We start from the raw sequence: 82,759 nt of genomic DNA on the forward strand, positions 1-82,759 counted from the left end.
TCAAGGGCACTGGCCGGCCCTCGCCTCGGTGCGCCGGAATCGACGCTCGGCTACGTTGTGAACGGCCGGCTTGTCCACGCGGGAACCGCGGTCACCGTCGCGACGACGAAGGAGGGCGATGACACGCCCCTATCCTCCTGAGCCATGGCGTCTGCGCGGGGACATGCACGTCGCACTCTGGCTCGTGCCCGGCGACGACCTGCCTCGCTGGCCGCTGCCCGAGGGAGTCCACGCCGTGTCGCCGGGCGGGCGGCGACGCCTGCTGGTCACGTTCTGGGTGGACTACCGGAGCGGCGGGGATCTTGCCTACCGTGAACTGCTCGTCGCGGTCGTGGTCCGCCGGGCGGCTCGTCTCGCGGCCACGGCGGTACAGGTCTGGGTCGACGACGAACGCTCCCTGGCCGGAGGACGCCGGCTGTGGGCCATTCCCAAAGAGCCGGCCACGTTCGACTTCCAGCCGCTGCCCCTCACCCGGCACCGCGCCCGGGGGCTGCGCGCCGCGATGACCCTGGAAGGCCCCTCCCGGGGAGAGCCGGATGCGTCAGTGCGGTGCCAGGACCTGCTGCGCCTTCCCCTGCGGCTGTCCGTGCGGGCCCATCTGCTGCAACGCCGAGACGACGGTACGGTCTGCCGGGTGCCGCTGCGCCTGGCCGGCCGGCCGTCACTCAGCCGGACCCGCCTGCGGGTCCGGCCCGACGGGCCGCTGGCCCACCTCTCCGGTCACAGGCCCGTCGCGGCCGTGTCCCTGCGCGACTTCCGCTTCACGGTCGGTTCCGCCTGACCGGTCGCGATCACCCGCCGGTGCCGGATGCCGCCGGGCGGCGAGGGCCATGGCGAGCGGACACCTCGGCGTACTCGGTCGTGTCAGCCCGTGCTGTGCGGTGGGGGCTTCTCGGTTTCGAGCTGGTGGTCGGCCCAGACGTAGCTCTCGGGCAGCAGATCGGTGATGAGGACGGTCCGGACGCGGTCGCCCGTGCCGACGATGACCTTGAGGCCGGGGAAGTAGTCGAGCAGGACCTGCCGGCACCGGCCGCACGGAGGGACGACCCCTCGGCCGCGGTCGCCCACGGCGACGATCACGTCCAGATCGTAGGCGCCCTGGGCGGCCGCCGTGCCGACGAGGACCAACTCGGCGCAGGGTCCTCCGGTGAAGTGGTACGCGTTTACCGCGGTGACGATCCGGCCGTCCCGGGCGCGGGCCGCGGCCGCCATGGTGTGGTTGTCGCCCCGGCAGCGTGTGCGAGCGACGTGGGCCGCGGCCTGGATGAGTTCGTGGTCGACCGGGTGGGGGAGCGGGGTCATCTTCTTTGCCTCGGTCGCATGTCGGAGAACGCCGGCCCCATGACGAGGGCGCGCAACCGGATGGCGGCGGCTGCTCAACTGGAGCCGTGAGTGGACTTTTTGGGCAGGCAACTCCGTCGGTACGCCGCGCTTGGCATTCTCCTGGCGGGGCATACGGGCCTCACCCTACAAGAGGAGCCCCGTCATGCTCGGTCTGGTCGCAGCAGCCCTGTTCTTCATCTCGTTTCTCATCAACGCGGCGGACATCAGCACCAACCACGTTTTCTCGTCCGTCAACATCATGCTTCTGGGATTGACCGCTCTGGCTCTGCACGTCGCGGGAATCGGGAGCGGCTGGTCCCGCAGACGCTGACCAGCGGCGTGCGGCGGGGCCCTCCCACCCCCTGAGGGCCCCGCCGCGACAGCTCTTCGGAATCACAGGTCGCGGGTGCACACGTGGCCGCGGTCCCAGGGCGCTTTGCCGCCGTTGCACATCACCACCGTCCAGCCCCGGGTGTTCTTGTCGCCCGCGTAGTAGTGGACCTTCCCCGAGGAATAACCCGCCTTGGCCAGGGGGCCGTACCAGACGTGGTGCCAGCCGGTCACCGACAAGTCCCACTCCTGCAGGTAGACCCGGACCTCCTTGTGATCGTTCTTCTTGTCCCTGACGTAGGAGCGGTCGTAGTCGATGCGTGCGTGGTTGCTGTTGTCCCAGCAGATCTTGAACTCGGTGTAGCCCCAGGCCGTGTTGCCCGAGCCGTACCGGTAGTGGGGCCAGTTCCGGCCGCAGGTACGCACCGCCTGTGAAGCTGCCCGGGTGAGGGTGGCGGTCTGTGACGTGGGGTGCTGCCGGGGCGCGTTCTCAGCCTGTGCGGCGGCTGCGCCGGTGAGGGCCGGCGCGGCGGCGAGTGCGGTGCCGGCTGCCACCAGGACGGTGTGCTGGAACATGTTCATGACCCGGTTCCTTTCTGACCTGAGGGGTGTCGGTGGCGGGACGACCGACTGCGGGTGCGTGCCACGCCTTCCACCGTCACCGCCTCGGCTCGTCCGAAGCCGCCGGCCAGAGGTAAACCACCTATGAAGGTGGTCCGGTTGCGGGCCCGGGCGGCGGCGAACGCCCGGGCGCACACCCCGACCCGAGGCGGGCGAGGCGGATGTGTACGCACGGTGCACGGTGGCGACCGCGCGGGGAGCGCCTGAGGTCGTCAGGGCTGGTCCGTCACGGCGGCGGTGAGACGCGCCGCCAGTGCCGTGACCGCGGCACGCAGTTCCCGGCCGCCCTCGACGCGGAACGCGAACGGTATCCTCGCGAGCCACTCCTGCGCGTACATGGCCGGGTTGCGGGTGCTGCCGACCAGCACGCAGCCGTCCCCGAGGGAATCGAGTCGCCCCATGGGCGGCCGGACCCAGGGGGCGACCTCGGCCGGAGGAGCGTCGAACACCACGCGGGTGGGGAACTCCCATCCGAGGCCCAGGTGCTCCTCCAGCACGGTCACCGCGTCCAGGTCTTCGGGCGGTCGGAAGCCGTGTTCGGTCCGCCGGACCGCGCGGACCCGGTCGACGCGGTAGGTGCGGATCGCGTTCGCGCGATGGGAGTGGCACAGCAGGTACCAGCGCCCGTAGCGGACGACGAGGGACCAGGGATCCACCTCCGCCTCCCACTCGTTGCCTGCCTCGCTGCGGTAGGTGAGCCCCACGCGGTGCCGGGCCGCGACGGCGCCGACGAGTTCGCTGGTGACGGCCGGATCAGGGCGGGCCGAATAGGGGTCCGGCGCGGCCGACGCGTACTGCCGCAGCAGGGCCGCCTGCCGGCCGACGCCCTCCGGCAGTGCCTTGACGACCTTGCCCAGGGCGGTGCCGACCAGGTCGCCGGCATCGGCCGCGGCCGGCTGGCCGCTGAGCACCGCCATCACCAGCCCGAGGGCCTCGGCCTGAGTGAAGTGCACGGGGGGCAGTCTCATCCCGCGCCCCAGCCGGTATCCGCCGTGCGGTCCGCGGGCCGATTCCACGGGGATGCCGGCCTCGCGCAGTATCCCGACGTACCGGCGCGCGGCGCGCTCCGTGACGCCCAGCCGCCCAGCGAGTTCGCCGGCCGTCGTGCCGGGGCGGGTCCGGAGGATGTCCAGGGTGCGCAGCGCTCGCGCGGTGGGGCTGAGATCGTTCGGCACGGAAGCAGGCTAATCGCCGCGCCGGGATCGGGGCGTGCGCCGGACTTCGCCGAGGGCCCTGGACGGTCGCCCCGGGAAACCGGCAGTGGATCGTCCGGATCTCCTCCTACGGTGGCACCCCGTCAAGCGGAAGAAGGGGAACTGATTATGGACATCCTGCTCATCGGCGGCCTGTGGCTGAACGGATCCGTGTGGGGCCGCGTCGCCTCCGGGCTCGAGGCGCTCGGCCATCGGCCCGTGCCGCTCACTCTCCCGGGACAGGGGGACGGCTCCGTGTCCGCCACGCTCGACGAGCAGGTGGAGGCGGTGCTCTCCGCGGTGGACGCGGCGCCCGGCAAGGTGATGGTGGTGGGGCATTCCGCCGCCTGCACGCTGGCCTGGCTGGTCGCCGACCGGCGGCCGCAGCGGCTGGCCAAGGTGGTTCTCATCGGTGGCTTCCCGTCCCCCCATGGCCGGCCGTACGCCGACTTCTTCGAGGTGAGGGACGGTGTCATGCCCTTCCCCGGCTGGACTCCGTTCGAAGGGCCGGACGCCGCCGACCTCGACGATGAGGCCAGGCGGGAACTGGCGCAGGCCGCGATCCCCGTGCCCGAGGGGGTGGCGAGGGGCGTCGTGCGGCTGGCGGACGACCGGCGGTTCGACGTCCCGGTGGTGGTCGTGTGCCCGGAGTTCACGCCCGCTCAGGCGCGGGAGTGCATCGACGCCGGTGACGTTCCGGAGCTCGCCCGGGCCAAGCGCGTCGACTTCACCGACATCGACTCCGGCCACTGGCCCATGGTCACCAAGCCCGCCGAGCTGGCCCGGATCCTGGCTGCGGCCGCTGACGCGTCCTGAGGCGACTCTGCGTTTCGCCCGGCGCACGTGTGAGGGGGCCCCGGCACCGGGGCCCCCTCACACGTGCGTGCTCTGGGGACGGTCAGTGCCGACCGGTCTGCTTCAGCGACTCCTTGGCCTCGCGGGCGTTGCCCGCGGCCTCGGCCGCGTGCCCCTTGGCGATCAGCTTCTCGTTGCCCGTGGCGCGTCCGGCTGCCTGGGCGGCCTTGCCGACGACCTTTTCGGCCTTGGCCCGTGCCTTCTCACTGGCGGCCATGCTGCTCACCCTCCTCGGTTTCCGGTATGGGGTCCTGGCTGTGCGCGTGACCCGCGACGGCGTCGGTAAACCCAAGGCCGAAGCAGCGTGTTGGGTGACCGGCCGCGCGGAACCGTGGTGCATCGAACACCGGGGAGGGGGAAGCGCATGTGGCGGGCCCGTGCCCTGCATCTCGCGGAAGTAACTCATGTTTTGAGTGCTTGTAGGAGTGGGATAAGGGCATTCGATGATCAGGAGGTTGATGACGATGGTTCCCCTGCTTCTGGTTCTTCTGCTGGCTCTGATCCTCTTCGGCGCGGGCTTCGCGTTGAAGGCGCTGTGGTGGATCGCGGTGATCGTGCTGGTCGTATGGCTGCTGGGCTTCGTCGTCCGCTCGGCGGACGGCACAGGCCGCAGGGGCCGCTGGTACCGCTGGTAGACAGGCCCTCGGCGCGTGGAGCGCCACGGGTGGCGGAGATCGACGCGGGGCCCGGCCGGGTGCGGCCGGGCCCCACGTCGTGGCGCCGGAGCGCATCCTGATTCGGGCGGCGGGGACGGATCGGGCGTATCGGGTGCGTCGGCGGGTACGTGTGCCATGCACCGGCCCCGCGGACGCAGCAGTGGAACCTGCGCCTCCTTATGTCTGCGGGGCCGGTGCTCCAGATCCGGCGCGCCGGCGGGTCGACCGGAGTGCCCCGGCGGATCCCGCTGAAGCCCCCTTCGGGGTGGGTGCGGGGCCGGTGCAGCATGATGGCCCACCGTCCTGGGCACCGGCCGGCGGCTCTTCCCGGCCGACGGCGCCCGCACCGAGCCGGAGTGCCTGGCCGCCGAGCGGGTCGGTGCCGCCGTCCTCACCCGCCACCGCAGGCCCGCCCGATGACCGCCCGTGCCGCCGGTGTCCCGGTGGCTCGCAGGGCGTAGGGACGAGTCGGGCCGGCGGGCGGCAGGGTGCGCTTCGGGGCGAGCGGGCCGTCGCCCGGGAACCCGGATGCTCGAGCGGACCAGTGGCCGGCACCCGGCCGGACGTCGAACCGCTGGTCCTGCCTCCCGACGGCTAACGTGTCGGAGAGTGGGGGCAGCGCTCGAAGGAGAGGGGCCGGGCACGGTGCAGGCGCCGGAGGTTCCGCGTGCGGTGGCCGCAGCCCTGTCGATCGCCTCGTCACTCGGCCTGGCCGCCGACGACCCGGTCGTTCTCCATGACTCGAACAAGCTCACTCTGCGTCTGCTGCCGTGCGACGTCCTGGCCCGGGTGGCACCCGCGGCGGACCAGGTCGCGCGGTTCGAAGTCGACCTCGCTCAGCGGCTCGTCGCATCCGGCTGCCCGGTGGCTGCTCCCGAGCCCCGGGTGGAGCCGCGCGTCCACGAGCGAGACGGCTTCGTGGTCACGCTGTGGACCTACCACGCGCCCGTGCCACCCCGAGAGGTCGCACCGGCCGACTACGCCGGCGCGCTCGAGCGGCTCCATGCCGGCATGCGCGCGCTCGAGGTCCCGGCGCCGCACTGGACGGATCGGGTCGAGCGGGCGCGACGACTCGTGGCGGACCACGACCGCACCCCGGCGCTCGCCGACGCGGACCGGGAGCTGCTCGGCGACACGTTGCGAAGCCTGGCACGGGTGATCGGCGAGCGCGGCGGCACCGAGCAGCTGCTGCACGGAGAGCCCCACCCGGGCAACGTGCTCGGCACGAAGAACGGGCCGCTGTTCATCGACCTGGAGACGTGTTGCCGCGGGCCCGTCGTGTTCGACCTCGCCCATGCCCCCGAAGAGGTCGGCGAGCACTACCCGGGGGTCGATCGAGATGTGCTGCGCGCCTGCCGGATCCTCGTGCTGGCGATGATCACGGCGTGGCGCTGGGACCGGGGCGATCAACTCCCCGACGGGCTCAGGCTGGGCCGCGAGTGGCTCGGCCGCATCCGGGCGGCCCGGGAGGGCGAAGGAGGGACATGCAGCCCCGGCCCTGGGAAGAAGTGATCCACGCCGCCGAGCTTCCGGCCAGGCTGCGGCACGTCTACTGGATCGGTGGCGGGAGCGGGGCGGGCAAGTCGACGACCGCCCGCCGGCTCGCGGAGCGCTACGGGTGGCACCTGTACATGACCGACGACGTGATGGCGGACCACGCCGCGCGCACCACCCGCGAGGACGCGCCCCTCCTGCACCGGTTCCTCGCCATGAGCATGGACGACCGCTGGGTGAACCGCTCACCGAAGGACATGTTCGAGACGTTCCACTGGTTCCGGGGCGAGGGCTTCGGCCTGATCGTCGAGGATCTGCTCCGCCTGCCCCGGGAGCCGTGCGTCCTCGTCGAGGGATTCCGTCTGCTTCCGCACCTCGTGAAGCCGCTGCTCGCCGTACCCGAGCAGGCCGTCTGGCTCCTGCCGACACCCGAATTCCGCCAGTCGGCCTTCCTGGGCCGGTCGGCGCCGGGGGAGGGGTTCGTGTGGAGGACCAGCGATCCGGCACGGGCCGGCCGCAACCTCGCCGAACGTGATCGCATGTTCACCGGAAGCCTTCGGGAGGAGACCGAGCGTCTGCGACTGCGGGCCGTCCAGGTCGACACCACGATGACGGAGGAGGATCTGGCCGAGCAGGTGATCAGGGCGTTCCGGCTCTGACGGCGGCACACAATGGTGAAACTCTGACAAACGGATGCATAAGGGTCGCACTGTCGGGGGACTCGCTCGACGGAATCCCCACAGAACGGAGACCCATCGAATGATCATCAAGAAGATGCACGAAATGGGCATCCGCAGCGAACACGCGTACATGGCGGGCCTGGCCTCCATCGGCTTCAGCATCGCCGCCTGGGCCGGCAGCCTCAAGGCCGAAGCCGGGATGGGCCTCGACCGGGCCGACCGATGGGGCATCTTCGTCGGCGAATGGGCGCCGACCTTCTTCGGTCTCGGCCTCGCCCTCTCGCACTACGAACAGCAGGACGGCACCCTGACCGCCGCCAATGTCCACGAGCTGCGGGAGAAGCAGAAGGCCGGCTGAGCCGGTACCGCGATCGCGCCCGTCTCCGGCCCACGGGGGCGGGCGCTCCGCCGCTCGGGGGGGCGAGTCCCGGACGGCGGGCCCTCGACGGCCGGCAGGCGTTACCGTACGGTCGACGGTGATCACGCCAGGCCGGCCGGGCACGCGCCCCGGTCGCAGGGAGAAAGGGTGGGGGCGCCGGTGGAGGGCAAGGACCCTTGGATCAAGTCGCTGCGCGGTGCCGTGGCACCCCGCGCGCGGGTGCTCTTCTTTCCGCACGCCGGAGGCGCCGCCTCGTTCTACGTTCCCTTCGCGCGGCGGTTTCCCGAGGGCTACGACGTCGCGGCCGTCCAGTACCCGGGACGGCAGGAGCGCTACGGTGAACCGTTCGTGGAGACCGTCGAGGGACTCGCCGACCGGGTGGTGCCCTCCCTGCGGCGGTGGGCGGCGGAGCCCGTGCCGCTCGTGCTCGTCGGCCACAGCATGGGCGCGTCCGTCGCCTTCGAATCGGTACTCCGGCTCGCGCGCGACGGGTTGACGGCGCGCTGCCGTCTCGTCGTCTCCGGGCGGACCGCCCCCTCGGCGCCGCGCGAGACACCCGCCTGCGACACCGACCAGGAGATCCTCGACCACATCGCCGGGCTCGGCGGCACCGACGCGGCGGTCATCCGCGATCCGGAACTGATGGACCTGTTCCTGCCCGTCCTGCGCAATGATTACCGGGCGGTCACCCGGTACCGGCCGGCCCCCGACGCCGTGGCCGACACGCCCGTCCTCTGTCTGACGGGGGATCGGGACCCCCGGGTCGCGCCGGATGAGGCCGCGGCCTGGAAGAGTCACACGAGCGCCGGTTTCCGGCTGGAAATCCTCCCTGGGGGACACTTCTTCCCGACGGACCATCCGGACACCGTCGTGCGGCTCGTCGCCGAGTGGGCCGACGCCTGAGGGCGTCGGCCGACGGTGACGGACAGCGCGTCCGCGGCGCCCGGGACCCCGCGCGTACTGCCGCTATCTCGTCGAGGTACGTCGCGCGCGGGCCGGAACCGCGCGCGTCGGTGACTCCCTTGGCGCGCCGAGGAGTCGCCCGTACGGAGCGCCCGCCCGCGGGCCCCGGGCCGCACCTCCTTGCCGGATGCCGTCACCCAATATGGCCGAAACCGTCGGTCGGGACCTCCGCGCGTCCCGGCGGGAAAGACGCAGGTGGCGGCGGCTGTCGCCCGGTTGTCGGCTGCAGAGCCAAATCCCTTGCGGTGCAGGGCGTTTGAGGTTGACGCGAAGGGATACACGCACCTAGCGCTGGGCCGGTGCCGGTCTGTCGCCCCCTTCCACTTCGGGGGGTTGCCATTCCGTCACGCGACGTGAAAACTGTGAGCGCGTTCGACCCGGACGCATCGGGTCGAAGTGTATTTCATGCACACAAAGCGCCAATTCGTGGCACAGGGGAGTCTCGCGCAGGTCGCTGCGCGGGTCGGAGTCACAGGGGGATGTGGATGTCTGCTGGGTGCCCGAGGGACGCGTTGCCAGGCTGCGGACGCGTGGACCTGCCGGCCGCGCTGCGGACCTCCGGACCGCCGGGAGCCGCCGCCCTGCCGGGCGCAGCCGGCCCCCTGGCCCGCTGACGGCCTCCGGGACCGAGCCGCGTTCCGCGGCGGGACGTACGGGCGGACGCCCCGAGCGGCCGGCCGGATCCCCTGACCGCGCGTCGGTCACCCGGCGCGGAGCGAGAGCCGCGCCGTGGTACCAGGCCTGTCGACCGCGCCCGTCACGGCACGGGCTCCCCGCCCGGCGAACCCTCACCACCGTTGGACGGCCCACGTTGGACGGCCCACGCCGGACCCGCGCGTCCTCACCCAAGGAGAACCGGTGACAAGCACTCGACCGACCGAGGCGGAATCGCCCTTGAGCGCGTTGCCCGACCGGTGGCGGTCCTTACGCGAGGCGGGTCCCGTGACCTACGACGAAGCGCAGGGCCAGTGGCGCGTCGTGGACCATCAGGGAGTCTCCGCCGTACTCGCCGACCCGGCGACCTACTCCTCCGACCTCACGCCGATCACGCCCACCCAGCAGGACTTCGAGACCTTCCGGCAGGGCAACTTCGTCGGCATGGACCCGCCGGAACACCGCAAACTGCGGACCCTGGTGAGCCAGGCCTTCACTCCCCGGGTGGTCCACGGACTCGAACCGCGCATCAAGGACGTCTGCGCGCGCCTCCTCGACGGTGCCGCCGACCGCGACCGGTTCGACCTGGTCGACACCCTCGCCTACCCCCTGCCGATCATCGTGATCGCCGAACTCCTCGGCATCCCCGCCGACGACCACAAACTCTTCCAGGAGTGGGCCAGTACCCTCTTCGGCGGCGACCAGCTCGGTGACAGCCTCGACATGGCCGATCTGGAACGGGCGCTGGAGGCCATCGCCCCGACCGTGCGCGAGATGAACGGCTACGTGCTGGACCACATCCGGCGCCGCCGGGCCCGCCCCGGGGACGACCTCACCAGCCGGCTCCTGGCCGCCGAGGTGGACGGGACGCGCCTGGCGGACGAGGAGATCGTCGGATTCGTCGCCCTGCTGCTGGTCGCCGGGCACATCACCACCACCGCGCTGCTCGGCAACGCCGTGGTCACCTTCGACCGCCACCCCGGAACCCTCCCCGCGCTGCGCGAGGACCCCGGCCGGGTCCCGGACGCCGTCGAGGAAGTGCTGCGCTGGCTGCCGCCCTTCCCCGAACTGGGACGGCGCACCACCAGACCGGTGGTGCTCGGCGGCCACGAGATCCCGGCCGACACCCTGCTGATGGTGCACCTGGGCGCCGCCAACCGCGACCCCTCCCGCTTCACCGATCCCGACGTCTTCGACGTGGCCCGCAGTCCGAATCCCCATCTGACCTTCGGCCACGGTATCCACTTCTGCTTCGGCGCGCCCCTGGCCCGGCTGGAAGCACGGATCGCGCTGCACATGCTGATGGAACGTTTCCCCACCCTCGCGATCCCCTCCTACGACGACGTCACGTACCAGAACCCGGCCGTCCTCGTCGGCGTACGCCACCTGCCGATCGCCGTCACCAGGCCCTGACGCGCCGGCGCGCGCAGGCTCCGCACCGCTCACCCGCGGACCGGCCGCGTTCCCTCCCCGCACCCGCTCTCACCAGGAGTCCCCTGCTCATGCCGTACCCCAGCACTGCCCCGGCCGCCGAGCGGCCACCGTCCCCGCTGCACGACGAAGTGCAGAGCCGCCTCGACGCCCTCGCCCGCGCCCACCGTGTGCCCGGTGCCCAACTGGCCGTCCACACCGGCACGCACACCCTGAGCGTGCACACCGGCACGGCCGACGCCGCGACGGGAGCCCCCTTCACCGCCGGCACGGCGGTACCCCTGGGCTCGGTCACCAAGATCGGCACGGCCGCCGCCGTGCTGCTCCTCGCCGACGACGGAGACCTCGACCTCGACGAGCCCGCCGCCGAACTCCTGCCGGAACTGCGGCCGTTACCCGAGGTGTCCGTGCGGCATCTGCTCAGCCACACCGCCGGCCTGCCCACCGGACCCGACTCCGACAGCGCCGCCGGCACCACCGCCGCGCGCTACCTCTCGGCGGTCTGCACCGCGCGAAACGCCCTGTTCCCGCCGGGGACCGGCTTCTCCTACTCCAACGCCGGCTACGTCGCCGCCGGCCGGCTCGTGTCCGAAGTGACCGGCATGACCTGGCAGGAAGCGCTGCGCGCGCTCCTCCTCGAACCCCTGGGCATCGTCCCCGCCTTCCTCGGCGAGGCCGCACCCGCGCGGCCGGTCGCCAGCGGTCACGCCCTCAACACGGCCACCGGCCTGGTGCGCCCCGCCCACCAGAACCTCGCCCCGGTGGAGGCCCCGGCCGGCGCCCTGCTCGCGAGCGCCGACGACCTGGCGGCCCTGGGGAGGGCGGTCATCGGCCGCTCCACCGTCCTGCCCGCGTCCGTCGCCGCCCGGATGCGCCGCCCCGAACCGGCCGCCCACCCGGGTGCCCTGGCGGACTCCTGGGGTCTGGGCCTCGCGCTCTTCGAGCAGGACGGCCGTCTGTGGTGCGGCCACGACGGGAACGCCCAGGGCACCTCCTGCCACCTGCGGGCCGAGCCGGACAGCGGCGTCGTCGTCGCCTTCACCGGCAACGCCGGCGGCGCCACCGCCCTGTGGCGGGACCTCTCCGCCGACCTCACCCGGCTCACCGGCGTCCGCGTGCCGACCGCCCCGGCCCCCGCCCACCGCGGTCCGGCCGTACCGCTGCCGGGGTGCGCGGGCACCTATCGCAACGGGAGCACCGAGTACGCGGTCAAACTCGACGGGGACGGCACGCCGACGCTGTCCGTGGACGGCGACTGCCCCATCCCGCTGGTGTGCTATCCGGACCTGTCCTGCGACCTGGTCGACCCGGCCACGGGCCGGCACGAGCCGGGCGGCCGCTTCCACCGCGACCCCGCCACCGGGACCATCGACCGCCTGCAGATATCCGGACGCACCGCGCGCCGCACCGGCACCGTCTGACCGAGCCCCGCGTCCCGCACCCGCCCCGTACGCATGGACCCCGCACCGCTCCGGTGTGCCCGCGGGCTGCCCGCGACCGCCGCGCCGGGTCCGCGCGCCGCCCCCGCCCGAAGGACTTCTCCCCGATGACGGACCTGCACGCCCAGCAACCCGCCGCGCCCGCCTCCGCACCGGCCGGCACCGCCCCGCCGGCCCGCGCGGAGGACGCCACCCGTCACGTCCCGCTCGGTGACCTGTTCACCCGGTGGGTGACGCTCGACCCGCACGCCCCCGCGGTGACCGACGGCCGGCGCACCTGGACGTACGGGGAACTCGCGCGGCGGGCCGCCCGTCTCGCCGCCCACCTCGTGGCGAGCGGCGCCGGGCCGGAGCGGACGGTGGCGCTGGTCCTGCCGCGTTCGATGGAGCTGATCGCCGCCGAACTGGCCGTGGCCCTGGCCGGTGCCGCCTTCCTGCCCGTGGACCCCGGCTATCCGGCCGAACGGCGTGCGCTGATGCTCGCCGACGCCGCACCGGCCGTCGTGCTGGACGACCCGGACCGGGTCCGCGCGCTGCTGGACACCGGGGACCGGGAGCCGTACCCGTCCGGGAGCCGGGTCCTGCCCGACCACGCGGCGTACGTCATCTACACCTCCGGCTCCACCGGCACCCCCAAGGGCGTCACCGTCACCCACCGCGGCATCGGCGGCTTCGCCGCGGCCGCCGCCGAGCGGTACGCCGCCGGCCCGGGCGACCGCGTGCTGCAGTTCTCCTCACCCAGCTTCGACGCCTCCGTACTGGAGCTGTGCGTCTCCGTCCTGTCCGGCGCCCTGCTGGTCGTCCCCCCGGACGGGCCCTGGCTGGGCGACGAACTGGCCGCCGTCCTGGACGAGCACCGCATCACCCACGCCCTCATCCCGCCCGCCGCCCTCGCCACCCTGCCCGACCCCGCGGCCACCGGCGGCGCGCCGCACCTGCGCACCCTGATCGTCGGAGCCGAGGCGTGCCCGGCCGCGCTCGTCGACCGGTGGGCGCCCGGCCGCCGCATGATCAACTCGTACGGGCCGACCGAGGCGACCGTCGTCGCCACCTGGACCGGACCGCTGACCGCCGGCACCGGGACACCGGCCATCGGCGGCCCGCTGCCCGGCACCGAGGCCCACGTCCTGGACGCGGCGATGTGCCCGGTGCCGACCGGGACCGACGGCGAGCTCTACGTGGGCGGCGACGGGCTGGCCCGCGGCTACCTCGGCCGCCCCGGCCTGACCGCGACCCGGTTCGTCGCCCACCCCTTCGGGCCGCCCGGCGCCCGCCTCTACCGGACCGGCGACCGGGTGCGCCGCAGGACGGACGGCCAGCTGGAGTTCCTCGGCCGCGCCGACCGGCAGGTGAAGGTGCGCGGCTTCCGCATCGAGCCCGGCGAGATCGAGACCGCGCTGACCCGCGACCCCGGCGTCCGCGAGGCCGTCGTCGTGGTCCGCGACGAGGAGCCCGCCCGCGGCCGGCTCGTCGGCTACGTCACGCCCGCCGACCCGGCCCGCAGACCCGAGCCCGCCCGGCTGCGCGCCGCCCTCGCCGCCGTCCTGCCGGCCCACATGGTGCCCTCCGCCCTGGTCGTCCTGGACGCGATACCGCTCACCCCGCAGCACAAGACCGACCTGCGGGCCCTGCCCGCCCCCGGCGGCGCGCCGGCCGAGGAGCACGTCGAGCCGCGCACCGACGCCGAGCGGACCCTGGCCGGGATCTGGGCCGACGTCCTCGGCACCGGCACCGTCGGCGTCACCGACGACTTCTTCGACCTCGGCGGCGACTCGATCCTCGCCGCCCGCACCCTGACCCGGATCCGGGAGACCCTCGGCGTCCGGCTCTCCCTGCGCGACGTGTTCACCGCCCGGACCGTCGCCGCGCTCGCCCCGCTGACCGCCGAGCCGTCCGCCGCCGCGCCGCCCGACCCGATCCCCTCCGCCCCGCAGGGCGAGCCCGTCCCGCTCTCCAGCGCCCAGCGGCGCCTGTGGTTCCTCGACGACCTCGCCGGCGGCGGAGCCGAGTACAACACCGGCGTGGCGCTCCGGCTGCGCGGCCCGCTCGACACGCCGGCCTTGCGCCGCGCCCTGGAACGGCTCGCCGCCCGCCACGACTCCCTGCGCACCACTTTCGCCACCGTCGACGGCCAGGGCGTCCAACTGGTCGCCGCCGAAGCGGTGCTGCCGCTGCGCACCGCCGATGCCGGGCACCTGCCCGACGACCGGCGGGACGACGCCGTGGAGCGCCTGCTGACCGAGGAACTGCGCCGCCCCCACGACCTGGCGACCGGACCCCTCACCCGGGCGCTGCTCGTCCGCCGCGCACCCGAGGACCACGTCCTGCTGCTGGCCCAGCACCACATCGTCACCGACGGCTGGTCGGTCGGCGTCCTGACCCGGGACCTCGCGGCGCTCTACCGCGCGGAGGCATGCGGCGAACCGGACGGCCTTCCCCGGCCCGGCGTGCAGTACCCGGACTTCGCGCTGTGGGAGCGCGCGCGGCGCACCGGCGACGCGGACGCCGACGACCTCGGCTACTGGAAGCGCCACCTGGCCGGCATGCCGCAGCTCGAACTGCCCACCGACCGGCCCCGGCCGGCGGTGCGCACCACCGCGGGCGCGGCCCACCGCCACGACCTCCCCGAGCCCCTGGTGAACCGGCTGCGCCGGCTGGCCCAGGGCCGCGGCACGACCGTCTTCACCCTGTTCGCCGGGGCGGCGGCCGTGCTGTTCTCCCGCTACTCCGGACAGCGGGACGTGGCGTTCGGCACCGTCACCACCGGGCGGGACCGCCGCGAACTGGAGGACGTGACGGGCTTCTTCGCCAACACCGTGGTGCTGCGCGGCGAGGTCGACGACGCCGTCACCGTCGACCGGTTCGTGGAGTCCATGCGCGCGACCGTCCTGGACGCCTTCGCGCACGACGGCGTCCCCTTCGACCGGGTGGTCGAGGAACTGGCCCCGCCGCGAGACCCCAGCCGCACACCGCTGGTGCAGGCGCTGGTGGTGCAGCAGACGGCGCCCGACCGCCCGCCGGCGGCGGCCGGGGTGCGGATCGAGGAGCACCCGCTGCCCCGCCCGGCCGCCCGCTTCGACCTCGTGCTGGAGTTCGCGCCGCGCGCCGACGGCGGCTGCGAGCTGACCGTCGAGTACAACACCGACCTGTACGACGCGACGACCGCGGCCCGGATGAGCCGGCAGCTGCACCGCCTGCTGGAGGGCATGGCGGACGGCCCGCACCGGACCCTGGCCGAACTGCCGCTGCTCTCGGACGACGAGCGGCGCACGCTCCTGGACTCCTGGAACCCGCCCGCGCCGGCCGGCGACCGCGCCGACGGCACCACGCTCCCGGCGCTGTTCGAGGCCCAGGTGCGCCGTACCCCCGACCGGACCGCCGTGACCTGCGGCGCCACCCGGCTGGACTACGCCGCGCTGAACCGGCGCGCCAACCGGCTCGCCCGGCTGCTGACGACGCACGGCGCGGGCCCGGAGTCCCTGGTGGCACTCTGCCTGCCGCGCTCCGCCGACCTGCTGCCGATGCTGTGGGCCGTCCTGAAGTCGGGCGCCGGGTACCTGCCCGTCGACCCCGGCTACCCGGCCGAGCGGATCCGCTACATGCTCGCCGACGCGGCCCCCGCCCTCGTCGTCGCCACCCGCGAGACCGCCCACGCGCTCCCCGACGACTGCGAGCCGCTGCTGCTGGAGGACACCGAGCCGTCCGGCGACGGTGAAGCGGACCTGACCGACGCCGACCGGATCCGGCCGCTGCACCCGTCCCACCCCGCCTACGTCATCTACACCTCCGGCTCCACCGGCCGCCCCAAGGGCGTGGTCGTCACCCACCGCAGCGTGGCCGCGCTTGCCGCCTGGGCCGGGGAGACGTTCGGCGCGCGCGGGCTGGCGCACGTCGTCGCGTCCACCTCCCTCAACTTCGACGTGTCCGTCTTCGAGCTGCTGTGCCCCCTGACGGCCGGGGGCGGCGTCGAGGTGGTCGCCGACCTCCCGTCCCTCGCCGACGCTCCCGGCCCGCGCGAGGTGGGACTCCTCAGCGGCGTCCCGTCCGTGCTGTCCCGCATGCTCGGCGCCGGCGGCGCCGTCGAGGCCGGCACCGTCGTCCTGGCCGGCGAGGCCCTGCCCGCCCGGACCGTGCGGGACATCGCGGACGCCATGCCCTCGGCCCAGGTGGCGAACCTCTACGGCCCGACCGAGGCGACCGTCTACGCCACCGCCTGGTTCGCCGACGGCACCGTGCCCGACCAGGCTCCGCCCATCGGCCGCCCCGTGGCCCGCACCCGCGCCTACGTGCTTGACCGCCTCCTGCGCCCCCAACCCCCGGGTGTCACAGGTGAGTTGTACCTCGGCGGCGGCGGACTGGCCCGCGGCTACCTGCGCCGCCCGGGGCTGACCGCGGCGCGCTTCGTCGCCGACCCGTTCGGCGCCCCCGGCGACCGCATGTACCGCACCGGCGACCTGGTGCGCTGGAGCGCCGACGGCCGGCTCGAATACCTCGGCCGCATCGACCAGCAGGTCAAGGTGCGCGGCTTCCGCATCGAACTGGGCGAGGTGGAGGAGGCACTGCGCCACTGCACCGGCGTCACCGAGGCCGCCGCGACCGTCCGCGACGGCGACGGCCACCGCCGACTGGCCGGCTACGTCGTCCCCGCCCCCGGCGCCCGCGTGGACCCGGAGGCGGTGCGCCGCGAACTCGGGCGCACCCTGCCCGACTACATGGTCCCCGCGGCCGTCGTGGTGCTGCCCGCCCTGCCGCTCAACGCCAACGGCAAACTGGACCGCGGGCGGCTCCCCGAGCCCGCACCGGCCGGAACGGCCGCGCGCCACGTCGCCCCCCGCACCGCCACCGAACGGACCCTCGCCGCCATCTGGGCCGACGTCCTGCACGTGGAGCGGGTGGGAGCGGACGACAACTTCTTCGCGCTGGGCGGCGACTCCATCCTCAGCATCCAGGTCGTCGCCCAGGCCCGGCAGGCGGGCCTGACGATCACCTCGCGGGACGTCTACCGGCACCAGACGGTCGCCGCCCTGGCCCGCCGCGCCGACGAGGCGGGAAGCCGGCGCCCCGCCGCCGCACCGGCACCCGCCGAGGCGACCGGCTCCGCCCCGCCGACCCCCATCCAGCACTGGCTCTTCGACCATGCCGCCGAGCGGGCCGGGCACTTCGGCCAGACCCTCTCGGTGGAACTGCGCGCCGGCGTCGACGCGAGGGCACTCGAAGCCGCCCTCGACGACGTGATCACCCACCACGACGCCCTGCGCTCCCGCTTCCTCCCCGACGGGGAGGGCGTACGGTGGCTGATCGACGGCCCGGCCGCCCGCTTCCGCCTCGGCCACCACACCGGCCCGGACACCGACACCCCGCACCTCGGCCCCCACGACCTGCGCCACGGACCGCTGCTGCGTGCCGTCCTGCACGACCGGGGCCCCGGACGGCCGCCCGTACTGCACCTGGCCGTCCACCACCTCGTCGTGGACGGGGTCTCCTGGCGCCTGCTGCTGGAGGACCTGGACCTGGCCTACCGCGCCCGCCGCGCCGGCGGGGACGGAGCGGCGGCGCTGCCCCGCAAGTCGTCCCCGCTGCGGCAGTGGGCCGAACGCCTCGCCGCGCACGCCGCCGCCGGCGGCTTCGACGACGAGAAGGAGTACTGGACGCGGGCGACCGCCGGCGCCCGGGCCGCCCTGCCGGCCGACCGGACGGGCACCAACACCTACGCCTCCCAGCGCGCGGTGACGGTACGCCTCGGCCCGCACGACACCGAAGCGCTCCTGCGCACCCTGCCCGAGACCTACCGGACCCAGGCCAACGACGTCCTGCTCGCCGCCCTCGGCCGGGTGCTGTGCGGCTGGACCGGGCACGACCGGGTGCTGGTGGACGTCGAAGGCCACGGCCGCGAGGACCTGTTCGCCGACGTCGACACCAGCCGCACCGTCGGCTGGTTCACCACCCGCCACCCCGTCGCCCTCGCCGTCCCGCCCGAGGCGGACTGGGACGCCGTGCTCAAGCAGGTCAAGGAGCAGCTGCGTGCGGTGCCCCGGCACGGCCTGGGCCACGGCCTCCTGACCCCGCCGGGCCGCGACGACGCACCGCTGCCGGCGACCCCCGCGCAGATCAGCTTCAACTACCTGGGCCGCTTCGGGCTCGCCGGGACCTCCGAGGGCCTCTACGGCGGCCTGTTCCGCCCGCTGGAGCTGGACGCCGACCCCTCGGCGGCCCGCCCGCACGCCCTGGAGGTCGTGGGCCGGCTGGACGGGGACGGCCTGGAGTTCACCTGGTTCTACTCGGACCAGCTGCACCGGCGGGACAGCGTCGAGGACCTCGCCGGGCGGTTCGCCGACGCGCTGTCCGGCCTCGCCCGCCACGCGTCCCGGCCCGGCGCCGCCGGACGCACCCCCTCGGACTTCCCGCTCGCCCGGCTGGACCAGGCGCACGTCGACCGCATCGCGGGCGAGGCCCCCGCGGACGTGGAGGACGTCCACCCCCTCACGCCCACCCAGGCCGGCATGCTCTTCCACCGGCTCTCGCAGGACGACCGCGGCGTGTACTTCCAGCAGCTGACGTTCGTCCTGGACGGCGTGGCGGACCCGGCCGTGCTGGCGGACGCCTGGCAGCGGGTCACGGACCGCACGCCGGTGCTGCGCGCCCGCGTGGTGTGGCAGGACGTGCCCGAGCCGCTGCTGGTGGTGCAGCGCCGCGCGGCCGTGCCGGTGGAACGGCTCGACTGGCGCGGCCTGTCCGACGCCGAGCGCGACGAGCGGCTGCGCGCACTCCTCGACCAGGACCGCGCCCGCGGGGTCGACCTGACGCGCGCGCCGCTCCAGCGCCTGGTGCTGGCCCGGGTCTCCGACCGCGCGGTCCGCGTCGTGTGGTCCTTCGACCACCTGATCCTGGACGGCTGGAGCCTGTTCCAGGTCCTCTCCGACGTCTTCGCCCGCCACGCCGGCCTGACGGGTGCGGCACACGCGCCCCTGCCCGACCGCCGCCCCTTCCGCGACTACGTCGCCTGGCTGCGGGACCGCGCCGACCGGGCCGAGGCCGAACGGCACTGGCAGACCCGCCTGGACGGCCTGGACGAGACCACCGCGCTGCCCTTCGACCGCGAGCCCCGCGAGACCCACCGCGCGGAGTCCACGCGGGCGGTACGCGTCACGGTGCCCGAGACCACCACCCGTGCCCTGCGGAGCCTGGCCAGGACGGCGGGCCTGACCATGAACACCCTCGTGCAGGGCGCCTGGGCCGTGCTGCTCGGCCGCCAGGCGGCGACCGGCGAGGTGGTCTTCGGCACCACCGTCTCCGGACGGCCGCCCGAGCTGCCCGGGGCCGACGCCATGACCGGCCTGTTCATCGCGACCCTGCCCACCCGCGTGACCGTGCCGCGCGACGAGCCGCTCCTCACCTGGCTGGCCCGGCTCCAGCAGGAGCAGAGCGAGGACCGCCGCCACGACCACGTGCCGCTGCACCGCATGAAGGCGTTCACCCGGCTTCCCGAGCGCGCCGCCCTGTTCGACAGCATCGTGGTGTTCGAGAACTACCCGGTCGACGACTCGCTCGCCGCCGCGCACGGGCTGCGGCTCACCGGCCTGGACGGCATCGAGACCACCAACTACCCGCTCAGCCTCGTCGCCTACCCCGGCACGGAACTCGCGCTGCGCCTCGGCTACGACCCGGACCTCTTCGACGCCGCCACCGTCGAGCGGATGGCCGAGTACCTCACCGTCCTGCTGGAGGGCCTCGCCGTCGCGCCGGGAAGCACACCCGCCCGCCTGCCCCTGCTGACGGCCGCCCGGCGCGAGCAGGTGCTCCACACGTGGAACGACACCGCCACCGGCACCCCCGCGGCGACCACCGCGGACCTGTTCGCCGCGCGGGTGCGGCGCACCCCCGACGCGGTCGCGCTGCTGGCCGGCGACGAGCGGCTCACCTACCGCGAACTCGACGACCGGGCCGCGGCACTGGCCGCCCGGCTGGCCGCGCGCGGGGTCCGCCCGGAGGTCCCCGTCGGCGTCCTGATGGACCGCTCGGCGTGCCTCGTCGTCACCCAGGTCGCCCTCGCCCGCCTCGGCGGCGTGTACGTCCCCCTCGACGGCAGGGCGCCCCGGGAGCGGCTGCGCACGATGCTCGTGGAAGCCGGCGCCGACCTGCTGCTCACGGACGGGGCCTGGGAGGAGACGGCCACGGTCCTCCTCCCGCAAGGCCACGTGCTGCGGCCGGACGACGACGGCGCCGCGGCCGCGGAGCCGGCGGCCGACTCGCGCGTCCACCCGGACAACGTCCAGTACCTGATGTTCACGTCCGGTTCCACCGGCACCCCCAAGGGTGTGGCGGTACGGCAGCGTGACGTCGCCGCGCTCGCCCTGGACCGCGCCTTCACCGGCCACGACCGGGTCCTCGTCCACTCCCCGCACGCCTTCGACGCCTCCACCTACGAGCTGTGGGTGCCGCTGCTGCGCGGCGGCACCGCCGTACTCGCCCCGCCCGGGGACCTGGAGGCCGCCGCCGTGCGCCACGCGATCACCGAACAGGGGGTGAGCTGCCTGTTCCTGACGGTCGGTCTGTTCCGCCTGCTCGCCCAGGAGGACCCCGCCTGCCTGTCCGGCGCCCGCGAGGTGTGGACCGGCGGCGAGGCCGTGCCCGGCTCCGCCGTACGACGCGTGCTGGACGCCTGCCCGGGCCTGACCGTCGTCGACGTGTACGGCCCGACCGAGACCACCACCTTCGCCACCCGGCGGGTCTTCCGCGCCGGTGACGCGCTGCCCGCGACGCTGCCGATCGGCCGCCCCCTGGACGACACCCGCGTGTACGTCCTGGACGGCGCGCTGCAGCCGCAACCGCCCGGCATCCCGGGCGAGCTGTACCTCGCGGGCGCCGGACTCGCCCGCGGCTACACCGGGCGCCCCGGCGCGACGGCGGCCCGCTACCCGGCCGACCCGTTCGGGCCGCCCGGAGGCCGGATGTACCGCACCGGCGACATCGTGCGCTGGAGCGCCGACGGCGAACTGCACTTCGTGGGACGTGCCGACGACCAGATCAAGATCCGCGGCTTCCGTGTGGAACCCGCCGAGATCGAGGCCCGGATCACCGCGCACCCGGCGATCGCCGAGGCGGTGGTGTCCGTGTCGCGCCACGCGGGCCGCAAACGCCTGGTCGCCCACCTGGTACCCGCCCCCGGCGCGGCGGTGCCTCCGGCGGCGGAACTGCGCGACCGCCTCTCCGGCGGCCTGCCCGACTACATGGTCCCGGCCGCGTTCGTCACCGTGGCCGAGCTGCCCCTGACCGCGAACGGCAAGGTCGACCGGCGGCGCCTGCCCGAACCCGACCTGTCCACGGCCGCCGACACCGCCTACCGTGCGCCGCACACCGAGGCCGAGCGGGTGCTCGCCGGGATCTGGGCCGAACTCCTCGGCGTGGAACGGGTCGGCGCCGACGACAACTTCTTCGTGCTGGGCGGCGACTCGATCGTCAGCATCCAGGTCGTCTCCCGCGCCCGCACCGCCGGGCTGGCGCTGACCCCGAGGGACCTGTTCCGGCACCCCACGCTCGCCGCCCTGGCCACCGCCTCGACCGGCGCGGCCGCGACCGTCGCGGGCACCGGCCCGGTGACCGGCGAGGCCGGGCTCACCCCGATCCAGCACTGGTTCCTCGACGCCGAGCCGCCACGCCCGGCGTACTTCAACCAGTCCGTGCTCGTCGAGACGGCCGGGGACGTGGACAGCGGCGCGCTGGCCGCGGCCCTGGCCGCGCTGTGGGCCCACCACGACGCCCTGCGCGCCCGCTTCACCCGCGCCGCGGACGGAACCTGGCACCAGGAGATCGCCGCTCCGGACACCGAGGCCCCCCGCCTGCTGGACGTCCACGACCTGAGCGCCCTCGACGCCGAGGCCGCCGCACAGGCCGAGGACCACCTCTCCCAGGAGGCGCACACCGGCTTCCGGCTGGACACCGGCCCGCTGATCACCGCCAGGCTGTTCACCCGCGCGGACCGGGCCGCACGCCTGCTGCTGGCCGCCCACCACCTGATCGTCGACGGCGTCTCCTGGCGCGTCCTGCTGGAGGACCTGGAGACCGCCTACCGCCAGGCCCGGGCCGGCGAGCCGATCCGGCTGCCGCAGCGCACGACGTCCGCGCGCGCATGGGTGCGGCGGCTTACCCGGCGCACCCGCCAGGGGGACTTCGCGGCCCAGCGCGCCCACTGGGAGGCCGTGTCGCGGCACTGCGCCGAACCCCTGCCGGTGGACCTCGACGGCGGCAACACCGCCGCCGACCTGCGCGCCGTGACCGTACGCATGGACCGCCGGCGGACCGACGACCTGCTGCGCCGGGTGCCCGGCGTCTACCGCACCCGCATCGACGACGTCCTGCTGACCGCCCTCGGCCGCGTGCTGGCCGACTGGACCGGCCGCGCCACCGTCGCCGTGGGACTGGAGGGGCACGGCCGCGAGGACCAGCTCTTCGACGACCTCGACCTGTCCCGCACGGTCGGCTGGTTCACCAGCCTCTTCCCGGTCGCCCTCGAACTCCCCGACGGGGACTGGGGAACGGCGCTGAAGTCCGTCAAGGAGCAGCTGCGGGCCGTACCCGACCGGGGCGTCGGCTACGGCGCCCTCCGCCACCTCGCGGGCGACGAGACGCTCGCCGCCGCACCGCTGCCCGGCATCAGCTTCAACTACCTGGGCCGGTTCGACTGGTCGGCCGACGGCGGCGCGCTGGTCGGGTCCGTCCCCGGCGGCCTGGGCGGCGCCGAGGATCCCGGGGCGCCGCGCCCGCACCTGCTGGACGTGGTGGCCCGCGTGGAGGGCGACGAGCTGGAGATCACCTGGCACTACAGCGGCGGACGCCACCGCGAGGAGACGGTCGCCGCCCTCGCCGCGGGCATGCGGCGCGCACTGGAGGAGATCGTCGCGCACTGCGCCGCCCCGGACGCCGGCGGCCGCACGCCCTCGGACTTCCCGCTGGCCCGGCTCGACCAGAGCGCCGTCGACCGGATCGCGGGCGACGGACGCACCGTGGAGGACGTGTACCCGCTCACGCCGATGCAGGCGGGCATGCTGTTCCACAGCCTGATGGACTCCCGGGCCCGCACCTACGTGAACCAGGTGCAGGTGGTGCTGCACGGCGTCACCGACCCGCACGCGCTCGCCGAGGCGTGGCAGCACACGGCGGACGCCAACCCGATCCTGCGCACCCGCCTGGTGTGGCAGGAGACCGCCGAACCCCTCCAGGTGGTGGAGCGGCGGGCCGCCGTGCCCGTCACCCACCACGACTGGGCCGGGCGGCCCGCCGGGCAGTGCGCGCGGGACATGGAGTCGCTGCTCGACGCGGACCGGCGGGCCGGCATCGACCTGGGGGCGGCCCCGCTCACACGGCTGGCGCTGATCCGCCTGGCACCGGACCGGGTGCGCATGGTGTGGACGTTCCACCACGTCCTGCTCGACGGCTGGAGCGCGGCGCAGGTGTTCGACGAGGTGTGCGAGCGGTACGCGGCGCTGACCGCCGGACGCCGCCCGCAGGTGCCCGGCCGGGCACCCTTCGCCGACTACCTGCGGTGGCTGGCCGCCCAGGACACCGGCCGCGCGGAGCGCTACTGGCGCGACACGCTGGCCGGCTTCGCCGCGCCCACCGCGCTGCCGCGTGACCGGCGTCCCGCCGAGGCCCACCGCACGTCGTCGTCGGGGACGGTCCGGGTGGCCCTCGGGCAGGAGGTGTCGGCGCGGCTGAAGGAGACCGCGCAGCAGGCCGGGCTGACCGTCAACACGATGCTCCAGGGCGCCTGGGGTCTGCTGCTGCGCCACTACGGCGGCGGCGACGACGTCGTCTTCGGCACGACCGTGTCGGGACGCCCGGCCGAACTGCCCGGCGTGACCTCCATGGTGGGCCTGTTCATCAACACCGTGCCCACCCGGCTGCGGATCGACGGCGGGCGCCCCCTGCTCCAGTGGCTGCGCGAGGTGCAGGCCGCCCAGTCCGAGGCCCGCGGCCACGACTTCGTCTCCCTGGCCCAGGTGCAGGCCTGGAGCGAGGTTCCCGGCGGCACCAACCTGTTCGACAGCATCGTCGTCTTCGAGAACTACCCCTTCGACGCAGGCGCCCTGGCCCGGCACGGGCTCGCCGTCGAGCAGGAACGCGACCTGGAGCCGACCAACTACCCGCTCAGCGTGGTCGTCGCCCCCGGCGACGACGTGACGGTGTCCCTCGACTACGACCCGGCGGCCTTCGACGCCGCCACCGTCGAAGGGCTCGGTGCGGGCCTGCGCACCCTGCTGGCCGCCATGGCCGACGGCACGGACCACCGCCTGGCCGACCTGCCGGTGCTCGCGCCGGACGACGGCCGCCGCCTGCTGGACCGGCTCGCCGGACCGGTGGCGAGGCCGCCGCACCGCACCCTGCCGGACGCCTTCGCCGCTCAGGCCGCCCGCACTCCCGACGCCCCGGCCGTGACCGCCGGCGCCGAGCACCTGACGTACCGGCAGCTCGACGAGCGCGCCAACCGGCTGGCCCGCCTCCTGATCGACGCCGGGGCCGGACCGGAGCGGTTCGTCGCGCTGGCCCTGCCCCGCACCGCCGACCTGATCGTGGCGCTCCTCGCGGTCCTCAAGAGCGGCGCCGCCTACCTCCCGGTCGACCCCGGCCACCCGGCGGAGCGCATCGCGTTCCTCTTCGACGACGTCCGGCCCGACGCGGTGATCACCTGCGCGGAGACCTCCGGGCGGCTGCCGGACGGCCCGTACACGCGGATCGCGCTGGACGACGCGGCCTGCGCCGGGCGACTGGCCGCCGCGTCCGCCGCCCAGGTGGGTGACGGCGAGCGGCGGGGCACGCTGCTGCCGGACCACCCCGCCTACGTCATCCACACCTCCGGCTCCACCGGCCGGCCCAAGGGCGTCGTCGTCTCCCACGCCTCGGTGGCGGCGCTGGCCGACTGGGCGGCCGCCGAATTCACCGGCCGCGGACTCGCGCACGTCGTGGCCTCCACGTCGCTCAACTTCGACGTCTCGGTGTTCGAGATCGTCTCCCCGCTGCTGGCCGGCGGCCACGTCGAGCTGGTCCGGGACGTGCTGGCCCTCGCCGAACGGCCCGGGCCGTGGCGCGCCGGACTGCTCAGCGCCGTCCCCTCCGCCCTCGGCCGCCTGCTGGCCGAGGACACCGTGCGCGTCACGGCCGACACCGTCGTCCTGGCCGGCGAGGCGCTGCCCGCCCGCGCCGTCCGCGAGGTGCACGCGGCGATCCCCGGCTGCCGGGTCATGAACATCTACGGCCCCACCGAGGCCACCGTCTACGCCACCGCCTTCACCTGCGACCCGGCCGACCCCGACCGGGACCCGCCCATCGGCCGGCCCGTCGGCGGTGCCCGCGCCTACGTCCTCGACGCCCGCCTGCGCCCCGTGCCCGTGGGGGCGCCCGGCGAGCTGTACCTCGCCGGGACCGGCGTGGCCCGCGGCTACCTGAACCGGCCCGGCCTGACCGCGTCCCGCTTCCTCGCCGACCCGTTCGGCCCGCCCGGCGGCCGCATGTACCGCACCGGCGACCTGGTCCGCTGGACGGCCGACGGCGACCTGCTGTACCTGGGCCGGACCGACGACCAGGTCAAGGTGCGCGGCTTCCGCATCGAACTCGGCGAGGTCGAGGCCGCGCTGGCCGGGCACCCCCGGGTGGCCGCGGCCGCCGCCCGGGTCGTGGAACACGACGGCCACAAGCGACTCGTGGGCTACGCCGTGCCCCGGGGCGGCGACACCCCCGCACCGGCCGACCTGCGGGCCTTCCTCGCCCGGACGCTGCCCGACCACCTGGTCCCGGCCGTCGTGGTGCCGCTGGAGCGGCTGCCGCTGGGCGCCACCGGCAAGCTCGACCGGCGTGCCCTGCCCGCACCGGTCTGGTCCGCCCCCGCCGCGGAGGGCACCCGGCCGCCGCGCACCGACGGCGAGCGGACGCTCGCCGCGATCTGGTCCGAGGTGCTGGGCGTGGCGGACGTGGGCGCGACGGACAACTACTTCGCGCTCGGCGGCGACTCCATCCTCGGCATCCAGATCGTCTCCGCCGCCCGCCGGGCCGGCCTCGCGCTGACGCCCCGGCACCTCTTCCAGCACCAGACGGTCGCCGAACTGGCCGCGGCGGTCGAGGAGGTCCCGGCCGCGACGGCCGACGCCGAACAGGGCCCGGTCCTCGGGGACGTCCCCCTCACCCCCGTACAGCACTGGCTGTTCGACACCCTCGCCGGCGACCCGGCCCGCCTCACCCAGGCGATGTCCTTCGAGCTGGCGCCCGACACCGACGTGACGCTGCTGCGCGCCGCCCTCGCGGCGGTACTGGAGCAGCACGACGCGCTGCGCATGCGCTACGAACAGGACGGTGAGGGACGCCGGCGCCAGTACGGCACCGCGCCCGGCGCCGCGCCGCACCTCGAAGTGCACGACGCGCCCGAGGAGCCGGCCGCCGTGGCCGCGGAGCTGTGCGCCGGGTTCGACCTGGAGCGGGGTCCGCTGTTCAAGGCCGCCGTGTGCCGCCCCGAAGGCCACCACCGCCCGCCCGTCCTGGTGCTGGCCGCCCACCACCTGGTCGTCGACGCGGTGTCCTGGCGCGTTCTCCTGGAGGACCTCGACGCCGCCCACCGGGCCCTGCGCGCCGGGGCCACGCCCGACCTGGGGGCCAGGACGACGTCCTTCCGCACCTGGGCCCGGCGCCTGGCCGCGTACACCGCGGACGGCGGCTTCGACGACGAGCTCGCGCACTGGAGCGGCCTGCGCCCCACCGCCCTGCCCACCGACCTCGCCGGCGGCAACGCGGGCGCCGACGAGGAGACCGTGACGGTGAGCCTCGGCGAGGAGGACACCCGCCGGCTGCTGCAGGAGGTGCCGGACGCCTACCGCACCCGCGTCAACGACGTCCTGCTGTGCGCCGTCGGCCGGGTCCTGGCCCGCTGGACGGGGGAGGACCGGGTGGTGCTCGCGCTGGAGGGCCACGGCCGCGAGGACCTCTTCGCGGACGTCGACCTCGCCCGTACCGTCGGCTGGTTCACCACCATGTTCCCCGTGGGCCTCGACGTGCCCCGCGGCGCCGACCTCGGCACCGCGCTGAAGACGGTCAAGGAGAACCTCCGGGCCGTACCTCGCGGGGGAGTGGGCTACGGCGCGCTGCGGCACCTGCACCCCAGGGCGGGACGCGACCTGCCCGGCCTGCCGCAGGTGGGCTTCAACTACCTCGGACAGCAGGACCGGACCGCCGCCGCCGACGGCCTCCTGCGGGCCCCCCGCGGCGGGCTGACCGGCGGCATGGACCCCTCTGCGCAACGGCCGCACCTCATCGACGTCCTCGGCCAAGTCACCGGAGGGAGAATGGAGTTCACCTGGTCGTACTCCCGGCGGGTGCACCGGCACGACACCGTCGCACGCCTCGCGCGGGAGACGGCGGAGGAACTCCGGGAGATCGTCCGGCACTGCGCCGAGCCGGGCGCCGGCGGCCGCACCCCGTCGGACTTCCCGCTGGCCGCGCTGGACCAGGCGGCCGTCGACCGGCTGGCCGGCGACGGGCGCGACGTCACGGACGTCTACCCCCTCACCCCGACGCAGACCGGCATGGTCGTGCACGGCATGGACGAGCCCGGCGAGGGCCTCTACGTCGAGCAGATCACCTTCGTCGCGGACGGCGTGCGCGAGCCCCGGCTGCTCGCGGCGGCCTGGCAGCACGTCGTGGACCGCACGCCCGTGCTGCGCACCGCCGTGGCCCTGGGCGAGGTCCCGGTCCCGCTGCAGACCGTGCACCGCCACGTCACCCTGCCCGTCACCGAACTCGACTGGAGCGGCCTGGACCCGGCGCGGCGGGACACCGCACTCGAGCGGCTGCTCGACGAGGACCGCGCACGCGGCATCGCCCTGGACCGCCCCCCGCTGCTGCGCGTCACCCTGATCCGGCTCGGCCCCGACGAGGTGCGCGTGGTGTGGACCTTCCACCACGTCCTGCTCGACGGGTGGAGCGTCTTCCACGTCCTGTCGGACGTGATGGCCGCACACGCCGCGCTCGCCGCCGGCAGCGAGCCGGAACTGCCCCGGCGGAGGCCCTTCGCGGACTACGCCGCCTGGCTGGCCGGCCGGGACGCGGCCGCCGCCGAGGAGCACTGGAAGACCGCCCTCGCCGGGTACGCCGCGCCCACCGCGCTGCCCTACGACCGCAGGCCGGCCCCGGGCGCCGCCGCCCGGTCGGGTACCTGGCTGTCCCGGCGGCTCGGCGCCGACGGCACCGCCCGGCTGACGGACTTCGCCCGCCGCCACCGGCTCACCCTCAACACCCTGGTGCAGGGCGCCTGGGCGCTGCTGCTGGCCCGCGCCGGCGGCGAGCGGGAGGTGTGCTTCGGCACCACCGTCTCCGGCCGGCCCGCCGACCTGCCGGGCGCGGACACGATCACCGGCCTGTTCATCACCACCCTGCCCGCCCGGATCACCGTGGACGAGTCCACGCCGTGCGCGGCGTGGCTGCGGGAGCTCCAGGCGGCCCGCGCGGAGGACCGGCGCTTCGACCACGTGCCGCTGACGGACCTCCATCAGTGGAGCGAACTGCCGCCCGGCACCGCCCTGTTCGACAGCCTGCTGGTCTTCGAGAACTACCCCGTGGGCGACGCCACCGCCGGCGCGCACGGCGTGCGCATCCGCGACCTCGACGCCCGCGAGGCGACCAACTACCCGCTCACCGTGGTGATCTCGCCCGGCGACGAGCTGAGCGTGGAACTCGGCTACGACCCCCGGTACTTCGACGAGGCGACGGCCGAGGCCCTGGCCGCCCGGCTGACGCACACCCTGACCGCCCTCGCCGCGTCCGGTGACCGGGCGCCGCTGCACACCGTCGACGTGCTGCCGCCCGCGGAACGCCACCGGCTGCTGCACGGCCCCGCACGCCCGCAGCTGGCGCCGGTGCCCCCGGCGACGCTGCCCGCGCTGATCGAGGCCGCGATCGACCGCCGGGCCGACCGCACCGCCCTCGACACGGGCGAGTCGCGGCTGACCTTCGCCGAGGCGGAGGCGCGCGCCAACCGGCTGGCACACCACCTCGTCGCACGCGGGGCCGGGCCCGGCGACCTCGTCGCGCTGGTCCTGCCGCGCTCGGCGGACATGGTCCTCGCCCAGCTCGCCGTCGCCAAGGCGGGCGCCGCCTTCCTCCCGGTGGACCCCGGCTATCCGGCCGAGCGGGTCGCGCTGATGCTGCGCGACGCGGACCCCGCCGTCACCCTCACCGCCGAGGAGGTCGCCGGCCTGCTCACCGCGCCGCCCGACGGCACACCCGGCCACCGGCCCACCGACGCCGACCGGATCCGCCCGCTCCACCTCGACGACCCGGCGTACGTCATCTACACCTCCGGCTCCACCGGAACCCCCAAGGGCGTCGTCGTCACCCACCGCGGGCTGGCCGGCTTCGCCGCCGCCGAGGCCGCGCACTACCAGGTCCGCCCCGGGGACCGCGTCCTGGCCTTCGCCACACCCAGCTTCGACGCCTCCGTACTGGAGCTGTGCATGGCGTGGCCGAGCGGCGCGGCCCTCGTCGTGCCGCCGCCCGGCCCGCTGCTCGGCGCCGAACTGGCCGGCTTCCTGCGCACCGCGCGCATCACGCACACCCTGCTGCCGCCCGCCGCGCTCGCCACCCTCCCGCCGGACACCCCCGGCACCCTGCCGGACCTGCGCACCCTGGTGGTCGGCGCGGACGCCTGCCGGGCCGAACTGGCCGCCCGGTGGGCACCGCACCACCGCATGGTCAACTCCTACGGGCCCACCGAGGCGACCGTCGTCGCCACCTGGTCCGACCCGCTGGAGCCGGACGGCGGCGCGCCGCCCATCGGCCGCGCGCTGCCCGCCACCCGCATCTACGTCCTCGACGCGCGCCTGCGCCCCGTCCCCGACGGCGTGCCCGGCGAACTGTGGCTCGCCGGCCCGGCGCTGGCCCGCGGCTACCTGGGCCGCCCCGGCCTGACGGCGACCCGCTTCACCGCCGACCCGTTCGGACCGCCCGGCACCCGCATGTACCGCACCGGCGACCTCGTCCGGCGCGACGCCCGCGGCGAACTGCACTACCTCGGGCGCACCGACCACCAGCTCAAGCTGCGCGGCCACCGCATCGAGGCCGGCGAGGTCGAGGCGACCCTGGTGCGCCACCCGGCCGTACTGGACGCCGTGGTGAGCGTGCGGGAGGACGAGCCGGGGCTGCCGCGCCTGGTGGCCCACCTGCTCGTCGCGCCCGGTGCCGAGCCGCCCGCCTCCGCGGAGCTGCGGGCCCTCGCCGCCCGGACCCTGCCCGGCCCCATGGTGCCCTCGGCGTTCGTGACGCTGGACCGCTTCCCGCTCACGGAGAACGGCAAGACCGACCGCGCCGCGCTGCCCGCGCCCGGCCCCGAGACGCAGGAGCCGGCCGCCGGGCACGTGCCGCCCCGCACCGCCACCGAGGAGGCCGTCGCCGCCCTGTGGGAGGAGGCCCTGGAGACCACCGTGGGCGCCGAGGACGACTTCTTCGACCTGGGCGGCGACTCCCTGCGCGCCCTGCGGATCGCCTCCCGCGCCAACGACCTCTTCGGCGTGACCCTCACGCCCCGCGACGTCCTGGTCAACCGCACCGTCGCCGCCCTGGCGGACCTGGTGGAGGAACAGGTGCTGAGCGAACTCGAAGACGCCGCACGCGGCGACAGCGACCACGAAGAACGGTGAGGACCGGACGACCATGACGTCTTCGAAGCGAAACCGCGCCGAGGCCCTGCCCCAGGACCTCCAGGAAGTGCTCCGCCGCCGGCTCGCCGGACGCGCCGCCGGCACCCCCGCCGCCGCCCGGCAGGCGATCCCGCGGGCGGACCGCACCCGGCCGCTGCCCCTGTCCTTCGCCCAGCAGCGCCTGTGGTTCCTCGACCGGCTGCGCCCCGGCGACGCCCGCTACAACAGCGCGGTCGCGCTGCGTCTCACCGGGCCCCTCGACCACACCGCCCTGTCCGGCGCGCTGGAGCACGTGGTCGGGCGGCACGAGGCCCTGCGCACCACGTTCCAGGAGACCGACGGCAGACCCGTGCAGATCGTCCATCCCGCCGGGCCGGTCCCGCTGCCCGTGCGGGACCTGACGGCTCCCGGCGAGCAGCCGGCCGACCTGGACGCCGTACTGCCGGCCGAGTACGAGCGCCCCTTCGACCTGCGGACCGGGCCGCTGCTGCGCGCCCTGCTGCTGCGGGAGGCGCCCGACGCGCACGTCCTGCTGCTGACGGCCCATCACATCGTCACAGACGGCTGGTCGATGGGCGTGCTGCTGCAGGAGCTGTGCGCCGCCTACGACGCCCTCGCCCGGGGCGCCCGGCCCGCGTCGGAGCCGGTGGCCACGCAGTACCCGGACTTCGCCGTCTGGCAGCGCGAGCACCTGTCCGGGGCCCGGCTGGAGCGTGAACTGGCGCACTGGAAGGAGCGGTTGACGGGCGCGGTGGCGCCCGAACTGCCGCTGGACCGGCCGCGCCGCGGCGAGGAGTCCGGCGCGGGCGCGGTGCACACCTTCACCGTCCCGGCGGACACCACGGCCCGGCTGAAGCACCTCGCGGCCGGTCAGCACACCACGCTGTTCACCGCCCTGGTCGCCGCCTGCCAGGCCCTGCTGGCCCGCTGGTCCGGGCAGGACGACATCACCGTCGGCTCGCTGACCCCCGGCCGCGGCCGTACCGACCTGGAACAGGCCGTCGGCTTCTTCGTCAACACCGTCGCGCTGCGCACCCGCGTCGAGACCGGCGGTTCCTTCCGCGAGCTGCTCACCGCCGCCGCCGACACCGTCAACGACGCCTTCGCGCACGGCGACACGCCGTTCGAACGGCTGGTGGAGGCCGTCGGCGCGACCCGGGAGCCGGGCCGCAACCCCCTGTTCGACGTGATGGTCCTGCTGCACCCCGCGCCGCCCGCCGCACCCGACCCGCACGGCCTGGCCACCGCCCCGGTCACCGTGCCCCGGAGGGCTGCCGCGTTCGACCTGAGCGTGGAGTTCGTCCCGGACGGGGACGGGCTGACCGGCCTGCTGGAGTACCGCACCGACCTGTTCGACCCGGCCACCGCCGAGCGCATGGCGGACCAGCTGCTGCGCACGCTGGACGGCGCCGCCGCCGAACCCGACCGGCCGCTCGGCGCCCTGCCCCTGCTCTCGCCCCGGCAGACGCGGCAGGTGACGCGGGACTGGAACGCGACCGCGCGCCCCGTACCCGAGGAGACCCTGCCCGAGCTGTTCGCGCGGCAGACCGCCCGCACCCCGCACGCCACCGCCCTGGTCACCGGGGACGTGACCCTGGACTACGCGGCACTCGACGCCCGCGCCGACCGCCTGGCCCGCCACCTAGTGGAGCGCGGCGCGGGCCCCGAGCGGCTGGTCGCGCTCCGCCTGCCGCGCACCGCCGACATGATCGTGGCGATCCTCGCCGTCTGGAAGTCGGGCGCCGGCTACCTGCCCCTGGACCCCGCGCTGCCCGAGGACCGGGTGCGGTTCCTGCTGGACGACGCGCGGCCCGCGCTCGTCCTGGACGAGGCCGCGCTGCGGGACGTACCCGACACCGCTCCCGACACGCCCTCCTGCTGCCTCGCCCCGCCGCATCCCGACACCACCGCCTACGTCATCTACACCTCCGGCTCCACCGGCCGCCCCAAGGGCGTGGCCGTGGCCCACCGCTCCCTGGCGAACCTCCTGGCGAGCCACCGCGAGGGCTTCGTCGCCGAGGCGGGCGGCGGGCCCCTTCGGGTGGCCCTGACGGCGTCGTTCTCCTTCGACACCTCCCTGGAGGGCGTGCTGCTGATGGCCGACGGCCACCCGCTGCACCTCGTCGACGAGACGACCCGGCTGGACGCCGCCGCACTGGTCGAGTACGTCGTCGAGCACCGCGTCGACTTCCTCGACCTGACCCCCACCTACCTGCGCCAGCTGCTGCCCGCCGGGCTCCTCACCGACCCCCGCCACCACCCCCGGGTGCTGATGCTCGGCGGCGAGGCCGTCGGACCGGGCCTGTGGCGGGAGCTGGCCGGGCACGCGGACGTGGCCGCGTACAACTTCTACGGGCCCACCGAGTGCACGGTCGACGCGCTGGCCTGCCGCATCGAGGGCGACGGCCGCCCGACCGTGGGCCGGCCGCTGGCCAACGTGCGCGCCTACGTCCTCGACGACCGGCTGCGGCCCGTGCCGCCCGGTGTGGGCGGCGAGCTGTACCTGGCCGGCGTGCAACTGGCGCGCGGCTACGCGGGCCGGCCGGGGCTCACCGCCGCACGGTTCCTGCCCGACCCGTTCGGCCCGCCCGGCGCCCGCATGTACCGCACCGGCGACCTGGCCCGCTGGACCGGCGACGGCCGCCTGGACTACCTGGGGCGCGCCGACGACCAGGTCAAGGTGCGCGGCCACCGCATCGAGCCCGGCGAGGTGGAGGCGGCCCTGACGGACCTGCCCGGGGTGGCGGCCGCCGCGGTCGTCGCCGTCGCCGATCCGCACGGCCACACCCGGCTGGCCGCCTACCTCGTCCCCGCCGACCGCGGCACGCGGCTCGTCGCGGGCGAGGTGCGGGCGGCCTGCCGGCGCGTGCTGCCCGACCACATGGTGCCGTCCTCCTTCACCGTCCTGGACGCCCTGCCGACGACCGTCAGCGGCAAGGTCGACCGGCGGGCCCTGCCCGCACCCGACCTCGACGGCGGCGAGCGCGAGAGGGAGTTCGTCGCCCCGCGCACTGCCGAGGAGGAGACCCTCGCCCGGATCTGGGCGGAGGTGCTGGGCGCGCGCCGGGTCGGCGTGACGGACAACTTCTTCGAGCTGGGCGGCGACTCCATCCTCAGCATCCAGGCCGTCTCCCGCGCCCGCGCGGCCGGCCTGCACCTGACCTCGCGGGACGTCTTCCGCCACCAGACCGTCGCCGACCTCGCCGCCGCCGCGTCGGCGCGCACCGCCGCCGTGCCCGCGCCCCGGCGGCCGCGCGAGGAGGGCCCGGCGCCGCTGACACCGATCCAGGAGTGGTTCTTCGCCGCGCACGGCCCGCTGCGCCACTTCACCATGTCGATGCTGCTGGACCTGCCGCGCGACCTGGACGAGCGGGCCCTGGAGCGCGCCCTGGAGGCACTGGCCGCCCGGCATCCCGCGCTGCGCACCCGTTTCGCGCGCTCGGGGGACACCTGGCGCCAGCACCCCGGCGAGGGCCCCGGCACCGGCCTGCTCGCCCGCCACGACCTGTCCCGCACCGCCGACCCGGCGGCCGCCCGCGAGGAGGCCGCCGAGACCGCCCGCGCCGCCCTCGACCCGGAGACCGGCACCCTGCTGCGCGCGGCCCTGCTGACCTGCCCCGGCGAGCGCCCCCAGCTGTTCCTGACCGCCCACCACCTGGCCGTGGACAGCGTCTCCTGGCGCATCCTCCTCGCCGACCTCGCCCAGGCCTACCGGCAGGCGGCCCAGGGCGACCCGGTCGAACTGGAGCCCGTCGCCACGCCGTTCGCCGACTGGGCCGCGCACCTGTCCCGCCGGGTGCGCGCCGGCGACCTCGACACCGACCTGGCGCACTGGACGGCCGAGGCCTCCGAGGCCCGCACCCCGCTGCCCGTGGACCGCCCCGGCACCCCGCTCGCCGGCTCGGTCCGCACCCTGCGCACCCGCGTGGACCGCGCCACCACCGGCGCCCTCCTGCGCCAGGTGCCCGCGGTCTACCGGACGCAGGTCAACGACGTGCTGCTCAGCGCGCTGAGCCGGGTCCTCGCCGACTGGACGGGCACCGGACGGGCGACCGTCGCCCTGGAGGGCCACGGCCGCGAGGACGACACGCTCGACCTGTCCCGCACGGTGGGCTGGTTCACCACCCAGTACCCCGTCACCCTCACGCCCGCCGGGCCGTCCGGCGCGCCCGACTGGGGCGCCACCCTGAAGGCGGTGAAGGAACGCCTGCGGGCCGTACCCCGGCACGGCCTCGGCTACGAGGCCCTGGCCCGCCTCGGCTCACCCGACCCCGCCGCCCGCGCCCTGCGCGACCTCCCGCTGCCGCAGGTCTGCTTCAACTACCACGGCCAGTGGGAGGCCGGCGACGGGCGGGACTTCACCCCGGCGGGCGAGGTGCCCGGACGCGACGTCGCCGCCGGCGAACCGCTGGACCACCTGCTGGACGTCTCCGCCGTGGTCGCGGGCGGCGAACTGGAGATCACCTGGCACTACAGCGACCAGGTGCACGACGAGGACACCGTCCGCGCCCTCGCCGACGGCATGACCCGCGCGCTCACCGCGATCACCGAGCACTGCGCCCGCCCCGGCGCGGGCGGCCGCACCCCGTCCGACTTCCCGCTGGCCCGCCTCGACCAGGACCGCCTGGACCGGCTCGCCGGCGACGGACGGGACGTGGAGGACATCCTGCCGCTGACCCCGCTGCAGGAGGGCATGCTCTTCCACCGGCTGGTCGGCGGCGACGAAGACGTCTACGTCGACCAGGCGGCGCTCCTGCTGGACGGCGTCGCCGACCCGCACGCCTTCGCCGCGGCCTGGCAGCGCGTCACCGAGCGCACGCCCGCCCTGCGCACCTGCGTGGTCTGGGAGGACGTCCCCGTACCCCTCCAGGTCGTGCGCCGGGACGTACGGGTGCCGGTCACCCACCTCGACTGGCGGGACCTGGACGAGCCGGAGCGGGCCGAGCGCCTGGCCCGGCTGCGGGCGGACGACCTGGCCCGCGGCATCGACCTGGCCGCCGCACCGCTGATGCGCCTCACCCTGGTCCGCCTGCCCGACGCGCGGCTGCACCTGCTGTGGACCTCCCACCACCTGATCCTCGACGGCTGGAGCCTGGCCCAGGTACTGACCGAGGTCTGCGAGGAGTACGCGGCGCTCACCGCCGGCACCGAGTCCCGGCCGCCGGTACGGCGCCCCTTCGGCGACTACGTCCGCTGGCTCGCCGAACAGGACCCCGCCGCCGCCCGCGCGCACTGGCAGGGCGTCCTCGCCGGTTTCACCACCCCCACTCCGCTGCCCGCCGACCGCCCCCTGCGCGACGCCCACCTGGCCCGTTCCGCCGGTGTGCACACGGCCGGCCTGGACGACGGGACGTCGGCCCGGCTGGCGCGCACCGCACGCGAGGCCGGCCTCACCCTCAACACGGTCGTGCAGGGCGCCTGGGCACTGCTGCTCGCCCGCTACGGCGCCGAGGACGACGTGGTGTTCGGCACCACCGTGTCCGGCCGGCCCGACGACCTGCCCGGCGTCGAGTCGATGGTGGGCATGTTCATCAACACCGTGCCCACCCGGGTCCGCGTCGACGCCGGACGCACGGCCCGCGTCTGGCTGCGCGAACTGCAGGACGCCCAGGCCGAGTCGAGGCGCTTCGCGGCCGTGTCGCTGGCCGAGCTCACCCAGCTCAGCCAGGTGCCCTCCGGCAGCCCGCTGTTCCACAGCATGGTCGCCTTCGAGAACTACCCCTTCGACGAGGCCCGCACCGCCGGCTCCGGGGTGCGCCTGGCCGAGGTCACCTCACGCGACGCCACCAACTACCCCCTCGTGCTGCGCGCCTACCACGGCGAATGCCTCGGCTTCGACCTCGCCTACGATCCCGCCCTGTTCGACGCGGCGACCGTCCGCTCCCTCGCCGACCGGCTGTGCCTGCTGCTCACGGAGCTGGCAGACGGCCCCGACCGGCCGCTGCGCGCCCTGGCCTGGACGACGGCCGCGGAACGGCGGCGGATGCTCACCGACTGGAACGGCACCGAGCACGGCCGCCCCGGCCGGACCCTGGTGGACCTGTTCGAGGAGCAGGCCGCCCGCACCCCCGCCGCCGACGCCGTCACCTGCGGAGGCGAGCACCTGGACTACGCCACGCTCGACGCCCGCGCCGGCCGGCTCGCCCACCGGCTCGCCGAACTCGGCGCCGCACCCGAGCGGTTCGTCGCCCTCGCCCTGCCCCGCTCCGTCGAGCAGGTCGTCGCGATCCTCGCCGTCCTGAAGACCGGCGCGGCCTACCTCCCGATCGACGCGGCCTCACCCGCCGAACGCATCGGCGGACTCCTCGCCGACGCCGCCCCGGTGGCACTGGTGACCACGACCGGCGCCGCCGCCCGGACCGACGGCGCCGGCGTGCCCGCCGTCCTCCTGGACGACGCGGACACCGAGGCAGACCTCGCCCGCCGCCCGGCCACCGGCCCCGCCCCGGCCCGCCGCCCGCTGCCGGAGAGCCCCGCCTACGCCATCTACACCTCCGGCTCCACCGGCCGCCCCAAGGGCGTGGTGATCCCGCACGCCAACGTGGTGCGGCTGTTCACCCGGACCAGCCACTGGTTCGGCTTCGGCCCGGACGACGTGTGGACGATGTTCCACTCCTACGCGTTCGACTTCTCCGTGTGGGAGCTGTGGGGCCCCCTGCTGCACGGCGGCCGGCTCGTGGTCGTGCCCGACGAGACCGCCCGTTCCCCGGAGGACTTCCTGCGCCTGCTCGCGGACGAGCGGGTCACCGTCCTCAACCAGACGCCGTCCGCGTTCTACCCGCTGATCCGCGCCGACGCCGACCACCCCGGAACCGGCGCCCGCCTCGCGCTGCGCACGGTGGTCTTCGGCGGCGAGGCCCTGGACACCGGCAGGCTCGCCGACTGGTGGACGCGCCACCCGGCCTCCGCCCCCCGGCTGGTCAACATGTACGGCATCACCGAGACCACCGTGCACGTCACCTACGCCCCGCTCGACCCCGCCACCGCCGCCGACGGCCCCGCCAGCCCCATCGGCACGGCCATCGAGGACCTGCGGGTGTACGTGCTCGACGCGGACCTGGCACCCGTGCCGCCCGGCGCGACCGGCGAACTGTACGTGGCGGGGGAGGGCCTGGCCCGCGGCTACCTGGGACGCCCCGGCCTCACCGCCACCCGCTTCCTCGCCGACCCCTTCGGCCGGCCCGGCAGCCGCATGTACCGCACGGGCGACCGGGCGAAGTGGCGGGCCGACGGCACCCTGGAGTACCTGGGCCGCGCCGACGCCCAGGTGAAGATCCGCGGCTATCGCATCGAACCCGGCGAGATCGAGGCCGCCCTGCACACCCACCCCGGCGTCGCCGACGCCGCGGTCGGCGTGCTCGAGGACGCCTCCGGCACCCGCCGGCTCGTGGCGCACGTCGTCGGCTCCGGCGGTACGGTCCCCGCGGCGGCCGCACTGCGCGCCCACCTGGAGCGCCTGCTGCCCGCCCACATGGTGCCCGCCGCCTACGTCCCGATGGACGCGCTGCCGCTCACCGTCAACGGCAAGCTCGACCGGCGCGCGCTGCCCGCGCCGGGACCGGACGGCTACGCCGCCGGCACCGACCGGACCCCGCCGCGCACGCCCGCCGAACGGCTGGTCGCCGCCGCCTGGACGGACGTATTGGGAGTGGCCGAGGTCCACGCCGGCGACGACTTCTTCGCGCTCGGCGGCGACTCCATCCTCGCCGTCCGCGTCACCGCCCGCCTGCGCGCCGCGTTCGGCCCCGGCGTCTCCCCGAGGCTGCTGTTCACCCGTCCCACGGTCGCCGCCCTGGCCGCCGAACTCGGCGAACCGGCCGGTGACACGGCCGCCGCCGCGCAGGCCGACGCGATACCGGCGACCGACCCGCGCACACCGGCGCCGCTGTCGTACGCCCAGCAGCGCCTGTGGTTCCTCGACCGGTTCGAGCCCGGCAGCACCGAGTACACGACGCTGTCCGTGCTCCGCCTGCGCGGACCGCTCGACGAGGACGCCCTGCGCACCGCGCTGGACGGCCTCGTCGTCCGGCACGAGGCGCTGCGCACCACGTTCACCGAACAGGACGGACAGGCACTGCAGGTGGTCAACCCGCCGCACCGGGTCGACCTGCCCGTGGACGACCTCACCACGGCCCCGGACGCGCGGGCGGCGCTGGACGCGCTGCTGGAGCGCGAGGCCGCCACACCCTTCGACCTGGCGGCCGGGCCGCTGCTGCGCGCCCGGCTGGCCCGCCTGGCCGTCGGCCAGCAGGACGAGCACGGCGACCACGTCCTGGTCCTCGCCGTCCACCACATCGTCACCGACGGCTGGTCGCTCGGCGTCCTCGGCCGGGACCTGGGCGAGCTGTACACGGCGGCGCACGAGGGCCGCCGCCCCGAACTGCCCGGCCTGCCCGTCCGGTACGCCGACCACGCCACCTGGCAGCGCACCCACGCCGACCACGCCGAACGGCAACTCGCCCACTGGCGCGAGCGGCTGGACGGAGTGCCCCCGCTGGAGCCGCCGACCGACCGGCCGCGCCCCGCCGTACGGACCCGGGACGGCGCCCTGGTCACCTTCACCCTGCCCGCCGAACTGACCGACCGGCTGCGCGAGGTGGGCCGCGAGACCGACGCCACCCTGTACATGACGCTGCTGGCCGCCTGCACGGCCCTGCTGTCCCGCTGGGCCGACCAGGACGACTTCGCCGTCGGCACCGTCACCGCCGGCCGTGAACGCCCCGAACTGCACGACGTGGTCGGCATGTTCGTGAACACGCTGGTGCTGCGCAACCGGGTGCGCCCCGGCAGCACCTTCCGCGCACTGCTGGAGCAGGTCCGCGGCACCGTCCTGGACGCGTTCGCCCACCAGGAGGTGCCCTTCGAACGGCTGGTGGACGCCCTCCAGCCCGAGCGGGACACCAGCCGCACCCCCCTGTTCCAGGTCATGGTCGCCCTGCACAACCTGGGTGCCGAGGCGCCCGCGCTCCCCGGCCTGGAGGTCGAGCCGGTCCTGCCACCGGTCCGGAACGCCACGTTCGACCTGGCCTTCGACTTCGTGGAGGGCGACGGCGGCCTCACCGGCCACCTGGAGTACGACACCGGCCTGTTCGACGAGGACACCGTCCGCCGCCTGGCCGACCGCCTGCGGCTGCTGCTCCAGGCGGCGGCACAGGACCCCGACCGGGACGTACGGGCGCTGGAGCTGATGACCGGGGCCGAGCGGCACCAGGTCCTCCACGACTGGCAGGGCCCCCGCCTCGCGGTCCCGGAGACCACCTTCCCCGCCCTGTTCGAGGCGCAGGCCACCCGCACCCCGCACGCCACCGCCCTGGTGGCACGGGACGCCACGCTCGGCTTCGCCGCCCTCAACGAGCGCGCCAACCGCCTCGCCCACCACCTCCTCGCGCGGGGCGTCGCCCCCGAGCGGGTGGTCGCCGTACGGCTGCCGCGCACCTCCGACCTGGTGGTGGCGGTGCTCGCCGTCGCCAAGGCGGGCGGCACCCTGCTCTGCCTCGACCCCGGCCTGCCCGAGGAACGCGCCGCCCACCTCCTCGCCGACGCGAACCCGCACACCGTGCTGACCGCCGAGGCACTGCGCGACACGCCGTGGGACCGGCTGCCGGCCCACGACCCCACCGACCACGACCGCCTCACCCCGCTGCGCCCGGACCACGCCGCCTACATCGTCTACACCTCCGGATCCACCGGCCGCCCCAAGGGCGTCGTCGTCGAGCACCGCCACCTCGTCAACCTCTGTCACGACCACCGCGAGGGGCTCGTCGCCCCGCACACCGCGGACGGGCGCCGGCTGCGCGCCGCGCTGAGCGCGTCGTTCTCCTTCGACACCTCCTGGGAGGGACCGCTGCTGCTCGCCCTCGGGCAGGAGGTCCACCTCGTCGACGAGGACGTGCGCCTGGACCCGGACGCGTTCTGCGCCCAGGTCGCCGAACGCCGCCTGGACCTGGTGAACGTCACCCCGTCCTTCCTGCGCGAACTCACCGCCGCCGGACTCCTCGCACCCGGCCGCCACCACCCGCGCGTCCTGCTGGTCGGCGGCGAGGCGACCGGCCCCGACGCCTGGCGGGAGCTGTGCGCCGCCGCCGGCCTCGGCGTCACCGCGTACAACATGTACGGGCCCACCGAGTGCACCGTCGACGCCACCTACGGGCGCTGCGCCGACCACCTGGACCGGCCGGTCATCGGCCGCCCCGGCCGCAACCTGCGCGCCTACGTCCTCGACGGCTCTCTGCGCCCCGTACCGCCCGGCGTGCCCGGCGAGCTGTACCTGGCCGGCGCGCAGGTGGCCCGCGGCTACCTGGGCCGCCCCGGCCTGACCGCGTCCCGCTTCCTCGCCGACCCGTTCGGCGCGCCGGGTGGGCCCCTCCTGCCCGATGGCGGGCAAGGAGGGAGGATGTACCGCACCGGCGACCGCGCCCGCTGGAACCGGCGGGGGCAGTTGGAGTTCCTGGGCCGCGCCGACGAGCAGATCAAGATCCGCGGCTTCCGCATCGAACCCGGCGAGGTCGAGGCCGCGCTGCTCGCCCACCCGGACGTGTCCGAGGCCGTCGTGACGGCACGCGAACACGCGGGCCGGCCCATGCTCGTGGCCTACGTCGTACCCGCCCAGGGCACCGTCCCGAGCGCCGACGCACTGCGCCTCGCGCTGCGGCGCACCCTGCCGGACCACATGGTGCCGGCGGCGTTCGTCCCCCTGGCGCGGATCCCGCGCACCAGCACCGGCAAGACCGACCGGCGCGCCCTGCCCGCCCCGCCCGCGCAACCGGACCCCGCCACGGCGTACGTGGCACCGCGCCCCGGCACCGAGGAAACCCTGGCCGGCATCTGGGCGGACGTCCTGCGGGTCGACCGGGTGGGCGCGCGGGACAACTTCTTCGCGCTCGGCGGCGACTCCATCCTCAGCATCCAGATCGTCTCCCGGGCCCGCCGGGCGGGACTTGCGCTGACCACCAAGGACGTCTTCCGCCACCAGACCGTGGCCGAACTCGCCCTCCACGCCACCGAGACGGCTCCCGCGGCGGCGGCCGCGGCCCCGCCCGCCGAGGCGCCGCTCACGCCCATCCAGCACTGGTACCTCGACGGCCGCCGTCCCGGCGACCCGCTGCGCTTCACCATGTCGCAGCGGCTCGAACTCGCCCCCGGAACCGACCTGTCCGCCCTGCGCGCGGCCGTCGACGCCCTCGTCCGCCACCATCCGGCCCTGCGCACCCGCTTCCGCCCGGCCGGCGACGGCCGGCGCCAGGACGTCCTGCCGGACATCCTCGAAGGCATCCTCACCCACCATGACGTGACCGGTCTGGACGGTGCCGCGCTGGAGGCCGAGGTGCGGCGCGCGGCGGACGCGGCCCGGGACTCCCTCGACCCGGCCGAGGGCCGGGTGGCGCGCGTCCTGCTCTTCGACCGCGGCCCGGAGCTGCCCGCCCAACTCCTCCTCACCGTGCACCACTTGGTCGTCGACGGCGTCTCCTGGCGGATCCTGCTGGCCGACCTGGAGACCGCCCACCGCCAGGCCGCCGCCGGACGGCCCGTCGACCTGCCCCCGGCCACCACCGCCTACGGGCACTGGGCGGCCCGGCTGGAGTCGCACACCCGGTCCGGCGCCCTGGACGGCGACCTCGCCCACTGGCAGCGCACCGCGGCGGCCCCCGCCGCCCTGCCCGCGGGGCGGCCCGGCCCCAACACCCACGGCACCGCCGCCACGGTCACCGTGGAGCTGGACGCGGAGACGACCGACGCCCTGCTGCGCCGGGTCCCGGAGGTCTACCGCACCCAGGTCAACGACGTCCTGCTCAGCGCCCTCGGCCGCACTCTGGCCCGCTGGTGCGGCCGCGACACCGTACTCGTCGGCGTGGAGGGCCACGGCCGCGAGGACCTCTTCGACGACATCGACCTCTCCCGGACCGTCGGCTGGTTCACCGCCGAGCACCCCCTCGCGCTGACGGTCGCGCCCGACGCCGGCTGGCACGACACCCTGCGCTCGGTGAAGGAGCAGCTGCGGGCGGTGCCCCTGCACGGCCTGAGCTACGGCGCGCTGCGCCACCTGCTGCCCGGCAGCCCGCTGACCGGCGCCCCCGCACCGCAGGTCGGCTTCAACTACCACGGCCGGTGGGACACCGGCGGCGACGGCGGCGGTCTGTACCGCGCCGCCCTGCCCCCGGCCGGCTCCGACACCGACCCCGACGCGCCCCGCCCCTACCTGCTCGACCTCACCGGCGTCGTCCAGGACGGCAGGCTCGAACTCGGCTGGACCTACCCGCCGGCCGTCTACGACGAGTCCACCGTCCGCGCGCTCGCCGACGAGATGTGCGCGGCGCTGCGCGACATCGCGGCCCACTGCGCCCGCCCGGACGCGGGCGGCCGCACCCCGTCGGACTACCCGCTCGCCGGGCTCGGCCAGCGGGAGCTGGACGGCCTCGTCGGCGACGGCCGGCACGTGGCGGACGTCCTGCCGCTGACGCCCCTGCAGGCCGGCATGCTCTTCCACGGCCTGGTCGACACGGCCGGCGCCTACTTCGACCGGACGGCCGTCCGGCTGTCCGGGGTGAGCGACCCGCGGGCCTTCGCCGCGGCCTGGCAGCAGGTCGCCGACCGCACCGAGGCGCTGCGCACCAGCGTGCACTGGCAGGGCCTGCCGCACCCGGTCCAGGTCGTCCACCACCGCGTGGAGCTGCCCGTCACCCACCTCGACTGGCGGCACCTGACATCCGGGCAGCGGGAGCGGGAGACCGGGGAGCTGCTGGCCGCCGACCGCACGGCCGGCATGGACCTCACCACCGCACCCCTGGCCCGCCTCACCCTGGCCGCGCTGCCCGGCGACGAGATCCTGCTGCTGTGGTCCTCCCACCACCTGATCCTGGACGGCTGGAGCACCGGGCAGCTGCTCACCGAGGTGTGCGAGCGCTACGCCGCGCTCACCGGCGGCCGCGAGGCCCCCGTACCGGTCCGGCGCCCGTTCTCCGACTTCGTGCGCTGGCTGCACGACCAGGACGAGCAGGCGGCCGAGGCGCACTGGGCCGGCGTCCTCGCCGGCTTCCCGGCCCGCACCCCGCTGCCGTACGACCGCACCCCGGCCGAGGCGCACCGGGCCCGCGCCGCCGCCACCGTGCACCGGCACCTGGACGAGCGGGTCTCGACGCGGCTGCGGGAGACGGCGGCACGGGCCGGGCTGACGGTGAACACCGTGGTCGAGGGCGCCTGGGCGCTGCTGCTGGCCCGCCACGGCGGACGCGACGACGTCGTGTTCGGCACGACCGTCTCCGGCCGCCCGGCCGAACTGCCGGGCGTGGAGGCGATGATCGGCATGTTCATCAACACCGTGCCCACCCGGATCCGCGTCCCGGACGGGGGAGTGGTGTCCTGGCTGCGGGACGTGCAGGAGCGGCAGAGCGACGCCCGCCGCTTCGACTTCCTCGCGCTGCCCCGCATCCAGGCGCTGAGCGACATCCCCGCCGGTGAGGCGCTGTTCGACAGCATGGTGGTCTTCGAGAACTACCCCGTCGACGAGTCCGCCACCGCCCGGACGGGCGTGCGCGTCGAGGAGGTGCGGGCCGACGACGCCCCGACCTTCCCGCTGTGCCTGCGCGCCCACCTCGGCGACCGGCTCGGCATCGACCTCGCCTACGACGCCGGCCTGTTCGACACGGACACCGCCGAACGCCTCGCGGCCCGGCTCGCGGCCGTCCTGACCGCCCTCGCCGACGGCATCGAGGCCGACGCGCAGGTGGCCGGCCTCGCGCTGCTGACCGGGGACGACCGCGCCCTGCTCCGGCGGTGGAACACCCCCGCCCGGCAGCCGGCGCCGCGCAGCCCCGTCGAACTGTTCGCCGACCAGGCCCGCCGCACCCCCGACGCGCCCGCCGTGCGCGACGGCGGCACCGAGCTGACGTACCGCCGCCTCGACGACTGGTCCGACGCCGTGGCGTCCCGGCTCCTCGCCGGCGGCCTGCGGGCGGAGGACCGGGTGGCGCTGCCGATGGACCGCTGCGCCGAACTCGTCGTCGCCCAGCTCGCCGTCCTCAAGGCGGGCGGCGCCTACGTACCGGTGGACGCCCGCGCCCCCGAGGACCGGCGCCGCACGCTGACCGAGCGCGCGGGCGTGACGGCCGAGCTGACCGCCGCGGACGTCGCCGCCGCCCGCACCCCCGTGCCGGGCGCGCCCGCACCCGTGCCCGCGGACGCCGACCGGCTCGCGTACGTGATGTTCACCTCCGGCTCGACCGGCGAACCCAAGGCCGTCGCGGTACGCCACCGGGACGTGGCCGCCCTCGCCACCGACAGCCGCTTCACCGGCGGAGCCTGCGCCCGGGTGCCGCTGCACTCCCCGGTGGCCTTCGACGCCGCCACCTTCGAGGTGTGGGCGCCCCTGCTCACCGGCGGCTGCGTGGTCGTGGCACCGCCCCGGCCCATGGACGCGGCCCTGCTGCGGCACCTGGTCCGCGCCGGCGGCCTGACCGCGCTGTGGCTGACCGCCGGCCTCTTCCGGCTGCTGGCGCAGGACGCGCCGGACTGCTTCGCCGGCCTGCGCCAGGTGTGGACCGGCGGCGACGTGGTGCCCGCCGCCGCCGTGCGCCGCGTGCTGTCCGCCTGCCCCGGCCTCACCGTCGTGGACGGCTACGGCCCCACCGAGACGACGACGTTCGCGACGTCCTTCGCACTCACCGACGCCACCGCCGTCCCCGACACCGTGCCCATCGGCCACCCGCTCGACGACACGCGCGTCCACGTCCTCGACGGCCGGCTGCGGCCCGTGCCGCCGGGCTGCGCCGGCGAGCTGTACGTCGCCGGCGAGGGCGTGGCCCGCGGCTACCTGGGCCGCCCCGGCGACACCGCCGCCCGCTTCCTCGCCGACCCCGCCGGCCCGCCCGGCACCCGCATGTACCGCACCGGCGACCTGGTCCGCCGCCGCCTCGACGGCACGGTCGAGTTCCTGGGCCGCGCCGACGACCAGGTGAAGATCCGCGGTTTCCGCGTCGAACCCGGCGAGGTGGAGGCCGTCCTCGCAGCGCATCCCGACGTGGCGGACGTCGCGGTCGTGGCCCGCGAGGACCGGCCAGGCAGCCGGCGCCTGGTGGCCTACGTGGTCGGACCCGAAGACCTCACGGCCGTACGGGAGTTCGCTGGCCGATCGCTGCCCGACTACCTCGTCCCCTCCGCCTTCGTGACCCTGTCCGCGCTGCCGCTCAGCGGCAACGGCAAGGTCGACCGGGCCGCCCTCCCGGCGCCGGAGCCCGCGAGCGGCGACCGGCGGAGCGAGCCGATCGCACCGCGCACCGACGCCGAGCGGCGCGCCGCCGACGTCTTCGCGGAAGTCCTCTCCACGCGACGGCCCGGTGTGGAGGACGACTTCTTCCAGCTGGGCGGCGACTCCATCCTCAGCATCCGGCTGGCCGCCCGCCTGTCCGAGGCCTTCGGCACCGACGTGTCACCGCGCGCGGTGTTCACCCACCCCACTCCCGCCGCCCTCGCCGCGCTGCTCACCGCGGAGCCGCCCGGCGACGCCGCGCCCACCGCGATCGTCCCCGCCCCCCGCGACACGCCCGCCCCCATGTCGTACGCCCAGCAACGCCTGTGGTTCCTGGAGGAGTTCGCGCCCGGCAGCGGCGAGTACGTCACGGCGCTGGCCCTGCGCCTGCGTGGCCGGCTCCACGTGCCCGCCCTGACCGCGGCCCTGCGCTCCCTGGCCGAGCGGCACGAGGCACTGCGCACCACCTTCGACACGGTGGACGGCCGCGGCGTGCAGATCGTCCACCCGCCGCAGGACGTGCCGCTGCGGCTGCACGACCTGTCGGCGACGGGTGAGACCGGCCGCGCGGAGCGGCTGCGGGACCTGCTGGAGGCCGAGCGCGCCCGCACCTTCGACCTGCGGCGCGGCCCGCTGCTGCACGCCGGGCTGATCAGGCTCACGGACGAGGAGCACGTCCTGACGCTGACCCTGCACCACATCGTCACCGACGGCTGGTCCACCGGCGTCCTCACCGGTGACCTCGCCCACTTCTACCGGACCGAACTGGGCGCGGACGCCGAACCGTTGCCGCCGCTGCCCGTGAGCTACGCCGACTACGCCCACTGGCAGCGCGGCACCGCCACGGACGAGCACCTCGCGTACTGGAAGGAGCACCTGGCCGGTCTGGAGACGCTGGACCTGCCCACCGACCGGCCGCGTCCGGCGGTGCGCACCCACGGCGGCGCCACCGTGCGCCTCGTCCTGCCCCGCGGTACGACCCGCCGCCTGGTCCAGGTGGGCCGGGACCGGCAGGCCACCCTGTTCACGACGCTGGTCGCCGCCGCGCAGGCCTACCTGGCCCGCCTGACCGGCGGCCGGGACATCACGGTCGGCACGGTCACCTCCGGCCGCGACCGCGCCGAGACACAAGCCCTCGTCGGGTTCTTCGTCAACACCCTCGTCCTGCGCTCCCGCGTCGAACCCGGCCGCCCCTTCCCCGGGTTCCTCACCGAGGTGCGCGGGACCGTACGGGACGCCTTCGCCCACCAGGAGGCGCCGTTCGAACGCGTGGTGGACGAGGTGCAGCCCGTCCGCGACACCAGCCGCACCCCCCTGTTCCAGGTCATGGTGGTGCTGCAGAACGCCCCGGCCGCCGACCTCGACCTGCCCGGCGTCGAGGTCGGCGACGTCGACACGGAGCTGCGGCACGCGGCGTTCGACCTCACCCTGGAGTTCGCCGAGACCGCTGCCGGGGAGCTCCACGGCCTGCTCACCTACAACACCGACCTGTTCGACGCGGCCACCGCCGAACGCATGGCCGACCAGCTCGGCACCCTGCTGACCGCCGTCGCCGACGACCCCGACCGGCCCGTGGGCGCGCTGCCGCTCGCCACCGACGAGGCGCTCAAGGCCGTCCTCGACCAGGGCCGCGGCAGCGCCCGCCCGGTGCCCGCGGCGACGCTGCCGGAGCTGTTCGAACGGCAGGCCGCCCGCACCCCCGACGCCGTGGCCCTGGCCGACGCCGACGGCCGCGAGCTGACGTACGCGCAGGTCGAGCGCGCCGCCAACCGGCTGGCGCACCGGCTCATCGCCCGGGGCGTCGGCCCCGAGCGGATCGTGGCACTCGCGCTGCCCCGCGGCGCGGAGACGGTGGTGGCCCAGCTCGCCGTGGCCAAGGCCGGCGGCGCCTTCCTGCCCGTCGACCCCGGCTACCCCGAGCAGCGGCGGGAGTTCATGCTGCGCGACGCGGACGCCTGGCTCGTGCTGGACGACCCCGCCGCCGTACGGGACGCGGACGGGCCGGACACCGCGCCCACGGACGCCGACCGCACGGCCCCGCTGACCGCCGCCCACCCGGCGTACGTGATCTACACGTCCGGTTCCACCGGCACGCCCAAGGGCGTGACCGTGACGCACCGCGGCCTGGCCGCCTTCGCCGCGGCCGCCGCCGAACGCTACGACGCGGGCCCCGGCGACCGGGTCCTGCAGTTCGCCTCGCCCAGCTTCGACGCCTCCGTGCTGGAGCTGTGCGTGTCCCTGCTCAGCGGAGCCACCCTCGTCACCGGGGAGGAGGGCCCCCTCGTCGGCGAACGGCTCGCCCAGGTCCTCGCCGAGCGGCGCGTCAGCCACACCCTGATCCCGCCCGCCGCCCTGGCCACGGTCGACCCCGTGACCGCCGGCGCCCTGCCGCACCTGCGCACCCTCATCGTGGGCGCCGAGGCGTGCCCGGCCCACCTCGTCGAACGGTGGGCACCGGGCCGGCGGATGATCAACTCCTACGGCCCGACCGAGGCCACCGTCGTCGCCACCTGGACCGGCCCCCTCGCCCCGGGCACGGGAGCCCCGCCGATCGGACGCCCCGCCGCCGCCACCCACGTCCACGTCCTCGACGCCGCCCTGCGCCCCGTCCCGCCCGGCGTCACCGGCGAACTGTACGTGGCCGGACCCGGACTGGCCCGCGGCTACCTGAACCGGGCCGGCCTGACCGCCTCCCGCTTCGTCGCCGACCCGTTCGGCGCGCCGGGGGAGCGGATGTACCGCACCGGTGACCTGGCCCGCTGGGACTCCTCCGGCGAGCTGCGCTTCGCCGGACGCGCCGACGACCAGGTGAAGCTGCGCGGCTTCCGCATCGAACCCGGCGAGATCGAGAGCGCTCTGCGCCGCAGCCCGCGGGTGCGCGACGCGGTCGTCACCGTGCGCGGCGGCGGAGCCGACCCGGACGGCGGCTCCGGCGCACGGCTCGTGGCCTACGTCGTACCCGCCGAGGGCGCCGTCGAGGAGCTGCCGGTGGCGGAGCTGCGCGACCACCTCGCCGGACTGCTCCCGGCGCACATGGTCCCGTCGGCGTTCGTCCCGCTGGAGCGCCTGCCGCTCACCCCGAACGGCAAGACCGACCGCGGCGCCCTGCCCGAACCCGGTCCCCTGCACACCGCCGCCGGGCCGCGCACCGCACCGCGCACCGACACCGAACGCCGCATCGCCCGCATCTGGGCCGACGTGCTCGGTGTGGCGGAGGTCGGCGCGCACGACAACTTCTTCCACCTCGGCGGCGACTCCATCCTCAGCATGCAGGTCGTCTCCCGGCTGCGGCGCGACGGACTGCACCTGGCCACCCGCGACCTGTTCACCCACCAGACCGTCGCCGAACTGGCCACCGTCGCCACCGGCGCGCCCCAGCACTCCGAGACCGGACCGGTCAGCGGCGACGTGCCGCTCACCCCCATCCAGGAGTGGTTCCTGACCAGCCCGCGCGCCAGCCACGACCACTTCAACCAGTCGCTGCTGCTGGAACTGGGCACCGCCCCGGACACCGCCGCCCTGGAAACAGCCCTCAACGCCCTGCTCGACCACCACGACGCCCTGCGCATGCGCTTCACCGAGGACGAGAACGGCTGGCACCAGTTCGACCCGCCGCCGTCGGACACCGACCGCGACCGGCTCCTGGCACGCCACGACCTGAGCGGGCTGCCCCCCGCCGAGGCCGACGCGGCGATGGAGAAGGCCGCCGACGACCTGCACACCGGCTTCGACCTGGCGCGCGGTCCCCTGCTGCGGGCGGCCCTGTTCACCGGGGACGCCGACCGGCCCGCCTTCCTCCTCCTGGTCGCCCACCACCTGGTGGTCGACGCAGTGTCCTGGCGCATCCTGCGCGACGACCTGGAGGCCGCCTACCGGCAGGCCGTCCAGGGCGATCCCGTCACGCCGGGGGAGCGCACCACCTCCTTCCTGGACTGGGCCCGGGGCCTGGCCGAACACGTCGCGGCCGGCTCCCTCGACGACGAACTGCCGTACTGGGAAAGGGCGGTCGACACCGAGCCGCTGCCCGCCCGGACACCGGCCGCGCCGGAGACGGGCCACGTCGAGACACTCACCGTCGAACTGGACGAGCCGGACACCGAGGCACTGCTGCGTGCCGCGCCGACCGCCTACCGCACCCGTGTCAACGACGTCCTGCTCACCGCCCTCGCCGTGGCCCTGGCCCGCTGGACCGGCCGCGAGGACGTCCGCCTGGACCTCGAGGGGCACGGCCGCGAGGACATCCTCGACGAGGTGGACCTCTCCCGCACGGTCGGCTGGTTCACCACCGTCCACCCCGTCGCCCTCCACGTGCCCGACCCCGCCGACCTGGGCCCGGCCCGGGACTGGCGGACCCTGGTGAAGTCGGTCCGCCGCCAGCTGCGCGCCGTACCCGGCAACGGCCTGGGCTTCGGCGCCCTGCGCACCTTCGGCCCGCCCGAGGTGCGCGACCGGCTCGGACGAGCCGCGCACGGGCAGGTCGTCTTCAACTACCTCGGCCAGTGGGACGCCCGCCCGGAGACTCCCGGCGACGGCCTGGTGCGCGCCGAGCACGGCTCGTTCGGCCGCCACCACGACCCGCGCGACAGCGGCTCCCACCCGCTGGAGGTCGTCGGCGCGGTGCAGGGCGGCCGGCTGTCCTTCACCTGGCACCACCGGCCCGCCCTCCACGCCACGGACACCGTACGGCGCGTCGCCGACGACTTCGCCGAGGCCCTGCGCCACATCGCCCACCACGCCCGCGGCAGCCGGTGAGGCCCAGCCCCCCGGCCCGCGCCCCACCGCCGGCCACCCACCAGCCCGCCACCCGCGACACATCCGGCCCGCCCCGAACCGAGAGAGCGAGAACGACAGACATGGACGAGAACACCCGCTACCAGGTGCTGCGCAACGACGAGGAGCAGTACTCGCTGTGGCCCGTCGACGTGGAGGTGCCCGCCGGCTGGCACCCCGTCGGCAAGGAGGGCACGGAGGCGGAGTGCTCCGCCTACGTGGACGAGGTCTGGACCGACATGCGCCCGCGCAGCCTGCGGGAGCGCATGGAGAACGCCGAAGCCTGACGCGTTCCGCGCCGCCACGAGGAACGGGCCGGGGCGGGGGTCAGGACGCGTCCCGTAAGCGCGCCCCGGCCCCGCCCCGCCCGTCCACCCACCCGACCCGTCCGTCTGTCCGTCCGTCCGGGGGAGCCCTCATGACACCCGTCCTGCACACCGAACGACTCTCGTTCCGGCCCTACCGCCCCGAGGACGAGGACGTCTTCGTGGCCCTGCTGCGCGACGAGGAGGTCTGCCGCTGGATGGGCCAGGAACGCGTGCCGGAGGCCGAGATCCGCACGCTGTTCCGCGCCATCCTCACCGACGTCTACCCGCAGCACAGATTCGACGTGTGGGGACTGTGGCACGAGGAGGTCTACGTCGGTCACGCGGAGGTGAAGCCGACCGGCAACGTCGACGGCCACGAACTGGTCACCGCCCTCGCCCCCGGGCACTGGGGCCGGGGCCTGGGCACCGAAGCGGTTCGCGGCCTGCTCCGCCACGCCGCCGACAACCTGGGCCTGAAGGAGGCCTACGGCATGGTCGGCGGCGACAACACCGCCAGCCTCGCCCTGTGCCGCCGGCTGGGCTTCAGCCACGTACGCGACGTGGTCGGCGACGACGGCACCGTGACCAAGCTGATGGTGATCTCGACGACGGACGCGCACTGACCGCCCGGAGCAGCCGCCGGCCCGCGCCACGCGGTTCACGGTCTCGCGGTTCCGCCGCCGGACGCAGCCGAGAGTCGGCCAGGTACTGACCCTTGCGAAACACCCATTACGCTCTGCCGTGCAAGTGGATCCAGCCGAATGCGGGACGTTCTGTCGATGAGTGCTGTCGTTCCGCCGCCCCGCACGGCCGGCGGCCTGCTGCCGACCCGGACGCTCACCCGTGTCGAAGACGGCGAGCGGTTGCACGCCCTGCTGTGGCGGGCGGGCGCCGGCTGGCGGATGATCAGCAGTGCCGTGCTCGGAGGCGGTCTGGGCGAGCGCGCGTGGGTACTGAACGCCCAGGTGGCCCATGGTTACCGGCGCACCGACCCCCACCGCCACCTTGCCGACCTGGCCCGGGCAGCCGGCGTGTCGGGTCCCGGTGTCGGAGTCATGACGGCCGCCGACGTCCGGGCGCACCGTCGTGCACACGACGGGGGCGTCGAGGCGGTCGTCACCGCGGGGATCGCGGTACGAGGGTGGGCGGCCGTCCCGGCCGAGGCGGTGATCACGCCCGACCAGCCCGGCACCATCAACATCGTCGCCGCGGTCCCCGTTCCCCTGACCGACGCGGCCCTGGTCAACGCGGTCGCCACCGCGACCGAGGCCAAGGTGCAGGCTCTGCTGAGCGCCGGTTACGACTGCTCCGGAACGCCGACCGACGCGGTGTGCGTGGCCGCCCGCACTCCGGATGCCGCCCAGGACGTGCAGGCCTTCGCCGGACCCCGCTCGCTGTGGGGCGCCCGGCTGGCCAGGGCCGTCTACGCGGCCGTGCGCGCGGCCGTCGTGGACGCAACCGCCGGCCGGCCGGCCACGGCCACCGGCGGCGTGTGTCGGGTGGCCGCCCCGGGGAACCTGTGCTCGGAATGGAAGAAGAACGGGTGAAGCGGTCATCCCGACCGCGCAGGTCGCCGATGCGACGGTGCGCCGGGGTGCCGGCAGCTCGGCAGGTCCGAACCGGTGAGAGGGCGAAGTGATGAGTGCTCCCGAGGAGAACGACACCCCGCAGATCGACGAGGAGACGAAGGAGCGGTCCGCGGAGCAGCGGAACATCACCGCGCCCACTCCGCCGGAGGTGCGTGCGGAGGGCGAGGACGACGAGACGGAGCCGCCGGCGGCCGATCCGCAAGCCCCATGAGGGCGCGCCGGGCGGTCACGGCTGCATGAGGTGACCGACGGCGCGGCCCCACCGCCCCGACCGCCGGTAGCCTGACCACCGTGATGGTGGGCACCGAAGAGACCCGGCTGATCGTGCTGCGCGGCAACAGCGCCTCGGGAAAGTCGTCCGTCGCGGCCGGCCTCCGCGAGAGGTTCGGCCGCGGCCTGGCCCTCGTCGGCCAGGACAACCTCCGCCGCGTGGTGCTGCGCGAGCGCGACAGGCCCGGAGCGGCGAACATCGGCCTGATCGACCTGACGGCCCGCTACGCCCTCGATGCCGGGTATCACGTCGTCGTCGAAGGCATCCTCCACGCCGCCCACTACGGCGACATGCTCGCCCGGCTCCGTACCGACCACCGCGGCCCGACCCACGGCTACTACCTGGACGTACCGTTCGGTGAAACCCTCGTCCGGCACGCCACCAAGCCGATCGCCGATGACGTCGACGAGACGCAGCTGCGCGACTGGTACCGCGCACGCGATCTGCTGCCCGACGGGGGCGAGACCGTCATCGGCGCCGACAGCACCCTGCAGGAGACGGTCGACCGCATCATGCTGGACACCGGCCTGACCCACCTGCCCTCCCTGGACCGCTGACCCGGATCACTCCGGTCGGGCCACTGCCTCCTTCTGCAGTCGCACCGCCGCCGCCAGGCTCAGCTTCGGCTCCGCCCGGCGCAGCGCCTTCAACGCCGACATCGAGGCGATGTCCCCCACGAAGCCCACGGCGGCCAGCCGGGAGCGAACCCATCGCGCGCACAGCCGGCCCTCGGTGGCAGCGGCCTCGGATTGCACGAGAGCGACGGCGCGTTCCAGGCCTGGACGTTCCTCGGGCGATGCCTCGGCCAGCGCCTGGCGCAGGGCCGCCGCCACCAGGTCCGCGTCCCGGATCACCAGAACGTCGTGCTTCCCGCTCAGTCCCGCGATGGCTGTCATGGAACCCACCGTGTCCGGTGAGTGCGCAGCCGGGCAAGGAACTTGAGCATCCTCAGAGGCTCGGCACGGGCCGAGCCGGCCGGCGTGCCACGCGGTAGCGGAGGTAGACGACTCCTGAGCCGAAGGTGCGGTTCTCGAGGAGTTCGAGATCCACCCGGTGCTCGTGCCGGGGGAAGAACGGAATGCCGCCTCCCACCAGCACCGGGTGCACCCTGGCCCGGTACTCGTCGATCAGACCCGACGCGGCCGCCTCGGCGGCGAGAGCCGCGCCGCCGATCGCGATGTCCCCCCCGCCCGGTTCGGCGCGCAACCGCTCGATCTCCTCCGCCAGGCCGCCGGAGGCCAGGCGGGCGTTGCCCTGGACCGCCGACAGCGTGGTGGAGAACACCACCTTGGGGAGCAGCTTCCAGATCGCGGCGAACTCGAGCGTGGAGAAGTCGAGCGATGGATTCTGGTCGGCGGTCTCCCAGTACAGCATCGTCTCGTACAGCCGTCGTCCCAGCAGGTGGACGCCGGCCTCTCGTACCTCGTCGGTGGCGAGGCGAAAGACCTCCTCGTCGGGCGTCGCCCAGTCGAAGCCGCCGTCCGGCCCGACGATGTAGCCGTCGAGTGAGACGTTCATCGAGTAGGTGACGTCGCGCATCAGGAGTCCTCCTTGGTGACGGGTCCGACAGTACGACCTGCCGGACCCGTCAGGACTCATCGCGACTGGCTGGATCCCCTGGGCGGAGTCACCTCACGGGATCGTCTCGTTGCGGTGTGAAGGGGGCGGTGCTGCGGCCTCACAGCTGAGGCTGCGGCATCCGCTGCCAGCTGAAGGGGCCGTACGTGGTGTCGGTGACGGGGTGGTTGGCGTTGGGGTCCGCGGTCAGCTTGAGCCATTCCAGCGGTGTGGTGCTGCCGTGTACGACGACGCGGTGGAAGTTGGGGACGTTGTAGTACGGGTGCTCGTTCCACGCGTTGTCGCCCGGGTCGTGGGCGCACACGCCGGCGCCGGTGGCCGGGTCCGTCTCGCCGGTGCACGGCGCCGTGGGCGACAGCGGGTTGTCCGAGCGGTACAGGTGCGAGTCACCGTTGAGCATGAGCACCGGACGGTTGAACTCCGTGGTCCTCGACGCTATCTCGCTGATGATCGGTTCGTAGTTGGCCAGGTGGTCCTTCGTCTTGCCGTCGAGATCCCACATGTCGGCCTGCGCCGAGATCACCACCCCCTTGGCGTGCTCGGCCCGGGCCTCGGCGAAGGCGGCGTCGAGCCATCGGACGTCCGCCGCGGTCCGGCCGGTCCGCTCGTCGGTCTGCGCCCGAGTCGCGGTCGGCACCTTGTACCAGGGGTCGGTGTCGTTGTTCGATCCACCGGGCACGTTGACGGTCACGAAGACGATGTCGTTCTGTGCCCACATCACGTTCTCGGCGTACTGAGCGTCGGCCGGGTGGCTCGGGTCGTACGCGGTGGCCTGGGAGACCACGTTCAGTTCGCCGTTGCCGAGGGTGCGGCCGGGCTGCGCGAAGAAGTCCTGGCGGACCTTCGCGAGATTGTCGAGAGGATTGCCGCAGCGGTAGCTGACGCAGTCCGCGGGGTCGGTGGACACACCGTTCGTGCCGATGTAGTTGATCGATCCCGATGCCGGGTCGTAGAAGCCGCCACCCTGTCCGGGCGAGGTGACGCTCGACGCCTTGTGGCAGTCGGCCCACTCGTTGTCGCCCGGTGTGTAGACGAGCGGTTTGGCGAAGGTCTGCCACGCGGAGGCGATCGAGGCGTCGTAGGCCTCGGTGCAGAACTCCTTGCCCGAGTGGATGTCGCCCACCTGGATGACGTCGCTTACCGTGGGATCGCTGTTGATCGTGCCGATGAACGCCGGGGTCTTCTGGAACTGCGAGGTGTCGGCGGTCTGGCCCGCGGGCGCGTACGCCGACTTGCCGTACGGCGAGTCTCCGAACACGGCGAGCGTCAGGGGGTTACCGGCCGCCGATGCGGTGGCGGCCGGCAGAACGGAAGAGGCGAGGCCGACGGCGACGAGCGTGATGAGCCCGCGCTTGCGCATGCGTCCCAACGTGCGTCCTCTCTAAGGTCCGGTCGAGGGGGGGGCGCTCCAGTGGACTGGATCACGGCGAGCGCAGCAGGGCACCGGAAGCAGCCCGGAGATGACGGCCGGACGAACTTCCGGCGCTGACCGGCCGTCAGGGCCCAACGTCGTTGTGGAACCGTGTCGGTCGGCGTGGCGCCGACCTTGGGCGGCGGCCCTGGCGCCGGGGTCACAGGCCGTTCTCGTCGAGTACCTTCATCAGCTTCGGCCTGCGCTTGAGTTCGGCGCGCAGTGCCGAGAGGCGGCGGGTGAACTCCTCGACGGTACCGAGCCGTTCGTGGCAGGCGCGGATGCTGCGCAGCAGCCGCGCGACCTCCTGGTACGCCTGATCACCGGTCGACTGCTTCAGCGGCTCCAGCAGGCGCAGGTAGACGCCGAGCGCGTCGGCCGGGCGGTGGTCCCTCATACGGTCGGCCAAGGTGAGCAGCCGGCGGTCGTCGGCGTGTCCCGCGGCGGCCTCCCAGGCGGCGTCGACCTCACCCTCGTCGAGCAGGACGTCGACGAGTATGCGGGCGGGGTGCCCGAGCCCGGGCCCGACGCCGCCGCGGCCCGCGTGAGCACGCAGCAGCTCCAGCGCGGCCTCGCGCTCCTCCTCCCAGCACCCGCAGGCCCGCGCCGCCGACCGAAGTGACCGGTAGGCCTGCAGGGAGCCCTGGGACCGGAAGCGGTCGCGGCGTACGGTGAGGGCCTCGTCGAGCCGTCCGTCCCGCACGTAACGGGCGCAGATCCATTCCACCAGGCCGTGGTCCACGTCGTGTCGGTCACCGGCGGCCCGTAGACCGCGCTCGGCCCACTCCAGGGCGTCCCCGGCGCGACCGGCCTCATCGAGTTCCCGTGCGATGCGCAGGTGGGTGGCGCCGTTCGGGGCGAGATCGGTGGCGTAGGCGGTGATCAGGGCGTTCACGTCGCCCTGTGCCTTCAGCAGCTGCTCCCTCAGGCGTTTCGCCTTGTCGGTGGGGTCACGCCGCCATGCCTCGGTGGCCAGGTCCAGCGCCCGGGTCAAGCCCGCCGGACCGAGGACGTCGCGGTAGTCGACCGGGTCGGCCAGGGTCACCTCCCCGACCGGCCCCAGCAGGTGTCCGACGAGCCAGCGGGCTGTCGGATCCGGGTCGGGGCGGGCCGCCCGGCATGCGCGCAGGTGCACCGCCATGAGGTCCCGCACGGGCGTGAAGAGGTCCCAGAGGTCCTCCGCCCCGCCCGCCGACTCGTAGACCTCGCCCAGCCGCCACAGCGCCCAGCGGGCCCCGTCGACCGCCTCCGCCGCCCGGCCTGCCGCGATCAGCGCGCGCAGGATCGTCACCGCCTGCGTCACGTCCCGGGCGTACGCGCCGGCCTCTTCGGGATCGACGTACCCGTCGCGGGCCGGCGTCCCGGCGTCGAGCAGTCCTTTGACCCGGTCGCGGACCGCCGCACGGTCGGCCCGCGCGACCTCGGCCCGCAGCAGCAGGCGCGCGTGCAAATCGGGGTCGGCGGCCGACTCCTCGGCCAGCAGGGCGAGCAGCGCCTCCCGGTCCAGCGATTCCAGCCAGGGTGTCATGAGGTCCTGCGGGGCGGGTCGTGCGGGGGCAGGCCGTGGTGCCGGGACCACGTCCGCGGACGGCTTCGGCGCGGCCGAGGCGGTGTGCCGCAGGGCCGCCAGGCCCACCGCGACGCAGTGTTTGCAGAAGTGGCCGTCGGCCCCGTACGGGCAGTCGCATGTCCCCGCCACCCCCGCCTGCCCTGTGACGACGAGCTCGACGCGGTACGTCTCCCGGCCCGGCACGGTGGCGCGGATCGTGCCGTCGCCGATGTCCAGGCCGCTCACCGCCCCCGCGTAATCCTCACCGCGACCGAAGGACATCGGTCCCGCCGCGGCCCTCAAGTCATGCTCGCCGAAACCCAGTCGGATGGTCGTAATCCGCGCCACCCGTCCATTCAAACCGATTCGGATACCTCCGTGGAGCGGTTCGCGTTCCTGGACCGGCGCACCGGCTCAGGCGGGCCTGCAGATGCCGCAACCGGGACGTCACGGTGCACGCCTGGCCGGTGCCGAGCCGGGGTGTGGTCAGCGGCACGTCAGGATGCGGTCAGCGGCCCCTGCCACTGTCGTTCCTGTGACCGGCGCCGAGGACCACCAGCCGGGAACAGGGAGAGGTGCCCGGAGTGGTTGATCGGGGACCAGCGAGCTCGGCTCACGGTCGGGCCCCTTCGGGGCCCACGCAGGTTCGAATCCTGCCCTCTCCGCCGTAACCCGTGCCCGCGCCGACATCCGCGTCGTCGCAAGGCCTCATTGGCGGCTCACCGTTCGGGTCACGCCCGCGACGATCGCCGTCGCCAGTATCCAGCCGGTGATGATCAGGCCGTACGACAGCCACTGGTACCAGCCCTCAGGGGCGAACGCCGACTCCTGGCCGAAGTCGATCACCGGCAGGAGCAGGTCGAGGGTGTAGAAGACGGGGTTGAAGTCAGGGGCCTCGCCCGCCTTGACGGGGCGGGGGTGGTGCAGGCCGTACGCGAGCGATCCGACGGCCATGAGGGACAGCAGCCACACGGCCGCGCGCAACGGGCGGAAGCCGTAGCCGACGGTGGCGTCCTGAACGTACCCCCACAGCCGCCCGTACCAGGCGAGCGTGGTGCGCCGGCGGCGCTGTTTGGCCAGCTGGACGAGCCGTGCCGCGTCGTCGTCTCCGACATGGCGATACGCCGCCATCAACTGCTCGTAGGAGTGGGGTTCGTAGCGCCCGCCGTCTCGCTCCAGCATCGGAAGACGGCGCTCGGCGGGTTCGTGCGGGGTGAGTACCGTGTACCTGAGATTGCTGAGATACACCTGGTCCGGGAGCATCTCCGGTTCGAGGGTCAGGATCTCTATCTGGGAACGCCGCAGATTCAGGGCGCCCCGCATGCGATCACCGCCGCGCAACCAGAGCTCGCCGATGACACAACTGCTCGCCCGCAGTGCCGTGTCGCCCTGATGCGACAGGTGAGCGTGGAGCAGGTCGAGACGGCCCGATATGCGTGAGCCCCGGAGCTCGACCCGCCCCCGCGCACGTACGCACCGCGCCCGTATGTGCGCCTCCACGTTGAGGTTCTGCGCGTCCAGGGCGGTGGCGCCGGGATTGTCGAACTCGGCGTCCTGAACGTTGATCCGCCCGGCGACGGAGGCGCCGGTGAGCCGCACCTGCCCGTGCGCGCGCATCTCCGGCGCCCAGAGGTCGTCCCCGATCGTTGCCTGGTTGAGCTGCAGCACTGGCTCGGAGTCGTCCGGCGCCGTGAACTCCGCCCGCTCCATGAACAGCGCCCCGGAGATCTGCGCCCCGCCGAGCCGTACCGGGCCCCGCATGCGGCAGCCCGTCATGCGCAGCACACCCTCGACCCGCAAGATCGCCGAAGTCAGGCCCGGCAGTACGGAGTTGCTCAGATTGAGCTGACGCACCCTGGCACCGTAGAGGTCGGGAACGCTGTCGAACCGGCAGTGACTCAGCCGGATGGCGGCGTCGACCGTGGCGTACTTCAGGTCCAGTACGCCGGTGATCAGCGCCCCGGTGATCTTGAGCGCGGCGATCTCGCCCTCCTCCAGAGGACCCCTGAGTAGCAGCGCCCGCAGCACCTTCGCCCGTACGGTCCGCTCGGCGCCCCACGTGTCGCCGCTCGCCGGATCCTCGTCCCCGGCGCGGAAGTCCACCGACTCGCCTCGCGGAAAGGCCCGCCACACACGCATCTCGGCCGGCGTCAGTTCGCTGGTCTCGCTCACGCCGGGACTCTGACGTGCCGTGTCGGAGGTGTCAACTGCGAACCCGACCAGTGGAGTCGGGTCCTCCTCACCTACTCTCCGCCAGGCCTCGCACCTCACGCACCGGCTCCGGGCGCCCCCGTCTCAGGCGCCCGTCTGCCGAATGCGTTCCCGGACAGCGGTGCGGTCGATGCCGAGCTGGGCCATGAGCTCCGCCGCGGGGTCCGGCTGCTCGCAGTCGAGCAGGGCCAGCAGGAGGTGCTCCGGTGTGATGCGCCGGCTGCCGGCCTTCCTCGTCTCGGTCAGGGCGCGTGGGAGGACGGCGCGGGCGCCGGAGGTGAAGGGGGTGCGCTTGGGCGAGGCGGGAATCGGCGGCCGCTCGATCCCCTGGACGTCGATGCCGACCGCGGCCAGCGCGGACCGGTCGAGGGCGTCGAGGGCGGCACGCGCGCTCTCCAGGTCGGATCCGAGGGCCCGGACCGCGCCGGGCTCGTGGAGCACTCCCAGGAGGAGGTGTTCGGTGCCGATGCGGCGATCGCCGCGCAGTGTGGCCTCACTCAGCGCCGAAGCGACGGCCGCACGGGCGCCTGCTGCGAACTGTTCGAACATGGTCGTCTCACTTCCCGTACTTGGCGTGCACGGACTGCCGGGAGACGCCGAGGGCGTCGCCGATCTGTTCCCAGGACCAGCCCTGCTCCCTGGCGCGCGCGACTGCCGCCGCTTCGACCTGCTCGGCCAGCCGGCGCAGGGCGCCCACGGCCCGCAGTCCCACGGCGGGATCGTGCGACCTCAGGCGTTCCGAGAGATCTCCCGTTTCCATGCCTGTCAGTCTGGCTTGACACTCCCCGCCTGTCAATCCAGTCTGACATCAAGTCAGGTCGTGATGTCAGCCCAGGCTGACAGGCGGCCACGGTGGGACGCCTCCTGCCCGGCGAACCGAAGGATGGATGGTCGCGGGCCCGGCCCGGCTCAGGAAGACCCCGGACCGGCGGGTGATGCGCGGCGAGGCGTTCAACGAGCAGGACCTGGACGACATCAAGCACCTCTCCGAGGTGAATCCGCAGTGGCTCGAAGCGGTGGGCATCGGCACCTACGAGCAGGCCGAGACCTACACCAAGGGCCGGTTCGACGACTGGCTGACGCTTCCGGCGGGCAAGCGCGTGCTCACGGCCACCCTGGCCGTTCGCGCCAACCACCCGGACGTGCGCGAGGCGGGCAGGGACACGCCGATCTCGCCGGACTACACGCTCGGCCGGTTCATGCTCACTCAGGCGCCGGGTACCAAGCCGGTGGAGAAGCAGGAACTGGAGCGGGAGCGCGACCGGCAGATCCGGGAGACGGCCATCGACACCCTGCACCCGGCGGGGATCGCGCCCGAGCGCCGGCACCCGGACGGCATTCCCGAGACGGGTCCTGACTTCGTGGCGCAGGACGCCCGGGCCCGCGAGATGCTCACCAAGGTGCTGCTCATCCTGAAGAACGGGCTGAAGCCGTACGACCCGAAGGCCGGCGCGCACGTGGCCGACTACGAGAAGAACGTCATCCGCGCCCTCGCCCACGGCGGACGGGTCAACATCCTTATCCCCGCACTGAGTTCCGCCGACGCACCGGCCTACTCGCTGCCGGAGTTCCTGGGCGTGACCCAGGACGACCGTACGAACACCCGCGCGGGGGACGTCGTCGACCGCGGCTTCGCCACGCACCGCACCGCCATCGGGGCCAACAAGGGGGACAAGCCGGGCGCGTTCAAGGAGAAGGGCGGTCTCCTGGCGTCCCTCACCAATGTGGTCTCCACCGGCGCCGACCGTCCGGACCTGTGGGGCCAGAACATCTCCGGCGGCGGTCTCGGCTCCAAGGACTGGAACGGCGACGTGGTGCTGCCGAACGGTTCGTACGGCCACATGCCGCTGGTCCACCACCGGCCGACCAGGAGGAAGGACGTCTCGCTGCAGATCGGCATCGAGACCCTCGCGCCGCACGCCACCAGTCCGGTGGGCTACCAGCACGACTTCCGCTCCACCGAGGCCACCGCCAATCCGGAGTCGGTCCTGCACGGCCGCAAGGGCGACAAGGTCGGCTCGGGCGGCCTGGGCAAGAACGAACGCCTGGTCGACCTGCGGGAGACGGGCAAAGCCCATGCCAGCGGGGACTGGCGCACCTTCCTGGTCGAGATCAAGCAGCAGTGGGACGCCGCACTCGCGGAGACCGAGGACGGCTCCCGGGAACGGCGGAGCCTGTACGAAGGCCTGGTCGGCCCACGGACACGGCCGGCATCCTGACGCCAGTGCCCGGGCCGGCGGATGGGCACCGTGCCGCGGCGACAGGCGGCAGCGATGGTCGGCGAAGCCGACCGCAGCGGCCCCGCGGGCCACCGCGCCTGCGTCGTCGACGGCTCGAAGCGCGCAGGCCGTCTGCGTCGCACCGACGGACGCGGGGCCCTGTTCCTCCTGCGGCTCCCCGGACGAGCGCTGGCCCATGCGTCTTCACAGACCGCCCTGTTCACGCGTCGGAGAGGGACTGCGCGGCCCCGACCTAGCCGGCGGTCAGGACGGACTCGTGCACGGTCTGCAACGTCGCGTCCGCCGTGGTGCTTTGCAGACGGAGGTGGGCCGAGCGGTCGCGCAGAGTCAGGGTCATCAGCTGGTTGCCGAACCAGGGGCCGCCCTGTTTGCGCCAGCTGACCGGTGGCCGGGGACAGCGGCCGTGCCGGGCGAGGAGGCGTCCCAACAGGCGGGCCGGTGCGCTCCAGCCGAAGCGGAAACCGATCCGCATCATCAGGGGCACGGAGTTGTGCACGGGCGAGCAGGTGAGTTGGACGACGGGATGGCGCGGCCCGCCGGACGGCCAGGACGCCTCGGCGATGTAGCCGTGGTGGACGTCGCCGGACAGGACGCACACCGTCGCCGGGGCGGTGGGGGTGCTCCCCGTCTCGGCGATGAGGTCAGCGAGGCCGATGAAGGAGCGCGGGAAGGCCGCCCAGTGCTCCAGGTCGGCTCCGCGGCGCAGCCACTCGCCGAAGCGGGCCCAGCGGTTCCCGCGTTCCCCGGCGCACAGAGCCGCGTCCCAGGCCTCGGTGTCGTGCACCAGGTGCGGCAGGAGCCAGGGCAGCGAGGTGCCGATCAGGAGGTGGTCGTAGGATCCCTCGTCGGCCAGTATCTGCTCGCGCAGCCAGGCGTCCTCGCCCGGGTCGAGCATGGCGCGGCGGTCCTCGGCGAGGACCCGCGCGGCCCGGGAGTCCACCATCACCACCCGGACCCGGCCGAAGTCGCGGCGGTAGCTGAAGCGGACCGAGGCGGAGTCGGCGTCCGCCCGCTCGGCCAGGGCGCGCAGTGCGGGGGTGCCGTCCGGCGTGGCGTGGACGGCGGCCCAGGTGGGGTCGTCCGCCAGTTCGGCCGGGGAGAGGTTGCCCAGGTGCTGGTAGACCCAGTAGGACATCAGGCCGCTCAACAGCCGTTCCTGCCACCAGTCCTCGGTGCGCATGTCCGCGAGCCAGGCGGCGGAGGTGTTCCAGTCGTCCACGATGTCGTGGTCGTCGAAGATCATGAAGCTGGGCACCGTGGACAGCAGCCAGCGGACCTCGGGGTCGAGCCAGGACTCGTAATAGAGGTGGCAGTACTCCTCGTAGTCGGTCACCTGGCCGCCGGGCGGCTTGTCGAGGTCGCGGCGGCCGGCGAGCCAGCGCCGGGTGCGCGCCGAGGTCTCGTCCGCGTAGATCTGATCACCCAGCAGAAGCAGCACGTCGGGGCGCTCGGCGTCGGGATCGGCCATCAAACGGGCGGCGAGGGTGTCGAGGGCGTCCGGGCCGACCGGATCCTTGCCGTCGGCCGGGGGCGCGGCCCAGCGACACGATCCGAAGGTGACCCGGACGGCTTCGCCGGTCCCCGGTGAACGGATGACAGACGGCGGGAAGGGGGAGTCGGGCAGGGGCCACACCCGGGTGTCGTCCAGGAGCACCTCGTAGGAGGGGGAGCCACCGGGGCGCAGGCCGGCAACGGTGACGAGCGCGTAGTGGTGCCCGGCCACCTGGAAGGTGGGGGCCGTGCCGCCGGCGCCGTCGGAGCACCGCACCTGCACCGCGCAGGGCTCGCCGGTCTCGACCCACACCGTCGCACTCGAGCCTTCGGTGCACCTCAGCAATGGTCCCAGGCGCAGTTCGGCCACGTGATCGCCTTCCTGTCTGGCGCATAGGGAAAGGAACGACCGTAGCGACGGTACAGGGCCCGGCTCGGACGTGTGCGGGCGCCCGGCCCGCAGGGACACGCGGAGAGCGAAGAGGCGGCGTTGCGGCCGAGGGGAAGCAGGTGCCGGAGGCATCGGGAAGCCGGGGCAGAGCCGAACCCGCGGGCCCGAGCGGCCCGGTGGGCCCGACCCGCTCCGGCACACCTGCGTGCGGGAGCACCGGCTTGGATCCCTGTCGGCGAGCGATGAATTCCACACGATCCACATCCTGATCATCCCCGCCCACATCGTGGCGCTGCTCGCCGCCCACCTGATCCTGGTGTTCCGCCACCGCCACACGCAGTACCCGGGGCCGGGCCGCACCGAGCGGAACGTGGTGGGCATCCCGCTGAAGGCACGCGCCGTGAAGTCCGCGGGCCTCTGCTGCCTCGTCACCGGCGCCCTCTTGGCCCTCGCCGCCGCAGCCCACATCAACCCGGTCTGGCTGTACGGCCCTTACCACCCCGGCCAGGTGTCGGCCGGCTCGCAGCCCGACTGGTACATGGGCGTCGCCGACGGTCTGCTGCGGGTCATGCCTGGCCGGGAGATCACCCTGTGGGGCCACACCCTGGCCCTGGACAACCTGATACCCCTGACCGCGGGCGTCGGCCTGTTCCTCGCCTTGGGTGTCTGCCCGTTCATCGAGGCCTGGGTGACCGACGACGACCGCGACCACCGTCTGCTCGACCCGGCCCCGGAACCGTCCATACGGGGAGAGCGCCCAGATCACCAAGCCGACCGAGCAGGAGTACAAGGAGATCGGCAGCGGACACAGAAGCTGATCCGCCGACCGCGGACGGCAGGACCGGCCTTCCGGCAGCGGCCTCGCTCACTCGGCAGGGTGAGACGGAGCGGCATCGGACGTCAGGCGCGCTGAGGCCAGTTGGGTCCGCTCCGTGTCGCGTGCGACGGGGGAGCAGGCGATCTCCCGGCGCCGCCCGCCGCGGCCGGCCACGGCGCCGTTGACGGCGCAGCGCACTCGGCAACAGCCGCGTCGGCTGTCGCGGAGGGCGTCGACGCACGCCGGCCCCGAGTCGTAGCGTGCGCAGCGCCCCGGCCGTTCGGCGCCGGCGGAGCCGACGACCTGCTGCGAGTCCGGCGGCGGTCCGCGCGCAGACGGGCGCGGCCGGGCGTCACCGATGGCGCTGCAGTGCGGGCGAGGTGAACAGTTGGGCCGGATGCCGCGTCCGGATGCGCGCGGCATACGCCTCGTCACACGATCCTGAGCATGCGGAAATCAACGGTGACTCCTTCCTGTCGTCGAGCGGTGCGGCGTGGCGGTGTGCGTCACGCCATAGCCATGGCTCTCGTCTGCGGCGTCCTGCTGACCGGTGCCACGGCGTGCGGCCAGGGGGCCGAACGCAGGGCCTCCGGGGGCGCACCCGGCGAGGAGTCCGCCTATGCCGGCCAGGCTGTGGGCAGCCGCCTTCCGGGTGTCGGAGACCGGATGTGGAGTCAGGTACCGGCCGACAGCGGGCAGGCGGTGGTCATCTACGGAGAGCGCCGGGACTCCCCGGACAGCCTTGCCGTGCTTTACGAGAAGCAGGGTTCGGCCTGGGTGCGGACGGCGAGCTGGCCCGCACACAACGGCAGGCTGGGCTGGACGCGGGACCACCAGATGGACGACGGCCGCAGTCCCGTCGGGGTGTTCTCGCTCACCGACGCGGGAGGCACGCTCGCCGACCCCGGGAGCCGGCTGAGGTACTGGCACGACGACAACGCCTACGCGACCATGCTGCCCCCCGAGCAGGTCCACGCTCATGACTTCGACTACGTCATCGCCATCGACTACAACCGCTTCCAGGGTGTCCCGCCGTTCGACTGGGGCCGCCCGGAGGGGGTGGAGAAGGGCGGCGGGATCTGGCTCCACATGGACCACGGCGACGGCACCTCGGCATGCGTCACCGTCCCCGAGCCCGGCATGAAGACCCTCCTGCGCACCCTTGACCCGACGCGGCATCCCGTCGTGGTGATGGGGGACCGCGAACGCCTCGCATCCTGAAGGTCAGCTCTCCTGCGGCACGGCCATCTCACCGAGCCGCGACCAGTCGTCCTGGGGGACGGTCACGTTCACGATGCGGGGCGTCTTTGCGAGGTGGCGCGGCAGTGCCTCGCAGGCCGTCCGGAAGTGGTCGGAGCCGACGTGCGCCGCGCCGGCCTCGTCGTCGCGGAACGCCTCGGTCACGACGTACTCCGTCGGGTCGTCGACGCTGCGGGACCACTCGAACCACAGGCAGCCCGGTTCGGCGCGGGTCGCCCGGGTGAACTCCCCGGTGATCTCGGGCCAGGCGTCCGCGTGCTCGGGCAGGACGCGGAACTTCGCGGTGATGAAGATCATCGATGTTCCTCACAGACGGTAGGTGCGCCCGGCGGCCCGGGCCCTTGCGGTGTTCCCGCCCGGTCCCGCCCAGGGGACGAGGATCGCGCGTCCCCGGACCCGGCCCGCGTCCAGGTCGGAGAGGGCGTCCTGGAAGCGGTCGAGCGGGTAGGGGGTGGTGTGCAGGCGGACCCGCCCGTGGGCCGCGAGCACCATCAGCTCGCACAGGTCGTTGTAGGAGCCGACGAGGTTGCCGATGAAGTTGATCTCGTTGGAGATGATGTCGATGGTCGGCACGTCGATGTTCTCGCCGTACCCGACCACGTGGTAGTCGCCCGCGCGGCGCAGCATGCGCACCCCGTCCCGGGTGGCGCCGCCCTCGCCGACGAAGTCGATCACCACCTCCGCTCCCCGGCCGCCGGTCAGCTCCAGCACCTGCTCGACCTGCCTCCCCTCGGCGACGACGCCGTGGTCGGCGCCGATGGAGCCGGCCAGCTTCACCGCGTCGGGGTTGCGGTCGACGACGACGATCTCGGCGGCCGTCAGGGCCTTGAGCACCTGCACGCCGATGTGCCCGAGCCCGCCGGCGCCGATGACCACGCAGCGGTCGCCGGGCCGCAGCTTCCGGGCCGCCTTGGCCACGGCGTGGTACGCCGTGAGGCCGGCGTCGGCCAGGGCCGCGACGTCGGCCGGCTCCAGGGAGTCGTCGAGGCGGACCACACTGCGGGCGGAGGTCTTCAGGTACTCGGCGTAGCCGCCGGCCGTGTCGATGCCGGGGAAGAGGCTCTGCTCGCAGTGGACGTCGTCACCGGACCGGCACGCCCGGCACAGCCCGCAGGTGATCAGCGGGTGGACGATGACCTTGTCGCCCTCGGCGACGTTGGTCACGGCGCTGCCGACCGCGTGCACCCAGCCGGCGTTCTCGTGCCCGATCGTGTACGGCAGCGTCACCCCGGACTTCTCGGCCCACTGCCCTTCCAGGATGTGCAGGTCGGTCCGGCACACGCCGGCGCCGCCGATCCTGACGACCACGTCGTACGGGCCGGTGACCGAGGGTTCCGGCACGTCGGCCATCTCGGGGTTGCGGCCGTAGCCGACGACCTGGACTGCTTTCACGAGGCCTTCTCCTTGGGAAGCGTGCCGGGCCGCGGGTCCGTGGCCCGGGGGGACTGGTCGGCCGCGGACTCCGGGTAGCGGGTCCGCAGCAGACCGCGGCAGAAGTGGGCGTTGCCGTCGATCGAGACGCGGACCGCGCGGGCGAACCGCAGCCGCAGCGGGATCTCGTCCGGCGGGAAGGGGCGCCCGCCGTCGTCGACGAGGACGGGCTCCGAGAACGCGGTGCCGAGACCGAGCGCCGCGCGCCGGCGCAGCAGCGCGCGGGTCGCGGCGGTGTCGAGCAGGTCGCCGAGCACCACGTCGTGCAGTCTCTCCTCGGTGAGCGCGGGGTCCTGCCGCAGCAGCGCGGTGAGGGCCCGCTCCATCGCCGCGGCGTGGGCCTTGCGCCGGAAGACGAGCCGCAGCTCCTCCAGGCCCTCCTCGGCCTCGGCGCCGAACGTACCCCGGTACCCGGCGTCGGCGGCCAGGCCGCGGTTGATCAGGTCGGAGTCGTGGTGGTCGTCCAGCAGGACCGTGACCGGGCCGGCGTCCGGCAGGGCGGCCAGGACGTCCTTGGCGTCGGAGGCCATGAGGTAGGCGAAGTTCGGGGCGCAGAAGGAGGTCGGCAGCCGCAGGTGGACCGTCAGCCCGCGGTCGGGGCCTGCCTCGACGGAGCGGACGAAGCCGAGGTCGGTGATGGGTTCGTCCAGCTCGGGGTCGAGGACCGCGTCCAGCGCCTCCCTGGCCCGCTGCTCCAGGGTGCGGGCGGGCAGTGCCGTGGGCATGTCACGTCTCCGTGGGCTGCGCCGCGACGGAGGCGGCCCCGGCCGGGCCCGGCCTCACTCGCGGCCGGGCCCGGGGTGGTGGCCGGGACCTCGGCCCCGGCGGGCACCGGGATGCCGTACATGGCCGCCGCGTTCAGGCCGAGGATCTTCTTCTTCTGCTCGACCGTGATCGGCGCGTACTCGTCCTGCATGTCCTCGGGGATCTGGAAGTCGACGAACCGCTCGATCAGCCACCGGGGCGTCCACAGCGCGTAGTCGCTCGAGAACTGAATGCGGTTCTCGTCCAGCCAGTACAGCAACTCTCCGATGATCTGCGCGAAGTAGCGGGGACGGGTGTGGATGAACGGCATGGCGACCGCGAGCCCGGCGTGCACGTTGGGCTCCTGGGTGGCGATCCAGCAGAAGTCCTCCAGCCGGGGCAGCCCGCAGTGCTCGACGACGAAGTTCAGCTCGGGGAAGTCCGTCGCCGCCTTGTCCACGTCCGCGACGTCGAAGGCGTCCCGGTCCAGCGGCCGGATCGTCGGCCCCTTGTGGACGTGGATGTTCTTGATGCCCAGTTCCTGGGCCATCTCCAGGTAGCGGTACGACCACGGGTCGTCCAGCTTGTAGCCGCGCGAGGCGCCGTGCCACTCCGCGGTGTAGAGCTTGGCCCCCTTGAGCTGGAACCGGTCGGCGTCCCGTCGTAGCTGGTCGAGGCCCCGCTCCTCGTACCGGGGGTCCCAGCAGTGGTTGTAGATCAGCTTGTCGGGGTGCTGCCGGGTCAGCGCGAAGGCCTCCTCCGTCTGCCCGAAGCCGTTGCGGTAGAAAGCGCCGAGCAAGCTCGTCGGCCCCCGACGGCAGACCGCCCGCTGCCCGCAGGCAAGCGCCCGGGAAGGGGCGGTGAGCCAGCAGTGGTTCGCCGAGACGAGGTGAAGCACCTTGGCGCATCCACCGGGCGAAGCACCGGTAGACCGTCGGCCGGGCCGCCCCGGACACCAGGGGCAGTTGTCCACGGCATCACCCCAGCTCACCGATGGTGACCTGCCGAAAGAGGCTCCGACACAGCTTCTGGAGACCGCGGCGTGGTCATGTGCCCGCGGTGGTGGCCGACGAAGCGGTACGTGGGACTGCGCTCCCCTCGGCCAAGTCAAGGGCCCGTTGTGCCAGCCACTGGTCGTGGACGGCACTCGGGGAACGCAGCAGGGAGCGCTGGAGCAATGCCTCGCTCCGTTCCAGGCGCTTGCGTACCGCCGATGCCGAGACGGACAGCGCAGCAGCGGTCGGAACGATACGTCCGTCGAGGCGGAGCCAGGTGTTGAGCGTCTGCGCGATCGAGACCGGGACACCCGGCGCTCGTACGGGACGGAACTGTCGTTGCGCCCACATCACGACGTGGGGCAGCGCAAGGAGTCCGTCCAAGGAGGGCGCCCTTCCCCCGGCATCCGACGTGCGATGCTCCGGGCCGGAGGGGATGCCGGCCCCGATCACGCGAAGTGCGAGAGCCAGTGCAGCCTGGTCGGGCAGCCGCTCCAGGTCAAGACCCATCAACCGCTGCACAAGCGTGAGACGCGCCGCCAGGGTGTTGCGGTGGATCTTGAGATGGGTCGTCGCCTTGGAGGAGAAGCTGAGCCATGACGCGGTGGTGGCCAGCAACTCCGCGCCGTCCGGGTCCTGCGGACGCCGCGCACGGTAGGCACGCAGCGGCGCGAGGAAGACCGCCGCCCAGGCCTCCGCGGCCGGCCCGATGGTGAGCGCCAGGTCGGGGTGGCCCGCGAACGACGCACGCCGCTCAGCACTGTGACGTGCAGCGGCCAGGGCGTGGAAGGCCTGCGCGTAGCCGATGGCGGTGTCCCGTAAGGGCACCGGGTCACTCACCCCGATGCAGCAGGTCTCCGCCACCGAGCGGGGCCAGACCGGCTCGACGGCCATACCGACGTGAGTCGCGCAGTCGGCCGGCGCAAGCACCACCAGATGGTTGGCGTACACGGGACACGGCACGACCCACGCACCGTCGACCGCCTTGGCCCACGTGTCCGCGACCGCCCTGCGTATCGTGTGCGGTCCCTCGATGACGTAGAGCCGCATCACGTCGGGCAGCGCGGGCCGCAGTGCCCCCGCGACCAGGCGTGCGGTGGTCACCTGACCGTTCATCAGCAGGTGCACGACGGCCTCCCGGATCCGCGCGTCGGCGTCCCGGAGCCGACGCTGCTGCTGCCGGGCGCGCTCCAGTTGCCAGCACAGGCTGAGGCCGGATGCGGCATCCGCGAGCAGGAGCAGCAGGCCGGGTGGCATCGGCCGTGCCACCACGGCCGCGAGAAAGGGCGCGCGGACGCCTGGCGGGCCGTCGAGAGGTAGGACGACGCAGGTGAGGTCTTGCTCGTCGAGGGTCACGGACCTGAGCCCTCGCGCGGAGGCCTCCCGGATCCCGTGCAGTACGAGATCGTGCTCGGCCCTGCCGAGGGGCTGCGGGGGCGGGGAGGCGGGGGCGCCCGAGCGGTTCGCCAGGAGGACGGCGGCCCCGGTACGGCCGGCCAGCCAGCGGAGCAGCAGCGCGCTGCCACCCATTCGAGCCGCGCGCTGCATGTCCAGCACGTCGTCGGCCCGCCGAGCCTGTCCCGGTGCCGCTGTGGCCGTACGCGGATCATGACCGTGCATGTCACTCCCCCGAGAGACTGCCGAATCCGTTCGGCCAGAGCGTATCCGGGGCTCTGCCAGGCGGACAGAGGGGCTCGCTGTGCGGTCTGGCACCGGAGGGGCCGCCTCACTGTGCAACGGCGTCCTTCGCACCGCCTTCGTCCGCCGTAGTCTCCTGCCGTGCCCGTCCGACGCCGGGCCCGGCAGTGCGCGGGGGCGATCCGGCCGGGAGTACCAGGCGTGGCACCGCACGCGTGCACAGGCGAACGACCACTCGCCGACTTCTATCCGAGTACAGGGGGAAACATGGGGAAGACCGTCAAACTCAGTGCCGTTGCGGCGATGATAGCGCTGGTCACGGTCGACGTGGGCATGGGGACGGCCCACGCGAGCCCGGGGAACTGGCAGCTTCACACACCGTACGCGAGCAACATGTGCCTGGACGCCGCCTACGCGCCCGGCGACCCGCACCAGGATCCGTCGAAGGACGGTGACAAGGTGCAGATGTGGGTCTGCAACGGTCAGGCGCAGCAGGGGTGGATCTTCCACCCTGTCCGTACCCCCAGTGGCGTGCCCGCGTTCACCATCACCAACCAGCGCAGCGGCCTGTGTCTGGACATGGACATCAGTGGTGGCACTTACGACAACATCCCCAACGACTACAAGGGACACCTGGTCCAGCTGTGGCACTGCATCACCAACAACGGACAGCCCGAGGCGAACCAGGTCTGGTACCAGCTCTCCGGTGACTACGACGGGTGGGCACGACTGCAGAGCGGCTCCGACTACGGAGGCAGCTTCGATTTCATGGACGCCAAGAACTACGGCGGCACCGACCCGTCGCAGAACGGGGACCCCGTCCTGGTCTGGGACTACTACTCCCCGACCCTCCCGGACGGGCGGCACGGGGACGCGCCCCAGAACTGGAACTGGACCTGACGTCCACCCGCAGGGCAGTGGCCGTGCCGGCTGCCCTCGGCCGTGCCGTGCGCGATGACCTGCGCGCCGGTCCTGGCCTCGGCGCTGCGGGCCTCCTGGTGCCACGGCTGCTTGCCGCCGCGCTCCTCCAGGCTCAGCCGATGCAGGTAGCCGGCGCTGCCGTCCTCGCCGTGTGCCGCCGCCGAGCGTGACCACGCCTGGCACCTCGCAGCTCAGCTGCAACAACGCCTCCTACGGCTACTGCGGCTCTCCCTGCACCCACTGCCCTCCCCCGGGCCTGACCCGGACCGGGGCCCTTCGTCAGCCAAGGAGCACGACCGTGCCCTCTTTCGTACCTCTGATCGGAACAACCCGGCTGGCGCTTGCCGCCGCGGTCGTACTGCCGATGACCTGCCTCGGGGTTGTCGCATCATCCCCGGAGGCCCACGCCTGCGGCTCCAGCGCCATGGTCGGCTCGCGCACGCTGACCGACAGCAGGGACGGTTGGACGCTGGGAACGATCACGCTCTACTACGACTCGTGTCAGCGGTCCACCTGGGCGGAGTTGGACGTCGACTACAACAGCATGGACTGCCACTTCCCGTCGGGCCCGGGTTGGTGGCTCGCGGTCGACCTCGTCGACCAGAACGGGCACGTCGTCTCACACGGTGACTCCAACGGATTCAAGCGCTGGTACGGCGTCGTGAGTGCGACCCAGCCCATCGACAAGTACCCGGCGCCCAAGTCCTTCCAGGCTCGGGGCTGGGTACGTACCGCCTACTCCGACGGCAGCCAGGAGAACAGCGTGTTCTTCGACTCCGACTGGCACCAGTACTCGACCGGAGGCGACCCGGGAGGCGGGTGGGATGCCGCCCTCGACAGCCAGAGCATCTGCTAGAGATCTTTGACGGTGCTGGTCACACCGAGTCGTGACCGCTGCCTGAAGAGCCGCGCCGCCCCCTTGAGCCCGCCGCGCGGCCCAGCCGCCTTCCCCTTGGTGTGTGAGCAGACGATCCGCACCGACGTACCGAGGAACGTCACCGAGATCACGCACAGGATCGGGGGGACCCGAGCGTGCCCCGGCCCACCGGATCACCGCGTCCAGGGCCGGGGCCCGTGGCACCTGTGCTCGGCACCCGAGGTCTGCCGTCGACCGGCTTCGGCGCCGGCTCGGGGAGCAACGGCTCGATGAGCGACCACAGTTCATCCGACACGATCCACGGCCGCGACTGAGGTTTCCCCACGACCAGAGCAACGAGCAGACAAGCCAACAGTCACATGATCAACGGCTTTTGTCAGAGCTAGGATGCGCACCGCTACCGGCAACCGGGACCGCACCGCGGACGAGAAGCCGGCCGCCGAGCGCGCCGCACGGGGTGTACCCGATGCGGCCGCTCCCTCACACAGGGCCACCGCCTTCAGCCGAGCGGGGCGCCCAGCTGCCAGCCCTCCTCGAGTAGCCGGTCGACCGCTTCCAGCGCGAGTCGCAGCCGTGTCGGGCGGTCGCCGCGTACCTCCCGCCAGGGTGTGCCGCGACCGGCCAGCACCTTGCGGAACCGTTCGGTCATCCAGGGCCGCAACTCCTCGCCGTCGCGCAGCCCGTCATCGTGGAAGGGCACGTCCTCATGATCGGTGAGCAGATACAGCGCCCTGGGCGGCATGGCGTCGGCGAGGAGGTGGACGGCCTCGGTGGTCCGGCCGACGTAGCGTTCCTGCCAGACGGTGGTGGCCAGCGCGTCGGTGTCGCACACCAGCACCGGGCCGCCGGTCCGGGCCGCGCGTTCCTCCTCGGCCGTCTGCCGGACGGCGACGGCCTCGAAGTCGGCGTCGCTCCATTCCAGGTCGAAGACGGTGGGCTCCGGAAGGCCACGGCGGGCGGCCACCGCGCGGGCCACCGCGAGCTTGGCGACGGTCAGTTCGCGCCCGTACTCGGGAACCCACCGGGTGAGCGCGTGCGGACCGCCACGGGTGCGCAGTGCCTCCGCCAGGTCGCGGGAGAGCGTGGTGGTGCCGGTGGACTCGGCGCCGAGCACCACCACCCGGCGGGCGAACCAGGCCCGCGCCGGCGGCTCCAGCGCGTCCCAGTGGCCCACCGGGTCGCTGCGCACCGCGGTACCGGAGACCGCGAAAGTCTCTCGTGCGGCGTCCAGGCGGACGTCCGCCGCGTCGAACCGGCGCGCCAGTTCGGCGCCGTACGGCTCCGAGGTGAACACCGCGTCCACCGGGACGGCCGCATGCGCCGCGGAGGCCACCGCGTCACGCATCAGGGCGACGTGTCCTGCCCAGACGCTGTCGCTGTCGTAGTCCACCGGGAGGTTGTCGACGACGCCGGCGACGGCCACCCGGGGCCGGTCCGCGTAGGCCTCGCGCAACCAGCCGACCCGGTCGGCCAGCGGTATCGACTCCACGTCGGCTGCCATCACCACCACCGTGACGCGACGGCAGCTGTCCGCCGCGGTGCGCACCAGGAAGTGGTGACCGGCGTGCGGGGGGTAGAACTTGCCGATGACCAGCCCGTGGTCGAAGGGGGCCGTCATGCGCGCACCAGGTCCGCTGCCGAGGTCGACCGGCCGGCGGCCAGCTCCCGGTGCCAGCTGCGCAGTCCGAGCAGGCACATCGCCAGGAACAGCACGTAGACGATGCCCGTCAGGTAGAGCACCTTGGCGAAGTACAGCGGGATGTAGACCACGTCCGCGGCGATCCAGAAGTACCAGTTCTCGTAGGACTTGGTGTTGAGCAGCCACTGGGCGGCCAGCGACAGCGCGGTGGTGAGGGCGTCCCAGAACGGTGCGATGTCATGCGCGCGGGTCAGCACCACTGTCAGGCCCCAGGTCGCGGGTACGGCGAGCAGCAGCAGGACGGCGACGGTGCGCGGTGAGGCATGGCCCATCGGGCGGGCGGAGCGGCGCTCGCCGCCGCGCAGCCAGGTCCACCAGCCGACCGCGGCCAGCATCAGGTACACGACCTGCAGCAGGGCGTCGGCGTACAGCTGGGCGCTCCAGAACAGCACCAGGAAGAACAGGTTGTTGGCGATGCCGACGGCGAAGTTGGCGATCCTCGCCCTGACGGTCAGCCAGACGCAGGCCGCTCCCGTGGCGAAGCCGAGCAGCTCCGCCCAGGTCACCGCATCGCGGCCGAAGTCGAACAGCACGGTGTTCAGGGGCGCGACGAGATCGCCCAGTACGTCGCTGACAGCCATCCGGCACTCCTTGCCCAGTAAATGTCAGCATGACGATAAATGGTGGAGCCGTCGCGTGCCAAGCCCCCTCCAGGGAGGCCGTCAGGTCATGCGGTGGGTCGCAGGAAGCGGATGACGGCGTCCCTCTCCTTGTCGACTTCCTGCTGGATCCGCCCTGACACAGGCTCGAACGCATCCACCTGGACGGAGCGCGCGCCGGAGCCACGGGTCCAGGTGGCGATGGCCAGGCCATCGGCGATGACGGTCGGCCGGATGAGGCCGCCTCCCGGCCAGACCCGGTCCTGATGAGCGGCGGGGACCGAGCTCTCCCGGGTTCGGTAGCCGACGAGGTAGTTGTCGTAGGCGGGCAGCATACGGACGTCTGGGGCGCCCCACCTGTCTTCGGCGTCCTTCACACGCCCCGTGAGCATGGTCAGCGGGCCGAACTCGGTGATCACGCCGGATTGCGCCAGCATCTTCCAGGCCGTGCGGGCCAAGGTGACCGGCAGCCCTGACCAGGCGGCGAAATCCCCCACGGTGGCCGGAGCGTGCGCGGCCAGGTAGCGGCGGGCCAACTCGGCCAGGGCGACGTCTCCCTCCCATGGAGAGTGCTGTGCACCGGGCAGCCAGTCGTCGAGCAGCACGTACGTGGCCTCGCCGGCACGTCGTGGGCCGAAACAGAGGATGCCGTTGAGTGCCGCGTGACGGATCACGTGGAAGGGCGCCTGTCCGTCCGACGCGATGCCGAGAGTGGTGAGGTGCTCGGTCAGCTCGGCCCGGGTGAGCGGACCGTGCGTGGTGAGGACACGCCGCAGGAGATGGTCGGCGCGCCGGCGCAGGTCGTCGGTCAGGCCCAGTTGCCGGTAGCGGCGGCTGGTCGCGGCGAGGATCCGAGGGGACAGCAACTGCAGGACCCAGTGGGCGTCGTCGCTGGGGACGGTGTGCAGGGTGCCGCGCATGTACCAGCCGCGGACGATACTGCGCTGATCCTCGTACGCCGTGCGGACAGCATCTGCGGTGATGCCCTGTCCTCGTACCCGAATGCCCAGGTCGGCGGCTACGACGTCCTGGGCCTGGAGGGCGAAGACCCGTCGGACCACCGCCTCGGCAGTGGCCTCCCGTATCCCGCCCGCCAGGGCCTGAGCGCGCGCCCGTGACCGGCGGACGCTCTCGAGGTCCAGCATCGCGCTCTGCCTTTCACCCAGCCGGTCAGGAGACGCGGCAGGCGGCGACCCTGCCGCTGACGCTCCGCATCTCCCGCAGCGTGCCTTCGGCGCAATGTACAGGCTCCTCGGCAGGCCCGGCACCGGTGATCCCATTGCCCGGGTGCAGTCCCAGGTCAACGCCGGACCGGTCGCGGTGACCGGCTACAGCATCGGCGGCCTCCTCGCGCCACTCACCGCCCACGTGGACGTCGACCACGCCGAAACCGGCATGACCCGAGGCCCTGGCCGGACTCAACCAGGCCCTGGACGCCGCGGGCGTCGGCCGCACCTCCGAGACCTGCCCCTACACCGACCGGCGGTCGCGCAGCTTGCCGAAGAGCCGCTGGGCCTGGGCCCGGCGGCGTGGATCGGCCGCGGTGCGGCGGACTTGCTCGATCGTGCGCCGGCCCTGCGGACTCTGTGCGAACTGCTTGAGCCGTTGAAGAACTCCAGACATGTCACTCCTTTGGCCAGGGGTGCCCTGCTCTCGTCGGGCCCCGCGCAGTGCGACTACCCGGCGACCGGCCGTCCAGCCCCTGGTGACCACGGGCGGTCGAGGAAGGGCGCGGGGTCGGTGTGCCGTACCGGGGGGATAACCCCCGGTGGTGCGGGGGGAATGCCTCGCACGCAGAGGGTGGCTGGCAGGCTTCTGAGGGTCGCGGGGCCGACAGGAGACTTCCGGGCATGACGACTTCCCCCGATGTCTCCCTGACGTCCCAGTCCGCTTCCGCCGTCGCTGTCGAGGAGAGGTCCGGTGCCGGCGGCGGCAGTGACTTCGCACGGCTCTCCCAACGGATAGCCGCGGCCGGCCTGATGCGCCGGCGTCCCGGTTACTACGCGGCACGCATCGGCCTGGTGGCCGCGCTGTACGCGGCGGGCTGGGGCTCCTTCTTCGTCCTGGGGGACACCTGGGGGCAACTCGCCGTGGCGGCCTTCCTGGCCTTCTGTTCGGGCAGGTCGCCCTGCTCGCACACGACTTGGCCCACCGGCAGGTCTTCCGGCGGCGCCGGCCCAGCGAGATCATGGGCAGGCTGTTCGGCAACCTGGGCGTGGGCATGAGCTACGGCTGGTGGATGAACAAGCACACGCGCCACCATGCCCACCCCAATCACGAGGACCTCGACCCCGACGTCGCCCCCGACATCCTGGTGTGGTCCCCCGATCAGGCGCGTGCCAGCCGTGGCCTGGCGCGTCTGATCGGGGGCCACCAGGCCCTGCTGTTCTTCCCGTTGCTGACCCTCGAAGGCTTCAACCTGCACGTCGCGAGCCTGCGTGCCCTGCGTTCGCCGTACATGAGGAGGCGAACACTGGAGGGCGCCCTGCTCCTGCTGCACCTCGCGGGTCTGTCGTCCGCCCTGTTCCTGGTCCTCCCGCCGGGCAAGGCGGTGGCGTTCCTGGCGCTGAACCAATGCCTGTTCGGTGTGTACCTGGGCTGCACCTTCGCCCCGAATCACAAGGGGATGCCCACCTTCACCGGTGACGAGCGGCCCGACTTCCTGCGCCGCCAGGTCCTCACCTCCCGCAACGTGCGGGGTGGCCGGTTCACCGACATGTTGCTCGGCGGCCTCAACTACCAGATCGAGCACCACCTGTTCCCGAGCATGCCCACACCCCACCTGCGCCGCGCCCAGGCCGTCGTGCGGCAGTACTGCGCCAAGATCGGGGTGCCCTACCACGAGACCGGACTGATCCGCTCCTACCGCGAGGCCCTGACCCACCTGCACCGGGTGGGAGAGCCGATCAGGCGGCAGCGCGGGACACGGTGACCCGTCGGCCGACGGAGTTGGGCTGGGTGGGCCGCCGAAGCGGGACCATCGGAACCCGTTGCGGGTCCTGTGGCCGCTGACTGTGCCAGGTGGGGCACAGCAAGATCGAGAGCGGATCGACTCGTCTCCCGGCGACCGCGACAAGGAGCCCCACCATGCCCAGAACCACAACAGACGGAAAGAGGCCGACGCCCGCCCCGGCGCTCGGCCTTCCCGCCGCCTCAGCGCTGGTCATCGGCAGCATCATCGGTACCGGCGTCTTCGCGCTCCCGTCGGCCCTCGCCCCGTACGGGCCGATCTCACTGGTGGCGTTCGTCGTCGTGACCCTCGGCGCGCTCGCGCTGGCGCTGACTTTCGGGGCGCTGTCCAAGCGCGTTCCGGCCAGCGGAGGGCCGTACGTCTACGCCCGGGAGGCGTTCGGCGAGTTCGCCGGCTTCCTCAACGCCTGGTCGTACTGGATCACCGCCTGGGCCGGCAACGCCGCGATCGTCGTGGCCTGGGTCGGTTACGTCGAGGTGTTCGTGAACACCGGCCACGACAAGTGGATGTCGATGCTCCTCGCGCTGGTCGGCCTGTGGATCCCCGCCGCCGTCAACCTCACCGGTGTACGCAACATGGGAGCCTTCCAGGTCATCACGACCGTGCTGAAGTTCGTCCCGCTGATCTTCATGGCCACCGTCGGACTCCTCTTCGTCGATTCCCGCAACTTCGGCCCCTTCAACGCCAGTGGCCAGTCGGCGCTGGGCGCGATCTCGGCCGCGGGCGCCATCGCCCTGTTCAGCTACCTGGGTCTGGAAGCGGCCTCCGTGGTGGCCGGCCGGGTCCGCGAGCCGAAGCGCAACGTGCCCCGTGCCACCGTCTACGGCACGCTCGTCTGCGCCGTCATCTACATCCTGGGCACCCTCGCCGTCTTCGGCACCGTCTCCCACGGAAAGCTGGGCGGCTCCACCGCTCCCTTCACCGACGCGGCGAACGGCATCTTCGGCGGCACGTGGGCCGGCGACGTCGTCGCCGTCGCGGCGATCATCTCCGGCATCGGCGCCCTCAACGGCTGGACCATGCTGTGCGCGGAGATGCCGTACGCCGCCGCCCAGGACGGCCTGTTCCCGCGGGCCTTCGCCCGCCTGCGCGGCGAAGGCGGCGTTCCCGCCTTCGGCATCGTCGCCTCCACCGTGCTGGCCTCGCTGATCACCGTGTTCAGCTACACCCGCTTCGACGACGTCTTCACCAAGATCGTCCTGCTCAGCGTGCTGACCGCCGTGATCCCCTACCTGTTCTCGGCCGCCGCCCAGCTGTACTGGCTGCTGGTGCGCGGACGCGAGAGCCTCAGCCCCGGCCGGCTCACCCGCGACGTCACCGTGGCCGGGCTCGCCCTCGCCTTCTCGTACTGGTCGATCCAGGGAAGCGGGTACCAGACCGTCTACTACGGCCTGTTCGTCCTGCTGCTCGGCATCCCCGTCTACATCTGGCTGAAGCGCGGCCAGAACACCTTCGGCGACACGACACGGCCCGAGGCCGCGGCGATCGCGGACCAGCCGGAACGGGCACCCGAAACACCTCCGCCGGCCCGGCGGCTCTCCCGGGCCCTGCCCACCGGCCGCAACGGCGGCCCCCGCAAGGGCACCGGCCTCCGCCACCACGACTGACCACCCCCAGCACCAAGGAACCGAGTGATGAACACCTTCCACGTCGACTCCGAGGTCGGCCCGCTGCGCCAGGTGATCCTGCACCGTCCCGGCCTCGAACTGTCCCGCCTCACCCCGCGCAACGTCGACGCGCTGCTCTTCGACGACATCCTGTGGGCCAAGCGCGCCCGCGAGGAGCACGACGCCTTCGCCCAGGTCCTGCGCGACCACGGCGTCCGCGTCCACTACTTCGCCGACCTGCTGGCGCAGGCACTGGAGGTCCCGCAGGCGCGCGAGTGGCTGCTGGACCGGGTCGTCACCCCCGGCAGCGTGGGCCCCGCCCTCACCGACCCGGTGCGCGAGCTGTGCCGCGACCTGGACGGCGAGACACTCGCCGGCTACCTGATCGGCGGCCTCCTCAAGAGCGACCTGCCGCTCGCGGCCCCGCACAGCCTGGTCTGGGGCGCGCTCGGCGCCGACGACTTCGCCCTCGCCCCGCTGCCCAACCACCTCTTCCCCCGCGACAACTCCTGCTGGATGTACGACCGCTTGTCCGTCAACCCGATGGCCAAGCCCGCCCGCCGCCGCGAGAGCCTGCACGCCGAGGCCATCTACCGCTTCCACCCGATGTTCGCCGGCACCGCACCCGCACCGCTGCTCGACGGCCCCGTCGGCACACTCGAGGGCGGAGACGTCCACGTCCTCGGCAACGGCACCGTCATGGTCGGCATGGGGGAGCGGACCACCGCCCAGGCCGTGGAGAACCTGGCCGCCCGGCTCTTCGCGACCGGTACCGCGACCAGGCTGATCGCCGTCCAACTGCCCGCGGCCCGTGCCTACATGCACCTGGACACCGTGCTGACCATGGTCGACCGCGACGCGTTCGTCATCTACCCCGGTCTCGCGGACTCCCTGCGCTCGTGGACGCTGCGGCCGAGCACCGAGCACGAGACCGGGTTCGACGTCACCGCGAACTCCGACCTCGCCACCGCGCTCGCCGAGGCCCTGGACCTGGACAAGGTCCGGATGCTGTCGGCACCCCAGGACATCCGCAACGCCGAGCGGGAGCAGTGGGACGACGGAAGCAACTTCCTCGCCGTCGCGCCCGGCGTCGTCGTCGGCTACGAACGCAACGTCACCACCAACACCTACCTGCGCAAGCAGGGCATCGAGATCGTCACCATCGCCGGCGCCGAACTCGGCCGCGGACGCGGCGGACCCCGCTGCATGAGCTGCCCCGTCGAACGCGACCCGGCCGCCTGACCCCCGAAGGACACCACCATGACCGTCGACCTGCGAGGCCGCTCCTACCTGAGCGAACTCGACTTCACCGCCACCGAGATCCACCACCTCCTCGATCTCGCCGCCGACCTGAAGGCGTCCAAGCACACCGGTACCGAACAGCAGCGGCTGACCGGGAAGCACATCGCCCTGATCTTCGAGAAGACCTCCACCCGCACCCGCTGCGCCTTCGAGGTGGCCGCCGCCGACCAGGGCGCCCGCACCACCTACCTCGGCCCCGGAGACACCCACGTCGGCCACAAGGAGTCGATCGCCGACACCGCACGCGTCCTCGGCCGCATGTTCGACGGCATCGAGTACCGGGGTTCCGGCCAGTCCATCGTCACCGAACTCGCCGCCCACTCCGGCGTCCCCGTCTTCAACGGACTGACCGACACCGCACACCCCACCCAGAGCCTGTGCGACATGCTCACCATGCGCGAGCACAGCACCAAGCCCCTGAACGGCATCAGCTACTGCTACCTCGGCGACGCCCGCAACAACATGGGCAACTCCCTGCTGTCGATGGGCGCGCTGCTCGGCATGGACGTGCGCATCGCCGCACCCGAGTCGCTGTGGCCCGACCCCGCGCTGGTCGCCGCATGCCGCGAGGCCGCCGGCCGCAGCGGGGCGAGGCTCACCCTCACCCAGGACGTCGAGACCGCCGTGCGCGGTGCCGACTTCCTGCACACCGACGTGTGGGTGTCCATGGGCGAGCCGGCCGGCACCTGGCGGGACCGGATCGAGCAGCTCCTGCCGTACCAGGTCAACGACAAGACGCTCGCCCTCACCGGCAATCCGGACGTGAAGTTCATGCACTGCCTGCCGTCCCTGCACGACCGTCGCACCCGGCTCGGCCAGGAGCTCTTCGGGACGCACGGCCTGAACGGCCTCGAAGTCACCGACGACGTCTTCTCGTCGCCCGCCTCGATCGTCTTCGACCAGGCCGAGAACCGGCTGCACACCATCAAGGCCGTGCTCGTCGCCACCCTGGAGGACTGACCCATGCGCATCGTCGTCGCCCTCGGCGGCAACGCCCTGCTGCGGCGCGGGGAACGGCCCGACGCCGCCGTCCAGCAGGCCAACATCGACCGCGTCGCCACGGCCCTGGCCCGGCTCGCCCACGAGCACGAACTGGTCGTCACCCACGGCAACGGCCCGCAGATCGGCCTCCTCGCCATGGAGAGCGAGGCCGACCCCGCGCTCAGCGCCCCGTACCCGCTCGACCTGCTCGGCGCGCAGACCGAGGGCATGATCGGCTCCCTGCTCGCCCGCACCCTGCACGACGCCCTGCCCGGGCACCGGATCGCCGCCCTCGTCACGCACACCCTCGTGCGGCCCGACGATCCGGCCTTCGCCCGGCCCACGAAGTTCGTCGGCCAGGTCCACTCCCGTGCCACGGCCGAGAAACTGGCCCGCGAGCGCGGCTGGCACATCGCCCGCGACACCACCGGCTGGCGCCGCGTCGTACCCTCCCCGGTACCCGAACGGATCCTGGAGACGGACACCGTCCACGACCTGCTCAACAGCGGGACCCTGGTGATCTGCGCCGGCGGGGGAGGGGTCCCCGTCACCGCCGATCCCGACACCGGGGCCCTGACCGGCGTCGAGGCCGTCGTCGACAAGGACCTCACCGCGGCCCTGCTCGCGGAGGACCTCAAGGCGGACTTCCTGCTCATCCTCACCGACGTCCCCTGCGTGTACGGGGGTTACGGCACGCCGGACCAGCACCCCCTGCTCGACGCGACCCCGCGCGAGCTGCGGAACGGCGGTTTCCCGGCCGGCTCCATGGGACCCAAGACCGAAGCGGCCGCCCGGTTCGTCGAGCGCACCGGCGCCCTGGCCGCGATCGGCGCCCTGGACGCGGCCTACGAGATCGTCCACGGCAGGTCCGGCACGCTCATCCGGCCGGACCTCGCGGCCGGGTGACGAGGTCCGCCCACCAGCAGCCCCCACGGGACGCCGGGGCGATCCACACCGGCCAAGCGGCCGACGGCGAGCGGGAGTTCACGTCGGCGGAACCCGGTCAGGCCGGTCACCCGGACCGAACGGACCGCAACCCGCGGCCCAACGGGTCCCGCACGCAGGGACGTTCAGCCCCAGGGCCGAAGACCTTCGGCATCCGGCGTCAGGCCGGACAGCGGACGAGAGTGGAACACGTCGAGAAGACGACGGACCACACATCCCCGAAGGGATCACGA

The 82,759-nt window shown here is 73.8% G+C and carries 47 protein-coding genes and 3 pseudogenes; 28 read left to right on the plus strand and 22 right to left on the minus strand.

Annotation, left to right across the window (positions count from 1 at the left end; genetic code table 11):
• The first annotated feature begins 118 nt into the window (after positions 1-118).
• Positions 119-781, plus strand: coding sequence for an acetoacetate decarboxylase family protein (locus AQJ66_RS23795; RefSeq protein WP_063804073.1), 663 nt, complete (start codon positions 119-121; stop codon positions 779-781).
• Between the two features lie 83 nt (positions 782-864).
• Here the strand turns inward: AQJ66_RS23795 and AQJ66_RS23800 are convergent, their stop codons facing one another.
• Positions 865-1,302, minus strand: coding sequence for a cytidine deaminase family protein (locus AQJ66_RS23800; RefSeq protein WP_061926015.1), 438 nt, complete (start codon positions 1,300-1,302; stop codon positions 865-867).
• 184 nt (positions 1,303-1,486) lie between these two features.
• On the opposite strand from AQJ66_RS23800, the gene AQJ66_RS39470 reads away from it, so the two are divergent.
• Positions 1,487-1,654: a hypothetical protein gene (locus tag AQJ66_RS39470; protein ID WP_167359183.1), complete on the plus strand. Its 168-nt coding sequence runs from the start codon at positions 1,487-1,489 to the stop codon at positions 1,652-1,654.
• Positions 1,655-1,716: 62 nt separating this feature from the next.
• On the opposite strand, the gene AQJ66_RS23805 is transcribed toward AQJ66_RS39470, so the two are convergent.
• Both AQJ66_RS23805 and AQJ66_RS23810 read right to left on the minus strand, forming a co-directional pair.
• Positions 1,717-2,235 carry a hypothetical protein gene (locus AQJ66_RS23805; protein WP_061926018.1) on the minus strand — a complete coding sequence of 173 codons (519 nt, stop codon included), beginning with the start codon at positions 2,233-2,235 and terminating at the stop codon, positions 1,717-1,719.
• A 251-nt stretch (positions 2,236-2,486) separates the two neighbouring features.
• The gene (locus tag AQJ66_RS23810) at positions 2,487-3,449 is read right to left on the minus strand and encodes a helix-turn-helix transcriptional regulator (protein WP_061926021.1); all 963 of its coding nucleotides are present in this window, start codon (positions 3,447-3,449) and stop codon (positions 2,487-2,489) included.
• Positions 3,450-3,596: 147 nt separating this feature from the next.
• Here AQJ66_RS23810 and AQJ66_RS23815 point away from each other — a divergent pair, with 147 nt between their 5' ends.
• A complete protein-coding gene (locus AQJ66_RS23815; RefSeq protein WP_061926024.1) occupies positions 3,597-4,283 on the plus strand; it encodes an alpha/beta fold hydrolase in 687 nt (228 codons plus the stop codon).
• Between the two features lie 82 nt (positions 4,284-4,365).
• Here AQJ66_RS23815 and AQJ66_RS37525 read toward each other — a convergent pair whose 3' ends face one another.
• Positions 4,366-4,539 (minus strand): CsbD family protein, encoded by a 174-nt coding sequence (locus AQJ66_RS37525; RefSeq protein WP_079060373.1) that lies wholly within the window; start codon positions 4,537-4,539, stop codon positions 4,366-4,368.
• 247 nt (positions 4,540-4,786) lie between these two features.
• Between AQJ66_RS37525 and AQJ66_RS23820 the strand changes: the two genes are divergently transcribed.
• From AQJ66_RS23820 to AQJ66_RS23880, 14 genes are all read left to right on the plus strand, one after another.
• On the plus strand, positions 4,787-4,957 hold the full coding sequence (locus AQJ66_RS23820; RefSeq protein WP_061926350.1) for a DUF5670 family protein: 171 nt from the start codon (positions 4,787-4,789) through the stop codon (positions 4,955-4,957).
• A 666-nt stretch (positions 4,958-5,623) separates the two neighbouring features.
• On the plus strand, positions 5,624-6,490 hold the full coding sequence (locus AQJ66_RS23825) for a phosphotransferase enzyme family protein (RefSeq protein WP_061926027.1): 867 nt from the start codon (positions 5,624-5,626) through the stop codon (positions 6,488-6,490).
• Complete coding sequence (locus tag AQJ66_RS23830; RefSeq protein ID WP_061926030.1) at positions 6,463-7,131, plus strand: hypothetical protein; 669 nt, start codon at positions 6,463-6,465, stop codon at positions 7,129-7,131. The genes AQJ66_RS23825 and AQJ66_RS23830 overlap by 28 nt, the downstream gene beginning before the upstream one ends.
• Before the next feature lie 100 nt (positions 7,132-7,231).
• On the plus strand, positions 7,232-7,510 hold the full coding sequence (locus AQJ66_RS23835; protein WP_061926032.1) for a hypothetical protein: 279 nt from the start codon (positions 7,232-7,234) through the stop codon (positions 7,508-7,510).
• A gap of 168 nt (positions 7,511-7,678) precedes the next feature.
• Positions 7,679-8,434 carry a thioesterase II family protein gene (locus tag AQJ66_RS23840; RefSeq protein ID WP_061926035.1) on the plus strand — a complete coding sequence of 252 codons (756 nt, stop codon included), beginning with the start codon at positions 7,679-7,681 and terminating at the stop codon, positions 8,432-8,434.
• 1,002 nt (positions 8,435-9,436) lie between these two features.
• Entirely contained in the window at positions 9,437-10,561 is a 1,125-nt protein-coding gene (locus AQJ66_RS23845; protein ID WP_244162903.1) for a cytochrome P450, read from the plus strand.
• 89 nt (positions 10,562-10,650) lie between these two features.
• On the plus strand, positions 10,651-12,000 hold the full coding sequence (locus AQJ66_RS23850; protein WP_061926041.1) for a serine hydrolase domain-containing protein: 1,350 nt from the start codon (positions 10,651-10,653) through the stop codon (positions 11,998-12,000).
• A 125-nt stretch (positions 12,001-12,125) separates the two neighbouring features.
• Positions 12,126-30,689, plus strand: coding sequence for a non-ribosomal peptide synthetase (locus AQJ66_RS23855; protein WP_061926044.1), 18,564 nt, complete (start codon positions 12,126-12,128; stop codon positions 30,687-30,689).
• A gap of 13 nt (positions 30,690-30,702) precedes the next feature.
• Entirely contained in the window at positions 30,703-50,682 is a 19,980-nt protein-coding gene (locus AQJ66_RS23860; RefSeq protein WP_061926047.1) for a non-ribosomal peptide synthetase, read from the plus strand.
• A gap of 101 nt (positions 50,683-50,783) precedes the next feature.
• Positions 50,784-50,987: an MbtH family protein gene (locus AQJ66_RS23865; RefSeq protein WP_061926049.1), complete on the plus strand. Its 204-nt coding sequence runs from the start codon at positions 50,784-50,786 to the stop codon at positions 50,985-50,987.
• Positions 50,988-51,118: 131 nt separating this feature from the next.
• On the plus strand, positions 51,119-51,631 hold the full coding sequence (locus AQJ66_RS23870; protein WP_061926052.1) for a GNAT family N-acetyltransferase: 513 nt from the start codon (positions 51,119-51,121) through the stop codon (positions 51,629-51,631).
• Between the two features lie 156 nt (positions 51,632-51,787).
• Positions 51,788-52,555, plus strand: a complete 768-nt coding sequence (locus AQJ66_RS23875) for an adenosylcobinamide amidohydrolase (RefSeq protein WP_079060397.1) — start codon at positions 51,788-51,790, stop codon at positions 52,553-52,555.
• A gap of 91 nt (positions 52,556-52,646) precedes the next feature.
• Positions 52,647-52,808: a hypothetical protein gene (locus tag AQJ66_RS38960; protein ID WP_159052606.1), complete on the plus strand. Its 162-nt coding sequence runs from the start codon at positions 52,647-52,649 to the stop codon at positions 52,806-52,808.
• Between the two features lie 83 nt (positions 52,809-52,891).
• Positions 52,892-53,425 carry a P-loop NTPase family protein gene (locus tag AQJ66_RS23880; RefSeq protein WP_061926055.1) on the plus strand — a complete coding sequence of 178 codons (534 nt, stop codon included), beginning with the start codon at positions 52,892-52,894 and terminating at the stop codon, positions 53,423-53,425.
• 6 nt (positions 53,426-53,431) lie between these two features.
• Here AQJ66_RS23880 and AQJ66_RS23885 read toward each other — a convergent pair whose 3' ends face one another.
• The 4 genes from AQJ66_RS23885 to AQJ66_RS23900 all read right to left on the minus strand — a co-directional run bounded on the left by AQJ66_RS23885 (position 53,432) and on the right by AQJ66_RS23900 (position 57,652).
• Positions 53,432-53,764: a hypothetical protein gene (locus AQJ66_RS23885; protein WP_061926058.1), complete on the minus strand. Its 333-nt coding sequence runs from the start codon at positions 53,762-53,764 to the stop codon at positions 53,432-53,434.
• Between the two features lie 52 nt (positions 53,765-53,816).
• The gene (locus tag AQJ66_RS23890) at positions 53,817-54,407 is read right to left on the minus strand and encodes a dihydrofolate reductase family protein (protein WP_061926061.1); all 591 of its coding nucleotides are present in this window, start codon (positions 54,405-54,407) and stop codon (positions 53,817-53,819) included.
• Between the two features lie 139 nt (positions 54,408-54,546).
• Complete coding sequence (locus AQJ66_RS23895; RefSeq protein ID WP_061926064.1) at positions 54,547-55,806, minus strand: hypothetical protein; 1,260 nt, start codon at positions 55,804-55,806, stop codon at positions 54,547-54,549.
• Between the two features lie 211 nt (positions 55,807-56,017).
• Positions 56,018-57,652 carry an SWIM zinc finger family protein gene (locus AQJ66_RS23900; protein WP_244162904.1) on the minus strand — a complete coding sequence of 545 codons (1,635 nt, stop codon included), beginning with the start codon at positions 57,650-57,652 and terminating at the stop codon, positions 56,018-56,020.
• A 323-nt stretch (positions 57,653-57,975) separates the two neighbouring features.
• On the opposite strand from AQJ66_RS23900, the pseudogene AQJ66_RS38965 reads away from it, so the two are divergent.
• Positions 57,976-58,071 (plus strand): annotated as a pseudogene (locus tag AQJ66_RS38965).
• Between the two features lie 43 nt (positions 58,072-58,114).
• On the opposite strand, the gene AQJ66_RS23905 reads toward AQJ66_RS38965, so the two are convergent.
• From AQJ66_RS23905 to AQJ66_RS23915, 3 genes are all read right to left on the minus strand, one after another.
• Positions 58,115-59,545 carry a hypothetical protein gene (locus AQJ66_RS23905; RefSeq protein ID WP_061926352.1) on the minus strand — a complete coding sequence of 477 codons (1,431 nt, stop codon included), beginning with the start codon at positions 59,543-59,545 and terminating at the stop codon, positions 58,115-58,117.
• A 156-nt stretch (positions 59,546-59,701) separates the two neighbouring features.
• Entirely contained in the window at positions 59,702-60,166 is a 465-nt protein-coding gene (locus AQJ66_RS23910; RefSeq protein WP_061926069.1) for a Clp protease N-terminal domain-containing protein, read from the minus strand.
• Between the two features lie 7 nt (positions 60,167-60,173).
• Positions 60,174-60,377: a helix-turn-helix domain-containing protein gene (locus tag AQJ66_RS23915; protein WP_061926072.1), complete on the minus strand. Its 204-nt coding sequence runs from the start codon at positions 60,375-60,377 to the stop codon at positions 60,174-60,176.
• Between the two features lie 127 nt (positions 60,378-60,504).
• On the opposite strand from AQJ66_RS23915, the gene AQJ66_RS37535 reads away from it, so the two are divergent.
• Entirely contained in the window at positions 60,505-61,836 is a 1,332-nt protein-coding gene (locus tag AQJ66_RS37535) for a PE-PGRS family protein (RefSeq protein WP_244162905.1), read from the plus strand.
• A gap of 253 nt (positions 61,837-62,089) precedes the next feature.
• On the opposite strand, the gene AQJ66_RS23925 is transcribed toward AQJ66_RS37535, so the two are convergent.
• On the minus strand, positions 62,090-63,718 hold the full coding sequence (locus AQJ66_RS23925) for an alkaline phosphatase D family protein (protein ID WP_061926075.1): 1,629 nt from the start codon (positions 63,716-63,718) through the stop codon (positions 62,090-62,092).
• 226 nt (positions 63,719-63,944) lie between these two features.
• Between AQJ66_RS23925 and AQJ66_RS40160 the strand changes: the two genes are divergently transcribed.
• Both AQJ66_RS40160 and AQJ66_RS23935 read left to right on the plus strand, forming a co-directional pair.
• Complete coding sequence (locus AQJ66_RS40160) at positions 63,945-64,652, plus strand: cytochrome b N-terminal domain-containing protein (protein ID WP_061926077.1); 708 nt, start codon at positions 63,945-63,947, stop codon at positions 64,650-64,652.
• Positions 64,653-65,075: 423 nt separating this feature from the next.
• Entirely contained in the window at positions 65,076-65,777 is a 702-nt protein-coding gene (locus AQJ66_RS23935; protein WP_061926080.1) for a L,D-transpeptidase family protein, read from the plus strand.
• Positions 65,778-65,780: 3 nt separating this feature from the next.
• On the opposite strand, the gene AQJ66_RS23940 is transcribed toward AQJ66_RS23935, so the two are convergent.
• The 5 genes from AQJ66_RS23940 to AQJ66_RS23960 form a co-directional block, all read right to left on the minus strand.
• The gene (locus AQJ66_RS23940; protein ID WP_061926083.1) at positions 65,781-66,113 is read right to left on the minus strand and encodes a putative quinol monooxygenase; all 333 of its coding nucleotides are present in this window, start codon (positions 66,111-66,113) and stop codon (positions 65,781-65,783) included.
• Between the two features lie 9 nt (positions 66,114-66,122).
• A complete protein-coding gene (locus AQJ66_RS23945) occupies positions 66,123-67,208 on the minus strand; it encodes an NAD(P)-dependent alcohol dehydrogenase (RefSeq protein WP_079060376.1) in 1,086 nt (361 codons plus the stop codon).
• On the minus strand, positions 67,205-67,945 hold the full coding sequence (locus AQJ66_RS23950) for an iron-sulfur cluster assembly protein (RefSeq protein WP_244162921.1): 741 nt from the start codon (positions 67,943-67,945) through the stop codon (positions 67,205-67,207). Before AQJ66_RS23950 ends, AQJ66_RS23945 begins: the two co-directional genes overlap by 4 nt.
• Positions 67,831-68,790, minus strand: a complete 960-nt coding sequence (locus AQJ66_RS23955) for an amidohydrolase family protein (RefSeq protein WP_244162906.1) — start codon at positions 68,788-68,790, stop codon at positions 67,831-67,833. Before AQJ66_RS23955 ends, AQJ66_RS23950 begins: the two co-directional genes overlap by 115 nt.
• A 247-nt stretch (positions 68,791-69,037) precedes the next feature.
• The gene (locus tag AQJ66_RS23960; RefSeq protein ID WP_244162907.1) at positions 69,038-70,342 is read right to left on the minus strand and encodes a helix-turn-helix domain-containing protein; all 1,305 of its coding nucleotides are present in this window, start codon (positions 70,340-70,342) and stop codon (positions 69,038-69,040) included.
• Positions 70,343-70,891: 549 nt separating this feature from the next.
• On the opposite strand from AQJ66_RS23960, the gene AQJ66_RS23965 reads away from it, so the two are divergent.
• Positions 70,892-71,524, plus strand: a complete 633-nt coding sequence (locus AQJ66_RS23965; protein ID WP_079060377.1) for an RICIN domain-containing protein — start codon at positions 70,892-70,894, stop codon at positions 71,522-71,524.
• A gap of 319 nt (positions 71,525-71,843) precedes the next feature.
• A complete protein-coding gene (locus AQJ66_RS23970) occupies positions 71,844-72,401 on the plus strand; it encodes a hypothetical protein (protein ID WP_159052607.1) in 558 nt (185 codons plus the stop codon).
• A gap of 220 nt (positions 72,402-72,621) precedes the next feature.
• Here the strand turns inward: AQJ66_RS23970 and AQJ66_RS39480 are convergent.
• The 5 genes and pseudogenes from AQJ66_RS39480 to AQJ66_RS39485 form a co-directional block, all read right to left on the minus strand.
• Positions 72,622-72,720, minus strand: a pseudogene (locus AQJ66_RS39480) (IS5/IS1182 family transposase); the annotation flags it as partial.
• 201 nt (positions 72,721-72,921) lie between these two features.
• Positions 72,922-74,040: an AAA family ATPase gene (locus AQJ66_RS23975; RefSeq protein ID WP_061926097.1), complete on the minus strand. Its 1,119-nt coding sequence runs from the start codon at positions 74,038-74,040 to the stop codon at positions 72,922-72,924.
• Positions 74,037-74,702 (minus strand): nicotinamide riboside transporter PnuC, encoded by a 666-nt coding sequence (gene pnuC / locus AQJ66_RS23980; protein WP_061926100.1) that lies wholly within the window; start codon positions 74,700-74,702, stop codon positions 74,037-74,039. Before pnuC ends, AQJ66_RS23975 begins: the two co-directional genes overlap by 4 nt.
• Positions 74,703-74,788: 86 nt before the next feature.
• Complete coding sequence (locus AQJ66_RS23985; protein WP_061926103.1) at positions 74,789-75,865, minus strand: winged helix DNA-binding domain-containing protein; 1,077 nt, start codon at positions 75,863-75,865, stop codon at positions 74,789-74,791.
• A 325-nt stretch (positions 75,866-76,190) separates the two neighbouring features.
• Positions 76,191-76,343 carry a hypothetical protein gene (locus AQJ66_RS39485; protein ID WP_167359184.1) on the minus strand — a complete coding sequence of 51 codons (153 nt, stop codon included), beginning with the start codon at positions 76,341-76,343 and terminating at the stop codon, positions 76,191-76,193.
• Between the two features lie 356 nt (positions 76,344-76,699).
• Between AQJ66_RS39485 and AQJ66_RS23990 the strand changes: the two are divergent.
• The 5 genes and pseudogenes from AQJ66_RS23990 to AQJ66_RS24010 all read left to right on the plus strand — a co-directional run bounded on the left by AQJ66_RS23990 (position 76,700) and on the right by AQJ66_RS24010 (position 82,487).
• Positions 76,700-77,652, plus strand: a pseudogene (locus AQJ66_RS23990) (fatty acid desaturase family protein).
• 155 nt (positions 77,653-77,807) lie between these two features.
• Positions 77,808-79,298, plus strand: a complete 1,491-nt coding sequence (locus tag AQJ66_RS23995) for an APC family permease (protein ID WP_079060379.1) — start codon at positions 77,808-77,810, stop codon at positions 79,296-79,298.
• Between the two features lie 27 nt (positions 79,299-79,325).
• Positions 79,326-80,540: an arginine deiminase gene (locus AQJ66_RS24000; protein WP_061926105.1), complete on the plus strand. Its 1,215-nt coding sequence runs from the start codon at positions 79,326-79,328 to the stop codon at positions 80,538-80,540.
• An 18-nt stretch (positions 80,541-80,558) separates the two neighbouring features.
• A complete protein-coding gene (gene argF, locus AQJ66_RS24005; RefSeq protein ID WP_061926109.1) occupies positions 80,559-81,560 on the plus strand; it encodes an ornithine carbamoyltransferase in 1,002 nt (333 codons plus the stop codon).
• A gap of 3 nt (positions 81,561-81,563) precedes the next feature.
• Positions 81,564-82,487, plus strand: coding sequence for a carbamate kinase (locus AQJ66_RS24010; RefSeq protein ID WP_061926112.1), 924 nt, complete (start codon positions 81,564-81,566; stop codon positions 82,485-82,487).
• Positions 82,488-82,759 lie beyond the last annotated feature (272 nt).

Source organism: Streptomyces bungoensis, from assembly GCF_001514215.1.
Lineage (GTDB): Bacteria > Actinomycetota > Actinomycetes > Streptomycetales > Streptomycetaceae > Streptomyces > Streptomyces bungoensis.

Coding starts and splice junctions, on each gene's coding strand:
- AQJ66_RS23910 (WP_061926069.1), bottom strand. CDS start 60,166: ATGTTCGAACAGTTCGCAGCAGGCGCCCGTGCGGCCGTCGCTTCGGCG.
- AQJ66_RS23995 (WP_079060379.1), top strand. CDS start 77,808: ATGCCCAGAACCACAACAGACGGAAAGAGGCCGACGCCCGCCCCGGCG.
- AQJ66_RS23820 (WP_061926350.1), top strand. CDS start 4,787: ATGGTTCCCCTGCTTCTGGTTCTTCTGCTGGCTCTGATCCTCTTCGGC.
- AQJ66_RS23875 (WP_079060397.1), top strand. CDS start 51,788: ATGAGTGCTGTCGTTCCGCCGCCCCGCACGGCCGGCGGCCTGCTGCCG.
- AQJ66_RS23940 (WP_061926083.1), bottom strand. CDS start 66,113: ATGATCTTCATCACCGCGAAGTTCCGCGTCCTGCCCGAGCACGCGGAC.
- AQJ66_RS23880 (WP_061926055.1), top strand. CDS start 52,892: ATGGTGGGCACCGAAGAGACCCGGCTGATCGTGCTGCGCGGCAACAGC.
- AQJ66_RS37535 (WP_244162905.1), top strand. CDS start 60,505: ATGGTCGCGGGCCCGGCCCGGCTCAGGAAGACCCCGGACCGGCGGGTG.
- AQJ66_RS23865 (WP_061926049.1), top strand. CDS start 50,784: ATGGACGAGAACACCCGCTACCAGGTGCTGCGCAACGACGAGGAGCAG.
- AQJ66_RS23815 (WP_061926024.1), top strand. CDS start 3,597: ATGGACATCCTGCTCATCGGCGGCCTGTGGCTGAACGGATCCGTGTGG.
- AQJ66_RS23965 (WP_079060377.1), top strand. CDS start 70,892: ATGGGGAAGACCGTCAAACTCAGTGCCGTTGCGGCGATGATAGCGCTG.
- AQJ66_RS24000 (WP_061926105.1), top strand. CDS start 79,326: ATGAACACCTTCCACGTCGACTCCGAGGTCGGCCCGCTGCGCCAGGTG.
- argF (WP_061926109.1), top strand. CDS start 80,559: ATGACCGTCGACCTGCGAGGCCGCTCCTACCTGAGCGAACTCGACTTC.
- AQJ66_RS23860 (WP_061926047.1), top strand. CDS start 30,703: ATGACGTCTTCGAAGCGAAACCGCGCCGAGGCCCTGCCCCAGGACCTC.
- AQJ66_RS23855 (WP_061926044.1), top strand. CDS start 12,126: ATGACGGACCTGCACGCCCAGCAACCCGCCGCGCCCGCCTCCGCACCG.
- AQJ66_RS37525 (WP_079060373.1), bottom strand. CDS start 4,539: ATGGCCGCCAGTGAGAAGGCACGGGCCAAGGCCGAAAAGGTCGTCGGC.
- AQJ66_RS23800 (WP_061926015.1), bottom strand. CDS start 1,302: ATGACCCCGCTCCCCCACCCGGTCGACCACGAACTCATCCAGGCCGCG.
- AQJ66_RS39485 (WP_167359184.1), bottom strand. CDS start 76,343: ATGTCTGGAGTTCTTCAACGGCTCAAGCAGTTCGCACAGAGTCCGCAG.
- AQJ66_RS23795 (WP_063804073.1), top strand. CDS start 119: ATGACACGCCCCTATCCTCCTGAGCCATGGCGTCTGCGCGGGGACATG.
- AQJ66_RS23985 (WP_061926103.1), bottom strand. CDS start 75,865: ATGCTGGACCTCGAGAGCGTCCGCCGGTCACGGGCGCGCGCTCAGGCC.
- AQJ66_RS38960 (WP_159052606.1), top strand. CDS start 52,647: ATGAGTGCTCCCGAGGAGAACGACACCCCGCAGATCGACGAGGAGACG.
- AQJ66_RS23895 (WP_061926064.1), bottom strand. CDS start 55,806: ATGCGCAAGCGCGGGCTCATCACGCTCGTCGCCGTCGGCCTCGCCTCT.
- AQJ66_RS23830 (WP_061926030.1), top strand. CDS start 6,463: ATGCAGCCCCGGCCCTGGGAAGAAGTGATCCACGCCGCCGAGCTTCCG.
- AQJ66_RS23835 (WP_061926032.1), top strand. CDS start 7,232: ATGATCATCAAGAAGATGCACGAAATGGGCATCCGCAGCGAACACGCG.
- pnuC (WP_061926100.1), bottom strand. CDS start 74,702: ATGGCTGTCAGCGACGTACTGGGCGATCTCGTCGCGCCCCTGAACACC.
- AQJ66_RS23975 (WP_061926097.1), bottom strand. CDS start 74,040: ATGACGGCCCCCTTCGACCACGGGCTGGTCATCGGCAAGTTCTACCCC.
- AQJ66_RS23850 (WP_061926041.1), top strand. CDS start 10,651: ATGCCGTACCCCAGCACTGCCCCGGCCGCCGAGCGGCCACCGTCCCCG.
- AQJ66_RS23905 (WP_061926352.1), bottom strand. CDS start 59,545: ATGCGTGTGTGGCGGGCCTTTCCGCGAGGCGAGTCGGTGGACTTCCGC.
- AQJ66_RS23915 (WP_061926072.1), bottom strand. CDS start 60,377: ATGGAAACGGGAGATCTCTCGGAACGCCTGAGGTCGCACGATCCCGCC.
- AQJ66_RS23870 (WP_061926052.1), top strand. CDS start 51,119: ATGACACCCGTCCTGCACACCGAACGACTCTCGTTCCGGCCCTACCGC.
- AQJ66_RS23805 (WP_061926018.1), bottom strand. CDS start 2,235: ATGAACATGTTCCAGCACACCGTCCTGGTGGCAGCCGGCACCGCACTC.
- AQJ66_RS39470 (WP_167359183.1), top strand. CDS start 1,487: ATGCTCGGTCTGGTCGCAGCAGCCCTGTTCTTCATCTCGTTTCTCATC.
- AQJ66_RS23885 (WP_061926058.1), bottom strand. CDS start 53,764: ATGACAGCCATCGCGGGACTGAGCGGGAAGCACGACGTTCTGGTGATC.
- AQJ66_RS23890 (WP_061926061.1), bottom strand. CDS start 54,407: ATGCGCGACGTCACCTACTCGATGAACGTCTCACTCGACGGCTACATC.
- AQJ66_RS24010 (WP_061926112.1), top strand. CDS start 81,564: ATGCGCATCGTCGTCGCCCTCGGCGGCAACGCCCTGCTGCGGCGCGGG.
- AQJ66_RS23935 (WP_061926080.1), top strand. CDS start 65,076: ATGGCTCTCGTCTGCGGCGTCCTGCTGACCGGTGCCACGGCGTGCGGC.